This window comes from Curtobacterium sp. AB7, assembly GCF_044909335.1.
GTDB lineage: Bacteria > Actinomycetota > Actinomycetes > Actinomycetales > Microbacteriaceae > Curtobacterium.
Map to the genome: position 1 here is coordinate 170944 of NZ_JBIYED010000002.1, position 110284 is coordinate 281227.

Genomic DNA, 110284 nt, shown 5'->3' on the forward strand with positions numbered 1-110284 from the left:
GCCCCGACAGGTCGCCCTTGATGTCGGCCGCGAAGACCGGCACGCCGTTCGCCGCGATCTGCTCGGCCAAGACCTGCAGCGTGCGGGTCTTGCCGGTGCCGGTCGCGCCGGCGACCAGCCCGTGCCGGTTCAGCATGCCGAGCGGGATGCGGACCTGCACGTCGGGCTGCGCCTCGCCGTTCACCAGGGCGCCGAGTTCGAGCGCCTGCCCCTCGACGGTGTAGCCGGTGCGGATCGCGGCGACGGCGTCCGGTCCGAGCGGGCCTCCGCCACTGCCGGGAGGCGCGGTGCCGGCCGCAGGGGCGGCCGCCGGTACCGGGACGGCCGCGTCGGGGGCCGCCGTCGCGTCGTCCGGGACGGCTGCGGCGGGTCCTGCGCCGATGGGCTCTGGGGCCGGTGGGGTGGCGGCGGGCTCCGCGTCGGGGGCGAGCCGTGCCTCCTGTCCGGAGGGTGCCGGTGACTCGGCGACCGCCGGCTCGGCGTCCGGCGGTTCGGCGTCCGGCGTGAGTGCTGGTGCTCGAGCCGCGAGCGCGGCCGCGAGCTCCTCGGCCCGCTGCGCGGCTTCGTCGGCCAAGCGGCGTGCCTCGTCCGCTGCTTGCCTGGCGGCCTCGGCCGCTGCCCGTGCCTGCTCCACCGCGTCGCTCATGGGCACAGCCTATGGACGCGCGGGGGCCGCTGTCCGGCTGTTCCGGGCAGCTGTGGAGAACCCGTCAGTGCGTGAGCTCGGGGACCGTCCGGGGCCGCACCACGAACCACAGGATCAGGATGGCCATCACCGAGGTCGAGGCCATCACGATCGCCATCGGGGTCGCGGTGGTGATGCCGAGCCAACCGACGATCGGCGAGATCAGGCCGGCGACGCCGAAGTTCAGGGCGCCGAGCAGCGACGCCGCAGTGCCGGCCTCCTTGCCGTGCGCAGCCAGGCCGATGACCTGGACGAGGGGGAACGAGAACCCGCACGCCGCGATGAAGAACCACAGGGGCACGAGCACGCCGACGAGCCCCGCACCGAGCTGGTCGAGCACGATGATCGCGATCGACGCCAGGAACAGGGTCGCCGTCGAGCATGCCAGGATCCACTGCGGCCCGACGCGCTGCGCCAACCGCGCGGAGATCTGCACACCGAGGACGACGCCCACCGAGTTCACCGCGAAGAGCAGTCCGTACTGCTGCGCGTCGAGTCCGTAGACACCCTGGAACAGGAACGGCGACGAGCTGAGGTACGAGAACAACCCGCTGAACACCATCGCCCCGATGAGCGCGACCCCCACGAAGATCCGGTCGGAGAACAGCGCCTTGTACCGCTGACCGATCGTGGAGTGGCCGGCCTCGCGGCGACGGGCGGGGGGCAGGGTCTCGACGATGAGCAGGATCGACGCGATCACCACGGCCAGGCCGTAGCAGGCGAGGAACACGAAGATGCCGCGCCAACTGGTGAACTGGAGCATCTGCGAGCCGATGAGCGGCGCGAGGATCGGCGCCAGCCCGTTCACCATCGCCAGGCGCGACAGCATCCGGACGAGCGGCTTGCCGCCGAACAGATCGCGGACGGTGGCCATCGCGACGACACCGCCGGCGGCCGCACCCATGCCCTGGAGCACGCGGAACACCGCAAGGAGCTCGATGTCGGGAGCGGTCGCCGCGCCGATCGACGCGGCGATGTGCACCGTCGTCGCGATGATGAGCGGCAGCCGGCGGCCGACCTTGTCGCTCCACGGACCGACGAGCAGCTGCCCGAACGCGAACCCGAGCGTCGTCGCCGTGAGCGTCAGCTGCACGGCGCCGTCGGTGACGCCGAACTGTTCCTTGATGGCCGGGAACGCCGGCAGGTACAGGTCGATCGTGAACGGCCCGAGCGCCGTCAGGGCACCCAGGACGAAGACGTAGACGAGTCGCTGCCCACGGGAGAGGGAGTCTCCGGGGTGCAGGACGACCCGGAGCGAACCGGTGGTGGCGGGCGCGGTCACGAGCAGGAGTCCTTCGGCGGTGAGGGGCGGGGAGGTGATCGCGGCGTCGATCGAATCGATTCGTCCGCGGAACCATCCTACGGGCCGACGGAACACTCCCGACGCCGTCGGCACGGATTGCCCGCGTGTTGCCACCCGCCGTCCGCGTGCCGATCCCGCGCCATGCGGTACCGTCGGACTGCTCGGGGGCCTCCGGGTGAATCGGATCAGAAGGGGGTGGGCGTCATGGTGGATGCCCGGATCCTGCACACGACCGCCGCCCTGCGCGAAGCGATCCTGCGACTGGCGGCCGACCGCCCCGTCTCCGAGATCACCGTCGCGGACGTCACCCGTGCCGCCGGCATCAACCGCGCGACGTTCTACTCGCACGCGGTCTCCCCCGGATCGTTGCTCGCCGACGTGCTGACGCCGGAGCTCGACCGCATCCGGCAGGACGACGCCGACGACCGACGGGCCGCAGCCGCCCGCGGGGCCGACGCAGCCGAGCTCGCGACCATCACGCGGCGGGGCATCAACGCGGTCGTCGAGCACGTGACCACCCACCGCGACATCTACGCCAAGGCGCTGCCGGACCCGAACGACGCGTCACTGCACCGGCTGCTCGTGGGCCACTTCACCGAGTCGAGCGCTCTGCACATCCGTGAACTCGACGCCGACCGCCGCCCGGAACTCCTCGACGACGTGGCCGCCGGCTACGTCGCGCAGGGCTTCGTCGGGGCGATCGAGGCGTGGCTCGCCGGACCCCGACGGTCGCGGAAGGCGCTGGTCGAGACGATCACGCTGTCGTTCCCGGCCTGGTGGAGCTGAGCCGAGCCGCCTGGTGGCGCAGCGCTGACCGGCCTGGTGGCGCTGAGCCGAGCCGCCTGCTGGCGCAGCGCTGACCGGCCTGGTGGCGCGGCACGGCTCGGCTCACTCCGCGTCGGTCGAGTCGCCGTCGCTCGGTTCGGTCTCCGGCTTCTCGCCGCGCTGCAACGACTGCACGACCTCGACCGCGGTGGCCGCCAGGTCTGCGTCGTCCGCACCTGCGGGCACCCGGTAGTCGGCCGACACACCGTCGCCGCCGGTGCCGCTCGCCGGCAGCGGATCGCCCAGGGACACCACCACGACACCGGCGTCGTGCGCGGTCTGGATCACCCCGGTCAGCGCCGACGGCCGAGCCGCGTGCACGAGCAGTGCCTTGGCACCCTTGCGGACGAGCTGGGCGACCGCGGTCCGCTGGGACGCCGCCGCACCCGACGCGGGAGCGACCCGGACGTCGGGACGGAAGCCGGCGTCGGACAGGCCGGTGCGCAGGTCGTCGCCCAGGGCCGCGTCGTCGTGGACCAGCACGACGCCGATGACGGCCTGCTTGTCGAACCCGCCGTCGGAGCTGGTCAGGTCCGTGCTCTGCACCGGCGTGGGCGCAGCGGACGTCGTGCCCTGGCAGCCGGCCAGCGCGAGGGCGGCCGTCAGGACGACGGCTGCAGCGACGATGCGCACCACGGGTGTCTCCTCTTCGGTCCGGTCTGCCACGCTACCCGGCTGCGCGGTCCGGCGACGCCGACGACACCGGCGCGGGGACGGGTCCGAGGCGCCGGACCGCGGCGATCGCCAGTGCGGCGAAGCAGATCATCGCCGCGAAGACCAGGGGGAAGGACACCGTGCCCTCGGCGCCGCCGGTCGCGGTGAACAGCAGCCCGGTGACGGCCAGACCGATGACGCTGCCCGCGGCGTCGGCGATGGTGAGCGCCGAGCTCGCGAAGCCGTCGTCACCCTCGCCCGAGAACCGCAGGGTGAGCATCGACGTCCGCGGGTAGATCGCCCCCATGCCCGCGCCGCCGACGAACCAGCCGGCGACGAGCACCCACCACGGCAGGTCGAGCGTCGCCACCGCGAAGGCCGCCAGCAGGCTCACCAGGACGAGCGCGAGTCCGACACCGAAGGTCCGACGAGCGGTCAGGCGCTGCTCCCCCAGCCGACCGTGCGCCCAGCTCGAGGCCGCCCAGCTGAGCGCGGCGACGGTCAGCGCGAGCCCCGCTGCCGATGCGGACAGGCCGTGCTTCGCCTGCAGCAGGAACGGCACGTACGCCTCGCTGCCGAAGAACGACGCCGCCACGAGCCCGCGCAGCAGCACCACCGAGGGCAGCCCGGCGGCGGCGCGGAAGGTGCCCGCCGGCAGCAGCGGCCGCAGGGCGAACCACGTGCCGACCAAGCCGACCACGACCGCGGCCACCATCCCCCACGGGGTCAGGTCCGGCGCCACGTTGAGCAGCAGGATCGACACGGCCGCGGCCACTGACCACCCGATCCGCACCCGCTGCCACGGCGGTCGCAGCTCGACCGCCGGTGCCTGCAGCCGTCCGAGTGTCGGCACGAGCACGGTGAACGCGCCGACGGCGATCACGAGCGCCCCCGCGAAGACCCAGTGCCAGTTCCACGTGTCGGTGACGATGCCGGCGATCGCCGGGCCGATGAGCGCCGGCACCACCCAGGCGGCGGCGAACCCGGCGAACACCGGTCCGTGCAGTTCGGCGGGGAAGATCCGGGCGACGAGCACGTAGAGCACGACGTCGATCGCGCCGGCGCCGAAGCCCTCGACCAGGCGCCCGACGAGGAAGACCTCCATCGTCGGCGCGAGCATGACCACAGCGGTCCCCACGGCGAAGAGCAGGGCGGAGACCCAGGCGACGACCCGGCCGCCGGCACGGTCGGTCCAGTTGCCGGCGAGCACCATGCCGGGCACCCCGGCGGCGAGCGGCGCGGCGAACGCCAGGGCGTAGAGCGCCTCGCCGTCCAGGTCGCGACTGATCACCGGCATGATCGTCGTCATCGCCAGGTTCTGGAACGCCGCGACGCCCACGATGGCGACCATCCCGACCGTCGCGAGGGCGTAGCGCCCGCTCAGCAGGCCCGTCCTCGTCGCCGTGGTGCTCACCCGCTCATCGTAGGGGCGAGCGGCGACACCGCGGACCGGCGGGGAGCGCGCCGCAGGCCGGGGTCCCGCGGACCCGACGGGAGCGCGTCAGCGCGTCAGCGCGCGAGCGCCTGCTGCAGGTCCGCGACCAGGTCGCCGGCGTCCTCGATGCCGACGGACAACCGCACCACGTTCTCCGGCACCGCGAGCTCCGTGCCCTTCACCGAGGCGTGCGTCATCTCGCTCGGGTACCCAATGAGCGACTCCACACCCCCGAGGGACTCGGCCAGTGCGAACAGTTCCGTGGACTCCGCGAAGCGCCGGGCCGCGTCCGGTCCGCCGGACAGGGCGACGGAGAGCATCCCGCCGAACCCACGCATCTGGCGAGCGGCGACGTCGTGCCCCGGGTGGTCGGTGAGTCCCGGGTAGTAGACACGCTCGACGCCCGGCGCGGCGACGAGCGCCTCGGCGACGGCCTGCGCGTTCGCGGAGTGCCGCTCCATCCGCACCGCCAGGGTCTTGATGCCGCGGGTGGTCAGGAAGGCGTCGAACGGCGACGAGATCGCACCGGCGCCGAACTGCAGGAACTGCACCTTCGCCGCGAGCTCCTGGTCGGCGAGCACGACGGCCCCACCGACGACGTCGGAGTGGCCACCCAGGTACTTCGTCGTCGAGTACACGACGACGTCGGCCCCGAGCGACAAGGGCTGCTGCAGGTACGGCGACGCGAAGGTGTTGTCCACGACGACGAGTGCACCGGCCTCGTGCCCGAGGGTCGCGAGTCCGGCGATGTCGGCGATCTTCATGAGCGGGTTGGTCGGCGTCTCGACCCAGAGCACGGTGTCCTCGGGAGCGCCCTGCAGCGCGGCCCGGACCTGGTCGAGCTCGCTCATGTCGACGACGACGAGCTCGACGCCCCACGGCACGTGCAGTCGGCTGACCAGACGGTGGGTCCCGCCGTAGACGTCGTTCCCCATCACGACGCGGGCCCCGGGGCGGAGCGCCGCCCGGAGCAGGGCGTCCTCGGCGGCGAGACCGGACGCGAACGAGTACGCGGCCACGCCGCCGTCCAGGTCGGCGAGCAGCGTCTGCAGGGAGTCGCGCGTCGGGTTGCCGGCGCGGGAGTACTCGTAGCCGTTCCGCATCCCGCCGATGCCGTCCTGCACGTAGGTGGACGTCAGGTGGATCGGCGGGATGACCGCGCCGGTGGGGCCGTCGGGCTCCTGGCCGGCGTGGACGGCGCGGGTGCTGAACTCGGTCATGCTGGCTGCGTTCCTTACTCGGAGAGGTAGGTCAGGAGATCGTGGCGGGTCAGGACCGTGACCGGCTTGCCGTCCTCGACGACGAGCAAGGCGTCCACCGACTCGAGGGCCCGGCGCGCTGCGGACACGGACTCGCCCACACCGATCAACGGGAGCGGCTCGCCCACGAAGCCGGTCAGGGCGTCCGTCATCTTCGCGGCACCGGTGAAGACCTGTTCGAGCAGGTCCTTCTCGGCGACGGCCCCGATGACCTCGCCGATGACGACCGGCGGTTCCGCGCTGAGCACAGGCATCTGGGACACCCCGTACTTGGTCATGATGTCGACGACCTCGCGCACGGTGTCCGCCGGGTGCGCGTGCACCAGGTCGGGCAGCCGGCCGTCCTTGCCGGCGATGAGCGACCCGACGGTGCGTGCCTCGTCGGTCTCGGCGAAGCCGTACGAGCGCATCCACCGGTCGTTGAAGATCTTGCCGAGGTAGCCGCGACCGCCGTCGGGCAGCAGCACCACGACGACGTCGTCCTCGGTCAGGTCGCGGGCGGCCCGCAGCGCTGCGACGACCGCCATCCCGCTGGACCCACCCACGAGCAGGCCCTCCTCCCGCGCCAGGCGCCGGGTCATGGCGAAGGAGTCGGCGTCCGACACTGCGATGATCTCGTCCGGCACCTCGGGGTCGTACGCGGTCGGCCAGAAGTCCTCGCCCACACCCTCGACCAGGTACGGCCGACCGGTGCCACCGGAGTAGACCGAGCCCTCGGGGTCGGCCCCCACGATGCGGACACGGCCGTCGGACGCCTCCTTCAGGAAGCGCCCGGTGCCCGAGATGGTGCCGCCCGTCCCGACGCCCGCGACGAAGTGGGTGATCTGCTGCTCGGTGTCGCGCCAGATCTCCGGACCGGTGGTCTCGTAGTGGCTGCGGGGGCCGTTCGGGTTGGCGTACTGGTTCGGCTTGTAGGCGCCGGGGATCTCGCGGACGAGCCGGTCGGACACCGAGTAGTACGACTCCGGGTGCTCCGGCGCCACCGCCGTCGGCGTGACGACGATCTCGGCGCCGTACGCCGTCAGGACGTTGCGCTTGTCCTCGCCGACCTTGTCCGGCAGCACGAACACGCACCGGTAACCGCGCTGCTGGGCGACGAGGGCCAGCCCGACCCCGGTGTTGCCCGACGTGGGTTCGACGATCGTCCCGCCTGGCCGGAGGTCACCAGAGGCCTCGGCAGCATCGATGATGCGCGTGGCGATGCGGTCCTTCGACGACCCGCCGGGGTTGAGGTACTCCACCTTCACCAGGACGGTCGCGCGCACCCCCTCGGTGACCCGGTTGAGCTTGACGAGCGGGGTGTCACCGACGAGGTCGACCACGGAGTTCGCGTAACGCACGGGCCCGAGTCTAGGACGCCGACACCGCGTTCTGCTGGGTCGTGACGTGCGCCTCGCCCTGGTCGTGCCCCGTGTCGGACGGGAGGCCCGTGGCGGGGCCGCCACGGGCCTCCCGTCCGGCCTGGGGGCGCGTGTCCGATCGGCGCGCCCGCCCGCAGGTCGGTGGCCGTGATCGGCGGGGTCAGCGGCCGACGGCGTCCGCCGGTGTGTTCTGCTGCCGGTGCAGGAGCGCGTAGGTGCCGTCGAGCGCGAGGAGTTCGTCGTGTGTGCCCTGCTCGACGATCCGCCCGTGGTCGAGCACGAAGATGACGTCGGCGTCTCGGATCGTCGACAGCCGGTGCGCGATCGAGATCGTGGTGCGCCCCGCGGCGGCGGTGTCGAGCGCGGTCTGCACGACCCGTTCCGAGATCGAGTCCAGCGCGCTCGTCGCCTCGTCGAGCACGAGCACGGGCGGGTCCTTCAGGAGCACCCGGGCGATCGCGATCCGCTGCTTCTCGCCGCCGGACAGCCGGTACCCGCGCTCCCCCACGACGGTGTCGTAGCCGTCCGGGAACGAGGCGATCGTGTCGTGGATGTTCGCCGCCCGTGCCGCCCGTTCGACCTCGTCGTCGGTGGCGTCCGGCTTGGCGTACCGCAGGTTGTCGCCGATCGTCGCGTGGAACAGGTACGTCTCCTGGCTGACGATCCCCACGTGGCGCATGAGGTCCTCGTGCACGAGGTCGCGGACGTCCTGCCCGGCGAACCGCACGGAGCCCTCGGTCGCCTCGTACAAGCGCGGCACCAGGTACGACACGGTCGTCTTGCCCGCGCCCGACGGACCGACGAAGGCAGCGAACTGGCCGGGCCGGAGCTCGAACGAGACCCCGCGGAGCGTCGGCTTGTCGGCCTCGCCGTCCGGGTAGGTGAACGTCACGTCGTCGAAGGCGACGTGACCGACCATCGTGTCGTCGACGGGCTTCGCCGTGGGCGAGTCAGTGATCGCGGGCTTCAGGTCGAAGTACTCGAAGATCCGAGCGAACAGCGCTCCGGAGGTCTGCAGGTCGAGCACCACCCGGAGCAGTCCGACCGTCGGGAACAGCAGGCGCGACTGCACCGTCGTGAACGCCACGATGGTGCCGGCGGTGATCGGGACGTCGCCGATGATCAGCCAGGCCGCGACGAGGTAGATGATCGCCGGGATGATCGACAGGAAGATCTGCACGATCGCGAAGAACCACTGGCCCGACATCTGCTGGCGGACCTGCAGCTGGATTTGGTTACGGTTCTCGTCCCCGTAGCGGCGGGTCTCACTGCGCTGCTGGTTGAAGCTCTTGGCCAGCAGGATGCCGGAGACGCTCAGCGCCTCTTGCGTGATCGCCGTCATGTCGGACAGCGACTCCTGCGTCTGCCCGGCGATGCGGGCACGGACCTGCCCGACCCGACGCTGCGCGATGACGAGCAACGGGAGCAGCACGACCGCGACCAGGGTCATCTGCCAGCTCAACAGCAGCATCGCGACGATCGCGGCGATGACCGTGACGGTGTTGCCGAGCACGGACGAGATCGTGTTGTTCAGGACGCTCGCGACGCCGCCGACGTCGTTCTGCAGGCGGGACTGGATGACACCGGTCTTCGTGCGGGTGAAGAACGCGAGCTCCATGCGCTGCAGGTGCCCGAACAGGCGCATCCGCATGGCGCCCATGACCTTGTTGCCGACCGTCGCCGTCAGGTACGTCTGCCAGACGCCCACCCCGGCGCTCGCGATCCAGAGCAACACCATCGCCGACACGAGCTCGACCAGCACCGGGACGTCGGGGCTGCCGGACGGTGGGAACAGGCCGCGGTCGAACGCCTGCTGCGTCAACAGCGGCGGGATCACCGAGATCGCCGCGCCGATCAGCACGAGGACGACCGTCAGGATGATCGACCTGCGGTGTGGGACGAACAACCCGGCGATCCGCTGCACCAGGTGCGGGATCTTCGGCGCTTCGGCGTTCGCGGCCTTCTGTGCACGGAAGTCACCGCTGGAGATCCGGCCGCCGCCGCGCGGACCGCCACCGCCGCCCCCGCGCATCCCGCCGCCCATGCTCATGCAGCAACCGTATCCCCGCGGTCGGACATCGGCGCGCGCTCGACGACCGCCGTTCCGCAGTGCAGTCCGACAGCCGTATTTGACCCCGTTCAGGGGGCGTGCGAGCATGTGCCGTCCCCGCCCCCGCACCACCGAGGTCCCATGACGTCCGCGCCGTCCCGTCCCACGTCCCTCCGCGAGCAGCTCGCCCGCCGCAAGCCGATCGAGCAGCTGCAGTCCGAGGCCGCCGTCGGCGTCAACGGCGAACCACTCCGCCGGTCGCTCGGTGTCTGGCACCTGACGATGATCAGCGTCGGCGCGACCCTCGGTACCGGCATCCTCGTGGTGCTCGGCACGGCCGTGCCGCTCGCGGGCCCGGCCGTGTGGATCTCCTTCGTCGTCGCCGGGATCGCGGCCCTGCTCTCGGCGCTGTCCTACGCCGAGATGGCCGGAGCCGTCCCGACCTCGGGGTCGAGCTACTCGTACACCTACGCCACCATGGGCGAGGGCATCGCCTGGGTCTGCGGGTGGTGCCTCGTCCTCGAGTACGCCGTGTCGGTGGCAGCGGTCGCGGTCGGCGCGAGCGAGTACGTCGACGAGACCCTGCGCGTGTTCGGGCTGCACCTGCCGACCGCCCTGTCCGCGCCGCCGGGTGACGGCGGCGTCGTGAACCTGCCGGCGGCCGTCCTGGTCTTGCTCGCCACCGTCGTCCTGATCCCCGGAGCCCGCGAGAGCGCCTGGGTGAACACCGTCATGGTCGTCGTGAAGATCGCACTGCTCGTGTTCTTCGTGGTCGTCGCCTTCACGGCCTTCCAAGCGCAGAACTTCGAACCGCTCGCACCGATGGGTGCCGCCGGGGTGACCGCTGCGGCCTCCAGGCTCTTCTTCTCGTACATCGGTTTCGACGCGGCCTCCACCGCCGGCGAAGAGGCGAAGAACCCCCGCCGCGACCTCCCCCGGGCGATCATCGGTTCGATCGCGCTCATCACGGCGCTGTACATCCTCGTCGCCGTCGCCGCGATCGGTGCCCGTTCGTGGACCGACTTCTCGTCCTCCGAGGCCTCGCTCGTCCGCATCGTCGTCGACGTCACGGGACAGCCCCTCGTCGCGCTGGTCTTCTCGATCGGCGCGGTCGTCGCGATCGCGAGCGTCGTGCTGACGGTGCTCTACGGCCAGACCCGGATCCTTCTCATCATGGCCCGCGACGGCCTGGTCCCGAAGGTCTTCGGTCGGGTCTCGCGGCGCACCGGCACCCCCATCGCGAACACGTTGATCATCGGCATCGCGGTCACGATCGTCGCCGCACTGGTCCCCCTCGGCGAGCTCGCCGACGCCACCAGCATCGGCACCCTCGTGGCGTTCGCGCTCGTCAACGTGTCGGTCATCGTGCTCCGTCGCTCGCAGCCCGACCTCGAGCGCTCGTACCGCGTCCCGCTGTTCCCCGTCGTGCCGATCCTCGGTGCCCTGAGCTGCGTGCTCCTGGCGGTGTTCCTCGGCGCGACGACGTGGATCGCGTTCGGCATCTGGATGGTCGTCGGCGCCGTGCTCTACCTGGCCTACGGCCGCCGTCACAGCACCTTGCGCTGACCGCCCGGCCCGCCCCGAGACTCGGTTTGAGCGACACTTCTCGCGCTCAGGCACGCGAGAAGTGTCGTTGACCGCGAGTATCGCGGGGGCAGCACCGAGTCTCGTCCACATTCCCCCGCCACGAAGAACTCTCCACAGGCCGGCTCGCGCGGAGCACCTGACGCATGTCGGGCCGCGAGGCTCCAGCCATGACGACCGAACGAACGCGCCTTCTCCGAGCGACGAGTCTCGACCCGACCGGATCCCGCTTGCTCCAGCGGCGACACCGCGCGGGCCAGCTCGTCCGGATCACCGATGGCGTCTACGTCGACGCGCAGGTCTGGCGGGAGGTCAGCAGCACCGAACAACACCTCCTGATCGCACGCGCTCTGGCGCCGCAGCTCCGCGACGACGCTGCTTTCTCCCACCTGACCGCCGCGATCGCGTTCGGCTGGCCACTGATCGGTTCTCCCCCGCAACGCGTCCACGTGACCGACGCTGCAACGCGCAAGACGGAACACCGAGCGCACCTCGTGCGGCACGCTGGTCCTCCGGAGACCGGCACGACACCGTCCTCCTTCGCCGGGGTGCGGCTCACGAGTGCGCTGCGCACCGCTGTCGACCTCGCCACGACCCTCGAACCGTCCGTGGCGGCGGTGGCGATCGACCACGCGGTTCGCAGTGGAACGCTCTCGGTCGGAGACTTCGAGGCAGCACTCCCGATGCGCCCCAGACGCGGATCGGTCAGGTGCAGAACCGTCGCCGCGGCACTCGACCCGCTGCACGAGTCGGTCGGAGAGTCGTTCGCGGCGGTACGGATGGTCGAACTCGGCTTCCCTCGTCCGGCCGCGCAGCACGAGTTCCGGCACGCGAGCGGCGCAGTGGACCGGGTCGACTTCTGGTTCGAGGACACCGGCGTCGTCGTCGAGTTCGACGGCAAGCAGAAGTACACCGATCGGGGAATGCTCGCTGGCCGCGCGCCGGGTGATGCCGTCTGGCACGAGAAGGTCCGAGAGGATCGAATCCGTTCGGTGGCCAGCGTCCGGAGTGTCGTCCGGCCGACCTGGTGGCATCTCGTCGATCCCGACCGACTCCGCGCGCTGTTCCGCCAGCACAGGATCGTCGTCTGATCCCCCGAGTCTCGAGCCCTGCAGACCGAGACTCGGGGTGAGCGACCGATCGCGGCTTCTTCGTCGCGAGAAGTGTCGCTCACCCCGAGTCTCGGGCCACGCACGCACCGCACCCCGCGCACGACGAAGGCCGCCACCCCGAGGGGCAGCGGCCTTCGTGAACCGAACGGTCGAGACTACGCGAGCTCGATCGTGGCGCCAGCGGCCTCGAGGGTCGCCTTCGCCTTGTCGGCGGTCTCCTTGTTCGCACCCTCGAGGATCTTGGCGTCGGCGGTCTCGACGAGCGCCTTGGCCTCACCGAGGCCGAGCGACGTCAGGCCACGGACCTCCTTGATGACCTGGATCTTCTTGTCACCAGCGGACTTGAGGATGACGTCGAACTCGGTCTTCTCCTCAGCGGCCTCGGCCGGGGCAGCGGCGGCCGGAGCGGCAGCCGCGGCCGGGGCAGCAGCGGTGACCTCGAAGACCTCTTCGAACTTCTTCACGAAGTCCGAGAGCTCGATGAGCGTGAGCTCCTTGAAGGCCTCGATGAGCTCGTCCTGCGAAAGCTTCGCCATGATTTTCTCCTACTACTAGCTAATACGTGTGGTTGTGGAACGCGAGCCTGATCAGGCCGCGGACTCCTGCTTCTCGCGAAGGGCGTCCACGGTGCGGACGGCCTGCGAGAGCGGGGCCTGGAACAGGTACGCAGCACCGAACAGCGAGGCCTTGAAGGCGCCGGCGAGCTTGCCGAGCAGAACTTCACGGGACTCGAGGTCGGCGAGCTTGTCCACCTCGGTCGCGGAGAGCGGGTTACCGTCGAAGTAACCACCCTTCACCACGAGCTCGGGGTTCGCCTTGGCGAATGCACGCAGCGACTTCGCGACGGCGACGGTGTCACCGTGGACGAAGGCGAGAGCGGACGGACCGGCGAGTTCCTCGTCGAACGAGGAGATGCCGGCGTTGTTCGCCGCGATCTTGGTCAGCGTGTTCTTCACCACGGCGTACGTGGCGTGCTCACGGATCGAGTTGCGGAGCTCCTTGAGCTGCGCGACCGTGAGACCGCGGTACTCGGTGAGCAGAACGGCGTTCGAGCTACGGAATGACTCCGTGAGCTCGGCGACCGCAGCTTCCTTGTTCGCCATGGTTCTCCTTGGGGTTTCTTGCCGGCTAGCCCCAGGTCTCCACACATGAAAAAAGCTCCGGCGCAGAGGCTCGGAGCTTCTCTCACCAGATGGTGGGAGTGGTTCGGAACACCTGCGCGGGATGCCTCATGCATGAGGACCTTCGGTCATGCTGCGAGCAGCACGACATCCGGCGGTCTTTGGCTTCGAGAACAGTAGCAGATGCGGTGGACGAGACCAAACGGCGGCCGGGAGGCGCGGTGCGGGCCCGCCCCGCGCCTCCCGACCGTCAGTGGGTCGCGTCCACCGCGGCGGGCGTCCCCGACCAGTCAGCGGACGCCGGAGAAGCGTCCGCACCAGCGGCCGACACGGCCGGAGCGGCCGACGGATCCACCGGCAGGTGCACCGTGAACACGGTGTCTCCCGGCACGCTCGCGACCTCGACGCTCCCGCCGTGCGCCTGCACGACCGCGTCCACGATGGCGAGCCCGAGCCCCGTCGACCCCACGGTGCGCGACCGGGAGCTGTCGGCACGGGCGAACCGCTCGAACAGCTTCGGCAGGAACTCCGGGTCGATGCCCTGCCCGGTGTCGCGCACGGTCAGGTCGACACCGGGGCCGGACGGCGACGGCGCGAGACCCACGGTGATGCGCGTGCCGTCGGGCGTGTGGGTCCGGGCGTTCGTGACGAGGTTCACGATGACCTGGTGCAGGCGCGCGGCGTCCCCCACGACCACGACGGGCGACGACGGCACGTCGATCTCGATGACGTGCTCCGGCGAGGCGGCGTGCGCGTCGTTCACGGCGTCGAGCACGAGCCCGGTCAGGTCGACCTCGTCGAACTGGATCTCGCGCCCCTCGTCGAGGCGGGCGAGGAGCAGCAGGTCCTCGACCATCGACGTCATCCGGATCGACTCGGACTCGATGCGGCTCATCGCGTAGACGACGTCCTTCGGCAGGTCACCGCCCATCCGACGGGTGAGCTCGGCGTACCCGCGCACCGAGGCGAGCGGGGTGCGGAGCTCGTGCGAGGCGTCCGCGACGAACTGCCGGACCTTCTGTTCGGACCGTTCCCGCGCCTGCATGGCGCTGCCGATGTGCCCGAGCATCCGGTTGAAGGCGCTGCCGACCCGGCCCACCTCGGTGCGGGGGTCGGTGTCGGGCACGCGGACGCCGTCCAGGGCATCGCTGCGGTCGAGGGGCATCCGGGCCACGGTCGAGGCGGTCTCGGCGACGCGCTCGAGCGGGCGCAGCGAACGCCGGACCACGACGGCGGCGACGATCGAGGCGGCGAGCAGCGCGGCGCCGACGACGATGACGACCACCCAGAACAGCGACCAGACACTGGCGTAGACCGGGGCCATCGGCAACCCGACGACCAGCACGGCGGGACCGACCGTCACGGCGGTGAGCCGGTAGCGACCGATGTCCGAGCCGAGGTCGACGGTCTCGGGGTCGCCGCCCACGCGGACCTGACCGAGGGCAGTGGCGCTCGACTGCGTGATGGCACTGGGGCGCCCGTAGTCGTCGAGCACGTTCGCGATGACGACCTGCCCGTCGACGAAGTACGCCGTCAGGGTGCCGGCGGCCTGCCCGGACGGACGGGACAGGTCGATGCTCGGCTGTCCGTTCTGGTTCTGCTCGAGGTAGCGCTGCGCCCGGTGGGTGGCACTCGTGATCTGCTTGTCGATGGCGCCCGTCTGGATCGAGGAGAGCGCGATGATGCTCACCGCCCCGATCACCGCGCTGACGGCGACGACGAGGGCGACGATGCTCAGGACGAGCCGGCGCCGGAGGGTCACGAGGTGGGCTTGATGACGTACCCGACGCCGCGCACCGTGTGGATCATCGGGGTCTCGCCGGCGTCGATCTTCTTGCGCAGGTAGGAGATGTAGATCTCGACGACCGAGGACTTGCCGCCGAAGTCGTACGACCACACGCGGTCCAGGATCTGCGCCTTCGACAGCACGCGACGGGGATTGCGCATCAGGAAGCGGAGGAGCTCGAACTCGGTGGCGGTCAGCTCGATCGGCCGGCCGGCACGGTGCACCTCGTACGACTCCTCGTCGAGCACCAGGTCCCCGACGACGATGCGGGAGTCGCCCGCCTCGGAGATCGAGATCTGCGAGCGGCGGATGAGGCCCCGCAGTCGCGCCACCACTTCCTCGAGCGAGAACGGCTTCGTGACGTAGTCGTCGCCACCGGCCGTCAGCCCGGTCACGCGGTCCTCGACCGAGTCCTTCGCGGTGAGGAACAGCACCGGGGTGTCGTCGTTGTTCTGCCGCAACCGGCTGAGCACCTGCAGCCCGTCGAGGTCCGGCATCATCACGTCGAGCACCATCGCGTCGGGCTTGAACTCCCGCGCCGTCGTGAGGGCGTCCTGCCCGCCGTTCGCGCTCTTGACGTCCCAGCCCTCGTAGCGGAGCGCCATGGACAACAGGTCGGTGAGGCTGGCTTCGTCGTCGACGACCAGGATGCGCAACGGGGTTCCGTCGGCACGCGTGAGGCGCGGGGCTGCTGCAGGCTGGGAGATGGTCACGTCTTCGAGTATCGAGGAATTCCTATGAGCCGTCTGTGGACCGCCCCTCCGCGCTCTGTGGATCGCTCCGAGTGCACTCGGCTGCTCCTTCGTAGGTTGGGCGGATGTTGCGATCCTCCGCTTGGCCACCGTCCGCCAGGCACGTCGACACCGCGGGGATCGAGGAGACGGCCGGGAGGCCCGGCTCGAGCCCGGCAGACCGTCTGACGGCCGCGCGCACGCTCGCCGCCACCGCCCCGCTCCTGTCCGTGGGGACCGCCGGCGGTTTCCTCGCCACGCTCGCCGCCGTCGCCGCGGGCGACGTCGCGACCGCCCGCACCGTCGAACCCCACCTCGACGCGCTCGGCATCCTGCAGCAGGCCGACGTGCCGGTCCCCGCCGACTCGACCTGGGGCGTCTTCGCCGCCGAGGGCCCGGGACTCCGCCTCGAGGCCGCGCTCCAGGACGACGGCACGGCGCTCCTCACCGGCACGAAGCCGTGGTGCTCCCTCGCGTCGACGCTGTCGCACGCGCTGGTGACCGCGCACGCCGGCGACGACCGCGTCCTCGTCACGGTGGACCTGCGGCAGGACGGCGTCACCGCGCACGACGAGGCCTGGGTCGCCCGGGGCATGCCCGACGTACCGAGCGGCCCGGTGGACTTCGACGGGGTTCCGGCACGGCTCGTCGGCGCACCCGGTTGGTACCTGCAGCGGCCGGGTTTCGCGTGGGGCGGCATCGGTGTCGCGGCGTGCTGGTGGGGCGGTGCGCTGGGGCTCGGACGGGTCCTCCGTGCGCTGGCCGCGGCCCATCCGGAGTCCGAGCTGCTGCAGGCCGCCCTCGGTGCGACCGTGCTCGACCTCGCGGACGCCGAGGACGCCCTCGCCGACGCCGCCGCCCGCATCGACCGCTCCGAGGACCCCGACGCTCCCGACGTCGACTGGCCACTGCTCGCCCAGACGGTGCGCTCCCGGGTCCGTCGGAGTGTGGACTCCGTGCGCGAGCGGGTCGTCGCCACCGTCGGCCCGGCGCCCCTGACCTCGGACCCCGCCGTCGCGGCACGGGTCGCCGACCTCGAGCTGTACGTGCTGCAGGACCACGGGGCACGCGACCTCGCCCGGATCGGCCGGATGGTCACGGAGCGCGGCGGTGTCGCGTGGTGAGCTTCGACCACCGCGAGCCGGGCACCGACCCCGCGGCGTGGACCCCGTTCCTCGACTCGGTGCCGACCACACCGGTGGACCTGGACGGCATCCGCTCGGTGATGGTCGTCGCGCCGCACCCCGACGACGAGACCCTGGGCGCCGGTGGCCTGATCGCGCGCGCCTCGGACGCCGGGGTCCCCGTGCACGTCCTGCTCCTCACCCGCGGCGAGCGCTCCCACCCGGACTCCCCCACCACGACCGTCCCGGAGCTCGCAGCCGTGCGCGACGCCGAGTTCACCCGCGCCCTGGCCACTCTGCACCCCGGTGCGACGGCGTCGTCGGTCGGCATCCCCGATGGCGGCACCCGGGAGCACCGGGACGAGGTCACCGACGCCCTGCGGCGAGCGCTCGACGACGCCGTGCGGCCGACGCTCGTGGTGGCACCGTGGCGCGGGGACGGTCACCGGGACCACCGCATCGCGGGCGAGGTCGCCGAAGCGGTCACCGCCGGAGCGGCCGGGGTGTCGCTGCTGACCTACCCGATCTGGGCATGGCACTGGGACGACCCGTCCGCATCCGCACAGCCGTGGGACCGAGCCCGGGTCCTGCGACTCCCCGACGCCGTCCGGGAGCGGAAGCGTGCCGCCCTCGACGCCTACGGCTCGCAGATCCGACCGCTGTCAGGTGCCGCCGGGGACGAGGCGATCGTGGACGACCGGCACGCCGCGCACCACCTGCGGTCGACCGAGTGGTTCTTCGCGCCCGAGCCGACGGCGTCGCGCTCGCGGGAGTCGTTCGACGCGCACTACGAGCGGAAGCCGGAGGGATGGGACTTCGAAGGGTCCTGGTACGAACGCCGCAAGCGTGCGGTGACGCTCGCCGCGCTCCCCCGTGAGCGGTACCGGTCCGCCCTCGAACTCGGCTGCGCCACGGGCGTCCTCACCGCAGCGCTCGCCGAGCGGGCCGACGCCGTGCTCGGCACCGACATCTCGGCCGCGCCGTTGGCCCAGGCTGCCGTCCGCGCGCCGGGTGCCCGGTTCGTGCAGGCCTCGCTGCCCGCCGAGTGGCCGACGGGTCGGTGGGACCTCGTCGTGATGTCCGAGGTGGGCTACTACCTGTCCCCCGCCGACCTCGACGAGACGATCGACCGGGTGCTGGCGTCGCTCGACGACGACGGCGTGCTGGTCGCGTGCCACTGGCGCCACCCCGACGACGAGGCGGTGTCGAGCGGCCACGCGGTGGACGCGCGGCTCGCGGAACGGTGGCCACGGCCAGCGCTCGTCCGGCACGTCGAACCGGACTTCGTGCTGAGCGTGCTGCCCGGCCCCGGCGTCGTGTCGGTCGCACGGGCCGAGGGGCTGGTCCGGTGACCGCGTCCTCCGGCGTCACGCGCATCGACGTCGTGCTGCCCGCCCACGACGAGGAGGACCGCATCGCCGCCTGCCTCGACGCGTTGCTCGCTGCTCGCGCCCGACTCTCCGCGGGACACCCGGACGTGGCGGTCTCGGTGACCGTCGTGCTCGACGGCTGCACCGACGACACGGCGACGGTCGTCGAGCGCTTCCCCGTCGACGTCGTCGCGACCGCCCACGTCGGGGTCGGTCGGGCGCGCACCATCGGTGCCACGCACGCCCTCCGGCAGTACCCCGCCGACCCGGTGTCCCGCTGGCTCGCCCACACCGACGCGGACTCGCGGGTGCCGGAGGGCTGGCTGGTCCAGCAGGCCGGCGCCCTCAGGTCCGGCGCGCACGTTCTCGTCGGCGCCGTCGTCCCCGACCCGGACGACCTGGACCCGGTCGTGCTCGCCCGGTGGACGCAGGCGCACCCGCCCGGAGCCGCGCTCGGGCACGTGCACGGCGCGAACCTCGGCGTACTGGCATCCGCGTACCTGGCGCTCGGCGGGTTCGACCCCGTCCCCGAGCACGAGGACGTCCGGCTCGTCGAGCGGGCGCGAGCGATGGGGTTCCGCGTGGACGCGACGGTCGACCTGCCGGTGGTGACGAGCGGTCGGTTCGCGGGCCGCACACCCGGCGGCTACGCGGAGCACCTGCGCCGGGCGTACGGCGACGCGAGCTGAGCGCCCCTTAGACAGCTCATAGGCTGCCGATGGGGTGGCCACTGACCGGCTGCCTACGTTCTCCTCCGTCGGCCCCGCCGTGCGCTCTGCACGGCCGGTGACCCCAGCCGGCCACCACCGAGGAGAACCATGTTCCTGACGTACCTCAGGCGCGAACTCACGAACCGCAAGAAGCAGACCGTCATCATCGCGATCGGGATGGCGTTGGCCATCGCCCTCGTGGTCATCGTGTCCTCGATCGCGGGCGGCGTGAAGGCGGCCCAGTCCAGCGTCCTGCAGTCCGTGTACGGCGTCGGCACCGACATCACCGTCACGAAGACGACGACCCCGAGCGCGTCGGGCTCCGGTCGGCCGAGCTTCGACTTCGGCAGCCAGAGCGGTGACGACAGCGACAGCAGCGGTTCGACCGACCTGTCGCAGTCACGGCTCGCCGTCGCCCGCGGTACGAGCACGCTCAGCGCCGCCAACCTGACCACCGTCACCGGCACCGACGGCGTCAAGGCGGCGACGGGTGTGCTGACCCTCGAGAACAGCACGTTCTCGGGTCAGGTCCAGCAGTCGACCGACGGCAGCAGCACGGACAGCAGCAGCTCCGACAGCAGCGGCACGGACAGCTCCACCCAGCAGGGTCCGCCGAGTGGCGACTCCGGCCAGGGCGGCGGCTTCGGCGGCGGCTCGTTCAACGTCGACTCGTTCACCGTGACCGGCATCCCCGTCTCGGGCGACGCCGTCGGGCCCCTGACCAGCACCGAGCTCACCAAGGGCCGCACGTTCACCGCGAAGGACGCCGGCAAGGACGTCGTCGTGCTGGATGCGTCCTACGCGAAGAGCGAGTCGAAGGCGGTCGGTGACACCGTCGACATCGGCGGCACCGACTTCGAGGTCATCGGCATCGTCACCTCGACGGGTTCGTCGTCCACGACCGGCTCGAACACCTACATCCCCCTCGACACCGCGCAGGCCCTGGCGGACCTCGACGGCAAGGTCACCTCGATCTACGTCTCCGCCGAGTCCTCGTCGGACGTCAGCACGATCAAGACCGCCCTGCAGAAGCAGCTCACCACCGCCACGGTCTCGACCGAGTCCGACCTGGCGTCGAGCGTCTCCGGTTCGCTGAGCACCGCGTCGAGCCTGGTCTCGAACCTCGGCACCTGGCTGTCGATCGTGGTGCTGGCGGCGGCGTTCCTCATCGCCATCCTCTTCACGATCTCCGGCGTCACGAGGCGCACCCGCGAGTTCGGCACCCTCAAGGCCATCGGCTGGTCGAACGGCCGCATCACCCGGCAGGTCGCGGGCGAGTCGCTCGTGCAGGGCCTCATCGGCGGCGTCCTCGGCGCAGCGGCCGGCCTGATCGGCATCCTCGTGGTGAACATCATCAGCCCGACCATCTCGGCGAGCGCCTCGAGCACGACCGGTGGCGGCGGCGCGGGTGGCGGCGGCGGCATGCCCGGTGGCGCGGCGACCGCGGCCGCGGGCAGCGGCACGACGGGCGGCGCCCCGGCCGGCGGCTTCGGCGGCGGCGCGAGCACCGCGTCGACGACCGACGTGGTCCTGCACGCCCCGGTGACCGTCGAGGTCATCCTGCTGGCGATCGGCCTCGCGATCCTCGGTGGCCTCATCGCCGGCGCACTCGGCGGCTGGCGCGCGAGCAAGCTCCGTCCGGCCGAGGCACTGCGGAGCGTGGCCTGATGCCCGGCCCCGCCACCGGCGCGGTGCCGACCGCCGGACCCGCACCGACCCCGAGCACGCGACCAGAAGGAGTGACCGTGACCAGCACCGACACCGCACCCGGCCAGGCGGAGGCGAGCCGCGCCTCCAGTCCGATGTACCGGCTGACCAACGTCAGCAAGACGTACAAGCAGAAGAACCGCACCGTCACCGCCCTGACGAACGTGGACCTGACGATCCCGCAGGGACAGCTCGTGGCGATCCAGGGGCCGACCGGCGGCGGCAAGTCGACGCTGCTGCAGATGCTCGGGGCACTCGACCGGCCGACGGCCGGCTCGATCCACCTCGGCGGCGACCGCGACGTGGCGAAGCTCGGCGACCGTGCGCTGACCGACCTGCGGGCGACGGAGATCGGCTTCGTGTTCCAGAGCTTCAACCTCATCCCGACGCTGACGGCGCTCGAGAACGTCGAGACGGCGTTCGCGGGGTCACTCGCGAACCGAGCACGTTCGGAGATCCGCGAGCGGGCCACGGCTGCGCTCCGCGAGGTCGGGCTCGGCGAGCGGATGGAGCACCTGCCGGCCGAGCTCTCCGGCGGGCAGCAGCAGCGCGTCGCGATCGCCCGTGCCCTGGTGAAGAACCCCAGCGTGCTGCTGGCGGACGAGCCAACCGGTGCGCTCGACGAGGGCACCCGCGACGAGATCATGGGGCTCATCGAGAAGCAGTGGAAGGAACGCGGGCTGACGGTCGTCATCGTCACGCACGACTCGTGGGTGGCGAAGCGGGCCGAGCGTCGCCTGCACCTCAAGCAGGGGCAGGTACGCGAGGTCTGAGGTGACCCGAGTCTCGCGGTGGGCGACAGTCCTCGTGGCCACGGGCCCGAGGACTGTCGCTCAGTCCGAGTCTCGACCCACCGGGTAGTCGCAGTAGGCGAACCAGCGGGAGTCCGGCGACCACGGCGGGACGTTGACCGTTCCCTGGCCGCCGTCGAGCACGACGAGGGTCTCCGGCACCGGCATGATCCGGGCGCCGCGGACGAGCACCCCGGGCAGCCGCCGCAGCTCCACGCGCTGGTCGGCCGGGTGGCCCTGCACCCCCGGCTCGTACGACAGGTAGAGCAGGTGCTCCCCGTCCGGCGAGAGGTGCGGGAACCAGTTCACCCGGTCGTCGTTCGTGATCCGGACCGGGTCGGTCGCCCCTGGCCACAGCGCGACGAGCTGCGCGGTGCCCGGCGTGAACCGCTCCGAGTTCCACACGAGCACCTCGCCCGCGAACGAGACGCCGTCGTCGGGGTGCTCGTCGCGGGTCAGGAACGTCGGGTCCCCGGTGACCGGGTCGACGAGTGCGACATCGGTGGTCCAGACGCCCGCCTCGGTGCGCTCCCCGACGATCGCCGCGAGGGTCTCCCCGTCCGGGGCGATGCCGTGCAGGTAGAACTTCCGGACGACCGGCAGCGCGGTGGTCACGTCGGTGAGGGTCGCCGCCGCTCCGCCGGCCGGCACGGGCACCCGGTACAGGTCCCCGTCGCGGCCGCTCACCACGACGGAGTAGCCCGAGGGGTCGAGCACGTGGTCGTTGTTGATCTCGGGGACGCCGGGCATCGGCACCGGCACGAGCGCGGTCTCGTCGAGGACCTGCGCGCCGTCGGCGCGCGGCAGCAGCCAGAGGTCGCCGTTCCCGTTCAGCACCAGGGCGCCGTCGTCGAGCACGTTCGGCGCCTCGACGAGCACCGTCCTCGACTCGAACACCAGCCGCGATGTCCGCGACGCCATGTCGTACACGTGCACCCGGCTGGTCTGTCCCGGCAGCAGCTGCCGCCCACGCGCTCCACTCATGCGCCCCATCCTGCCCGGAACGACGAGACTCGGGCTGAGCGACGTCGCTCGTGCTCGATGGCACGAGGACTGTCGCCCAGCCCGAGTCTCGGGGCCGGACCGCCTACTTCACGGCACCGGCGGTCAGACCGGCGACGAACTGGCGCTGCACGATGAGGAACGCGATCACCACGGGGATGGACACGACCAGGGACGCGGCCATGATCTGGTTCCAGTACACGTTCGTCTGCGTCGAGTACTGCTGCAGGCCGACCGCCAGGGTCTGCCCGTCGCCGTTGGTCATGACCGAGGCGAAGAGCACCTCGCCCCAGGCCGTCATGAACGAGTAGATGCCGACCGCGACCAGCCCCGGGCGGGCCGAGGGCAGGATGACCCGGAACAGGGCCCCCATCGGGCCGGAACCGTCGACCATCGCGGCCTCGTCGAGCTCACGCGGGATGGTCTCGAAGTAGCCGGCGAGCATCCAGATCGAGAACGGGAGCGTGAACGTCAGGTACGTGATGATCAGGCCGGTCCAGCTGCCGACGAGCTGGATGCCGAGCGAGTTCCCGAGGTTCGTGAAGATGAGGAACAGCGGGAGCAGGAACAGCACGCCGGGGAACATCTGGGTGGAGAGCACCGCGGTGGTGAAGGTGCTCTTGCCCTTGAAGTTCCAGCGCGAGACACCGTAGGCGGCGAACGTCGCGATGATCAGCGAGAACACCGTGGCGACCGTGCAGACGACGAGCGAGTTCACGAAGTACTTGCCGAGCGGCACCGTCGACCACATGTCGATGAACGGCTGGATGGTGATGTTGGTCGGGATCCACGTGAAGTCGTTCTGCACGTCACCGAGCGGCTTGATGGCCGTGGTGATCATCACGTAGAGGGGCACGACCGTGAACAGGGTCAGGATGACCAGGGTCACGACCTTGAAGGACTTGGCGCCGAATGTCTCACGCACGGACGGACCTCCGGTTGGTCACGGCGAGGTAGATGCCGGTGACGATGAGCAGGAAGATGAGGAGCAGGACGCTCATCGCGGCACCGGAGCCGAAGTTCCAGGTGATGAAGGACGCGTTGTAGATGTGGAAGCTGAGCAGGTCCGCGGCCGGGGGCTGTGCGGTCGAGCCGAACAGCACGAACGGCGTGTTGAAGTCGTTGAACGTCCAGAGGAACATCACGAGCACGAGCGTCACGTTGACCGGGCGGACCATCGGCAGCGTGATCGAGCGCCACTGCCGGAACGGCTTCGCACCGTCGACCGAGGCGGCTTCGTACACGTCGTTCGGCACGGACTGCAGTCCGGCCATCAGCATCAGGAACGCGAAGGGCCAGGTCTTCCAGATCGCCACGACGACGACGGAGACGAAGGCGTTCGAGCCGATCAGCCAGAACGGGCCGGTGCCGTTGAACAGGTGCAGCTGGTCGACCAGGACGTGGTTCACCGCGCCCGAGTCACGCTGGAACATGAACTTCCAGGTGATGATGCCGGCGTACATCGGCAGCGCGTACGGCACGAGGAACAGGGTGCGGAACAGACCGCGACCCCTGAACGGCTTCTGCAGCGCGACCGCGGCCGCCATGCCGAAGGTCCAGGAGAGGCCGACGACCAGCACCGTGAACCCGCAGGTGATCAGGAAGGAGTGCAGGACGCCCTTGCCGATCGCCTGGTCGAAGTCGACGACGACCGAGTAGTTGCGCAGTCCCGCGAAGGGTGCAGCGCCCCAGTTGGCGATGAAGTACTTGGTGAGCTGGATGAACGAGATCCAGATGCCGGTGAGCATCGGGACGATGTGGATGAGCAGCTCGAACAGGATGGCCGGCGCGACGAGCGCGTAGGGCAGCCAGTTGGTCTTGCGCTTGCGACCTGGCGGACGGCCCGACAGCGTCGAGCCCTTCGTGTGCGTCAGGTCGATGCGCTCCGCATCGGGCAGGACCGTCGTGGACATGGGCGGGGGCCTTTCGGCAGGAGGGGGTTCGGGTGCTTCGCACCCCGGTCCGTGGCAGCGGACGGGAGGCACGGCGTGCGTGAGGCGGGACGCTCACTGCCGGCGGATGGCCGGCTCTGGGGCTGTGGGGCCGGTGACGACCTGCCCCGGCGCGTCCGGCTGTGGACGCGAGGGGTGGAGGCCCGGGGGGCCTGCCCCGGCGCGTCCGGCTGTGGACGCGAGGGGTGGAGGCCCGGGGGCGTCCTTGCGGACGCGCCCGGGTCCTCCTGGCTGGATCAGCCGTTCGCCTGGGACACCTGGTCCTGGGCGGTCTGCAGCGCGGTCTTGATGTCGCTGTCGGACACGGTGCCGCCGGTGGCGATCTTGGCGAACATGTCGTTCATCGCCTTGCCGACGGTGGACTCGAACTGGTCCTCGGCGGGGACCAGCGGGAGGGGCTTGGCCTTGTTGTTGTAGATGTCGAGGAACGTCTTCGTCTGCTCGTCGGTGACCGAGTCAGCCGCGGCGGCGAGCACCGGGAGGGCCGAGTACGGCTTGTCGAGCGTGGTCTGCGTGTCCGCGCTCGTCATGTACTTGACGAACTTGAGCGCGCCGTCCTTGTTCTTCGTGTTCTTGAAGATCGACAGGTTGATGCCGGCCGGGAACGACGCGATGTCCTCGCCGTCAGCGGTGGTCGGGAACGGCACCACGCCGAACTCGTCCGTCTTCATACCCTGCGAGGTGATCGTCGCGTTCGCGTTGTTCTGCGTCAGCATCATCGCGGCCTTGCCGTTCGCGAAGTCCGAGACGGCCTGCGTGCCGTTGTCGTACTGCGCGTTCGAGGTGTTGACGACCTTGTCGGACTGCATCAGGTCGAGGTAGCGCTTGATGCCGTCGACGTTCGCCTTGTCGGTGAAGGTCGGCTTGCCGTCCTTGTCGAACCACTCGCCACCGTTCTGCGCCGAGGTGATGAACGCGAAGTGCGAGTTCTCGGTGTACGAACCACCGGCGATGGTGAAGCCGTACTTGCCGCCGGTGGTGAGCTTCTTGGCGTCCGCCGTGAGGTCTTCCCACGTGGTCGGTGCCTCGAGGCCGGCGTCCTTGAACATGGACTTGTTGTAGTACAGGCCGTACGCGAGGCCGTAGAGCGGGACGCTCGTGACGGTCTTGCCGGGGGCGCCACCGGTGGAGAGCGCGACCTTGCCGAACTTGTCGGCACCGCCGATCGCCTTCATCTCGGAGTCGCCGTACTCCTGGAACGCACCGGTCGCCTGGAGCGAGGTGGCCCAGGTGTTGCCGATGTTGACGACGTCCGGGCCCTGGCCCGAGGTGACGGCGGTCTGGATCTTCGTCTGCAGGTCGTTCCAGCCGATGACCTGGAGGTCGACCTTGATCCCGGTCTCCTTCGTGAACTCCTTGAGGACGGGGGTCAGCACCTCCTTGTCGTTCTGGAGCGACGTGCCCTGGTTGGACGCCCAGTAGGTGAGCGTCTTGGAGTCGCCGGAGGAACCGGACGATCCGGAGGAGCAGGCTGCGAGGCCGGTCACGGTGAGTGCGGCGGCCGCGGTGATGGCCAGTGCGCGGATGGCAGTGCGCATGACTCTCTACTTTCTCGTCGTTGAGATGGTGCAGGGATGGTGCAGGGGTGGTGCGGGGTGGAACGTCGGGTGCTGCTGTGGTGTGCGGGGCGGATCCGAGCCGGTCAGGCCAGGGTCTGCTCCGCGGGGTCCCAACCCTCGGGGAGGGTCTGGGAGGGCGACACGGTGCTCTCGACGAGCACCGCCTCGCCACGTTCTGCCGCCTCGGCGATGGAGACCATCACGTCGAGGACGTGGAAGGCGAGGGCACCGGGGACCCGGTTCTCGTCGCCTGCGCGGAGCGAGCGGGCGAGGTCGACCACGCCGGTGCCGCGCGAGTAGGTGGAGCCGACCGCGGGGATCGTCTCGGGCTCCTCGGCGCCGAGCGCGTACAGCTCGGTGTCGCCGTCGAAGTTGTTCGGGTCCGGGAACACGACGGTGCCGGTCTCGCCCGCGATCTCGACGACGCCCGTGCGGCCGCGGTCCGACTCGAACGAGAAGACGCTCTGCGCGCTCCCGCCGTCCTCGAACTCGATCAGCGCGGAGTGGTTCGTCGGGACGTCGACGGGGAACACGGTGCCCGCCTTCGGGCCGGAGCCGATCGTGCGCGTGGCGCGGGACTTCGACGCCGTCGCCGTGACCTTCTTCACCGGGCCGAACGTCTGCACCAGGGTGGTGATGTAGTACGGGCCGATGTCGAACAGCGGGCCGGCACCGTACGCGAAGAGGAACTCGGGGCTCGGGTGCCAGGACTCCGGGCCGGGGCTCTGGAAGAGCGTCAGGCCGTTGAGCGGCTTGCCGATGCGGCCGTCGCGGATGGTGCGGAGCGCGGTCTGCAGGCCGGCACCGAGGAAGGTGTCGGGTGCGACGCTGACGGTCTTGCCCGCGGCGCGTGCGGCGTCACGGAGTTCGGTCGCGCTCTCGCGGTCGAGGGCGTAGGGCTTCTCGCCCCACACGTGCTTGCCGGCGGCGAGGACCTGCAGGGCGACCTCGACGTGGGCAGCTGGGATCGTGAGGTTGACGACGATCTCGATGTCGTCGTCGGCCAGGAGCTCCTCGACGGTGCCCGACCCGGCGACGCCCCACTTCTCGGCCTGGGCGGCTGCGCGCGGCAGGTCGATGTCGGCGATGAAGCGGACCTCGACGTCGGGGAAGACGGTGAGGTTCGACAGGTACTGGTCGGAGATGACCCCGGCGCCGATGACGCCGACGCCGACGCGGCCGGTCCGGGTGCTGCTGTCGAGGGCGGTGGACGCCGTGGTGTCGGTCATGCGCGGGCCCCCTCGAGGAACGTGTAGGAGTCGGCGACCGCCTGGAAGACGTCGCCCTCGTGGCCGTCGAGCTCGACGACGTGGAGTGCGTCGGGTGCGGCGGCGAGGATCTCGCGGATCGGCATGATGCCGTTGCCCACGGCGACCTGCTTGTCGTCGTCGTGCGAGCCGTCGCCGTCCTTGACGTGCAGGAACTCGATCTTGTCGCCGTACTTGCCGATGATCGCCACCGGGTCGTCACCGCCGACCGTGACCCAGTAGGTGTCGAGCTCGAGCACGACGTCGTCGGAGAGCGCGTCGGCGAAGACCTCGTAGGCGCTGACGCCGTCGATGCGGTTCGAGAACTCGAACGCGTGGTTGTGGTAGCCGAGGACCAGGCCGTGGTCGGCGGCGCGGGGGGCGAGGGCGCTCAGTTCGCGGGCGATGGCCTCGACGTCCTCGCGGGTGGTCCAGCGGGCCTCGTCGATGTGCGGGTCGATCAGGGTGCCGAGTCCGACGGTGACGCTCGCGTGGAAGATCCGCTCGAGGTCCTGCTCGCCGGCGTCCAGCAGTCGTGCGTGTCCGCTCGGGGCGGCGAGGCCGGCGTCGCGCAGCGCGGCGGCGAGTTCGTCGGCGTTGTCGACGAAGCCGAAGGCCTCGACGTTCGTGTAGCCGATGTCGGCGATGCGCTGGAGCGTGCCGGGCAGGTCGGCCGAGAGGGCGTCGCGGACGGTGTAGAGCTGAACCGAGATCGGTTGGGTCACCAGGGGTTCTCCTCGTCGAGATGGTGCGGTCGTCACTGACCGAGCGTCACACTATGACCACTTCTGTCGGCGGTCAAGCAGAAGTTCGTGGAAGGTCGACGAACTTCGTTGCGTGGCGCGTTCGATGTGTGCTTCACTCCCCCCATGGTCGACTTGACTCGGACGGCAGCGTCGCCTCCGGTCGGGACGAGCGAGCTCTTCCAGATCCTCCGCGACGGCGTGCCGCGGACCCGGGCCGAGCTCGCCGCACTGACAGGACTCGCACGCTCCACCATCGGCGTGCGCCTGGACGCCCTCATCGAGGTCGGTCTCGTCGGCCCCGTCGACACCGCCGTCTCCACCGGAGGACGGCCGCCGGCCCAGGTCGCGCTGAAGCCCCGCGCCCGACTCGTGATCGCCGCCGACCTCGGCGCCTCGCACGGCCGTGTCGCCGTCACCGACCTGGTCGCCGCCCCGCTCGCCACCCGCGAAGCACGCATCGACATCGCCGCCGGCCCGGTGGAGACCCTGTCGTGGCTGGTCGCCACCATCGACGAGCTGCTCGACGAGGTCGGCCGCGCCCGACAGGACGTCATCGCCATCGGCATCGGCGTGCCCGGTCCGGTCGAGTTCTCGACCGGACGCCCGGCGAACCCGCCGATCATGCCCGGGTGGGACGGCTTCGATGTGCCGTCGTGGCTCCGTCAGCACATCGCGGCGCACGTCCTGCTCGACAACGACGTGAACATCGCGGCCCTCGGCGAACGGGAGCACGGCTGGCCCGACGTCGACCACCTGTTGTTCGTCAAGGTCGCCACCGGCATCGGGTCCGGCATCGTGTCGGACGGCGCGCTGCAACGCGGCGCCCAGGGCACCGCCGGTGACATCGGCCACGTGCGGGTGTCCCGCGCCGGCGACGTCCCCTGCCACTGCGGCAACACCGGGTGCCTCGAGGCGGTCGCGTCCGGTCCGGCGATCGCCCGTGCCCTGCGTGCGAAGGGGCACGACGCCCACACCGGCGCCGACGTGCTGGACCTGGTGAACCGGTCCGACCTCGACGCGATCTACGCCGTCCGACAGGCGGGCCGCGACATCGGTGAGGTCCTCGCCACCTGCGTCTCGCTCATGAACCCGTCGGTCATCGTCCTGGGCGGCTCGATCACGCAGGCCGGGGAGCACCTGCTCGCCGGCGTGCGCGAGGTCGTCTACTCGCGGTCGATACCGCTCGCCACCGAACACCTCGTCATCGCCCAGTCGCGTGCGGGGTCGCTCGCCGCGCTGCAGGGCGCAGCGGCACTCGCGATCGGCTACGCGCTCTCCCCCGCCGGGGTGGACGAGCTGGTCGCGTACGCCGAGGGGCGCGAGCTGGTCTCCTGACGCACACGCCGCACTCGTGAGCGCGTCGGATTCGGTCCTGCCGGTGGTCGGGGGGAGAATCGTCGGGTGACGATCGTGCAGCCCACCCTGTGGGGCGACCTGGACCCCGGACTGGAGGAGCTGTCTGCCTCCGCCACGCCGGCTGCGGTCCCCGGGCGCGATGCGTTCACCGCCCTGCGCGGCCACACCGAGCGGATCGTCGCGCACTCCTCGGACCGCTTCGCCTGGCTCCGCGCCCGCGCCGCGGGCATCACCGCGACCGACGTCGCACGGCTCGCCTCGCTGCACGCGGTCGAGGCCGTGGTCACCGAGAAGCGCTACGGCTCACGGTTCTCCGGCAACGCGTTCACCGAGCACGGCAAGGACCGCGAGCCCCACATCGCCGCCTGGGTCGCGGCCACGCACGGCATCCAGCCCTCGGCGCACCTGTTCCACGCCGCTGCGAACCGGGCGCACCTCGCCACCCCGGACGGCGTCGGGGTCCAGGGCTCGCGGGTGGTGCTCGCCGAGATCAAGACCACCGCGAAGGGCTGGCGGAGCATCCCCCGGCACTACCTGCGGCAGATCTGGTGGCAGCAGTACGTCCTCGGTGCCGATCGCACCCTGTTCGTCTGGGAGCGCCACGACGGCTTCGTCCCCGTCGCCGACGAGCCCGAGTGCCGCTGGGTCGACCGCGACGACGACCAGATCCGCGGGCTCGTGCAGCTCGCCGACCTGGTGCTCGACAAGCTGCGCGACTTCCGTTCCTAGACCTTGACGAGCCGCAGCCGACTCATCCCCACGACCAGGACGCCGAGCAACCCGATCGAGACGCCCACGCCGACGCAGTAGATCGCCACGACGCCGTAGCCCTGCGCGGGGTCGAGGAACGGGTACGGCACCCAGCCGTCGGTCGCGCCGCGGATCAGGATGACGATCGTCCACACCGCCGGGTAGATCAAGAACCACCAGACGTGGCGGAGGAGCAGCTTCGACCGGTCCGAGAACAGCAGCCAGTCGAGGACCGCGTACACCGGGATGACCTTGTGCAGCACGTCGTTCGACCACTGGACGTTCGTCGACACGTCGACGTTCGTCAGCAGGGTGTTGTAGACGATCCCGGTCGTGGCGATGTAAACCGTGCCGGCGCCCCGGAGCAGGCTCACCCGCAGGTCCCCACGCTTGCGGCGGGCCGAGGCGACGAGGGTCACCGCCAGGGCCACGGCGATGATGACGTTCGACTGGATCGTGAAGTAGCCGAAGAAGTTCCACGGGTTGTACGCGTCGGTCTTCGAGCTGACGAGCCACTGGGCGACGATCGCGACGACGACGGCGATGACGGCGATCAACCGGAGCGAGTTGACGAGGGTGCGCACGACACCACGCTACCGGGACGCGCGCGCCTGCACGCGAGAAAGGCCCGCACCGTTACCGGTGCGGGCCCCTCCGTGAGTCAGTGACTCGGAGTCAGTGGACTCAGATGCTGTTGACGTCCAGCGGGATGCCGGGACCGAAGGTCGTCGAGACGGCGCCCTTCATGACGTAACGGCCCTTCGAGGAGCTCGGCTTGAGGCGGTTGATCTCCTCGAGCGCGGTCGAGATGTTCTCGTCGAGCTGCTCCGGCGTGAACGAGGCCTTGCCGACGACGAAGTGCACGTTGGCGTGCTTGTCGACGCGGAACTCGATCTTGCCGCCCTTGATGTCGTTGACGGCCTGCGCCACGTTCGGGGTCACGGTGCCGGTCTTCGGGTTCGGCATGAGGCCACGCGGGCCGAGCACCTTGCCGAGACGACCGACCTTGCCCATGAGCTCGGGCGTCGCGACGGCGGAGTCGAAGGCGGTGTAGCCCTCGGCGACCTTCGCGATGAGCTCGTCGCCACCGACCTCGTCGGCGCCGGCTGCGATCGCGGCCTCGGCCGCTGCACCCGTCGCGAACACGATGACGCGGGCGGTCTTGCCCGTGCCGTGCGGCAGGATGACCGTGCCGCGGACCATCTGGTCCGCCTTGCGCGGGTCGACGCCGAGCTTCAGTGCGACCTCGACCGTGGAGTCGGTCTTCGCGGAGCCGGTCTCCTTGGCCAGGGCGACTGCCTCGGTCGGGGTGTAGAACTTGTCGGCCTCGATCTTCGCGGCCGCGGCTTCGTAGGCCTTGGACTTCTTCGCCATGGTGGTCTCCTTGCGAGATACGTGGTTGACGAGCCGGCGCGGCTCTCCCACGGAAAGGTGTCTGGGTGTGGGCCGGAGCCCGATCGGTGCTTAGGCCTCGACCGTGATGCCCATCGAGCGTGCGGTGCCGGCGATGATCTTCGCGGCCTGCTCGATGTCGTTGGCGTTCAGGTCGGCCTGCTTGGTCTCGGCGATCTGACGGACCTGGTCCATCGAGATCTTCGCGACCTTGACCGTGTGCGGGGTCGCGGACCCCTTCTGCACACCAGCAGCCTTCTTGATGAGCTCAGCGGCCGGCGGGGTCTTGAGGACGAACGTGAACGAACGGTCCTCGTAGACGGTGATCTCGACCGGCACGACGTTGCCACGCTGCGACTCGGTCGCCGCGTTGTACGCCTTGCAGAACTCCATGATGTTGACGCCGTGCTGACCGAGTGCCGGACCGATCGGCGGGGCCGGGTTGGCGGCTCCCGCGTTGATCTGCAGCTTGATCAGGCCCGTGACCTTCTTCTTCGGTGCCATGACTTGTCTTCCTCCTGGAATCGAACGCACGGGGATCCGTGCACTCTCCCGCTGGTCCGGCCGTTCCGGACCGCGGTGAAGGCCCACACGCACGAGGCGTGCGGGCCCAAACTCGATGAGTCTACCCGAACGGGGAGACCTGGACTAGAGCTTCGTGACCTGGTCGAAGCTGAGCTCGACCGGGGTCTCGCGCTCGAACAGCGAGACGAGGACGGTGAGCTTGCCGCTCTCCGGCTTGATCTCGGAGATCGAACCCGGCAGGCCCGCGAACGAGCCTTCCTTGATGGTGATCGTCTCGCCGACCTCGAAGTCGACCTCGGCAGCGGGCTGCGCCTGCAGGGAACCGCCGGACTTCGAGCCACCCTTGGTCGGGGCGGCCTCGGCGACCTGCACGAGGGACTTGAGCATGCCGAACGCCTCGTCGAAACGGAGCGGCGTCGGGTTGTGGGCGTTGCCGACGAAGCCGGTGACACCGGGGGTGTGCCGGACGACGGACCACGAGTCCTCGTTGAGGTCCATGCGGACGAGCACGTACGAGGGGATCCGGACGCGGGTGACCAGCTTGCGCTGCCCGTTCTTGATCTCGACGACGTCCTCCATCGGGACCTCGACCTGGTAGATCGACTCCTCCATCGACATCGACACCATGCGGTTCTCGATGTTCGACTTCACGCGGCGCTCGAAGCCCGCGTAGGAGTGGATGACGTACCACTTGCCCGGCTTCATCCGCAGCTCGACCTTGAAGGCCTCGTACGGGTCGACCTCGGCCTCTTCGGCGTCGTCGTCCTCGGCGTCGATCGCTTCGTCGGCGGCGAGGGTCTCGTTCGCCTCTTCGGCGGTCTCGGACTCGAGTTCGATCTCTTCCTCGTCCTCGACCGCCTCGACGGCGGCCTCGGCCTCGTCAGCCGAGTCGATCTCGAGGGCGTCCTCGACGACGGCGTCGGCCTCGGGGTCCTTGGACTCCTGCAGTGCCGTCAGCTCCTCGTCGATGCCGAGGGACTCGTCGTCCTCGGACTCGACGGAGATCGCGCGCTCCTCGGCGGACTCGGCGGAGCGCTCCTCGCCGGTCTCGACGTCGCCTTCCTGGTTCTCCTCGACCTCGGAGGACTGCTCGGCAGCCGTCGCGAGGTCGATGTCGTCGCGGGAGTAGTCAGACACAGTCGATTCTTTCCGTTCGGTGGTGCGGGTCGGGATGGCGGACGGTCCTGGTCACGATCGGCACCGTCTCGGGCGACCGTACTCCAGTGGACTGCCGCACTCGGCAGTCGACGTCCGGGTCAGGCCGTGGGCCCGTTGCCGAAGACGTACCCGACGCCGAGACCGAACACGAAGTCGAGGATCGACACCAGGATCATCATCACGACGACGAAGACGAGCACGACCAGCGTGTAGCTGAAGAGCTCCTTGCGGGTCGGGGTCACGACCTTGCGCAGTTCGCCGATCACCTGACGGATGAAGAGCACGATGGCAGCGATCGGACCCCGGCGCTCGGCCCGGTCCTGCTTCGCCTTGGCGACGACGTCGTCCGCCGTCGTCTCCATGTCTTTGCTCGCCAACTTCTACCCTTCCAGAGTTGCAGGGCGGACAGGACTCGAACCTGCAACCTGCGGTTTTGGAGACCGCTGCTCTACCAATTGAGCCACCGCCCTTCAGAGCACGTCCGTCACCGATCGTGTTCCGGTGGTCGAGTGTACGGGAGTCCGTCACACGGTGTCCACTTGACCCCCTCCACGGCGTGCCGCGCCGATAGGCTGGCACCCGTGAGCACCGCAGCCCCCGGCCCCGAGTCCACCGCAACCCCCGCCGCCGCGCCGACCGATCGGCCGCGCATCGCGTCCCGCATCGCGGCGATCGCCGAGTCCGCGACGCTCAAGGTCGACGCGAAGGCCAAGGCCCTGAAGGCCGCGGGCCGACCCGTCATCTCCTTCGCCGCCGGCGAGCCCGACTTCGCCACGCCCGACCACGTGGTCGCCGCCGCGGTCGAGGCCGCACAGGACCCGAAGAACCACCGGTACACGCCGGCGACCGGGCTGCCGGAGCTGAAGCAGGCCATCGCCGAGAAGACCGCACGCGAGTCCGGCATCACCGTCGAGCCGTCGCGGGTGATCGTCACCAACGGCGGCAAGCAGGCCGTCTACCAGGCGTTCCAGACGATCGTCGACGCCGGCGACGAGGTCCTGCTCCCCGCCCCGTACTGGACCACCTACCCCGAGGCCATCCGCCTGGCCGGTGGCGAGCCGGTCGAGGTCTTCGCCGGCAGCGACCAGGGCTACCTCGTCACGGTCGAGCAGCTCGAGGCCGCGCGCACCCCGAAGACGAAGGCGCTGCTGTTCTGCTCGCCGTCGAACCCGACCGGCGCCGTGTACACCGCCGAGCAGACCAAGGCCATCGGCGAGTGGGCACTCGAGCACGGCATCTGGGTGATCAGCGACGAGATCTACCAGGACCTCGTGTACGACGGACTGCGGTTCACCGGCATCCTCGACGCCGTGCCGGCCCTCGCCGACACCACGATCCTGGTCAACGGCGTCGCGAAGACCTACGCGATGACCGGCTGGCGCGTCGGCTGGTTCATCGGTCCGGTCGACGCGGTCAAGGCCGCGTCGAACCTGCAGTCGCACCTGTCGTCGAACGTCTCCAACGTGTCCCAGCGCGCCGCGATCGCCGCCCTGACCGGGCCGCAGGAGCCGGTGGCGGCCATGCGCGAGGCCTTCGACCGCCGTCGGCGGGCCATCGTCGCCGGGCTCAACGCGATCCCGGGCTTCGTCACGCCGACCCCGCAGGGCGCCTTCTACGTCTACCCGGACGTCACCGCACTGCTCGGTCGTGAGTGGGCGGGCTCGACCCCGACGACGACCCTCGAGCTGGCCGACCTGATCCTCGAGCACGCCGAGGTCGCGGTCGTCCCGGGCGAGGCCTTCGGCCCCTCCGGGTACCTGCGCCTGTCGTACGCCCTCGGCGACGACGACATCGCCGAGGGCGTGGCCCGCCTGGCGGAGTTCTTCGCGTAACCCCGCCCCACGCAGAACGGGCCGCCTCGTCGAGGTGGCCCGTTCTGCGTTCCGGCAGGCCCGTGGCCGGGTCGTGCCAGTGGGTTCAGTCGAGCAGGTCCCCGACCACGACGGGCTCCGGCACGAGCGACACCCCGAAGCGGTTCAGGACCGTGACCTGCACGTACCGTGCGAGCTCGGCCACCTGGGCCGCCGTCGCGCCGCCACGGTTGGTCAGGGCCAGGGTGTGCTTCGACGAGATCGCCGCACGCGACCCCGGCACGGCGTAGCCACGGTGCACCCCCGCGTGCTCGATGAGCCAGGCCGCGCTGAGCTTGACGTCGTCGCCCGCCGGCCACCGTGGCGCGTCGGCGGGGAGGGTCTCGGCGAAGGCAGCGGAGACGATCGGGTTCGTGAAGAACGATCCGGCGCTCCAGGTGTCCCGGTCGTCGGCGTCGAGCACCATGCCCTTCGAGGCGCGGAGACGCAGGACCTCGTCGCGGACCGTCGTGGGTTCCACGAGGGCACCGAGGGACACTCCGAGCGAACCGGCGAGCTGGGCGTACCGCACCGGGACACCGTGTTCACCCGCTGCACCGAGTCGGAACTCGACCGTCAGCACGACACCACGGCGTCCGTGCTTGAGGGTCGACGTGCGGTAGCCGAGCGCCAGCTCGGCCGCGGGCACCCACGTGCGCTCCCCCGTGGCCGCATCGAGGAACTCGACCCGGGTGAGCACGTCGGAGAGCTCGACCCCGTAGGCGCCGATGTTCTGCACGGGGGCGGCGCCGACGGTGCCCGGGATGCCGCTGAGGGCCTCCAGGCCGGTCCAGCCGTTCGCGACGGTGGTGGCGACGAACGCGTCCCAGGATTCGCCGGCCGCGACGCGGACGGTGACGCCGTCGGCGTCCGTGTCGGCGTCCACCCCCGTGGTGCGGACCAGGACGACGGTGCCGTCGAAGCCGGAGTCGGCGACCAGCACGTTGCTGCCGCCGCCGAGGACCAGCCACTCGTGGTCGTCCCACGCGGAGCGCGTGTGGTCGACGAGCTCGTCGGTCGTCGTGGCCGTGAGCAGCCGCGCGGCCGCCCCACCGACGCCGAGCGTCGTGAGGTCGGCGAGCACCGGCTCGTGCACGGTCAGCGGAACGTCACCGTGACCTGCGCCTTGCCGAGCACGGTCTGCCCGCCGGCGGTCACGGTGAGGTCGATGCGCTTCGGTCGGCCGTCGTCGTCGACGGTGCCGACCTTCGCGACGATGCCGATGGTCGCGCCCTGCTCCGGGTCCACGACGACGGGGCGGGTGAAGCGGACGCCGTAGCCCGCGACCCAGCCGCTGTCGCCGAGCCACTCGGAGACCGGCTGCACGGCGAGGCCCATCGTGAGCATGCCGTGCGCGAGGACGCCGGGCAGGCCGACCGAGGCGGCGACGTCGTCGCGGTAGTGGATCGGGTTGAAGTCACCGGAAGCGCCGGCGTAGCGGACGAGCGAGTCGCGGGTGACGTGCACCTCGCGCTCGGCGACGACCGTGCCGACCTCGATCGCGGTGGCGGGTGCGGCGGTCATGCGTCGTCTCCTCGGACCACGAGGGTCGACGTCGCCGTGACGACGTGCTCCCCCGAGGCGTCGTTCATGGTGCTCTGGGCCGTGACCATCGCGTTGCCGCCGAGTGTCTTGACGCTCGTCACGGTCAGGGTCGCGGTGAGCTCGTCGCCGGCCACGATGGGCCGGTCGTAGGTGAAGGACTGCTCGCCGTGGACGACACGCGAGAAGTCGATGCCGGCGTCCGGCTCGGCGAGGAGCTGCGCGAGCGTGGCTTCCTGCACGACGACCGCGAAGGTCGGCGGGGCGACGACGTCGGCGTACCCGGCGGCGCGGGCCGCATCGGGTTCGTGGTGGACGGGGTTGGTCGCGAACACCGCGCGCGAGAAATCGCGCACCTTCTCGCGACCGACCAGGTAGGGCTGGGCCGGCGGGAACGTCCTGCCGACGAGCTCGGGGTTCACTGACACGTCGGCAGTCTACCGACGCCCGTCCTGGGGCCTGTCGATGCTGAGGATGCATCGGCTAGGCTGGCCGCGCCGGTTCGGGGGAATCGGCGGTCCGGTCGCGACACCGGATCAGGGGACGGGGGAGCAACCATGGACACCAGGACCGATTTCGCCGTGCACACGGGCGACCGCTGCACCGCGATGGAGGTCGCCGGCGCGGCACTCCGCACGGCGGGACACCACGTCGAGTCGACCGGTGGGACCCTCACCGCGACGACCGGCAACCGGCTGCTCACGATCCTGCTCGGCGCGCTCGTGCACCCGTCCCGCGAGTTCCGCCGCTACGAGCTGTCGACGACCGTCACCGGAGCGTCCACCACGATCACGCTGCGGCACAGCGGACACGGCACGGCCGTCTCCGGCGGCAGCATCGGCGCGAGCCGTCGACGAGCCGCATGGCACGAGGTGAACGCTGCGATCGAGCGCGCCCTGCGCGCGGCCGGCGTGCTGCAGACGCGCACCGACACCGGGTCGCACTCCGCGCTGTAGGCGCGCGCGGGTCGCGCGCGGTCGGCGCGCGGTCGCGACGTGACCGGCGCACAACGCAAGTGCATCTGCACCACCCGAACCCACGGCACGGACGCACTTTGATCGAGTGTGCGGCGCGACAGCCGCACTGGACCCGGCCGCGCACCGGACAGGAGGCCCGGGGCACGTCCGCCACGCGCCTCCCGACCGGAACGCCGTCGCGCCCGGGAACGACGAAAGCCCGGCGAACAGATCGCCGGGCTTGCTGTAGCGAGGGCGGGACTTGAACCCGCGACCCCACGATTATGAGTCGTGTGCTCTAACCAACTGAGCTACCCCGCCAGAGATCCGGAGCGACACGCGCACCGGGTCGGAGCCCCGAGTCAGGATTGAACTGACGACCCCCTCCTTACCATGGAGGTGCTCTACCACTGAGCTATCGGGGCGATGTGCCGCGAACGGCACCACACGAGGATAGCAGACCTCCGACGCCGCTCCGGAACCGGGCGAGACGCCCGGGCGTGCCGCGTCGGCGACCGCTAGTTCGCGTTGGTCTGGAGCCAGGCCAGCGGGTCCACGGGGACCCCGTCGACGTGCACTTCGAGGTGCAGGTGCGGGCCCGTGGAGTTGCCCGTGCTGCCCACGAGACCGAGCTCGTCGCCGACCTCGATCTGCTGACCGGTGACCACCTTGAAGGAGTTGTCCTCCATGTGGCCGTACACGCTGACGAACTGCTTGCCGTCGACGTCGTGCTCCACCCAGACGTCGTTGCCGAAGCCGCCGTCGTTCGCCTGGACCTTGATGACGGTGCCGGCGGCGATGACCCGGATCGGGGTGCCCTCGCCGGGAGCGAAGTCGACGCCCATGTGGTTCGTCGAGCAGAACGAGCAGCCCGCGACCTGACGACCGCCGAAGCCGGAGGTGATCGGGACGCCGGTGAGGAACGGCCACTGGATCGTGCCGGTCGGGTCGTTGGTGAAGCTCGAGGCGTCGACGTTCTTGTACTGCGTGGCGTCCGACACCGTGTACTGGTCGCGGGTCGTCGACCCGTCGGCTGCGGCGCCGACGCTCATCGACTGGGTTGCACCGCTCGCCGTCGACCGGACCGCGGTCGAGCCGGTCTCCGGCACGTAGAGCGCCTGGGCGGGCAGCGACGTCGAGACGACCAGACCAGCGACGAAGAGGAGCGCACCGACGGCCGTGACGCGCGAGGCCGCACGGCGGAACGAGGCGCCCTGCGTCCGGGCGGCAGGAGCCGGGGCGGGCGCGGCAGCGGTGCGGCCGGCCGCGATGTGCCGGGTGGCGCGGTCGACCTGCGCGGCCGATGCGGCACGGCCGGTCCGCCGACGGGACGCCGGGACCTGGCCGATGACACGGCGGGGCTGCGGTGCGACGGGCTCCGCAGCGGCCGGCGCGGTGCGCGGTGCCGAGGCGCGGACGTCCGGCGACGTGGGAGCCGGTGGCGTCGTGATGCGCTGCGCCGGACGGACCGCCGACCCGGGCAGCGCGGGCGAGACCGGCGCGAGGTCGATCGGCGACGCGGGGGCGGCCGCCGACGACGGCGTGGTGAGCCCGACGACCTCGTCGAACGACGGGCCCGCGGCACGGTCAGGCGCGACGTCCTGCGTGTGGTCCTGCGTGACGGGGGCGCCCTTCGCAGCCGCTCGCTCCGCCTCGATCCGTGCTCGTCGGGTCAGGTGGACGACCGGGGTGGCGGCGTCGACGGGACCGGTGGGGACGGACGTCAGTGGGGAGTGGGGCATGCGTGCGGTGGCGATCCTGATCGGGGAAGGGGCGCGCTCGTTGGTAACGAGCAGATAACGGGACCTGAGCACGGTAGCAAACGTCGTCGCACGTCGCCAGTCGTGGTCGCGTCCACCGGGCACCCCCAGAGCGAGGGACCGGCGGACCTCAGACGCCGAGCGCCTCGGCTTCCAGCCCGCGCAGCAGCGCTTCGAGGTCGTCGGCCACCGCGGGGCTCGCGAACAGGAAGGAACGGGTCCCGCCGGCTTCCCAGATGCGGATCGACGCCCCGGCCTCGCGCGCGACGACGGAGCCGCCGGCCATGTCCCACGGGTTGATCCCGCGCTCGTAGTAGGCGTCGACAACCCCGGTCCCGACCGCGCAGCAGTCGAGCGACGCCGCTCCCCCGCGCCGGATGTCCCGCACCTCGCCGATCAACCCGGCGAGCACGGACACCTGCTCGCGGCGCCGGTCCGCCGTGTACCCGAAGCCCGTCGCCACGAGCGTCTCGGCGAGCGAGGCCGGAGCACTGACGGACAGGGGCACGCCGTCACGGGTGGCGCCCTGTCCGGCGGCGGCACGGAACACCACCCCGGTCGCGGGGGCGACGACGACGCCGGCGATCGGCTCCCACGTCGTGGGGTCGGCGGAGCCCCGCACGACGCCGATGCTCACGCCGTACTCGGCACTGCCGTACAGGTAGTTCACCGTGCCGTCGATCGGGTCGACGACCCAGGTGATGCCCGACTCGCCCGACGCCGACCCCGACTCCTCACCGTGGAACGCGTCGTCCGGCCGGGCCTCGGAGATACGGGCCCGGATGAGCGCCTCGACCTCGCGGTCCGCAGCCGTGACCACGTCGACGATGCTCGACTTCCGGTCGGCGACCTCGACCCCCTCGGCCCGTCGTCGTGCGGCGAGCGTGGCCGCTTCGCGCGCGATCGTCTCGGCGAGGTCGGCGAACTGGGACGGTGTGCGGTCGGATGCCATGCACCGATCCTGCCAGGGACGACGAAAGCCCCGTCCGGGTCGGACGGGGCTTTTCGATGGTGGCAAGTGAGGGATTCGAACCCCCGAAGGCTACGCCGGCTGATTTACAGTCAGATCCCTTTGGCCGCTTGGGTAACTTGCCATGCGCACCCAGCCGGTGTGATCACCAACCGAAGGCGCGCACAAAAGCATAGCGGATCCAGAACGGTGGTCGTGACCACCGCCGGCCGACCGCCGGAGCCGAACCGGGCCTCCTGTCCGCCGTTAGGCTGTGCGGCATGGCAGACAGTTCCTTCGACGTGGTGAGCAAGGTCGACAAGATGGAGGCGGAGAACGCCCTCAACCAGGCGGCCAAGGAGATCGAGCAGCGGTACGACTTCAAGGGCGCGGACGCGTCGGTCGCCTTCAGCGGCGAGGACGTCCTCATCAAGGCGAACTCGGAAGAGCGCGCGAAGGCCGTCCTCGACGTCCTGCAGAGCAAGGCGATCAAGCGCAACATCAGCCTGAAGAGCCTCGACGCCGGCGACCCCTACCCCTCGGGCAAGGAGTACCGCATCGAGGTGAAGTTCAAGAACGGCATCGAGCAGGACGTCGCGAAGAAGATCGGCGCGTTCCTGCGGGCCAACGCCCCGAAGACCGTGAAGAGCCAGATCCAGGGCGACGAACTGCGGGTGTCCTCGAAGAGCCGCGACGACCTGCAGAACACCATCCAGCTGCTCAAGGGTGAAGAGTTCGACGTCCCGTTGCAGTACATCAACTTCCGCTGACGTCCGTGGAGCACTGGCTCACCGTCGCGATCACCGTCCTGGCCGTCCTGCTGGACCTGGCGATCCGCGCCTTCTCGATCATCTACGTCCCGATCAACCGGAAGCCGCAGACGGCGACCGCCTGGTTGCTGGCGATCTTCCTCATCCCCTACATCGGCTTCATCGTCTTCCTGGTCATCGGGTCGACGAAGCTGCCGCGTGCCCGGCGTGAGAAGCAGACCGAGATCAACGCGTACATCCTCGAACAGACCGAGGGCATCGAACGCGTGCGGCGTGACCACCCGTGGCCGCTGTGGCTCGAGAGCATCACCACGCTGAACCGCGAACTCGGTGCCATGCCGCTGGTCGGTGGCAACTCGGCGGAGCTCTACCCCGACTCCGAGGAGTCGATCGCGGAGATGACCCGGGCGATCGACCAGTCGCGTCGGTTCGTGCACGTCGAGTTCTACATCGCGACGCTCGACGACACCACGCGGCCGTTCTTCGACGCGCTCGCCCGTGCACAGGCCCGCGGCGTCACCGTCCGGTTCCTGCTCGACCACTGGGCGAGCCGCGGCTACCCCGGGTACAAGGACACGCTGGCGTTCATGGACCGCGCGGGCATCGAGTGGCACCTCATGCTCCCGCTGCTGCCGCTGCAGGGGAAGTTCCAGCGCCCCGACCTCCGCAACCACCGGAAGATCATGGTCATCGACGGCTCGGTCGCCTTCACCGGGTCGCAGAACCTGATCGACGCCTCGTACGACATCAAGTCGCACATCGAGAAGGGCATGGTCTACAAGGACCTGTTCGCCCGGTTCGAGGGTCCGGTCGTCGCGGGGTTGAACGCCCTGTTCGTCACCGACTGGTACAGCGAGACCGACGAACTGCTGCTGCGCGAGAGCGACCCCGTCCAGCGGGCCGACCGCGGCGACGCCCTCGACTGCCAGGTCGTGCCGTCCGGGCCCGGGTTCGACGGCGAGAACAACCTGCGCCTGTTCAACGCGCTGCTCTACTCGGCGCAGAAGAAGGTGTCGATCACGTCGCCGTACTTCGTGCCGGACGACTCGATGCTCTACGCGATCACGACGACCGCCCAACGCGGCGTCGAGGTCGAGCTCTTCGTCGGCGAGATGGGCGACCACGCCATGACCTGGCACGCGCAGCGCTCGTACTACGAGGGACTGCTCCGCGCCGGTGTGAAGATCTGGCTGTACCGGGCACCGACGATCCTGCACGCCAAGCACTTCACCATCGACGACGAGGTGTCGGTGATCGGGTCGAGCAACATGGACATGCGCTCGTTCAGCCTGAACCTCGAGGTCTCCGTGATGGTCCGGGGGCACCGCTTCGTCGATGCCCTGCGCAAGGTGCAGGACGCTTACAAGGAGCACAGCTTCGAGCTGACGCTCGACGAGTGGGACGACCGTCCGCGCCGGTCCAAGGTGCTCGACAACGTCGCGCGGCTCACGGCAGCGCTGCAGTAGCGAGCGCTGGCGGGCTGCCGCGCTGTCGGACGGGAGGCGCGGTGCGCGCCCGCCCCGCACGGTGCGCCGTCCTCCACCCGGTGCGACCTTGGCCGCTCGGTGCGTCGCCACAGCGGGGCACCCAGCGAGCACGCTCGCACCGGACGAACAACCCGGCACCGTGCGGCAGCGCTCCGGGCCGGGTCGAGCCCGGCAGGGCGCTCAGCGCATCGGAACGAGGGACGCCAGGGCCGCGACGGCCCGCTCGAGCGGGCCCCGGCCGAGGAACCGGCGCCAGACCATCGCGAACAGGATCGAACCGAGCGCGAACCAACCCCACGCGGACGCCGACTCCGGGTACTCGGGCAGCATCGCGATCACCACGAGGTGTCCCGAGTAGATCGTCAGGGGCATCGACCCGACGGCGGCGAGCGGGAACGCGATCCGCTCGGCGACCCGCCCGCGGCCGTCGAACAGCAGGGTGCAGAGCGCGATGACCGCGACCGCCACGCCCGCGGTGCCGACCACGTCGACCGTCGTCGACGAGTGGTCGCGCGGTGACAGGAAGAGCTGGGCGAGGGCCTCGGCCGGCGTGCTGCCCTCCGCGGCGTACGGGACCCCCGGGAACGCGAACGCGGCCCCGGACGGAAGCGGCGCGATGACCGTGCCGACGACGTACGCGGCGACGGCGACCAGTGCGCCGGAGGCGAGGAGCGCGACCTGCGTGCCCCGCGCCTCTCCCCACCGGCACGGCCCGGACGCCGCTGGCGCGTCGTCCGGGAACCGGCGGCGTGGGCCCAGACCGGACCTGGCAACCGCGAGACCGACCAGGACGTACGCCAGGAAGGTGACCACGGGGTAGACCAGACCGAGCTGCACGCCGACCATGCCCGCGTCGGCGTAGGCCGGTGCGGTCGATACGGCGACGATCGGCGACAGCACGGCGCAGGCGCCCGCGATGGCGAGGAGCCACGCCGGGCGGACCCGGAGCACCGGGATCACCAGCAGGAACAGCACTCCGTACGTCGGCAGGATCACGTAGACCGGTGTCTCCAGCGCGATGAGCACGAAGCCGACGGCGACGACGGCTGCGGCACGGATCACCAGGCGAGCCCGCACTCGGCCGATCGTCGGCGGACCCGGCGGAGTCGTCCGACCGCTCGTCAGGCCGATCGAGACCCCGGCGAGGACCGCGAAGAGCGCGGACGGCCGCCCGTTCGCGACCGCGGACCACGTCGTCGGGTCGACCCAGTCGAGCTGCTCCGCGATGCCGCCGATGTGCGCGGCCATCATGCCGAGTAGCGCGACGGCGCGCGCGACGTCGACGCCCTGCAGTCGCGCAGCGGACGCGGACGCGCCCCGCACCGCCGCGGGCGGGACGGGGCGCGTGTCGGCCATCGCTGTCAGTTGGTGGGCGCGTCGACGCGGCCGAGCGACACGTCGATCATCTCGTCGCGGGGCACGACCTTGATGCGCTCACGGCCCTCGGCAGCGCCGAGCGCGAGCTCGTGGGTGTCCAGGTGGTGCCAGCCCTCGAGGTCGGTGTACTCGACGCCACGCTCGCGGAGCAGCGCCGGGATCGCACCCTCGGAGGGGTCCTCCGGAGTCCACCAGCTCGCCTGGTCGTTGACGATGTGCTGCACGGTCTCCATGGCGTCGGACTTCGTGTGGCCGATGAGACCGACCGGACCGCGCTTGATCCAGCCGGTGGCGTAGACGCCCGGGATCTGCTGGTTGTCGTCGTCGAGGACCTGGCCCTCGTGGTTCGGGATGACGCCGTGGCGCTCGTCGAACGGCAGCCCGGGCAGCGGGGAGCCGAAGTAGCCGACGGCACGGTAGGCCGCCTGGATCGGGATCTCGCGGATCTCGCCCGTGCCCTCGACACCGCCCTCGCCGTTCGGCCGGGTGCGCTCGTACCGGATCGCGGTGAGGTTGCCCTGCTCGTCGCCGACGAACTCGGTCGGCTTCGCGTAGAAGTGCAGGTGCAGCCGCCGGCTCGCCTGGCCCGTCTCGCGAGTGCGCCACTGCTCGAGCACGCGGTTGATGACCATGACCTGCTTGTTCGTGGCGATTGCGGTCTTCGACGCCTCGTCGTGGTCGAAGTCCTCGTCGTAGACGACCATGTCGACGTCACGGACCTCGCCGAGCTCGCGGAGCTCGAGCGGCGTGAACTTGACCTGGGCAGGACCACGGCGGCCGAAGACGTGGACGTCCGTGACGGGCGACGCCTTGAGGCCCTCGTACACGTTCGCCGGGATCTCGGTCGGCAGCAGGTCGTCGGCGTGCTTCGCCAGGATGCGGGAGACGTCGAGGGCGACGTTGCCGACCCCGATCACCGCGACGCTCTCAGCGGTCAGCGGCCAGGTGCGCGGGACGTCGGGGTGGCCGTCGAACCAGCTGACGAAGTCGGCGGCACCGTAGGAGCCCCGCAGGTCGACGCCGGGGATGTCGAGGTCGGCGTCCTTGATCGCCCCGGTCGAGAAGACGACCGCGTTGTAGTGCTTCTTCAGGTCCTCGAGGGTGATGTCCTCGCCGAAGCGGACGTTGCCGAACAGCCGGACGACACCGCGGTCGAGCACGTCACGCAGGGCGTTGACGATGCCCTTGATGCGCGGGTGGTCGGGGGCGACGCCGTACCGGACGAGTCCGTACGGCGCGGGGAGCTGCTCGAACAGGTCGATCGACACGTCGTGTCCGTGGGCCTCGCGCAGCAGGATGTCCGCGGCGTAGATGCCGGCGGGTCCGGCGCCGACGATGGCGATTCGGAGGGTGGGCACTGATCGTCTCCAGTTCGTTCGGGTGGGGTGCTCCCGGTGGTGCGTCCCGCGCGGCGACCGTGGGGTCATCCGGTCGCGGGTGGTGTTCAGCGGCTGCGGTCGACGACGGAGTCGGCGAAGCGGGTGAGTGCTCGCTTCACGGTGCCGTCGGGCAGCGGGGCGAGGGCGTCCACGGCTTCGCGGGCCCAGCGGACCGCGACCGTGCGCGTCGACGCGGTCGCCTCGTGGTCGCGCAGTGCGGCGACGGCCGACTGGTACGGGACGGAGCCGACCGCGTCGTCCGGAGCGCCGTTCACGTCGCGCTCGATGCGCAGGACGAGGTCCTGCGCCTCCGGGTCGGTCGCCGCGTGCCGACGCAGGTGCAGCATCGGCAGCGTGTCGACGCCGGCACGGAGGTCGTTGCCGGCGATCTTGCCGGTCTTGTCCGTCGCCGGTGCCAGGTCGATGACGTCGTCGACGAGCTGGAAGGCGACGCCGACCTTCTCGCCGAAGGTCCCGACGGCGTCGAGGTAGGCACGGTCGGCGCCGGAGAACATGACACCGGCGCGGGCGGCGGTCGCGATGAGCGAGCCGGTCTTGTCGCTGAGCACCTGGATGTAGTGCTCGACCGGGTCGTCGTCGGGCTGCGGGCCGGTGGTCTCGTGCAGCTGCCCCATGCAGAGGCGCTGGAAGGTCTCGGCCTGCATCCGGATGCCCTCGGTGCCGAGGTCGGCCGTGATGAGGCTGGCGCGCGCGAAGAGCAGGTCGCCGGTCAGGATCGCGACGTTGTTGCCGTACGTGATCTGCGCGGCGGGGACCCCGCGGCGGACGGGCGCCTCGTCCATGACGTCGTCGTGGTAGAGCGACGCCAGGTGGGTCGTCTCGATGCTCACGGCGGCCTTGACCACGGCGTCGGTGACCCCGTCGCCGAGCTGCGCGATGAGCAGCGTCAGCGTCGGGCGGATCCGCTTGCCGCCAGCGGACAGCAGGTAGCGACTCGTGGTGTCGGCGAGGGTGTCCGTGGAACGCATGGCGTCCTCGAGCCCCTGCTCGACGAGCTCGAGACCGTCGTCGACTGCGGCGATGAAGCGGCGGTCGGCGGGCGTGGCGAACAACCGCTCGCCGATGCCCAGCGAGGCGCGGAGGCTCGGCGCGCGACGTGCGACCGGGACGCTCGGATTCAAGTGCTGCTCCGTCTTCGGGGGATGGTGACCGGTCAGTCGTCGGCCGGGTCGACGCGCGGCTGCTCGCCGGTGGTCTGGTGGTCGCGGCGTGCCTTCGCACGGCGGGCCGCGGACTCGCGCACCGTGTCGGCGACGGGCTTGCGGCCACGGTGCAGTGCGACGATACCGGCCGTGAGGTTGCGGTAGGCGACCACGGAGAACCCGACGCCGCGCAGCCACTGGGTGAGGACCTGCTGGTCCGGCCACGCGTCGATCGACTCGGCGAGGTAGCGGTAGGCGGCGGGGTTGCTGCTCGAGAGCTTCGCGATGCCCGGGAGCACGCGCTTCAGGTAGGTGCCGTAGCCGAGGCGCAGCAGCGCACGCGGCGGGGTCGAGAACTCGCAGATGACCACACGGCCGCCGGGCTTGAGGACCCGCAGCATCTCGGTGAGCGCCTGCTTCGGGTCGTTCACGTTGCGCAGCCCGAACGAGATCGTGACGGCGTCGAACGTGTCGTCGTCGAAGGGCAGGTGCTCGGCATCGCCCTCGACGAAGGTGATCTCGGGGTGTCGCTCGCGACCGACCGCGATCATGCCTGCGGAGAGGTCGAGCGCGCTGACCTCTGCCCCCTTCTTCGCGAAGGCCGCGGCACTCGTCCCGGTGCCAGCGGCGATGTCGAGGACCTTCTCGCCGGGCTGCGGATCGACGGCCCGCACCGTGGCGACACGCCACAGCGGTGCGTTGCCCGCCGACAGGATGTCGTTCGTGAGGTCGTACTTGGCCGCGACGTCGTCGAACATCGCCGCCACCTCGTCCGGCCGCTTGTTCAGGTCCGCTCTGCTCACCCGACCAATCCTAGAGGTCCCGACCGTACGTTCACCGGACTCGCAGCAACGGCCCGCGCCGGACTCGCAGCAACGGCCGCGCGACGAGCGCCCGGCCGGGTGGTCCACCAACCGCGCGTAGCATCGGAGCCGTGACCCGAACCACCACGGCGGCGCCCCCGCTGACGGTCTCCACCCGGATCCTCGACGACCCGGGCACCGTCCTCCGCCACACCCTGCGCGACCGTCCCCTGGCATTCGTCCGGAACGGTGACGGCATCATCGGCATCGGGGAGGCGCTGCGGTTCACGTTCACCGGCGCCGACCGGATGCGCGACGCAGCCGCGGTGTGGCGCACCGTCGTGGAGTCGGCCGTCGTCGACGACCCGGTGCAGCTGCGCGGCTCGGGTCTGGTCGCGTTCGGCTCCTTCGCCTTCGCCGACGACTCCGCCGACGAGAGCGTCCTGATCGTCCCGCGCGTGGTCATCGGCCGTCGGCGCGGCAAGGCCTGGCTCACCGCGATCGACACGACGGTCGGCGCCGAGCCGCTCGCATTCACGCGGACCTCGGTGCCGGTCCCCCACGTCGGACCAAACGTCTCCGTCGCACTGCGCCCCGGCCGGATCGACGAGGCCGCCTACGCCGCGAACGTCGCCGAGGCCGTACGGCGCATCGCCGCCGGGAGCGCGCAGAAGGTCGTCCTCGCTCGCGACCTCGTCGGCATGCTGCCAGCGGGCGCCGACCGTCGTGCCGTGCTGCTCGACCTCGCCGCCGCCTACCCGCAGTGCGTCACGTTCGCGGTCGACGGCCTGGTCGGTGCGACCCCCGAGACGCTCGCCCGCACCGACGGCACCCGGTTGACGGCGCGGGTGCTGGCCGGAAGCGCTGCACGCGGTGCCGACGAGGTGTCGGACCGTGCCGCTGCCGAGGCCCTCGCCGCCAGCGCGAAGGACGTCGAGGAGCACGCGTTCGCGATCGACAGTCTGCTCGCCTCGCTCCGCCCGCTCGTGACCGAGTTGCGCGCCGACCCCGAGCCGTTCCGGCTGCAGCTGCCGAACCTGTGGCACCTGGCGACCGACGTGCAGGCGACGCTGCCGCCGGACACCACCTCGCTCGACGTCGCCGACGCCCTGCACCCGACGGCCGCCGTCGCGGGCACCCCCACCGACGTGGCCGTCCGGCTCGTCGCCGAGCTCGAGGGTGTCGACCGCGGCCGCTACGCCGGTCCGGTGGGCTGGATGAGCGCCACCGGCGACGGCGAGTGGATGCTGGCGCTCCGCAGCGCCCGCATCGACGACGACGGCACCGTCCGGGCCTGGGCGGGTGCGGGCGTCGTCGCGGGGTCGGAGCCGGCGCGCGAGGTCGCCGAGACCGCCCTGAAGTTCCGACCGGTCACGGACGCGCTGGCCTGAGCGGCGCTGCGGCCACGCGGTCGCGTTGCGTCGGTCCCGCGGTCGCGGCGCTGCGGCCACGCGGTCACGTTGCGTCGGTCCCGCGCCGCGTCAGTCGGCCAGCGGCACCTCGATCACGACGCGCTCGGCCGGGTCGGTGAGCACCCGCTCGAGGTCGCCCCACGTCTCCGCGCGGCGGTACTCCCAGCCGAGGCCGGTCACGACCCGTTCGACGTCGACGTGCTGCGGCGTCGACATCATCCGCCGCATGTCCTCCGGCGGGGTGGTGCGTGCCACCTCGAGCCCGCGGAAGATCGCGCCACCGTGGTCGTTGCCGACGACGACCTGCACCCGGTGCGTGCGTTCCTCGGTGCCGGTGACGAACGCCCCGAGGTCGTGCAGCAGGGTCAGGTCGCCCAGCAGCACGCGCGTGGTGCCGACCGACGCCGACGACTGCTCGAGCGCTGCGGCGATCCCGAGGGCCGTCGACACGGTGCCGTCGATGCCGGCGAGCCCGCGGTTCGCGTGCACCCGGATCTTCTTGCCGAGCACCCGCCCGTCGGCGACGCGGATGATCTGCGATGCACCGAACACGAGCCGGTCGTGCGGCCACGTCACGCCCCACACGGCGTCGGCGAGCATCGCACGGTCGACGGGTCGGCGGCGGAGGGCGACCTCGTCGCGCAGGAACTTGTTGCGTTCGGCGCGGTCCGGGGACCGCTTGGCGCCGAGGTCGGGTCCGGCGTCACCGTCGCCGAGCAGTGAACGGCTCGCGCCGACCCAGCGACCGACCCACGCGCGGTGCTCCGGCCGGGTCCGGCCCGTCACGCGGACGTCGGACACGAAGGTGGTCAACGATTCGCTGGGCCCACGCCGCCGGTTCCCGGACGACGCGCCAGCGGCGTCCGGGCCGTGCCGGTGGGGAGAGGCGCGGGCCGGGTCGAAGGGGTCGGCCGTGTGTCCGCGGACCACGATCGTCTCGACCCCCTGCCGCTGCAGGAGCGCCGGGACCTCACGGCTGAGGGTGGGGTGGCCGAGCACGACGGCGCGACGGACCGCCCCGCCGAAGCCCTCGTCGCGCAGGAGTTCGCGGTAGGCGACCACGAGGTTCCGGCCGAACCGTGCGCCGCTGGAGACCTCGGCGAGCAGGGGCGCCCCGAGCTCCCACGCGATGCGCTCGGCGTCCTCGCCGGCGTCGTGACCGGCGATGACGACCGTGCCCGGCTCGTCGTCCGGCGACAGCTCGGCCACCGGGAGTCCGCCGTGCGCCCGACGGGTGGCGAACGCGGTGTCGACCTCGTCGTCGGGGACGCCCTCCACGTGCTCGGCGTCGAGGCCGGCGGACAGGGGTTCACGGAACGCGACGTTGAGCTGCGCCGGCCCCGGCTGTCCGGTGTGTCCGGCGGCCGCGGCCACGGCCTGGCGGGCGAGGTCGCGGAGCGCTGCACGCACCGACGCGTCGGCTCCGTGCGCGGAGGGCGCCTCGACGTCGCGGACGAAGGCGACCGCGTCGCCGAACATCCCCGGCTGGACGGTGGTCTGGTTGCTGCCGATGCCGCGGAGTTCGTCCGGCCGGTCGGCGCTCAGCACGAGCATCGGGACGCCGGAGTGGTGCGCTTCGAGGACCGCGGGGTGGAGGTTCGCGACAGCGGTGCCCGAGGTCGTCACGACCGCCGCCGGTCGACCGGACTCCACCGCGAGACCGAGGGCGAAGAACCCGGCGGTGCGCTCGTCGAGCCGGACGTGGACGGTCAGGCCGCCGGCTCGCTCGAGCGCGACGGCCGCCAGCGCCAGGGCCTGGGAGCGCGAGCCCGGGCTGACGACGACGTCGGTGACGCCGGCGCGCACGAGTTCCTGCAGCAGCGTCAGGGCGGCGTCCGTCGCCGGGCTGCCCGATCCGACGGGACCGTCAGCGATCGGTGCGGCCGTCGTCGTCTCGGTCGTGGAACTGGTCTTCGAGGTCTCGGAGGGTCGCGTCGTCCTGGTCCTTGTCCGTGAGGGTGTCCCCCGGAACGGGCGTGGTGCCGAGGAAGTCCGGGTCGTCTTCTGGTCCACGGTACCGGGCGGTGGTGCCCGGGGACGCCGGCGAGCGGCCGAGCAGGAACCACAGCACTCCGCCGAGGACGGGGAGGACGATCACGAGGAGGATCCAGACACCGCGTCTGAGGGATCGGACACGTTCGCGGGGCATCGTCGCGCAGTCGATGGCCGCGTACACCGTGAAGGCGACAGCGGCGACGACGACGATCAACCACAAGCGGACCATGCTCGGGAGTCTAGGTCGCGAGCCTGTGACGACCCTGCCGGTCGGCCGTCCGTAGACTCGCAGGGTGAAAGCGTGGCTCCTGTACACCCTGGCCCGGCTCGGCATCTTCGCGGCGGCGCTCGTGCTGCTCCTGCTCCTGACCCCGATGCCCTGGTACTGGGCGACGATCATCGCCGCCCTCGTCGGGCTGTTGATCTCCTACATCGCGCTCGCGAAGCTCCGTGCCACGGTCGCCCTGAGCCTGGCGAACCGTCGCGGTGGCCCGGAGCGCGATGCGGACACCGACTTCGAGGACGACTTCGTCGACGCGGCGGACACCGACGCCGCGGACGCCCCGACCGTGCGCCCGGTCTCGGACGCCGACCGGCACGCCGCGCGCCGGGACGCCGACGCGGAGTAGTCCGGCGGAGTCCTACGGCTGGACGGCGAGCGTGATGCCGAGCACCACGCCGAACACCAGCGACGCGAACGACGACAGCTGCAGTGCCGTGATGAGTTCACGGGGCTTGCGCGACGACACCCCGATCGCGAGCGCCGGCAGGGCCAGCAGCAGCGAGAAGTACGTGAAGCCCGTGCGGAAGTAGAGCAGGACGAACCAGAGCAGCACCACGTACGGCAGCAGCAGGAACAGGCCGTACAGCACCCGTGCCACCGGTCGGCCGACGACGACCGCGAGGGTGCGCTTGCCGGCGAGACGGTCCTCGTCGATGTCGCGGATGTTGTTCACCATCAGGACCGCGCAGGCGAAGAACCCGGCGGCGACCGCGGCGGCCCACCCGCTCGTGGTGGCCTGGCCGATGAGCACGTACTGGGTGCCGAGCACGGCGACGAGGCCGAAGAACACGAAGACGAAGACCTCGCCGAGCGCGTTGTAGCCGTAGGGCTTCTTACCGCCGGTGTAGAACCACGCGGCGACGATGGCGGCGGCGCCGACGAGCAGCAGCCACCACAGCTGCGTGAGCACCACGATGACGATCCCGGCGACCGCGGCCAGCCCGAAGAACGTCAGCGCGACGGTCAGCACCGTCCGGGGCTTCGCGAGGCCGGCTCCCGTCAGGCGAGCCGGGCCGACGCGGTACTCGTCGGTGCCGCGGACACCGTCGGAGTAGTCGTTGCTGTAGTTCACGCCGATCTGCAGGAACAGTGCCACCGCGAGGGCGAGCAGCGCGATGGCGAGGTGTCCGTCCTGCGCCAGGAACGCACCGAAGTCGCCCGTGGTGCCGCTGTCGACGAAGCCCACGGTGGTGCCGAGCACCACCGGGACGACGCCGAGCGTCAGGGTGCGGAGTCGTGCCCCGCCGATCCAGTCCCGCGCGGTCGCCCGCCGCTTCGAGCGGACCGGGGCCGCAGCCTTGGCCGGGTTGCCCGAGCGGCCCTGCTTGTGCGTCGTGTTCTTCGTTCGTGCCACGACCACCGATCCTATCCGCGCCGCGCCGCACTGCACCGCGGTGCCGTCGAGCGCACCTACCGTGCCGCGAGGTCCTGGATCGCCCGCCGGTCGGGCTTGCCGGACGCGAGCATCGGCAGTCGGTCGACGACGACCACCGCGGCCGGACGTGCGGCGCGGCCGAGGGCATCGCCCACGTGGGACCGGACGGTGTCGAGGTCGAGCGGCTGCTCGGTGACGACGACCGGCACCTCGCCCCACTCCCCCGAGGCCCGTCGGGTGACGACTGCACCGTGCTGATCGGGCAGGTCGCGCACGAGCCGCTCCACCGCGCCGAGCCGGACCTTCTCGCCGCCGGAGATCACCACGTCGTCGAGGCGTCCGAGCACCCGGACCACCCCGTCCGACACCGTGGCGGCGTCACCCGTGCGGTACCAGCGCAGGCCGTCGCGCTCGACGAACGTCGCGGCCGTGCGGTCGTCGTCGCCGAGGTACCCCTCGGCGAGCATCGGACCCGACAACTGGAGCTCGTCGTCCACCACCGCGGTGCGGACGGTCCCGAACGGCACGCCGTCGTACACGCAGCCGCCGCTCGTCTCGCTGGCGCCGTAGGTCGTCACGATGCGCACGCCGGCGGCGACCGCCCGCTCGCGGAGCGCCGCCGGGGTCGCCTGGCCGCCGACGAGGACCGCGTCGAACCCGCCCAGTGCGGCCGCCCCGCGGTCGTCGTCGAGCACACGGGCGAGCTGCACGGGGACGAGCGACGTGTAGCGACGCGGGGAGGCAGGACCGGTGACGAGCTGGTCCGCGGCGTCCGCGAACGCCGCTGCGTCGAAGTGGCCCGGTGCCACGACGACCGGCGTCGTCCCCGCGGCGATCGACCGGGTCAGGACGTTGAGGCCCGCGATGTAGTGCGTGGGCAGCGCGAGCACCCAGCTACCCGGTCCGCCGAGCGCTGCGTCCGCCGCTGCGGCACCGGCGAGGAGCGCCTCGGACGAGAGGGCCACGCGCTTGCCGGTACCGGTGGACCCGCTCGTCTCGACCACCAGGGCGACCCCCTGCCGGACGTCGGCCGGCGGCGGGGTCGGCAGCGCCGGTGCCCCTTCGGCGACGGGGAGCAGCGCGGGACCGCCGGCGAGCGCTGCCTCCAGACCGCGCAGCACCACGAGCGGATCCGACGTGCCCAGCGCGACCAGCGGACGGGTCATGCCGGCACCGCCGGGCTCAGTAGTGCCACGGGAACGACGTCCACTCGGGGGCTCGCTTCTCGAGGAACGAGTCGCGGCCCTCGACGGCCTCGTCGGTGCCGTAGGCGAGCCGCGTCGCCTCGCCCGCGAAGACCTGCTGGCCGACCATCCCGTCGTCGACGGCGTTGAACGCGTACTTGAGCATCCGGATCGCCGTCGGGGACTTGCCGAGGACGATCTCGCCCCAGCGGATCGCCTCGCGCTCGAGGTCCTCGTGCGGGACGACCGCGTTCACGGCGCCCATCTCGTACGCACGCTGCGCCGAGTACTCCTGCGCGAGGAAGAAGACCTCGCGCGCGAACTTCTGGCCGATCTGCTTGGCGTAGTAGGCGCTGCCGTAGCCGCCGTCGAACGACCCGACGTCGGCGTCGGTCTGCTTGAACCTGCCGTGCTCGGCGCTCGCGATGGTCAGGTCGCAGATCGCGTGCAGCGAGTGCCCGCCGCCGGCTGCCCAACCGGGGACCACGGCGATGACGACCTTGGGCATCATGCGGATCAGGCGCTGCACCTCGAGGATGTGCAGACGTCCCATCGAGGCCTGCGCGGCCGCCGGGTCGACGCCCTCGGGCGGCGCGCCCTCGTCACCGACGTACTGGTAGCCGCTGCGCCCCCGGATGCGCTGGTCGCCGCCGGAGCAGAACGCCCAGCCGCCGTCCTTCGGACTCGGGCCGTTGCCGGTCAGCAGGACGACGCCGACGCGGGGGTCCTGGCGGGCGTCGTCGAGCGCCCGGTAGAGCTCGTCGACGGTGCGCGGACGGAAGGCGTTCCGCACCTCGGGCCGGTCGAACGCGACCCGGACGATCCCCTTCGAGACGTGCTTGTGGTACGTGATGTCCGTGAACTGCTCCGCGATCGGAGCCGCGGTCCAGACGTCGGGGTCGAACAGGTCGGAGACGGGATCATCCATGCCCCCAACGTACCGCCGCCGGTCAGGCGCCCATGTCGGTCAGGACCTCGGGTGCGACGAACACCAGGATGACGATGAGGATCACCGGGTTGGCGAAGAAGGCCACCACGACACCGATCGCCCCGTACCACCGGCCGAGGCCACCGACGGCCGCGACGAAGCCGAGCACCGCCGCGATGAGGGTCAGGAAGACCACGACGAAGCAGATCCCGAACGCGAACTCGGTGTCGCCGCCCATGAACACCGCGAAGGCGCTGGCGTCCACCGCGGTGGACACCACGGCAAGGCCGAGGGCGATCTTGCCGACGATCGGGCTGCGGCGCTGACGAACCGCCGTCTGGCGGACGTCGACGGTGTTCTGCTGCATGAGCCGCGCGAACTCGTCGGTGTCGCGACCGGGGCGCTGCGCACGCCGCTGCGGTTCCCGCGCCACCGCGCCTCCCTCGTTCCGGACGGTTCGATCCGGGTCGTGACCAGTGCCGACCTGGGCCGACCGATGCATGCTAATGCCCTGCCCTGGCGGTCCCCTCCGAGGAACCGGCAGGTGCCCTGGGTGCGGTGGGAGGATGGCCGACGTGCTCCCTGACCTCGCCGAACTCACCGCCGACGCGCACGTGGTCGCCCTGCCCATGCGGGTGCGGTTCCGCGGCATCACGACGCGCGAGGCAGTCGTCCTCCGCGGGCCCTCCGGGTGGACCGAGTTCTCGCCGTTCGTCGAGTACGACGACGCCGAGGCCGCCGCGTGGCTCCGGGGCGCCATCGACTTCGGCTGGACCACGCACGAGGCCGCCGCGGACTCGGTGCCCGTGAACGCCACCGTGCCGGCGATCGCCCCGGACCAGGTCGCCGCACTGCTCGCGCGCTACCCCGGGTGCACCACGGCCAAGGTCAAGGTCGCCGAACCCGGCACGACCATCGACGACGACGTCGCCCGGGTCGCCGAGGTCCGACGGGTGATGGGCCCCGCAGCCGCCGTCCGGGTGGACGCCAACGGGCTCTGGACCGTCGACCAGGCCACCGAGGCACTCGAACGCCTCGCCCCCTTCCACCTGCAGTACGCCGAGCAACCCTGCCGGACCGTGCCGGAGCTCGCCGCGCTGCGGTCACGGATCGACGGCCTCGGCCTCCGGATCGCCGCGGACGAGAGCGTCCGCAAGGCCGCGGACCCGCTCGCCGTCGCGCGGGCCGGAGCGGCCGACGTCCTCGTCGTCAAGGCACAACCCCTCGGAGGCGTCACCGCGGCACGCGCCGTCATCGCCGAGGCCGGGTTGCCGTGCGTGGTCTCCAGCGCGCTCGACACCTCGGTGGGACTCGGCATGGGGGCGTTCCTCGCCGCGGCCGCGATGTCCCCGGGCTACGCCGCCGGGCTCGGGACGGCCGCGATGTTCGCGTCCGACGTCACCGCGGACCCACTGCTGCCGGTCGGGGGCCGCGTGCCGGTGCGCCGTGCCACGGTGTCGGCGGGCCTGCTGGACCGGAACGCGGCGTCCCCGGAGCGCACGGCGTGGTGGCTCGCGCGCCTCGAGCGGGTACACGCCGTACTGTCCGCCGCGTAGACCCGTCTTCCTGTCCCTGCACGCGACCGGACGACGGACGGGAGGCACGGTGCCAGCTGGCACCGTGCCTCCCGTCCGGTCCTGGTCACGACCAGGGTCGCGTCAGTGACGCGCGTCGCTCACAGACCCGAGTAGCTGTGCAGGCCCTTGAAGAAGACGTTCACGACCGAGAAGTTGAACATCACGGCAGCGAAGCCGATGAGCGCCAGCCACGACGACCGCGCACCGCGCCAGCCACGCGTCGCACGGGCGTGGATGTACCCGGCGTAGACGACCCAGATGATGAAGGTCCAGACCTCCTTGGTGTCCCAGCCCCAGTACCGACCCCAGGCACGCTCCGCCCAGACCGCACCGGCGATCAGGGTGAAGGTCCAGAGGACGAAGCCGACGAGCAGGACGCGGTAGGTCAGGACCTCGAGGCGGTCGGCGTCCGGCAGGGTCGCCATGAAGCGGAGCTTGCCCGACGCGGTCCGGCCCTGGCGGTACGTCTGCACGAGCTGCGCCACCGCGAGCCCTGCACCGAGTGCGAAGAACCCGGTGCCGGCGATCGCCACGAAGACGTGGATGACGAGCCAGTACGACTGCAGCGCCGGCTGCAGCGGGACGACGGGGACCCAGTAGTTCACCGTCGCGATGCCGAGCAGGATGATCGTCAGCCCGGTGATGAAGACACCGAGGAACTTCAGGTTCTGCCAGAACTGCACGAGCAGGAAGATGAGCGTGATGAGCGCCGTGCCGGTGAGCGAGAACTCGAACATGTTGCCCCACGGCACCCGGTCGGCCGCGATGCCGCGCAGGACAACGGAGCCGATGTGCAGCACCAGGGCGAGGACCGTCATGGCCATGCCGACGCGCTCGAACTTCGTGCCCCGCCCGGCGGAGCCGCCGGCGTTCGCCGGAGGTGCCGCGACCGGCTCGAGCACGACGGTGCCGCCCCGGACGGTGGCGACGGTCTTCACCGAGCGCGCCGCGTCCACCGAGCCCGTCGCCGCTGCGTCGTCCGAGTCCGCACCCGTCTTCTTCGCCGCCGCTGTCACCTCGCCGGAGCGTTTCGCCATGTCCAGCGCGAACGAGATGAACGCGATGACGTAGACCGCCATCGCGGAGTACGTCAGCACGACCGAGTAGGTCGCGAGGTTCGTGGTCATGTCGTTCACTGGGGCATCCTAACTCCGAGGTCCGACGTGTGGCGTTGTGCGATGTCCCCGACGGCCCGCTCGAGGTTGGGGTCCTCGCCACGGGCGAGACCCGCGTACTCCAGGTCGTACTCGCCGTTCGCTGCGCCCTTCCGGGGCACGACCTTCACCCACACGCGTCGGCGCGGGACGAAGAGCGACGTGAGCAGCCCGAGGGTGGAGAGCAGCGCGAAGCCGGCGACCCATGCCTGCGACGGGTCGTGGTGCACGTCGAGCGACACGTAGCGCTTGACGCCGTCGAAGGTGATCGACCCCGCACCGTTCGGCAGCTTCTTGGTCTGCCCGGGCTCGAGCGCGATGCTCGCCGTGTCGGACTGACGGCCGGCGATCTGCGTGAGCCCCTTGGTGTCGAGCGTGTAGACGCTCTGCGGCACGCCGCTGTCGAGCCCGAGGTCACCGGTGTAGACCTGCAGCGTCAGCAGCGGGTTCTGCGTGTCCGGGTAGGCGCTCGTGTACGCGCCGGAAGCGAGCTTCGACGCCGTCGGGTAGAAGAACCCGACCATGCCGAGCTGGTCCGGCAGCGCGTCCGGCACCTTGATGACGCCCGTGGACGTGTAGTTGGCGTCCTCGGGCAGGAACGGCACGACGTCCTGGAACGCCACGTTGCCCTCGCCGTCGCGCACGGTGACGTTCATCGCGTAGCCGTTGCCGAGCAGGTAGACGTTGGTGCCGCCCACGTGCAGCGGGTCGTTCACGCCCAGACGGCTGGTCGTCGCCTCGCCGCCCTTCTCCTTGCTCGTCACGGTCGCCGAGTAGTCGAGCGCCTGGCCGAGGGCGTCGAGGTTGCGCTCCTCGTACTTCGTGACGAACTTGTCCAGCGTCAGGTTGTAGCCCTTGAGGTCGGTCTGCTGGAACCAGCGACCCGGGTTGAACGAGTCGTAGGAGCCGAGGACGTTCGAGAACGTCTGCCCCTCGACCAGCAGCCGCTGACCGGTGAACCCGAACCCGCCGCCGACACCGACGGCCAGCAGGACGCCCACGAGCGCCGCGTGGAACACCAGGTTGCCGGTCTCGCGCAGGTAGCCGCGCTCCGCGCTCACCGAGTCGCCGAAGCGCTCGACGCGGTACCCGGAGCGCTTCAGGATCGCCATCGCGCGCGTCACCGCGTGCTCGCTGGACGGGAGGCCCGTGGCCGCGTCGATCCCGGTGGTGCCGTCGATCATCGCCTCGGGCTGCACCGCCACGGTGCGGAAGCCCGCCAGTCGCGTCAGGCGGACGGGGGTGCGGGGGGGACGGGTGCGGAGCGCCTGCCAGTGGTGCTTCGTGCGCGGCACGATGCAGCCGATCAGGGAGACGAACAGCAGCAGGTAGATCGCCGAGAACCACACCGAGGTGTAGGTGTCGAAGACCTGCAGCTTGTCGAGGATCGGGTAGAGCGTCGCGTGGTCGGCCTTGTACTGGACGACACCGTTCGGGTCGGCGGTGCGCTGCGGCACGAGCGAGCCCGGGATCGCCGCGAGGGCGAGCAGCATGAGCAGGAACAGCGCGGTGCGCATGCTCGTGAGCTGTCGCCAGAAGAACCGGAGGGTGCCGACGAAGCCGAGCTTCGGCTGGTTGATGCCGGCGTCGCCGGGTCCGGAGCCGTCGACGTGGTCGGACGGTCGCTGCGGGTCCGACGCGGTGTCGGCGCCCGTCGCTTCGGTTTCGGGATCAGACCGCGGGGACAAAGCTCTGGATCACCGCCCCGACGCTCGACATGACGGCCGACCAGATTCCGGTGACCATGAGCAGACCGATGACGATCAGGATCGCTCCTCCGATGATGTTGACGGTGCGCATGTGGCGCTTCACGGCGCGGATCGCACCGGTCGCCCAGCCGGCCCCGAGGGCGACGAGGACGAACGGGATGCCGAGGCCCAGGCAGTACGCGACGCCGAGCCACATGCCCTGCCAGGCACTGCCCGACTGCACGCTGAGCAGGTTGATGGCGGCGAGGGTCGGACCGAGGCACGGGGTCCAACCGAGCCCGAACACGATGCCGAGCAGCGGGGCGCCGACGAGTCCGGTCGCGGGTGTCCAGCTCGGCTTGATGGTGCGCTGCATGAACGTGAACCGGCCGACGAACACCAGCCCCATCGCGATGACGACGACGCCCAGGATCTGCGTGATGAGGTCGCGCCACCGCACGAGCCAGAACCCGAGCGCCCCGAACACCGTCGTGTACGCGACGAAGACCGCCGTGAAGCCGAGGATGAACAGGAGCACGCCGAGCACGACCCGTCCGCGGCGCTGCCCGCCCTCGGCGATCCCGCCGACGTACCCGAGGTAGCCGGGCACGAGCGGGAGCACGCAGGGCGACAGGAACGAGACGAGCCCCGCGAGCGCCGCCACGGGCAGCGCGACGGCCATCTGGCCGCTCAGGATCGCCTCGGCGAAGGGGTTGGAGGCCACGGGTCAGGAGGCCTTGCCGGCGTCGACTTCGTCGCTGATCAGGGTCTTCAGGATGCTCGTGCCGTCGACGGCGCCGAGCACCCGGGCAGCCACGCGGCCCTTGGTGTCGAGGACGATCGTGGCCGGCACGGCGTTCGGGGCGATCTGACCGGACAGGGCGAGCTGCATCGTGCCGGTCTTCTGGTCGAGGACGGTCGGGTAGTCGACGCCGAAGGTGCGCTCGAAGGCGGCTGCGGTCGCTGCCTCGTCGCGGACGTTGACGCCGATGAACGCGACGTCGTCGGCACCGGCGTAGGACTCGTGCACCTCGTTGAGGTACTTCGCCTCGGCGCGGCACGGCGGGCAGCTCGCGTACCAGAAGTTCAGGACGACGACCTTGCCCTTGAGGTCCTTCGACGAGACGGTGTCGCCGTCAGAGTCCTTCGCTTCGAAGTCGACCGCGTCGGACCGCTTGTCGGCGGTGACCTCGGTCACCGCGCCGTCGCCGGAGATGTAGTTCTGGGTGGTGCCGTTGCCGTACTGCTTCGCGAGGCCACCGTTGTCCGACGAGCACCCGGACAGGACGAGCGCCGCGGCGACCGCCGTCGCTGCGAGGACGGCGAACCGCTTGCTGATGACGCTCACACTGCTCCTTCGTCGACGGCGGTCGCGCGCAGCTCCTGCGCGGGATCCGTGTACCCGACCTCGGTGAACCGACCGGTCGACGTGGCGGGCACCCGTTCGACGGTCGTGATGCTCGACAGGTCGCAGCGACGTTTGCGTGGGTCGTGCCAGAGCGACTCTCCCGCGAGCTTGCGGTGGACCGTCCAGATCGGCAGCTGGTGGCTGACCAGGACGACGTCGCCGCCGTCCACGCTCTCCCACGCCGTCGTCATCGCGGCGAGCATGCGGTTCGCGATCGACTCGTACGCCTCGCCCCAGCTCGGCCGGAAGGGGTTCGCGATCCAGGGCCACTCCGCCGGACGGCCGAGCGAACGCTTCGTGAAACCCGGGGGCTGCCCCTCGTACCGGTTCGTCGGCTCGATGAGGCGCTCGTCCAGCGTGACGTCGAGCCCGTACGCGGCCGACCACGGCGCCGCGGACTCCTGCGTGCGCTGCAGCGGCGAGGCGACGATCCGGCGCACGTCGACACCGGCGTCCTTCCACGCGGTCGCCGAGGCGAGGGCCATCTGCTTGCCGAGGTCGCTCAGTCCGAAGCCCGGGAGCCGCCCGTACAGGACGCGGTCGGGGTTGTGCACCTCGCCGTGCCGGACGAGGTGGAGTCGAGTGGCGGGCATGGGTTCCAGTGTAGGTCGCCCACCGGTGCTCACCGGCCCCACAGCCGATTCACCGGATGCGGAAGCGCTCAGCCGAGCTCGCCCGACAACCGCCCGTGGATGGCCACCGACCCGGTGTTGAGGCCCACCACCTCGACCGTGGACCCGTGCTTGGCGAACCGCTGCTCGACCCCGTCGAGGGCCGCGACCGTCGAGGCGTCGAAGACGTGCGCGTCGGACAGGTCGATGACCACGTGCTCCGGGTCCTCGGCGTAGGAGAACCGCGTGACGAGGTCGTTCGACGACGCGAAGAAGAGGGCGCCGCGCACCCGGTACCGCACGGTGTGCTCGTCGACCGGCTCGCGCACAACGGTGACGACGTGCGCCGCCCGGCGCGCGAAGACCAGCGCCGCGACGACGACCCCGACGAGCACGCCGGTCGCGAGGTTCTCGGTCACGACGACCACGACGACGGTGATCAGCATGACCGCGGTCTCGCCGAGCGGCATCCGCCGCAGGGTGCGCGGACGGATGCTGTGCCAGTCGAAGGTCGCCACGCACACCATGAGCATCACGGCGGTCAGCGCGGCCATCGGGATCTGGGCGACGAGGTCGTGCAGCACGATCGTCAGGACGAGCACGGATGCACCGGCGACGAAGGTCGAGATCCGGGTCCGTGCGCCCGCGGTCTTCACGTTGATGACCGTCTGGCCGATCATCGCGCAACCACCCGTGCCGCCGAAGAACGCCGACGCGATGTTCGCGACGCCCTGCCCCCAGGACTCCCGCCACTTGCTCGAGCCGGTCTCGGTGATGGAGTCGACGAGTTGCGCGGTCAACAGGGTCTCGATGAGGCCGACGATCGCGACGCCGAACGCGTACGGCGCGATGACCTGCAGCGTCTCGAAGGAGAACGGGGTGACGATGCCGGTGAACCCGGGCAGCGCGGTGGGCAGTTCGCCCTCGTCGCCGACCGTGGGGACGACGACGCTGAAGAGCATGGTGATGCCGGTGATCACGACGACCGCGACGAGCGGCGCCGGGACCGCCTTGGTCAGGAACGGGAAGCCGACGATGATCGCGATGCCGAGGGCGGTGAGCGGCCAGACGACGAACGGGACGTCGTCGCCGAGCAGGTTGGGCAGCTGCGCGGTGAAGATGAGGATCGCCAGCGCGTTGACGAACGCCACGTTGACGCTGCGCGGGATGAAGCGCATCAGGCGCGCGACCCCGAGGAACCCGAGCACGAGCTGGAACACGCCACCGAGCACGATCGCGGGCACGAGGTACTCGATGCCGTGTTCGCGGACGAGCGGCGCGATGACCAGGGCCACCGAACCGGCGGCGGCGGACACCATCGCCGGACGGCCGCCGACGATCGAGATGACGACCGCGATGACGACGCTCGAGAACAGGCCCACCGCGGGGTCGACCCCGGCGACGACGGAGAACGAGATCGCCTCGGGGATGAGCGCGAGCGCGGTGACGACCCCGGCGAGGAGTTCGCGGGTCAGCATGCGGGGTGAGCGGAGGGTGGTGAGGACGCTCGGGGCCGCCGGCGCGTGTGTGATCACGGACATCGATGGGAACTCTACCCTCACGTGAGGGTAGAGTTGTGCACCGTGAGCACCACCGACACCCCGGACACGATGCACATCGGCGAGCTGGCAGACCGTGCCGGCATGTCCCTGCGGACGATCCGCCACTACGACGAGGTCGGGCTGCTCGTGCCGAGCGGCCGCACCACGGGCGGGTTCCGGGTCTACACCGCGCAGGACCTGGACCGGCTGCTCGTGATCCGCCGCATGAAACCGCTCGGGTTCACGCTCGACGAGATGGCGGACCTGCTGCGGGTCGTCGATGCGCTGGCGGCGAAGGACCCCGACGACGAGCCCGCGCTGGCTGCACGCCTCGACGAGTACCTCGACGACGCCCGGGCCCGGCACGCCAAGCTCGTCGAGCGCGCCGGCATGGCCGAGGAGTTCATCGGCACCCTGGGGTCACTCCGCGCTTCGCTCCCCTGACCGTGCGGCGCCCACCGCCGCGGTGGCCCCCGGGCGCGCGCGCTCGGCGCGGAGCCGCGCGCGCTCGTGATGGGCTGCGTCCCATTCGCGCAAGCGACGCCGGATCTCGTCGTGCTCCCAGATGACACGGCGCGCCTTCCTCGGTCTGAACCGGTACTTCCGCCTGATGCGTTCTCGCCACTCGGCCTCTCGACGCTCCAAGAGCTCGACCACCGGATCACGCTCCGTCACTCCGTGTTCGTCCACGTTGCCTCTCTTCCCGTGATGAGTTCCAACACGATGTTGCCCACCGCCTCGTCGTCGTCCCGAAGAATCTGCATTTCGTACATCGCTTTCGCGCTGGCGCGACCGAGCTCGGCGCGACCGATGTCGTCGGCACACGTCTGGTCCACCGTCCAGACGAAGCGCGACCAAGCTCGGTCCCGCTGCTCGCGCGCGACGTCCCGCCGCCACCGGATGACCGCCCACCGCCCACCGACGAACGCCGCGAGCAGCGTGAACGCCGCCGTGCACAGCGCTGCTGCCACGCCCGCGACCGCCGCAGGCGGCCAGGTCGCGAGCTCCCCCGTCCCCCTCCCCACCCGGTCCCCCTCTCGTCCCGCGACCCGGCCACGTCGAGAACGCTACGGACCCACGCGACGCCCCACGGGCCTCCCGGTCAGACCTGTGGACGACGCCGAGCGCAGGCCGCCCTGTGGAGGGGAACACCCTGCGGACCGACGCCGCCGGACGCAGACGGTTAGACTCGACCACCGTGATCGAACGCACCCGCATCGCCGACCTCGCTGCCCTCCCCGACGGCCCCGTCTCCGTGGCCGGATGGGTCGAGACCGTCCGAGACCAGAAGAAGGTGCAGTTCGTCGTCCTCCGCGACGAATCCGGCGCCGTCCAGCTCGTGAACCCCGCCACGCGCGAGGCCGAGGACGGTGACGACGCCGCCCAGGCCGCGCTCGCCACCACCACCGAGATCTCGGCCCTCGCCCACGGCACCTTCATCCACGCCACCGGCACCCTGAAGCACGACGAGCGCGTCAAGCTCGGCGGGCTCGAGGTCAAGGTCGGCACGCTCGAGGTGGTGAGCGCCGCGATCCCGGAGACGCCGATCGCCGACGACTCGTCGCTCGACAAGCGGCTCGACTGGCGCTTCCTCGACCTGCGCAACCGCAAGCAGAACCTCATCTTCCGCATCCAGACGACGCTGGAGCACGCGTTCCGCACCTACTGGGTGGACCGCGACTACATCGAGATCCACACGCCGAAGCTGATGGCGTCGGCGTCCGAGTCGCGCGCCGAACTCTTCCAGCTCGAGTACTTCGAGACGACCGCCTACCTGGCGCAGTCGCCGCAGAACTTCAAGCAGATGGCGCAGCCGGCCGGCTTCGGCGCCGTGTTCGAGATCGCCGACGCGTTCCGCGCGGACCCCTCGTTCACGAGCCGCCACGCGACCGAGTTCACGAGCGTCGACGCCGAGTTCTCGTGGATCGAGTCCCACGAAGACGTCATGGCGATGCACGAAGAGGTCCTGGTCGCCGGCATCACCGCCGTCAAGGAGAAGTACGGCAAGGACATCGAGGAGGTCTTCGGCTTCGAGCTGCAGGTCCCCGCGACGCCGTTCCCCCGCGTGACCCTGGCCGAGGCCCGGAAGATCGTGGCCGACAGCGGACACGACGTCGTCCGCGCCGACGGTGACCTGGACCCCGAGGGCGAGCGCCGCGTCGCCGCCTGGGCGAAGGAGCACCACGGTTCCGAGTTCGTGTTCGTCACCGAGTACGACGCCTCGATCCGGCCGTATTACCACATGCGCAAGCCGGGTGACCCGTCGCTCACGAACAGCTACGACCTCATCTTCAACGGCGCGGAGATCTCCACGGGCGCGCAGCGCGAGCACCGCGTCGACGTGCTCGAGGCGCAGGCCGTCGAGAAGGGCCTCGACCCCGAGGAGCTCGGCTGGTACCTCGACTTCTTCCGCTACGGCGTACCGCCGCACGGTGGGTTCGGCATGGGCCTCGCGCGCGTGCTCATGCTCATGCTGGGTGAGCCGTCCATCCGCGAGGTCACGTACCTCTTCCGTGGACCGACGCGCCTGACCCCGTAGTCGCGTCACGCGTCTCCCCGCGCGAGCGCACTTGGTGAACAGGAATGGTCGCCTCCCGATGTGGGAGGCGACCATTTCTGCTCACGAAGCGCCGCAGCGCACGCAGCGCCGGGGGCGGGACGGGAGGCCCGGCTCAGCTCTGCCAGTCGATGGCAGCCCGCCCCGTGACCAGTCCACGGATCTCGGCTGCGGCAGCCTGGTGGTCCGGGTGCACCTGGTACTCGTCGAGTCCGGCGAGGTCGTCGAACGACGCGACGACGGCGACGTCGCTGTTCTTCTCCGGGTAGGCGACGTTCTCGACGACCTCGAGCGAACGGATCGACCCGATGGTGCCGCTCAGGCCGGTGAGGAGTTCGCGGATCCGAGCGATGGTCGCGGCGCGGTCGAGGTCTTCGCGCAGGGTCCAGGCGACGACGTGGGAGATCATGCGGGGGAACCGGCCTTCTCGAGGGCACGTGCGAGCCGGTCGGCGTCGACGTGCCAGTTGCTGTGGACGTGCCCGTCGACCAGCACGACGGGGATGTCCTCCGCGTACTCCTGGCGGAGGGCGTCGTCGTCGAGGATCGAGCGTTCCTGCAGGGTCACGCCAGGGTGTTCGGCGACGACGCGTTCGACCACGGGCCGTGCGTCGTCGCAGAGGTGGCATCCGGGCTTCGTCAGGAACGTCACTGCGGGCATGGCTCCAGCGTAGCCCGGGAACGCAAAAGCCCCGGCGAACCGGGGCTTCACGTGCAGACCTCTCTCGATCTACTTCTTGTTGCGACGCTGGTGACGCGTCTTGCGAAGGAGCTTGCGGTGCTTCTTCTTCGCCATGCGCTTGCGACGCTTCTTGATGACAGAACCCATGTGGACCTCGCTCGGACTGTGCTGATGTATCGGACACCGGGCCGTCGAGACCGCGGAAAATCAACCCGGCCGAGTCTACCGGAGGGCTGACGCGATGTCGAACGCGCCCGGAACGGACGTGCGTGCGTTCAGCCGACGTCTGCGATGCCACCGCGCAGCACGTCGGCGACGGCTGACTCGGGGACACGGAAGGACCGGCCGAAACGGATGGCGGGGAGCTCACCGGCGTGGACCATGCGGTACACGGTCATCTTCGAGACACGCATCATCTCGGCGACCTCAGCGACGGTGAGGAAGCGCACGTCGTCGAAACTGCCGGTCATGATCCGCCTTCGGTGGCTCGCACGCGATCCGCGCACGGGTTTGGTGTGACCTGTGTGGTCACCGGCAACTGTAGAGGCGCGTGCGACCCAGTGTCCAGGCTCAGTCTTCGTCGCCGCGGCGGGTGAAGCGCTTGCGGCTGCGGTCGACGACACGCTCCCAGCCCTGCTGCGCGCCCGAGATCGCCGCGGTGGCCCGGTAGGACGCCTCGGCCATGACGCGCCCGAGCTCGGTCCCGACCTCGACGGTGGTCTTGCCGGCCGCACCGCTCCGGCGGACGGACACGGGCTGACCGTCGGGGGTCCACGCCGTGGTCGCGGGCATGCCGTCGGCGTCGACCGCCCCGGTGAACGGCAGGACCCAGTCCTCCAGCGACACGAGCGGTTCCGGGTCGAGCCGGTAGAAGCGGTGCTGCCCCTCTTCACGGCTGGTGACGAGTCCGATGTCGCGCAGGACCCGGAGGTGCTTCGACACCGTCGGCTGGCTGACGCCCAGCCGTTCCACCAGCTGCCCGACGCTGAGTTCCCCGCCGGTGACGTCCGATCCGTACGCGGCGAGGAGGGTCCCGAGCAGCTCGCGCCTCGTGGGGTCCGCCACGACGGAGAAGATGTCGGCCATGCGGGCAAGGCTAGCCGGGGCACCACGGATGTACCATGACGAACCGTCCCGGCCCATGTCCTCGGAGGCATACGATGCTCGACCGTACCGAGCCGCTCCCGCGGCACGTGACCGTCACCCGACGACGGGGCGGACGGATCGCGACGGTCCTGCGCTCGTCGCCGTCACGTCTGGCGATCCTGGTGTTCGTCGCCCTCATCTTCGTGTTCACGGCGCTGTTCATGACCCCGTGGGCGGCGGCCGACGGCACCGGCACGCACTTCTCCGACGCGCTGTTCACGGCGGCCTCGGTGGTCTGCGTCACGGGCCTCGCGACCGTCGACATGGCCACGCACTGGTCGGTGTTCGGCAAGGTCCTCGTGGTGATCGGGACACAGATCGGTGCGGTGGGCGTCCTGACCTTCGCGTCGATCCTCGGGCTCTTCGTGACCCGCAAGCTCGGGCTCCGCGCGAAGCTGATGGCCGCCGGCGACTCGAACCCGCTCCGCACCCACCACGGGGCCGTCCCCGAGGGGCAGGCCGTCCGCCTCGGCGAGGTCGGCACCCTGCTCGCCACGGTCGCGGTGAGCACCCTGTCGATCGAGATCGTCCTCGGCCTGCTGCTGCTGCCGTCCGTGCTGATCGCCGGCATCCCGTTCTGGACCGCGGTCGGCGACTCCTTCTACTACGCCGCCATGGCGTTCACGAACACCGGCTTCTCGCCGAACGCGGACGGCCTCGACCCGTTCGCCCACGACTACTGGTTCCTGACGCTCCTGATGATCGGTGTCGTCGCGGGGTCGATCGGCTTCCCGGTCATCCGCACCCTGACGAAGCAGCTGCGCACCCCGCGCCGGTGGCCCATCCACGTCAAGCTCACGCTGGCCACGAGCGCCGTCCTGCTCGTCGGCGGTGCGATCGTCTACACCGCGCTCGAGGCGTCGAACCCGACGACCTTCGGCGAAGAAGGAGCCGGCCGGACCGCGTTCCAGGCGCTCTTCCTGTCGACGATGACCCGGTCCGGCGGCTTCTCGCTCGTCGACTTCGACCAGCTGAACGGGTCGAGCCTGCTCGTCACCGACATGCTCATGTTCATCGGCGGTGGGTCGGCCTCGACCGCCGGCGGCATCAAGGTCACGACCCTCGCCGTGCTGTTCCTCGCCGCGGTCGCCGAGGCGCGCGGCCGCCAGAGCATGGAGGCGTTCGGCCGCCGGATCCCGAGCGACGTGCTGCGGGTCGCGGTCGCCATCGTGCTCTGGGGCGCGACGATCGTGGCGGTCGCAACCGTGGTGCTCCTGCAGATCACCGACGACTCGCTCGACCGGGTGCTGTTCGAGGTGATCTCGGCGTTCTCGACCAGTGGGCTGTCCTCCGGCGTGTCCGCGAACCTGCCCGAGTCCGGCAAGTACGTCCTGGCCGCCACCATGTTCCTCGGCCGGGTCGGTACAGTGACCATCGCCGCAGCCCTGGCCGCGAGTCAGAGCCGGCAACTGTTCCGCCGTCCCGAGGAGAGGCCGATCGTTGGCTGACCGAACCCGTCCCCCGCACCCGATGGGTGCGATCAGTCACGACGCACCCGTGCTCGTCATCGGCCTCGGCCGGTTCGGCGCCGCCACCGCCGGTCAGCTCGAGCGCCAGGACCGCGAGGTGCTGGTCGTCGACACCGACCCGGGCCTCGTGCAGAAGTGGTCCGACCGGGTCACGCACGCCGTGCAGGCCGACGCGACCGACATCGACGCGCTGCGCCAGATCGGTGCGCAGGACTTCGCGATCGCGGTCGTCGGCACGGGCAGTGACCTGGAGTCGAGCGTGCTGATCACCGCGAACCTGGTCGACCTCGGCATCCCGCAGATCTGGGCGAAGGCCATCAGCCGGTCGCACGGCACGATCCTGTCCCGCATCGGCGCGAACCACGTCGTCTACCCGGAGCGCGAGGCCGGCGAGCGCACGGCGCACCTGGTGTCCGGGCGCATGCTCGACTTCATCGAGTTCGACGACGACTTCGCGGTGGTGAAGATGTTCCCGCCGCGGGCGGTGCGCGGCAAGGACCTCGCGACCACGGTGATCCGCACGCGGTTCGGTCTGACGGTGCTCGGCATCAAGCCGCCGGGCAGCCCGTTCGTGCCGGCGACCCCGGAGAGCATCATCGGCGAGAACGACGTGATCATCGTCTCGGGGTCCGAGACGGACCTGGAGCGATTCGCCGCCTACGAGTAGCGCGCTCGGCGTCGGTCGAGCCTGCCGCGCCGGCCGTGCCTACGACGCCGCGATCTCCTCCGCACGCGCGATCGCCGCGCGCGACGCGCGCAGGAACGTGTCGGCCAGGTCGGCGTCCTGCAGCACCGCGACGGCCCGCTCGGTGGTGCCCTTCGGGCTCGTGACGGCGCGCCGCAGGTCGGCGGGTCCGCGATCCGACCGGTCGAGCAGCTCGACGGCGCCCCGGAGCGTGCCCTGCACCATCGTGGCTGCCTGGTCCGGGGTGAAGCCGATCGCCTCGGCGGCGCGCTGCCACTCCTCGACGAGCAGGAAGACGTAGGCGGGGCCGGAGCCGGACACCGCCGACAGGGCGTCGAGCTGCGCCTCGGGCACCTCGATCACCCGTCCCGACGCCGTGAACACCGACGACGCGAGCGCGACGGCATCGGCGTCCGCCGAGGCCCCGGCGCTGATCCCCGTGACGCCGTGGCCGACGCCGATCGGCGTGTTCGGCAGCGCACGGACGACGCGGACCCCGTCCGGCACCCGCGACTCCATGCTCGCGGTGGTGGTGCCGACCGCGACGCTGACCAGCACCGCGCCGGGCTCCAGCTCGGCGGCGACCTCGTCGAGCAGGTCCGCGATCATGTACGGCTTCACGCCGACGACGACGAGTGCCGCACCACGGACGGCCGCGCGGTTCGCGCCGGGGTCGGTGTCGCTCGCGGTGGCGTCGAGCCCGCGCTCGCGGTGGGCGGCCGCCGACGCCTCGGACTTCGTCGTGAGGGTCACGGTTGCCGGGTCGAGTCCGGCGGCGAGCAGGCCGTCGAGGACCGAGCCGGACATGGAGCCGACGCCGAGCAGGGCGGTACGGGGCAGGTCGATCGTCATGCTCCCGACCCTACCGACCGGCCTCGCCTAGGATCGTCTTCCAGATCCGGAGAAGGGGACAGCTGTGAGCGCTTCAGGAGGCACGAAGGCGATCCTCGCCGCACTCGGTGCGAACGTCGGCATCGCGATCGTGAAGTTCGTCGCGGCGGCGATCAGCGGGTCCGCGTCGATGCTGGCCGAGGGCGTGCACTCCCTGGCCGACTCCGCGAACCAGCTCCTCCTGCTGCTCGGCGGACGCCGGGCACGCCGTGCCGCCGACGAGGAACACCCGTTCGGCTACGGCCGCGAGCGCTACGTGTACGCCTTCGTCGTCTCGATCATCCTGTTCTCCGTCGGCGGCGTCTTCTCGCTCTACGAGGGCATCGAGAAGCTCACCCACCCACATCCGCTCGAGAACTGGTGGCTGCCGCTCCTCGTGCTCGTCATCGCGATCGGGCTCGAGGGCTTCTCGCTCCGCACCGCCCTGAAGGAGGCCCGGCCGCAGAAGGGCTCCCAGAGCTGGGTCCAGTTCGTCCGCCGCGCCAAGGCGCCGGAACTCCCCGTCGTCATGCTCGAGGACACCGCGGCACTGCTCGGCCTGGTGTTCGCACTCTTCGGCGTCGGACTGACCGCGATCACCGGCAACGGGGTGTTCGACGCGATCGGCACGATCTTCATCGCCGCCCTGCTCATCGCCGTCGCGGTCGTCCTGGGCATCGAGACGAAGAGCCTGCTCGTCGGCGAGGGTGCGACCGCCGCCGACGTCGAGCGGATCAAGCACGCGGTGCTCGACGGCCCGGAGGTCGACTCGATCATCCACATCAAGACCCTGTACCTGGGCCCGGACGAGCTGATGGTCGGCGTGAAGGTCGCCGTCGACGGCGACCGCCGCCTGGGGGACGTCGCCGCGGGCATCGACACGGTCGAGCACCGGGTGCGCTCCGCGGTGCCGATCGCCCGGGTCATCTACGTCGAGCCCGACGTGCTCCGCACCGGTCCGCGCCCGCCGACCGAGGCGATCGTCATCCTCGCCGCTGACTGAAGAACGCGTCGAGCAGCGCGGCGCACTCGCGTTCGAGCACGCCGCCGACGACCTCGGAGCGGTGCGGCAGCCGGCGGTCCCTGGCGATGTCGTAGACGCTGCCGGTCGCGCCCGCCTTCGGGTCCCACGCGCCGAACACGACCCGCGGCACGCGCGCGGCCAGGATCGCCCCGGCGCACATCGGGCACGGCTCGAGCGTCACGACGAGCGTGTGCTCGTCGAGGTGCCAGTCCCCCGTCACCGAGGCTGCCGCACGGAGCGCGAGCACCTCGGCGTGGGCGGTCGGGTCCTGCAGCGCCTCGCGCTCGTTCCGGCCGACGGCGACGACCACGCCGTCTCGGTCGAGCACCACTGCCCCCACGGGCACGTCGCCGGTCGCCAGGCAGGCCCGGGCCTCGTCGAGCGCGCGCTCCATCGCCGGGACGAACGGGCGGGCAGCGGGCGCTTCCACGGGACCTCCAGGTGGTCGGCAGCACGGTAGGCTCGACCCTATGCGAGTCCACGTCGCCGACCACCCGCTCATCACCCACAAGCTCTCGGTGCTCCGCGACCGGACCACACCCTCCCCCACGTTCCGCGCCCTGACCGAAGAGCTCGTCACGCTCCTCGCGTACGAGGCCACGCGGAACGTCCGGGTCACCGCGACGCCCATCGACACCCCCGTGGCGCACACCATGGGCGTCTCGATCGCCAAGCCGCGTCCGCTCGTCGTCCCGATCCTGCGTGCCGGCCTCGGCATGCTCGAGGGGATGGTCAAGCTCGTACCGACGGCCGAGGTCGGGTTCCTCGGCATGGCCCGCAACGAGGAGACGCTCGAGCCGCAGACCTACGCCGAGCGCCTGCCCGACGACCTGTCCGGCCGACAGTGCTTCGTGCTCGACCCGATGCTGGCCACCGGCGGCACCCTCGCCGCCGCCATCGACTTCCTGTTCGCCCGCGGCGCCGAGGAGATCACCTGCGTGTGCATCCTCGGTGCGCCGGAGGGGCTCGCCATGGTCGAAGAGGCCGTCGGCGACCGCAACGTCTCGATCGTCCTCGGTGCCCTCGACGAGAAGCTCGACGAGAACGGGTACATCGTGCCCGGTCTCGGCGACGCCGGCGACCGCCTCTACGGTCTGGCCGAGTAGGCAGTCGACGTCACCGACGATCGACGGGAGGCCCGTGGCGACACCGCCACGGGCCTCCCGTCGTCCGTGAGCCCGGTCCACCGCCACCGGTGCGCGGAACGCACCGTCTGCCCGGACGGTTGACACCGCCTTGGTATACCGCCGATACTCGTCCCATGACTGCAACCGTGTCCACCCGCGTCCTCTCCGAGGTCCAGGGGACTGCCGGCATGATGATGCCGGTCGCCGTCATGCGTTGTCGAATGTGTGCCTGATCGGCACCCGTTCCAGCCGGATCCCCCGCGACACCACCCCGGTCGCGAGCGTGTGATCCCCGGGTGACGGACACCGTCGGCGACGCGCACCACGTCACGAGGTCTGTCTCCCGTTCCCCCGGGTCCGCCCCGGTCCGCAGCAGGACCGCAGGGCACATCGGCATCCAGCCGTACCCGGGTCGACGCATTCGACACCGCCGCCAGCGCCACACGCGCACCGGCCACATCGCCCGGAGAACCACCATGTCGCTCACCATCGCCCAGCCCCGCACCGCGCTTCGCACCGCCGCTCCGGCGCCGACCGACCTCGGTACGGTCACCCCGATCCGTCCGCGTCCCGCGACACCGGCCACGACCGGGCAGACCAGCGTGCCGACCAGCCCGGTCGTCGCACCGCCGCGCAACCGCTCCCTGCCCGAGGGCACCGAGGCCCGTGGCTTCGCGCTCTACGTCGGGATCGACGAGGCGAAGGCGGCAGCGGCCGGCACGACGCTCGCAGCCGTCGTCGAGCAGCTGAAGGCACTGACCGCGCAGCTGGTGCCGAGCTCGGAGACCTACGCGGCCGTCGCCGTCGCCGCGGAGCAGTCCGGCGGCCGTGACGTCGACGTCGTCCGACTGGCCCTGCAGGACCGGTCCGCGGTCGCCGCCCGCAAGCAGGCCGAGAAGCCCGAGCCGGAGGAGACCGGGGTCGTCATCGACATCTCCCGCAAGCGCGTCACACTCGACGGCGAAGCAGCTCCCCTGACCTACAAGGAGTTCGAACTCCTGCAGTTCCTGGTGCTGCGCGAGGGCCAGACGGTGGACCGCTCGGCCATCATCGACGGCCTGTGGTCGGACGGCGAGGACGAGACCCCGAACGAGCGCACCATCGACGTGCACGTGCGTCGTCTCCGCTCCAAGCTCGGCGCGTTCGAGGAGATCGTCCGCACCGTCCGCGGCGTCGGGTACCGGTTCGACCGGCACGCCGACGTGGCCGTGCGGTACGCCTCGACGCCGTCGCCCGACCTCTTCTGATCCTGATCGGTCGCTCTTGGTGAACTCGCAGCGAACAACGCACGGGGAAGCTAGCGCGCCGTTACCGCTTCGTTATACAGTCGGTCGTGCAGACGGTGTTTGCTGTGGCACCGCCTGCGGAATGTGATTGCAGGAAACTCTTGGTGCAAGGGAGAGGGCCGGTCGCTCGGAAGAGCGGCCGGCCCTCGTGCATGTCCGAGCGCTTGCATGTCGAACCCGCGCCTGTCGGGGGCCGTCGGTAGTGTGGACGGACCGTCCGACCAGAGGGAGCGCCATCGTGAGCGAGTCACGCCGCAGCGAGAAGGCGACCGCCGTCGCTGCCTGGGAATCACTGTTCCGCGCCCAGGTCACCGTGATGCGGAGCCTCAACGCGGACTTCCCCGGCGGCGAGATCTCCTTCAACGAGTACGACGTCTGCTTCAACCTGTCGACGCAACCCGGCCGACGCTGCCGCATGCGTGACCTCACCGGTCACCTGCTCCTCACCCAGCCGAGCGTGAGCCGTCTGGTCGATCGCCTGCTCGCTCGCGGGATCGTCGAGAAGCAGCCGGATCCGTCCGATGCCCGCGGCGTGATCGTGGCACTCACCCCGCACGGGTTCGACGTCTACCGCCAGGTGGCCGTGCAGCACGCGGCGAGCATCGCGCAGCAGGTCGGCGCCGGACTGTCCGACGCCGAACTCCGCACCCTCACCGAGCTCTGCACGAAGCTTCGCCTCGCGGTCGGCACCGCACCGGGCCGACGATCCGTCACGCGGTCGGTCTCCGAGTCGGACCCGGCACCGGTGTGAGCGGCGCACTGGTCTGGCTCCGCGACGACCTGCGGCTGGCCGACAACCCCGCGCTGCGTGCCGCGATCGACCACGGTGGCGACGTCACGGTGGCCTACGTCCTCGACGACGAATCCCCCGGCATCCGTCCCGCCGGCGCCGCCAGCCGCTGGTGGCTCCACCACTCGCTCACCGCCCTGGACGGCGAACTCCGTGACCGCGACTCGCGGCTGGTGCTGCGACGGGGTGCGGCCGCCGCGGTGATCGACGCCCTCGTCGCCGACACCGGTGCCGACGCCGTGTTCTGGAACCGTCGGTACGGTCCGGCCGAGCGCGAGGTCGACGCCGGCATCAAGAGCGCCCTGCACGACCGCGGCATCGAGGCCCACAGCTTCGCGGCGAGCCTGCTCTGGGAGCCGTGGACCGTCCGCACCGGACAGGGCGAGCCGTACAAGGTGTTCACCCCGTTCTGGCGTGCTGCCCAGGCGATGCCGGAACCACGGCACCCGCTCCCGAAGCCCCGCGACCTGCCCGCTCCGGCGCGGGTCGCGAGCGACGACCTGAGCCAGTGGGACCTCCTGCCGACCCGTCCCGACTGGGCCGGCGGACTCCGCGACGCCTGGGAGCCCGGCGAGCACGGCGCACACCAGCGACTCGAGCACTTCGTCACCCACGCGCTCGAGGACTACGACCAGCGCGACGAACCCGCCATGGCCGCCACGAGCGACCTGTCCCCGCACCTGCGCTGGGGCGAGGTCAGCCCGTACCAGGTGTGGCACCGGCTGCACGGAGCGCTCGAGCCCGAGCAGCGCCAGAACGCCTCCGCCTTCCTGCGACAGCTGGCGTGGCGCGAGTTCAACTGGAACGAGTACTTCCACTGCGAGGACATCACGACGGTGAACGTGCGTCGCGAGTTCGACGCGTTCCCGTGGCGGGACGCCCCGGCGGCCGAGGTCGACCGGTGGCGCACCGGGACGACCGGGTTCGACCTCGTCGACGCCGGCATGCGCGAGTTGTGGCACTCCGGCGCCATGCACAACCGCGTCCGGTTGGCGACCGCGAGCTTCCTCGTCAAGAACCTGCTCGTCGACTGGCGCGTGGGCGAGCAGTGGTTCTGGGACACCCTCGTCGACGCCGACTCCGCCAACAACGCCGCGAACTGGCAGTGGGTCGCCGGGTCGGGCTTCGACGCGGCGCCGTACTTCCGGGTGTTCAACCCCGACCGGCAGCTCGAGCGCTTCGACCCGCACCGCGAGTACGTGCACCGGTGGGTGCCGTCGGAGGAACTCCGGCCCGAGCCGATGGTCGACCTCAAGGTGACCCGGCAGCGCGCCCTCGACGCCTACGCCGAGATGCGCCGGTCATGAGCCCGTGGGACACCGCCGTCACGCAGGTCGACGCGCTCTTCCGTGACCGTGTCGACCGGGGCGTCGCACCGAGCAGTGCGTGGGGCGTCTTCGACCGGAAGGGCCTCGTCGCCTCCGGGGGCCACGGCGATCGCGGCGACGGACAGCGGCCGGACGCCGACACCGTCTACCGGATCGCGTCGTGCACCAAGAGCGTCACCGCGGCGACGCTGCTGACGCTGGTGTCCGACGGTCGGCTCGACCTCGACGCGCCGATCACCGCGTTCGTCCCGGCGTTCGGCGCCGTGCCCCTGCCCACGCCGGACTCCCCCGTGCCGACCGTGCGGATGCTGCTGACCATGTCGGCCGGCTTCCCCACCGACGACCCCTGGGCGGACCGGCAGGAGTCGATCAGCGACACCGAGCTCGACGACGTCCTGCGCCGCGGGCTGTTGTTCGACTCCGTGCCCGGCACCCGGTTCGCGTACTCGAACCTCGGCTACGCCCTGCTCGGGCGGGTCGTCGCCGTCGTCACCGGCCGTCCGTTCACCGAGGCGGCACGCGACACCGTGCTCCGTCCGCTCGGTCTCGACCACACGGTGTTCAGCGCGGCAGAGGCGCTGGGACCGGTCGTCACCGGGTTCCGCCCGAACGACGGCGACTGGGAGCCCCTGCCGATGACCGGCCCGGGGGCGTTCTCGTCGATCGGTGGCCTGTTCTCCACCGTCCGCGACCTCGCACGGTGGGCGACGCACCTCGGGTCGGCGTCCTCCGATGCTCCGGAACCCGGCCCGGTCTCCCCCGCGGACCGCCGTCTCATGCAGCAGGCGATGCGGGTCGTGCCGTCGTCCGTCATCCCCGGCTCGTCACGCGCAACGGCGTACGGCTTCGGGCTGTTCGTCGAGCAGGACGCCCGGTTCGGCGAACTCCTCTCGCACTCCGGCGGCTACCCGGGGTTCTCGGCGCACATGCGCTGGTCTGCCCAGACCGGGCTCGGCGTCGTCGCGTTCGAGAACGCCACGCAGGCGAAGGTCTCCGCCGCAGCCCAGCAGGCGCACGACCTCCTGCTGGATGCAGCGCGTCCGGCGGCGTCCGACGGGCACGCCGACACGACGACCGGACCGGTCCGCCGCCCCGGCGCCGAGCCGACCATCCGCGCGACGCGAGCGGCGCAGGCTGCCGTGACGGGCCTCCTGACCGACTGGCAGGACGCCGTGGCGGACGCGGTCTGCACGCCGAACGTGGCGATGGACGTCCCCTACGACCGTCGCCGTCGTGCGATCGCCGCGGCGGTGGCCGAGGTGGGCGCTGACCTGACCGCCGCTCCCGTCGCCGAGGAGTCGTCGACGCCGTCGCACCTCCGGTGGTGGCTGCCCGGCACCTGCGGGCGCTTGCGCGTCGAGATCCGGCTCGCCCCCGCCGCGGCCGGACGCGTCCAGACCCTCACCGTCGTGGCGGAGCCCGCCGAGCACTGACGTGGTGGAGCGCACGCGAGAAGCCGGCCAGGTCCGCGCCGCGCTCCTTCCTCGTCACACCGGAGGGCGACCACCCACGAACCCGAGTGCTCGGGCCGCGACGCGGGTGCCCTCACGTGCAGCCGCTCCGACCCGCACGGGATCCGTCGCCCACGCCCGCACGAAGCCCGCGGCGAACGCGTCACCGGCGCCGACGGTGTCGACGACCGTGGCCGGCGTCGCGGGGACGCGGTGGACGCTCCGTCCGCGTCGCCCCACCAGCACGCCGTCGGCGCCCACCGTGACCACCACGAGCGGTACGTGCTCGGTCAGTCGCCGCACTGCGTCGTCGAGGTCGGTCGTGCCCGTCAGTTCGAGGGCCTCCTGCCCGCCGGGGAAGAGGACGTCGACGCCGACGAGGGCCTCGAGGAAGGCGGGGGCACCGACCGACCGGACGATCGCTGCCGAGGACGGGTCGAGCGACACCCGGGCCGACCCGAGCCGAGCACGGGCGACCAGGGACGCGATACGGTCGGCGCCGCCTCCGAGCATGGCGTGCCCGGTCAGGTGCACGATGTCCGCGCGTCGGGCCACGGCCTCGGGGACGTCCGCGGCGGTGAGCTTCCCGCTCGCGGCAGGGTCGGACATCGCCGTGCGGCCGCTGTCGTTGCGCACCGACACCACGACCCCGGTCGAGGTCATCGCGTCGTACCGCAGGTGCGGACGGACACCGGCGTCCTCCAGCGACCGCTCGTGGCGGTAGACATCGTCGACGCCGACCCGCGCAACCAGGTCGACCTCGGCACCGAGCCAGCCGAGCCAGGCGGCGGTGTTGCCGGCAGCACCGGTCGGTCGGTGACGGATGACGGCGGCGGGATCGTGGACGCCGATGGTGTGCGCGGTCGTCTGCACGAGCACGCCGTCCAGGACGTCGCCGACGACCAGGAAGCGTTTTCCGGCTCCCCGACGGCGCCCCGCGACCACCCGTCCGGCACGGGTCCCCTCGGGCTGCGACACGGGCACGGAGCCCTCTTGCGGCATGGACATCTGCCCCAGTGTACGGGGAACCGAGTATTGCTCCGTTTTCAGGCCGGTACAGGCGGTCACAGCAGGTGACTCCCCCACCGAGCGACCGGTAACATACTCCATGACACCGGGCGGTCGATCGCGTGACCGCCGCCGCCGATCCGACGGAGAAGCCATGCCCCGGAAGCCCGACCCGACACTCAAGCCGGCGATCCTCGAGAAGGTCACCCTGCACCTGCTCGACACCAAGCTCGAGGACGTCTCGGTGCGCAGCCTCGGTCGTGTCCTGGGCACGAGCGCCTACCCGATCGTCTACCACTTCGGCTCACGTGACGCGCTCATCGACTCGGTCGTCGAGCACCTGGCCGACACGGTCTGCCGCGCCGTGCTCGATCCCGGCGCGGACCGCGCCGCGCTCGGTGACTACCTCGTCACCACCTTCGGCGGGCTCGGCGATCCGCACCGAGCCCTCGCCGCGCGGCTCACCTTCGAACTCGGTTCGGTCGAGGCGTTGGACGGCCGCACCCGACAACGCGGTCTGCACCGAGACCGCGTCGCCGCGGTCGCCGCGTGGTGCCTCGCGCACGGCTACGACGCCGCGGCAGCCGACCGCGCCGCGCACGACGCCGTCATGGCCGCGCGCGGTGCGCAGTGGAGCGCGATCGTCGACCGGGAGCGCACCGACGCCGACGCCGTACTCCGCGCGATCGCCGACCAGCTCGCCGCGGGCGCGGCCGTCCCCGCGGCCTGATCCACGAACGGGAGGCACGGTGCCAGCTGGCACCGTGCCTCCCGTTCGTCCGTCGGTCGCGTCACGCGACCCGCGGTCGGTGGGTCAGAGCGTCACGAACGACTGCGACTTCGCGTTGGCGAAGCGCCCCGCGACGTTCTCCCAGTCGACGATGTTCCAGACGGCCTTGACGTAGTCCGCCTTGACGTTGAGGTAGTCGAGGTAGAAGGCGTGCTCCCACATGTCGAGCAGGAAGATCGGCACGAGACCGAACGGCACGTTGGCCTGCTGGTCGAACAGCTGGAACGTGGTCAGCTTCTGGCCGACGGTGTCCCAGGCCAGGACGGCCCAGCCGGAGCCCTGGATGCCGTTCGCGACAGCGGCGAACTGCGCCTTGAAGGTGTCGAACGAGCCGAAGAACTCGTCGATCGCCGCGGCGAGCTCGCCCTCGGGGACCTTGGTGTCCGGGCCGAGGTTGGTCCAGAAGATCGAGTGGTTGACGTGGCCACCGAGGTGGAACGCCAGGTCCTTCTCGAGCTTGTTGATCGCACCGAAGTTGCCCGACTCGCGCGCTTCACCGAGCTGCTGCAGCGCGGTGTTCGCTCCGGTCACGTAGGCCTGGTGGTGCTTGTCGTGGTGCAGCTGCATGATCTTGCCGCTGATGTGCGGCTCGAGTGCGGCGTAGTCGTACGGCAGCTCCGGCAGGGTGTACTCAGCCATGTGAGGTCCTTTCGATCAGTGGGTTGCGGATGGGATTCCGCGGCTCACGAGAGCCGGGAACGATCGGTGAGGGAGTGGAATTCCCGGTTGTGGTAGACCAGCGGCTCGCCGTGCTCGAGGCCGACGACGATGTCGAGGACCTCGGCGACGACGACGGTCGAGCTGCCGATCGGGGTCGTGGAGAGCGGACGGCACCGGAGCGCGCTGGCGGCGCTGGGCAGGTAGCGGTCGCCCGAGGGCAGGGTGCCCCAGATCGGGTCGTCGGCTGTGGGGCTGCCGGTCGAGGCGAAGCGTCGCGCGAGTGCGACGCTCAGCGAGTCGACCAGGTGGACGACGAAGACCGGCGCGCCGAGCACGACCCCGGCGGACCCGGAGTTCGTGGAGAGCGAGAACACGAGCACCGGCGGGTCGACCGCCACACTCGCGACGCTCGAGGCGGTGAGTCCGGTCGGACCGTCGGGCCCCTCGGCGGTGATGACGGCGACGCCGGCCGGGTGCCCGCGGAACGCGGACTTGTACGCTTCGGCGATGTTCGCCGGGGCTTCGTCGGGCATGGTGTTCGTCGTCGTTCCTTCGCGCGGGGTGAGCCGTCACTGGGCGGCCATGTCCCAACGTATGACCTGAACCATGGTTGAGGTCAACGATTCACAGGTTCGACCGCTCCCGGGCGCGCCGCGGCGATGACTTCGTGAGCAGAAATGGTCGGGTCTCGTGGCGCGACCCGACCATTTCTGCTCACGATGCGGCGCGCGTCAGCGGCGCGCGTCAGCGGCGCGCGTCAGCGACGCTTGAGCATGACGACGGCGCCCGCGGCGGCGATCACCATGAGCACCGCAGCGACGCCAGCCGTGATCGTCACGCCGGAGTCGAACGCCGCCCGCGCCGATTCGAGCAGGGCGTGACCGGCGCCGCCGCCGAGGGACGACGCGGCGGACACCGCACCGCCGAGCGTCTCCTGGGCAGCGGTGTGCGCGGTCGAGCTCAGTCCGCCCGGCACCACGACGTGCGCCCGGTAGGTGCTCGCCAGGATCGTGCCGAGGACAGCCGTGCCGAGCACCGCGCCGATCTCGTACGCCGTCTCGGACATCGCGGACGCCGCACCGGCCTTGTCCGCCGGGGCGGTCGAGATGATGAGGTCGTTCGTGACGGTCTCGGACGCGCCGATCCCGATGCCGAGCAGCACGAACGCGAACGCCAACGCCGCGATCGACGCATGGTGTCCGAGGATCGCCACCAGGGCGTACGCGGCCGCCGAGAACAGCAGCGAGACCGACACGACCCAGCGCGGCGCGACGCGGGCGACGACCGGCACCACCGCGAGGCCCGCGACGATCGTGAGCACCGAGCCGGGGATGAGCACGACGCCGGAGGCGAACGGGTCGAGCCCCGCCACGAGCTGCAGGTGCTGCGCGATGAAGAACAGGAAGCCGGTCAGCGAGAACATCGCCATCAGGTTCATGAGCACGCTGCCGGTGAACGCTGTGCTGCGGAACAGGCGCAGGTCGAGCATCGGCGTGCGCGACCGCAGCTGCCGGCGGACGAACGCGATGCCGCAGACGACCCCGACGGCGAGCATCGCGACGGCGAACCCGCGCTCCTCCGGGTGCACGAACGACTTGATCGCCCAGGCGATCGGCGCCAGCGCCCCGAGGGACAGGAACATGCTCGGCACGTCCACGGGCCCGGGCATCGGGTCGCGCGACTCCGGCACGCAGAACGGGACGCCGACGAGCATGAGCACGAGGATCGGCACCGCGACCAGGAAGACGCTGCCCCAGTGGAAGTGCGCGAGCAACGTGCCACCGACGAGCGGACCGAGGGCGTTGCCGGCCGCGAACATGGTCGACCAGACGGCCAGCGCCATCCGCCGCTCCCCCGCGTCGACGAAGACGTTGCGGATGATCGAGAGCGTCGCGGGCATGAGCATCGCCCCGAAGACCCCCATCGCGATCCGGGCAGCGACGAGCATCCAGGCGTCGGTCGCGAAGGCCGCGGCGACGGAGAACAGCGCGAAGCCGGTGGCCCCGATCACGAGGATCCGACGCCGGCCGATGCGGTCACCGATGCTGCCCATCACGACGAGCAGCCCGGCCAGGACGAGCGGGTACGCGTCGACGATCCAGAGCTGCGTGGTGGCGTCCGGGTTGAGCGCACGACTGATCGACGGCAGCGCGAAGCTCAGCACGGTGTTGTCCACCGAGATGAGCAGGACCGGCAGCATCAGCACGGCGAGCGCGAGGAACCGTCGAGCGCGGCTGCCGGTGACGCGGGTGGCGATGGGACTGGTGAGCAGTGCGGACACGGCGGACTCCTGGGACTTCGAGCCGGACCTGGTCGACGGCGGGCGGTGCGTGGGGCAGACGAGACGGGACGCGGGATGGACACGCGCCCCGTCAGGACTCCGTCAGTGTACCGTCTGGACGGTGATGGTTGCAAATGCAACCAACAGACTGACGGGAGGCCCGTGGCGGGCTCGCCACGCGCCTCCCGTCCGACGGTTGGTCCCGCCCAGAGCGACCGGCTGGAGCGGCGGCACGACCTGCGTCCGGTGCCGGGGTGCCGGGGTTCCGGGGTTCCGGTGCCGGGGTGCCGGGGTTCCGGTGCCGGGGTTCCACAACACGCCGTGTGGACTCCGCCCGGGTTCCGATGTCGGGCGGCGTGAGCGCCGACATGCCGAGATCTCGGAACCTCGGGGAAGGCGCGGGGCGGGACCGGGGCGCTGCAGGGCGGGGCGGCCGTCGTCAGGCGGAGTCGCGGACCAGCAGGCTGTGGCGCACGGTGCGCTGCACTGCAGCGCCGTGCCGCGGCAGCTCACCGGCGAGCATGCCGAGCGCGAGCGTGAGGGCCTCACGTGCGACGGCGTCGAGGTCGACCGCCAGGGTCGTCAGCATCGGCGACACCAGAGCGCCGAGCGGCAGGCCGTCGACGCCGACGACCCGGACCTCACCGGGGACGTCGACGCCCGCGCGGCGGCAGGCCTGCAGCACGCCGAGCGCCATCACGTCGTTGAAGGCCAGGATCGCGTCGAGCCGGCGCTTCCGAGCCAGGATCCGCACCGTCTCGTCGGCACCGCACTCGGCGGTGCCGTGCGGCGCGTGCACGAGCTCCGGCAAGTAGCCGCGGCGGCGCAGCGCGTCCAGCATGAGCAGGCCGCGCGCGCTCGTGTGGTCCGGCGACGAGTTGTCGAGCACGACCGGGTGCCGCACCCCGGTCGCCACCAGGTGGTCGGCGAGGGCCTCGATCGCGTCGGCGGGGTCGATCCACACCGCTGCCGTGGGCGGGTCGGAAGACGGGTCGAGCTCGACCATCGGCACGTTGCCGAGGAGCTCGCTCCACCGGTGCCGGCGCGAGCCGAGGTAGCCGATGACCACGTCGGTCTGCGCGCCGAGCGCCTGGACCATCCGGTCGGCGTCACTCGCCAGGTCGACATCGGCGAGCATGACGTTCCACCCCTGCTCGGCAGCGAGCCGGAACACGGCGGACGCGAGCTGAGGCGTGTACGGGTTCCGCAGGTCGTTCACGACGAGCCCGAGCTGGTGGTCCCCGCCGGTGACCAGCCCGCGGCCGAACCGGGACGGCCGGTAGTCGAGCGACGCCGCGACGGCGAGCACTCGTTCCTTCGTGGTCGCGCTGATGCCGGACATGCCGTTCATCGCGCGGGTGACGGTCTGCCGGGACACCCCGGCGGCCGCGGCGACGTCGATGATCGTCGCGCGGCCGCCGGAGTGCGGGCCGTCCGGTGGCGACTGGGTCAGTCGCGGAGGTCCAGCCATGCCATCTGTTCCGGGGTGAGGTCGACGGAGAGGCCCGTCATGGACGATCGGGCTTCCGCGATCGTACGCGGTCCGAAGAGCGGGAACGTCGGGAACGGCTGGTTCAGCACGTACGCCAGGGCGATCGCCGTGGCGGGGACGCCGAACCGGTCGCCGAGCTCCCGCGCGCGACGGAGCCGCTCGAAGTTCTCGTCGCTGTAGTAGCAGCGGACGAGCTCGGCGTCGCTGGTGTCCTCCGGCGTCGCACGGCCGGTGAAGAAGCCACGGGCCTGCGATGACCACGGCAGCAACGGGACCTGACGCTCCTCGAGCCACGCCTTCGACGCGGCGTCGGTAGCGTGCTCGCAGCCGTCCCACGGCACGTCGTACGCCTCGGCCAGGCCGAAGTGGTTGCTGAGGACCTCGAACTCGTGCTTGCCGTTCGCCCGCGCGTACGCGTTCGCCTCGTCGAAGCGCGCCGGCGTCCAGTTCGACCCGCCGTACACGCGGATGCGGCCGGCGCGGCGGTGCTCGTCGAGGACGTCGACGAACTCCCCCACCGGGATGTCCGGGTTGTCGCGGTGCATCATGTAGATGTCCGCGTAGTCGGTGCCCTGGCGCTCGAGGCTCTCGAGCAGCTGCTTCGTCAGGGACTCCGGGTCGCAGAACGGCGTGTGCGCACCCTTCGTGATGACGACCACGTCCTCGCGGATGCCGCGGTTCTGGATCCACTTGCCGAGCCGGCCCTCGAGCACACCGCCGCCGTAGATGTAGCCGGTGTCGAACACGTTGCCGCCCTGCTCGACGAACAGGTCGAAGATCGCGCTGGCGTGCGCCAGGTCGGGCTGGTTGTCGACGCCCATCACCAGGCGCGACAGCCGCTTGCCGACACCCGGGATCTCGCCGTACTGCATGGGGTTGCCGTCCTGCACCCGGAGCGGCCGACCGCTCACGGTGGGGATGTCGGCGGACTCGGCCTCGAACGGGTAGCGCAGGCCGATCGCGGCGCGCCACTTGTCGAGGGTGCGGGCGGTCGCGAGCGACTCGTCGATCGTCATCTTTGCTGCCTCGACCGCACCGGCACGCAGGGCGTCGGTGGTGGCGTCGGCCTCACGGGCGTAGGGGTGCTCGCCGGCGAAGGACAGCGTGCGCGGGTCCTCGTCGACGGTGTGCACCTCGATCGTCGGGTCGGCGCCGAGGGTCCACGGGTCGGCGAGCAGGAGGCGACCGCGCGTGCCGTACACCGCGACCGCGTTGTCATCCTGCACGAAGACGCCGGTGCGGACGGACGCCGTGATGCCGCCGCGGTAGGTCAACTGGGCGACGGTCCACTCGTCGACCCCGGTCGGCCCGAGGGTGCCGGTGGCGGTGAGCTCCGTCGGCTCGGGGACGGCGACACCCGTCGCGGCCTGCACGATCGCGGCGGCCATCGTCACCGGGTACCCGCCGACGTCGAGGATCCCGCCGCCGGCCGTGTCGACGTCGAACAGTCGGCCGCTCCGCTCACCGGTACGGAACGCGAACGAGGCGTCGATGTGGGTGACCTCGCCGATCACGCCGTCCCGCACGAGGTCGAGCAGTGCGGCGGTCTGCGGGTGGAAGCGGTACATGAACGCCTCGACCAGTGGCAGGCCGGCCTGTCGTGCGGCATCGGCGAGCGCCATGGCGGTGCCGTGGTTCGGGGCGAGGGGCTTCTCGCACAGGACGGCCTTGCCGGCCTCGAGCGCGGCGAGGACGAGCCGCGCGTGACCGGTGTGCACGGTCGAGACGTACACGGCGTCGACGCGCGGGTCGGCGAGGACCTCGTCGTACGTCGCAGCGGAGACGTCGGTGAACCCGAGCTGCGCGGCTTCGTCGGCGAAGGTCTGCGCCCGCTCGGTGGACGAGCTGCCGGCAGCCACCAGGGCACCACCGCTCGCGGGCAGCTGGGAGAGGAATCGGCGGGCGATGCCCCCGGGGCCGAGGACGGCCCAGCCGGGGCGGTCGGCGACCGTCGAAGTCGGGGTGCTGGCGGTGTTCGCGGTCTGCGCTGACATGCGGATCCTTGTCGTCTCGTGAACCTTCACGGTCACGACGACGCTAGTGCCACACGCCCGGCGGATCAATGCGGAAGTGCTTGACACGGCGTGTCTCACAGAGGATGCTCTGGACCACTTCGTGAGCGTTCACGGTCGAACGCTCCGGGGACCCGGTATCGCTGTGTCCAACCCGATCTCAACGACGAGAGCAGGTAGTTTCGTGACGTCATCTCCATCGATCAGTCTCAGCAGGCGGGGGTTCCTCGCCGGCGCAGGTGCCCTCGGAGCCCTCGCCGCCACCGCCCTGTTGGCCGGGTGCTCCACGAGCACCGCCATCTCGAAGGACCCTGACGAACTCGTCCGGCGGTGATGGCCGGCGCCGTGATCAGCGTGTTCCCGCTCATCGGCGTGTTCATCATCGGCTCGCGCCACTTCATCGCCAACATCGCCGCCGGAGCGCTGAAGGGCTGACGGACCGAGCGCCCCGACCGGCAGGGTGCAGGCGTCGCGGGACGGCCCGCGACGCCTGCACCTGCTCGCGCACAACTCCTCCTAGACTCGTGCCCATGGCCAGTGCCCGCGACCGCGTCCTCGACAGCTTCGTCGCCATCGTGTGCGAAGACGGCGAACGTCCCGCGACGCTCGACGCCGTCGCCGCCCGCGCCGGTGTCTCCAAGGGCGGGCTGCTGTACCACTTCGGCTCCAAGGCGGCCCTGGTCGAGGGGCTGTGCGAACGGCTCTCCGACCTGTCCGCCATCGACGTCGAGCGCATGGCCGAGGCCGAGGACGGCGCCGCCCGCTACTTCGTCCGCAACTGCCTGTTCGTCGGTAGTGAGCTCGACCTCGCGCTCCTCGCCGCGAGCCGCCTGCAGCAGGCCGGCTACGAAGAAGCGGGCCGGACCCTCGACGACACCGAGAACGCGTGGCTCGAGACCCTCGTCGACGCGCTCCACGACGAACCCACCGCCCAGGCGGTCAAGCTCCTCGGTGACGGCCTGTACCACCAGGCCTCCCTCGGCGCCGCGAGCGACGGTCGACCGAAGCGCAGCACCGTCGACATGGAGGCGCTCCTCGCCGTCGTCGACCGTCTGATCGCGACGAAGCCCGGCGCGTGAACGACCATCCCCGTTCCTGGGGATAGACTTGGCGACGTTCCACTCGTCGACACCCGGAGGTATCCCGTGGGCCGCGTCATCGCCGCTGTTTTCTCGATCCTGCTGCTGCTGGTGTCGATGTACCTGTTCGGGTTCGCGTTCCAGGTCGACTCGGGCCAGGCGTTCATCTTCATGGGTGGTCTGATCCTCATGACCCTCTCCTTCTTCCTGCCGATCCACGTGTTCGGCAAGCGGTAACCACTCCGCCACGCAGAACGGCCCCGCACCTCTCGAGGTGCGGGGCCGTTCTGCGTGCCGGCGTCCGCAGCCGCAGGCAGCGTGCTGTGCACAACCAGAGTGCATTCGAGCCGCGGCACCACGCGGCGCGGATGCACGTTGGTTGCGCAAACGGTCACGTGCTCGGAACGCGCGACGCCACGGACGGGAGGCGCGGCGCGCGGCCGCCACGGGCCTCCCGTCCGCCGTCGCGCACGTCCACTGCCCGCTGCACGACCACAGTGCGCTCGCGCCGCGACATTGCGCGGTTCGGGCGCATCGTGGTTGTGCGCAGCGCAGCCGCGCCAGCCGCGACGAGCGCCAGACCCGCGCGCCGCGCGAGCGCGCCGCGCGGGCCAGCCGCCAGCCGCTACGCGAGCACGCGCAACGAGCGCAGCGTCACCGCGGTCGCGACGGCGGCGTGCACGGCCTCGGCGCCCTTGTCCTCCTTCGAGCCGGGCAGCCCGGCACGGTCGATGCCCTGCTGCTCGTCGTCCAGGGTCAGCACGCCGAACCCGACGGGCTTGCCGGTGTCGATCGCCACGCGGGTGAGCCCGCTCGTGGCGGCGTCGGACACGTACTCGAAGTGCGGGGTGCCGCCCCGGATGATCACGCCGAGCGCGACCGCGGCGTCGAACCCGGCCTCGAGGGCGGTCTTCGCGACGACGGGCAGCTCGAAGCTCCCCGGGACCGGGAACACCGACGCGGTGGCGCCGAGCCGTTCGACCTCGCGCTGCGCCCCGGCGAGGAGGCCCGCCGCGATCGTGTCGTGCCACTGCCCGGCGACGATGGCCACCCGGATCCCGGTGCCGTCGACGTGGTCGCGGTCCGCCGCGCCTGCTCCGCTCATCGTGCTGTTCCTTCCGTGGACAGGGCAGCTGCTGCCGCCGTCCGGTCTGCCGCGTCCAGCCACTCGACGAGCGCGGCGATGGTGATGACGGGCACGCCCTCGCGCGCCCCGAGTGCGACGAGCGCCGGCAGCCGCATCATGCTGCCGTCCTCGTCGACGATCTCGCAGATCGCCGCGGCGGGCCGGAGCCCGGCTGCGGTGACGAGCTCGATCGCGGCTTCGGTGTGCCCCGCACGCTCGCGGACCCCGCCTGGTCGTGCCCGCAGGGGCACGACGTGGCCGGGGCGGTGCAGGTCGTCGCGCACCGAGGTCGGGTCGGCGAGGACCCGCAGCGTGCGCGCTCGGTCGTGGGCGCTGATGCCGGTGGTGACCCCGACGGCTGCGTCGACGGTGACGGTGTAGGCGGTGCCGCGGACGTCCTCGTTGTGCTGGACCATCGGCGGCAGGTCGAGTGCGTCGGCGATCTCGGCGCTCACGGGCGCGCAGATGAACCCCGACGAGTGCGCCACGGTCCAGGCGATCCACTCCGGCGTCGCGAGCTCGGCGGACAGGATGACGTCGCCCTCGTTCTCGCGGTCCTCGTCGTCGACGACGATCACCGGGCGGCCGGCCGCGACCGACGCGATCGCGGCCTCGATGCTCGACGAGCCGAGGGTCTGCGGGACCGCGGCGACCATCACCGGGCCTCCGAGCCGACGGTCTCGAGCGAGCCGACGGCGGCGTCGAGCCGCAGCATCCGGCGCACGTGCCGCGCGAGCACGTCGGTCTCGACGTTCACCCGGTCCCCCGGCACGCGCAGGCCGAGGGTCGTGGCCTCGAGCGTCTCCGGGATGAGGCTGACCTCGAACCAGGCGGCGTCCGGCGCGGTGTCTTCCGGCGAGACGGCGCTGACGGTGAGCGAGACGCCGTCGAGCGCGATCGACCCCTTGTCGACGACGAGCGGGCTGAGCGCCGGCGCGAGCGAGAACCGTACCCGGCGCCAGCCGTCGCCGTCCGCGGTCTCGAGCACGGTGGCGGTGCCGTCGATGTGGCCCTGCACGATGTGGCCGCCGAGCCGGTCGCCGACCGACGCGGCGCGCTCGAGGTTCAGGCGGTCGCCCACCCGCAACGCTCCGTGCGCGCTCATGTCGAGCGTCTGCTTCATGACGAAGGCGGTGAAGGAGTCGGGGGTCTGCTCGACGACGGTCAGGCAGACGCCGCTGGTGGCGATGGAGTCGCCGTGGCTGGCGTCCGCGACCACGATCGGCCCGCGGACGGTGAGCGCGACGGAGTCGCCGTGCTGCTCGACGGCGGTGACGGTGCCGAGTTCCTCGATGATGCCGGTGAACACTGGTGTCCTCTCAACGGGACTCCGGGGGTGTTCGACGATCGTCGGCATCGACGGACGGGTCGTCCCACGCAGGGTGGGTCGTCTCGTCCGCCAGCGCGCCTCCCATCCGGACTCTCACCGTCGGTCCCGGAGTTTCACCGAGTCAACCTCTGCCGGGTTCGCACCCGTCATCAGCTCGTGGACTGTCACCACCGGTTCGGAATTGCACCGACCCCGGAGCGCTTGCGTAGTCGGAACGATACCCCAGACCGGTGACCGACGCGTCGGGCCGGAGCGGGGCACGTAACGGGGCGACGCGGCGCACGACCGGGAGGCCCGTGGCGGGCCCGCACCGCGCCTCCCGTCCGCCGCCCGGTCGCGTCCACCGCACCGACCCCGCCGACCGTGCGCCTCAGCCGCGTCCGCGCGCGAGCGCGACCGCCTGCCGCAGCGACAGGTCCGGCAGGTACGCCCGGACGACCGCGAGGCCGATCGACGGCAGCGCGACCGGGTCGGGGTAGGCGAGGACGAGCGGGTGCAGGTCGGGGCCGAACTTCTGCTTGAACCGGAGCAGCGAGCGGAACCCGTAGACCGGTTCGAGGACGCCCCCGACGAGCTCGAGCAGGCTCTGCACCCCGTCGCTCGGTGCCGCGTTCTCGCCCGCCTGTGCGAGCGGCGCCGCCGACAGGCTGAGCCGCTCGACACCGTCCTCGCGCATCCGCTCCGCGGCGCTGGCGACGAGGAACTCCATCACCCCGTTCGGGGCCGCACCGGTCCGGCGCATGACGTCGAGCGTCCACCCGACGACGCGGCCCGCGCGGTGGCTGGGGAGCCAGCTGGTGACGGCGAGCACCGTCCCCGCGGCGTCCTGCGCGACGAGGACGCGGACCGCGGGGTCCCGCATCTCGTCGACGCCGCCGAGCGTGAAGCCCATCTCCGGCAGCTCACGCTCGGACACCCACTCCTCGGAGATCGCCTCGATCTGCCGCGTGGTCGAGGCCGGCAGCTCCTGCCAGGACGACCACGTGGCCGTCGTGCCGTCGCGCTTCGCCTTGTTCACGGCCGTCCGGACGTCCTGCTTGCGCTTGCCGCTCGTCGTCCAGACCCGCGGGTCGAGGTCCGCGTCCTCGGCGACCGGCAGCGTGCTCCACCCCTGCGCCGTGAGGGTGCCGGCGGTGTCCGTCCCGATGCCGTAGAAGACGGCCGTCCAGCCGACGTCGTCGCACCACCTGGCGAACGCCGTCATGGCGTCGGCGCGGGCGTCCGGCCAGCCGAACGGACCGCCGACCGTCACCGCGACCCGTCCGTTCCGGCGGAAGGCGACACCGGCACGGCCGTCCGCGGCGAACCAGTACGCGTTGCCCCGCCAGGTCGTCATCCACCCGAACGCGTCACCGCCGCCGGCCTCGAGGAGCGCCCTGGCACGTTCACGGTCGCCGTGGGCCCGGTCACCGTCCGCATCGGGCTCGACCGCCCCCGTCGGTCGGACGGCTGCGAACGCGATGACGAACCAGAGCAGCGGACCGGCCAGGCCGATCACGACGCGGAGCGTCGGGTGCAGTGACGGGAGCCGGTCCCAGAACGTCACCGGCGCGATCGGACCGAGCGCGGCCACGGCCAGACGCAGGGGGTCCTCGACGTGCTGCGGCGACGAGGCGGCCGTGACGAGGACCGCGGTCACGACGACGCCCGCGGCCGCGAGCACCGTCACCGCGAAGGTGACGACCCGTCGGCGGGAGGGCAACACGGTGAACGACCGACGGAGCAGCACGAGCACCACGGCGGTCGCGAGCGGGACGACGATCGACGCGGCGATGGACACGTCGACGACGAACCGGTCCTCCGACCCGCGCAGCTGCTCGACCCGTCCCGGCACGGCACCGTACGTGACGGCCGCGGCGACCGCCGTGACGACGTCGACCACGACCACGAGCCACACGGCGAACCGGCTGCCGCGGAACAGGCCGAGGCCGCCGACGACGAGCACGAGGAGCGGTGCGGCAGCGAGGACGAGGCTCCACGGGTCGGTCGCGCGGTACGCGAGCAGCGCGCGGAGGCACTCCCCGGCGACCCCGTCGGCACGGCACCCGTGCACCGGCGTGACCGGACCGGCGCCCACCACTGCCGCGATCGGCGCGAGGATGCCGACCCGTGCGCGCGAGACCAGCGCGATGACGGGGCCGACGGCGGACACCAGCACGACGGTGCCGAGCAGGACCCGGGTCTCGCGGTGGGAGCTCCGTACCCAGCCGCTGCGCTTCGGCGTCCGCCGGAGCAGTTCGCCGAGCAGCCAGCCGGCACCGGCGGCCAGCACGGCGTAGAGGTCCGAGGCGTGTCCGGCGTACAGCAGCAGCGCGGCCACCACGGCGAGCGCGTTCACCCGGATCCGGCGTCGCCACAGGGGTCCGGCGAAGGCGCTCGCGGTGACGATCGTCCCGACGATCGCGGTCCACGGGTCGAAGCTCGTCGCACGACCGAGCAGCAAGGACCCGACGTCGCGCCCGTCGGAGTCGACGAAGGCACTGAGTGCGCCGATCCCGGTGCCGACCGTCGTCGTCACCACGAACGCGAGGACGGTCCGCCACGACCCCATCAGCCGTTCGGCCGCACCGACGAGGACCACCACCCCGGCCAGCGTCACGAGCAGGGCCACGACCCCGGTCGACGCCGCGAACACCCGGAACGGGCCGTACGACACCGGTCCGCCGCCGTGCAGGACGCGGAGGACGACGGCCGCGGCCGAGGTGGCGAGCACGAGGACGACGATCGCGGTCGTCACCGGGTGGCGACGGACCGCCCGCAGTGGTCCGCGCCAGCCCCGCGCGGTGCGGGTCACAGGGCGCCCGTCGTCGCGGGCAGCCCGAGGTGTGCGATGACCGTCGGCAGACCGTGTGCCAGGACGTACCGCACGGTGTTCCAGTCGTGCGCGGAGCCCGGAGACACCACGAGCGGTGCCTGCATCCCGACGCGTTCGGCGACCGCTCGGAGGGCATCGGTGGACGCCCGGTACGGAGCGTCGTCCTGGCCGAACCCGAAGACCGTCAGGTGGTCGCCGTACCGGCCGTGCGCGGTCATGATGGCGCTCGGCGACGCTGCGCGGTACGCGGCGGCCGACCCGCCGAAGCCCAGGGCGATCGTGTTCTGGAGGGTGCCGTTCCGTGGCCCGGCCTCGCTCGAGATCGCCAGCGCGGACCCGAACACGTCCGGGTGCGCGGTCGAGAACTGCATCGCGCAGGTCGCCCCCTGGGAGAACCCGACGATCCCCCACGCGCTCGGCGCCGTCGCGACCGGCAGGTGCTCCCGGATCCACCGCACGGTGTCGGTCATCACGTACGTCGCGCTCCGGCCGAGGCGCCGGGAGTCGACGCACATCGGGTTGCGCTCCGGAGCACCGAGCTGGTCCGGGGAGACGACGATCGGGGCGAGACCGTGGTGGGCGTCGGCATAGCGCTCAAGGTACCGGCCGAGGTCACCGGTCTGGAACATGTCCGCCGGCTGCCCGGGTTGGCCGGAGAGCGCCACGAGCACGGGCAGGGTCGGCGGGTGGGCGACCCGTGCGGCCGGCGGCAGCCACACCACGGCCTTCCGGGCGCGGAAGTGCGACACCGTGCCGGGGATCCGGACGCTCAGGGTCTCACCCTCGCGCGGCATGCGCGCCGGAGCCCGCCAGCGCGCGGCGTCGACCACCGCCCCGTCGTGCGCACCGTGCTGCTGGACGGCGAGGGACCGCGTCGCGTACGGGTTCGTCGCGACCGCCTGCTCGAGGTCCTTGTAGAAGCCGAAGTCCACGTTCACCCCGAGGCCGGCCGACAGCGCGACCGCGGCGGCCGCACCGACGGCGACCACCCGGAGCGTCCAGCCGCCCTGCACGAGGACCACGAGCAGCAGGGCGACCGCGGCGAACGCGAAGGCGATCCACATCCGGGTGACCGGGGTGAACGCGACCCCGAACAGGTCCTGGACGTCGCCCGTCCACCAGACCGCGACGAGCCCGGCCCCCGCGCCGACGAGCAACGCCGCGAGCCGGACGAGCACGGCGCGGACGGGGTGCGCACGGGTGCGTCGGAGCACGGGGGCCGTGACGACCCAGGCGGTGAGCAGCACCGCGAGGACGTCCACGGGGACGAGGACGTCGCGGCTGGTGACTGGGAGGCGCAGCAGGTCGTGGAACACGATCTCATCGTGGCGTCACCCCGCTGCTGGCCGGCCGCCGAGGCGCTTCGGCTGCGCACAGGTTCGCCACCGTCCGGTCACAGCGGCCTGGCGGGATCCTCCCAGCCGCGGGCAGGGCGACGAGGGGCACCGCAGGTGCGGTGCCCCTCGAGCCCCGTTCGTGTCAGCGCCGCGTGCGCAGCACCAGGGTCCCCGCTCCGGCGAGGAGCAGCAGGAGCGCGAACCCGCGGGGGACGACCGGCGAGGTCGCTCCCGTGTAGGCGAGCTCGGTCGCGCCGTCGCCGCTGGCGACCGTGTCCGCCACCGTCCGCGCGACGGCTGGCTCCCCGCCGGTCGCCGCGACCGTGGTCGTCACCACACCCGTCGTGGAGGCCCGGGTCGGCCCGTCCGCACCGGTGGCACCGGCCGGGGTGGTCACGACGCCGGGCGTGGTGCCGTTCCCGGCGTCCGTGCCGTCACCGGGGACCGTGCCAGGGTCCGTCCCGTCACCGGGCGTCGTGCCCGGGTCGGTGCCCGGGTCCGTGCCGGGGTCGGTACCCGGGTCCGTGCCGTCGCCGGGCGTGGTGCCGGTGCCCGGGGTGGTGGCGGTGCCGTCACCGAGGACGCCGATGCCGTTCCCGCCGACGGTGATCGGCAGGCTGATCATCGGGACCACCTGGGTGCCCGAGAGCAGGCCGCCGTCGCCGGAGGTCGAGCCTCCGGTCGACGGAGTCGTGCTGCCCGGGGCGGTGCCGGTGGCCGGGGTGGTGGCGGTGCCGTCACCGAGGACGCCGATGCCGTTCCCGCCGATCGTGATCGGGACCGCGACCACCGGGGACACCTGGGTGCCCGAGGCCGTGCCGTTCGACCCGTCCGTCGTGCCACCGGCGGACGGAGCCGGATCGGCAGCCGTGCCGGTCCCCGCAGCGGGCGTCGTGCCCGCCGAGGTGCCGTCACCGAGCAGCCCGATGCCGTTGCCGCCGATCGTGACCGGAACGTCGACCAGTCCACCGACCTGCGTGCCGGAGAGCAGCCCGTCGTCGCCGGACGTGCTCGGCGTGGTCGTGGCCGGAGCGGCCGGTGCCGGCGTCGCCGCCGGGCCGGACACGGCAGCGGTGCCGTCCCCGAGGACCCCGATGCCGTTGCCGGACACGGTCACCGGGACCGACACGACCGGGGCGACCTGGGTCCCCGAGGCCGTGCCGTCCTCACCCGAGGTGACCGGTGCCGGAGCAGCGGGCTCGGCCGGTTGCGCCGGCGCGGACGCCACCGGAGCCGGAGCAGCAGCCGGGGTCGACACCGCGTCGCCACCGACGGCGACGGCGTTGCCACCGACGGAGACCGGGGCGGTCACGGCCGGCGCCACCTGGGTACCGGATGCCGTGCCGTCGGCGCCCGAGGTCGTCGGCTCCGGGGCAGGAGCCGGAGCCGGAGCCGGAGCCGGAGCCGGAGCGACCGTCGGCGCCGGGGCAGGAGCTGGAGCCGGAGCGGGAGCGGGAGCGGCCGCTGGGGCTGCAGGAGCCGCGGCGGGCGAGGTCACCGACGACACCGCGTCACCGAGCACCCCGAGGGCGTTGCCGGTGAGGGACACCGGAGCGTCCACCGACGGAACCACCTGGGTTCCGGACACGGCGCCGTCCGCTCCGGAGGTCGTGGCAGCGTTCGCCGCTGCCGCCCCTCCGAGCGTGAGGCCGCCGACGAAGAGGGCGAACCAGAGCCCTCTCGAGACGTACTTGTTCATGGTCGTACTCCCTGATCGAGATCGTTGGCCGACCGCGGTCGCGGTCGGTGTGTGTGCGTGCCTGCCGTGCCTGACAGGCGCACCGATCTCAGTCAGGGGCGACGTCGTGCTCGCCGACGACCGATGCGGGGACCGCGTCGTCGGAGAGCGTGCCGCGAGAGCCCGCGGCGAGGGAGACGATGTCGTCGGTCGAGCCGACGATGCCGACGGCTGCGACGCCGCCGGGAGTCGAGGTGGCACTGCCACCGAGGACGCCCGCGCCGCCCGGGCCGTCGGACGGCGTTCCGTGGCCGTCGCCCGGCTCGGGGACGAGCAGGGCGGTGCCGCCCAGGGTCGCGTCCTGCACGGCACCAGCGAGGGTGCCGGCGAGCGGTCCGGTCACGAGGGCGGACGGCGCGGTCACGCCCGACCGGCGCTCGGCGTCGGGAGCGGACGTCGGGCCCGCACCCGTCGACGCGACCGTGGTCGCGGACGGAGTCGTCGCCGGAGCGGCAGCCTGCGGCGGTCGCGCGGACGGGGCCGGCGAGCCGGGCACGCCGGACGGGGTGGTGCCGACGACGACCGGAGGTGCGGGGACGTCGATGACGGGATCCGTGCCTCCTGGCAGGACGCCACCGACCGACGGGACCACGCCTGCGACGACGTCGGGGACCTGTCCGACGATCGTGCCGACACCCCCGAGGGCGTCGTCGACCAGGCCGGTGACCGGAGCCGTGACCGTGCCGAGGGTGTCGCCACCGACGACGGGGCCGACCACCGGGACGCTGCCGAGCGAGTGGTCGACCGTGTCGACGACCGTGGTCACGGGTCGCGCGTCGGCGATCGTCTGCACGGTCCCGGTGACGGGACGCAGCGCTGTCGCGACGGTGTCGGTGACGGGCCGGGAGGCGGTGCCCACGTGCTCGACGACGTCCTGCACCGGGTGCGTGGCCGGCTCGGCCGCAGGGGCGGTCGTGGGCTGCACCACGGGCGTGGTTGCGGGAGCGGCGGGGGTCGGAGCTGCGGGAGCCGGAGCGGCGGGGGTGACGGGAGCCGGCGCCGGCGCCGAGGCCGCCGGGGCCGGCTTCGGGGGTACCGGAGCCGGTGCCGGTGCTGGTGCCGGCTTCGGAGCTGGCGCAACCGCCGTGCGGACGGGATCCACGACGCCGCCGACGACCTGTCCGACGCCGCCGGACACGTCGTGCACGGTCTCGCCGAGCCCCTCGACCACACCGCTGACGAGCCCGCGCTGCTGCGTCTGGGCGGACGGAGTGGACGCTGCCTCGGCAGCCGAGGCCGGACGGACCCCGAACGCCAGGGACAGCAGCACGAGGGCAGCGAGGGTCCCGACGCCCACCAGGGCGATCCGGAGCACCGCGAGCCAGGGTGCGCGCGACGTCGTGTCCATGCGCTCACCTCCTGATCTCGGCTGCGCACGTAGAGTGGTTGACCGGCAATGTACGCCGGTCCGTTCCGGAACGCACCCCGTTCTGGAAGAAATTCTCAGGAAAGGCCGTCCGTGGTCTCGATCTTCTCCGCCCCGACCCGCAACCTCGACATCGTCACGCTGCACGAGATCCTCCGCCTGCGACAGGACGTCTTCGTCGTCGAGCAGGGGGCCGCGTACGGCGACATCGACGGGCGCGACCTCGAGCCCGGCACCGTGCAGTTCTGGGCGGGCCAGGGTTCGGTGGACGCCACGCTCCGGCTCCTGCGCGAACCCGACGGCACCGAACGCATCGGGCGGGTCGTCACGGCGGCGCACGCCCGCGGTCAGGGCCTGTCCGGGCAGCTGATCGAGGCCGCGATCGCCGAGTCCCGCTCCGCGGCCATCGCCCTCGGCGCCCAGTCGCACCTCGAGCAGTGGTACGCCCGCTTCGGGTTCGTGCGGTCCGGCGACGAGTACCTCGAGGACCGGATCCCGCACGTCCCGATGACCCGGCAGCGCTGAGCGAACCGGCGCGTCAGGCGCGCCAGCGGCGGAGTTCGTCGAACGAGCGGCCCTGCGTGGACCGGTCGGCGACGAGCCGCTCGAACACGATGTTCGTCTGGGTCGTCGCCACCGACGGGTCACCGCTGAGCTCGTCGGCGACGAAGTCCCGAAGCTGCTCGGTCGACTCGCACGCGATGTGCACGAGGAAGTCCTTGTCACCGGCCAGGAACGAGACGTCCTGCACGACGGGCACGCGGAGCAGTCGCTTCGCGAAGTCGCGGAGTTCGTGGCGGGCCGCGGCGTGGACCCGGACGGAGACCATCGCCTCGATCGAGAAGCCGAGGCGCGCGATGTCGACCTCGGCCCGGTAGCCGCGGATCACCCCGGCGTCCTCGAGGGCCCGGACCCGGGTCAGGCACGTCGACGGCGCGATGCCCACGGCGGCCGCGAGGCGGTTGTTCGGGATCCGGGCGTCGCCGGCCAGGGTCCAGAGGATGCGCTCGTCGACCTCGTCGAGGCGCGGGGCGGGGTCGGGACGGCGAGCTGGTCGGTCGGACACGGGTCGACGCTACCGCGACGGTGCGAGCAGGGCGCGGAGCGCGTCGTCGAGCGCCCCGGCCACGACGTCGTCGTCGGCCGACGCGAGCGGCTCCACCGCGGTGGACCGCCGGAGCATCGTCATCCCGAGCACCACCGACAACGCGATCTCGGCCCGGACGAGCAGTTCCTCGGTGGCCTCGCCGCCGACGGCCGTGGCGAGCCGTTCCGCGTACCGGCGGAGGGTCTCGCGGCGGATGGCGTCGGCACCGTCGTCCCCGGAGGACCGGAGCAGCAGCATGAGCTGGAGGGAGTCGTCGTCGGTCGGCGTACGGACCACGTGTGAGACCAGACCGGACAGCGCGCGCTCGAGGCCACGCTCGACGGGCTGCTCGGTTCCGAGGTCCTGCACCACCCGGTCGAGACAGGCTCGGAACAGCCCCTCCTTCGACCCGAAGTAGCGGTTGATCAGTGCGACGTTGACCCCGGCGTCGGCGGCGATGTCCCGCACCGTCGTCGCCTTGTACCCGTCGAACGCGAACCGGTGCCGTGCCGCCCGCACGAGCAGCAGTCGGGTGGCGGCGGCGTCCTTGCTCATGGTCGAAGCGTAGCGGCCCGGCCCGGGATGTAAGCAAGTGTTGACATTGCGTGAGAACTGCGTACCCTCGTCAAGTCAGCAACTGTTTACATCACCCGAGACACGGAGCACGATGACCGACACCATGCAGAGCCCTCGCACGGGCTCGCACCCCGCCACCGCAGGGCACCGGCCGAACAGCACGGCGATCATCGTCTACCTGTCCCTCGGCGGTCTGTCGTTCGCGGTCCTGCAGTCGCTCGTCGCCCCGGCGCTGTCGACCATCGGACAGGACCTCGGCGCCTCGACGAGCGCGACGAGCTGGGTGCTCACCGCCTACCTGCTCTCCGCGTCGGTGCTCACACCGATCCTCGGCCGCCTCGGCGACATGATCGGCAAGCGCAAGGTCCTGATCGTCGTGCTGTCGATCCTGCTCGTCGGCGCCGTGCTCGCCGCGCTGGCACCGAACCTTGGCGTCCTCATCGTCGGCCGTGCGCTGCAGGGCGCCGCCGGTGCGGTGATGCCGCTGTCGATCGGCATCGTCCGCGACGAGCTGCCGAAGGAGAAGGTCAGCGTCACGATCGGCCTGCTCTCCGCGATCTTCGGCATCGGCGCCGGCGTCGGCATCGTCGCCGCCGGACCGATCGTCGAGCACCTGTCGTGGCACTGGCTGTTCTGGCTGCCCGCCGTGCTCGTCGTCATCGCCCTGCTCGGCGCGATCTTCGGCATGCCGGAGTCGCCGGTCCGCAAGCCCGGCCGCCTCGACATGGTCGGCACCTTCGTCCTCGCCGTCTCGCTCGTGTCGATCCTGCTGGCCGTCAGCGAGGGCGAGACATGGGGCTGGGGTGACGGCAAGACCATCGGCCTGCTGGTCCTCGGCGCCGTGGCACTGGTCGCGTTCGTCCTGGTCGAGCTCCGCGTCGCCGAACCGCTCATCGACGTCCGCCTGTTCGCCGTCCGCGGCGTCTGGACGGCCCACGTCGTCGCGCTCGTCTTCGGCTTCGCGATGTTCGGCACCTTCGTGCTCGTGCCGACCCTGCTGCAGCTGCCGAGCGCACTCGGCTACGGCTTCGGCAAGGACGTCACTCAGGCCGGTCTCTTCCTGCTGCCGACCGTCCTGATGATGATCGTCGCCGGGCCGATCGCCGGCATCCTCGTCCGCAAGGTCGGTCCGAAGCCGCCCATGCTGCTCGGCGGGATCGCCATCGTCGCCGCGTTCCTGCTGCCCGCGATCGCGCACGGCGAGCTCTGGCAGGTCGTCGTGTCCGGCATCCTGACCGGCATCGGCATCGGCCTGGCCCTCGCAGCGTGCTCGAACGCCATCATCGAGAGCGTCCCCGCGAACCAGACGGGCGAGGCCATCAGCGCCAACACCGTCGTCCGCACGATCGGCTCGAGCGTCGGCACCGCGGTCATCGCGGCGCTCATCACCTCGCACAGCACCCCGCAGGGCCTGCCGACGGACGACGCCTTCACGATCGGGTTCTGGGCGTGCACCGGCGTCGCGGTCCTCGCCGTGCTCGCCGCCCTCGCGGCCCCGTCGATGCGCGCGCGCCGCGCAGCGGCGGCGGCCCGTGGCATCGACGACCTCGAGGAGATCGCCGACTAGGGCCCTCGGCCCGGCCACCCCGGGAGGCCCGTCCTGCGTCGTCGACGCGGGGCGGGCCTCCCGGCCGTCGCGCCCACCGCCGCCGGCGGCTCCGCAAGCTGGGAAGCGACCGAGCACGCCGCCGCCGGCGTGACGATCATCGGACCGGACGCGTCACAGGAGGTGGACGCGATCACCGCACCCCGGACAGGAGACCCATGAGCACCACGGACCACGACGACACCACGACCAGCAGCAAGCCGTCCTTCCGCGACACCGTCACCGCCGGCCTGGTGCAGAAGGCACTGGAGCCCGTGTTGCGCGCCGTCCGTGACGAGGTGGCGTCGGCTCGGCGGGAGATCAGCGAGCGGGCGAACGGCGCGAAGGCCGGCCTGGTGCTCACCGGCGCCGCGGTGGCCTTCGCGCTGACCACACTCGTGCTGCTGGCGGGCCTCGTGGTGGCGCTCCTGGCTCTCGCGCTGCCGATCTGGGTCGCGACGGGGATCACGTTCGTCGTGTTCGCCGTCGTCACCGCGATCCTGTTCGTGGTCGGGCTCCGCGGCATCCGACGGGGCGTGCCGCCGGTGCCGAAGGACACCATCCGCGCAGCGAAGGACCGAGTCACGCACACGGGCGACTCGTCGGCCACGACCGACTGAGCCCCGACGGCGCTCCGGGGCTACATCGCGAGGGTCATGCCGACGACGGCGACCGTCATCGCGAAGACCTCGCCGCTGCGCACGGCCCGACGGTCCTCCTGCGCCCACTCGTGCCGCAGCAGCCACCCGCTGAACGCGCAGTAGCCGATCACGCCGGCACCGAGCACCGCGGACAAGGCGATGCCGTGCCCGGCGTGGCCGTCGGCAACGCCGGTCGCGTGCCCCATCAGGAGCATGCCGGCCATCACGACCGCCGACAGCGCGCGGTGCACGTCCATCGGCTCGGCGCGACGGCCGTCCGCACGGCGTCGGCGCATCACCGGCAGCGGTGCGAGCAGCAGCAGGAGCGTCGCAGCGAACAGCGTCCACACCGCGCCCGCGTGCACCACGGGCATGAGCATCGCGACGAGCATCACCGCGGCCGGCACGATCACGCCGGGGCGCGGTCGGTAGCGGTCACCGACGATGCAGCACACCGACGCGAACTGCGGCACGACGAGCATGGCGTCGGCGACGGTCTCGTGCACGGCGGGTCCTCAGGTGCGCCCGGCGCGGTGCCGGGCGGGTCAGTCCTCGGCGCGGGCAGCGGCCTTGGCGGCGCGCTCCTGCTTCACACGGGCGTTCTCGGCGTGCACGGCGGCCTGGGTCTCGCGCTCGCGGACGAGCCACTCGGGCTTCTGCTCGAGCAGCGTCTTGATCTCCGCCGTGGTGAGCGCGTCGTCGATCCCCGCACGGGTCAGGCCCGAGATGGAGACGCCGAGCTTCTGCGCCACGACGGGTCGCGGGTGCGGGCCGTCGCGTCGGAGGTCCTCGAGCCACGTCGGGGGTTCGGTCCGGAGCTCGTCGAAGGCGGTCCGTGTGACGGGAGCGCCCTGGAAGGACTCCGGAGCGGCCGCCAGCAAGATGCCGAGCTTCTTCGCAGCCGTTTCGGGCTTCATGGTCTGTTCCTGCGCCATGCCCCCTAGAGTACGGCCCCTATGCTCGTCTGCATGACCGCGGCACTCACCATCGCATTCGTGCCCGGGGTCTCCCCGGCCAAGTGGGCCCGTGTCTGGCGGGATCGACACCCCTCGATCGAGCTGCGGCTGCGGCCGATCGGGTCCGACGACGTCGACGACACGCTCGACGGCGAGGTCGACATGGTCTTCGCACGCATGCCCGTCTCCGACCGCCACAACGCCATCCCGCTCTGGACCGAGACGGCCGTGGTCGCGATGCCGAAGGACTCCCCCCTCGCCGACCTGGCCGAGGTGGACCTCACCGACGCCGAGGTGGACGTCGTCGACGCCGGTCCGGTGCCGGCCGACATCGCCGCCGCGCTCGACCTGGTCGAGGCGAACGTCGGCGTCGTCGTGCTCCCCCAGTCGCTCTTCCGCGCGGCGAGCCGCAAGGACCTCGTCGCGCGCCCGCTCTTCGGCGCCTCCGGCACCCAGATCGCGCTGGTCTGGCGTGACGAGGACGCCACCGAGACGACCGAGGAGTTCATCGGCGTGGTGCGTGGACGCACCGCCAACAGTTCGCGGACCCAGCCGACGGGCACCGATCGCGACGTCGAAGCGGCCCTGCGCGCGGGAGCCGGCGGCTCCACGGCCGGCGGCGGGTCCGGCAAGGGCGCTGCGGGCAAGGGCGGGTCGGGCAAGGGCGGATCCGGCTCCGGCGCCGGCGGCAAGGCGAAGGCCAAGTCTCCCGGCAGCGGCAAGTCCGGCAGCGGCAAGAAGTCCAACACCGGCAAGGGCCCCACCCCCGGCCGCGGGAAGATGCGCGGCAAGCCGAGCCGGGGTTCCAAGGGCAACCGATGACGGACACGCGCCTGCGGGAGATGCCGGCCACGCGCCTCCCGGCCTGGCTCGACCGGACCATGGCCGAGTACGTGGCGTCGCGGATGCAGGCGGGCGAGACCCGCGAACAGGCCGAGGCGAACAAGCAGAAGTCGCTCGACCAGTGGTTCCCGGACGGGTCCCCGGCCGACGGGCACCTGGTGTGGGACGTCCTCGACCAGGACGACACCGCGGTCGGCTACCTCTGGATCGGGCCGTTCGCTCCGGGCGGGACCGACTGGTGGGTGTTCGACGTCGAGATCGACGAACCGCACCGTCGTCGCGGGCACGCCCGACGTGCACTCGAGCTCGGCCAGCGGGCGGCAGCGGAGCACGGCGCGACGAGCATCGGGCTCAACGTGTTCGGCTACAACACCGGCGCGCAGGACCTGTACGCCTCGCTCGGGTACGAGGTCACCGCGACGCAGATGCAGAAGCCGCTGGTCTGAGGGTTCTGCCGCTTCGTCGCGGCAGGTGCGTCGTCAGGGCAGCTGTGTCGTCACGGCAGGACGGCAGCCGCTGCGCGGGTGACCCGGTCCCCGCGCGCTGCCTCGGCCGCAGCCCGTGCACGGGCGACCACGACGGCGTCGGCGCGCTCCGCGGAGCCCGCGTCGAACGGCGGTTGCGGGTCGTACTCGATCTGCAGCTGGATCGCCTCGGCCGCTGCCCGCCCCGCGAGCTCGGCCGCCAGCCACAGCGCCATGTCGATGCCGGCACTGACGCCGGCCGCCGTGACGACCGCGCCGTCGTCGACGATCCGGTCGTCGACCGGCTGCGCACCGAACGCCTCGAGCATCGGCTTCGACGCCCAGTGGGTGGTCGCCCGCTTGCCGGCCAGGAGCCCCGCGGCACCGAGGACGAACGCCCCCGTGCAGACCGAGGTCACCCAGGTGGCGCGTTCGGCCTCGCGCCGCACGAACCCGATGAGCTCGGGGTCGAGCATCGCATCGAAGGCACCGTCACCGCCGGGGACCACGAGGACGTCCGCCGGACCCGCGTCGGCGATCGTCGTCGTCGGGACCAGCGCGAACCCGCAGTCGGTCGGCACCGGGTCGAGCGTCGCCGCCACGTACTCGACGCGTGCGCCGGGCACACGGGAGAGCACCTGCGCCGGGCCGGTGAAGTCCAGCTGCGTCAGGTCCGGGAAGAGCAGGAAGGCGATCCGGATCTCGGTGGGGTCGTGGTCCGGCGTCGTCGCCGAGTCCCCGGCCGGGTCCGGCGTGGGGGCGGGCACGTCGACGGGCACCTCGACGACGTCGGCGTCGACCGGGTGGACGGGACGCACGCGCGGGTTCGGCTGGTCGGTGCTCATGCCGCGACCCTAGCCCGGTGCGGTCGCCGGCGGCGGGGTCGGCGTCCTGGTCAGTTCCAGACGCCCGAGGTCCCGCGCCGGTGGCTGCCGAGCAGGTGCGTGTCGACGATGCCGAGCGCCTCCATCAGGGCGTGCATCGTGGTCGGACCGACGAACGCGAAGCCGCGCTTCCGCAGTGCCTTCGACAGTGCGACGGACTCGTCGGAGGTCGTCGGGACCTGGGCGTACGTCTCCGGCTCGGGCGTCGTCGCCGGACGGAACGACCAGACGAAGTCGGACAGCCCGCCGTCCTGCCGCAGGGCGACCGTCGCGTTCGCGTTGGTGATGGTCGCGAGGATCTTCGCCCGGTTCCGGACGATGCCGGCGTCGGCCATCAGCCGAGCGACGTCGTCCTCGCCGAAGCCCGCGACGGTGTCGGGGTCGAAGTCCGCGAACGCCGCACGGAACGCCGGACGCTTCGCCAGGATCGTGCGCCAGGACAGGCCGGACTGGAACGCCTCGAGTGACAGCCGTTCGAACACCCCGCGCTCGTCCCGCACGGGCATGCCCCACTCGGTGTCGTAGTAGTCGCGGAGCAGCTCGTCCGTCGATGCCCACACCGGCCGGGCGAGTCCGTCGTCGCCGGTCACCAGGTCGGAGTGGGGCGCGGGCTCGGTGGCTGCGGGCTCGGTGGCTGCGGGCTCGGTGGCTGCGGGCTCGGTGCTCATCGCACCATCCTGGCGTGCGCCGCCGACACCGTCGTTGCCAGCCGTGTGGTCACTCGGCCGGCGGGCCGTCCTGGGCGGCCTGCGGGTCCATCCACACGTACTCCCACCGGTGGCCGTCCGGGTCGGTGAAGCTCCGCTGGAACATGAAGCCGAGGTCCATCGGCGCGCGGTCCTCGCTCCCGCCGGCCGCGACGGCGGCGTCGACGATGCGGTGCACCTCGTCCTTCGACCCGGCGGTGAGCGAGTTGATCACCTCGACGGTGCCGGCGTCGGCGATCGTCTTGTCGGTGAAGTCGGCGAACTTCGCGTGGGTGAGCGCCATGACGGAGATCGTGTCGCTGATCACGATGCACGCAGCGGTGTCGTCGCTGAACACCGGGTTGATCGAGTAGCCGAGGGCCTCGTAGAACGCCTTCGAACGGTCGAGGTCGGTGACGGGCAGGTTGATGAAGACCATCGTGTCCACGGGGAGGTTCCTTTCGTCACGCTCAACCTGGCCCGTGGTGCGGCGATGCGCAACCGTTCCGTCGCGGTACGGAAAACGCAAAACCCCGGTCCCGCGCTGGCTGCAGGATTCTCCGGGGCTCACTTTCGACCGAGCAGCACGCGATCGACATATCAATTTTACAAGTCCAGCGCGGGCCACGTCAAGTAACCCAGGACACCGACTCGGAACGACGAATTCGAGGTCGTGCGACAGCGACTTCGTCGTTCCGAGTCGGCTCAGTGGCGCGCGACCGAGGTCAGGCGGACGCGCGGCCCTCGCCTGCGGCCTTCTGGTCGGCCTCGGCCTCGGCCTGGCCGATGATGTCCTCGGCCGGCACCGGGTTCAGGCGGTCCCAGAGGAAGAACAGCAGGCCGCCGACGAGCATCGACAGTCCGACCCACAGATTGATGTGGATGCCGCCGGTCTTCTCGGGGTCGGTGTCCCAGTGGACGATGCCGACGATCGTCACGATGACGCCGTAGAGCACGAACAGGCCGCCGAGGATGCGGCGCAGGTCGAGACGACGGGTCGAGCGGACGAGGGCGGCCCTCTGCTCCTCGGTCAGCGCGCCGGGGGTGGTGGTGTCACTCATGGTCGGTGATCTCCTTCGCGGATCAGAGGAACGGCAGGTACAGGACGACGCACAGGATCAGTGCGACGGTGCCGAGCAGTGCGGGCGAGCGGTACCAGGCGGTGTCGGTCGCCACGGAGTCGCCGTGCAGGTCGATCTTGCCGATGCCGTAGACCAGACCGCCGAGCTCCTTCTCGTCCTTGGGGGTGGTGAACATCGAGACGACGAACCCGACGATCAGGACGGTCACGAACGAGATGATCGCGCCGTACAGGGTCTCGGCGGTCGCGGTGGCGAACAGGTCCGGGTTCACGAGGTACGCGATCCAGGTGATCGTCGGCGTGACGATGCCGAGCACGTAGCCCCAGAGCGCACCCTGCGTGGTCATCCGCTTCCAGAGCAGGCCGAGGATGAAGACGGCGAACAGCGGCGCGTTGAAGAACGAGAACAGCGTCTGCATGTACGTCATGATGTTCGACGCCTGGGCCGCGATGAACGCGGTCGCGATGCCGACCAGGACGCCGACGACGGTCACCCAGCGACCGGTCTTCAGGTAGTGGATGTCCGGCATGTTCGGCTTGATGTAGCGCTGCCAGATGTCGTACGTGAAGACGGTGTTGAACGACGAGACGTTGGCCGCCATGCCGGCCATGAACGACGCGAGCAGGCCGGTCACCGCGACCCCGAGCACACCGGTCGGCAGGTACATCTGGATGAGCTTCGGGATCGCGTCGTTGTAGGTGAGCGAGCCGTCGGCGAACTGGTTGCCGACGACCGCCGCGGCGATGAGGCCGGGGATCACGACGATGGCCGGGATGAACAGCTTCGGGATCGCGGCGATGAGCGGGGTCCGGCGCGCAGCGGACATGTTCTTCGCCGAGAACGCGCGCTGCACCTCGGTGAAGTTGGTGGTCCAGTAGCCGAAGCCGAGGACGAAGCCCAGGCCGAGCACGATCGCGAGCCAGTTGGCGCCGATCGGGTTGGTCACGTCACCGAAGCCGGTGCCGGCCCAGGCCTGCAGGTGCTGCACGCCCTGGGTCTCCGTGATCGCCTTGCTGAGCCCGTCCCAGCCGCCGACGCGGTGCAGACCGACGATCGTCAGCGGGATGAGCCCGGCGATGATCACGAAGAACTGCATGACCTCGTTGTAGATCGCGCTGGAGAGCCCGCCGAGGGTGATGTAGACGAGCACGAAACCGGCGGACACGACGATGGCCAGCCACTCCGGCCAGCCGAGCATCGCCTCGATGACGATGGCCATGGCGTAGAGGTTGATGCCCGCGATGAGCACGTTCGACACCGCGAACGCGATCGAGTTGACGAGGTGCGGGGCCTTGCCGAAGCGGCGGAGCATGAACTCCGGCACCGATCGGACCTTGGACCCGTAGTAGAAGGGCATCATCACGAGCCCGAGGAACACCATGGCCGGCACCGCGCCGACCAGGTAGTAGTGCAGGGTCGCCATGCCGATCTGGGCTCCGTTGGCGGCCATGCCGAGGATCTCGGTCGCACCGAGGTTCGCGGACACGAAGGCCAGGCCCGTGATCCACGCCGGCATCGAGCGCCCGGACAGGAAGAAGTCCATGCTCGTCCGGACCTGTTTGCGGGCGGTGAACCCGATCCCGATGACGACCGCGAAGTACACGATGATCATCAGGTAGTCGACCCAGCCCAAGTCGAGCCGGATCCCTTCGTTCGCTGCAGCGAGAACCATTCAACATCTCCACGTCAGTGTGTTGCAGTCGACAACTCCGCCGACCCGGACGGAGACGTTACACCGAATTGTGACCGTTCACATAGCCGAGGCATGTGTCCGCCGACGGCAGCCCGTGGCCCGCGATCGCTAGGCTCGCCTCATGACCGACCAGGCGCGCATCCTCGTCCTCAACGGACCGAACCTCGACATCCTCGGGCGGCGCGACCCGGAGCAGTACGGCACCGTGACGCTCGCCGAGCTCGAGGCGATCGTGCACACCGAGGCGGCCGTGCACGAACTGGACGCGGACTTCCGCCAGACGAACCGCGAGGGCGAACTGGTCGAGTGGCTGCACGAGGCCCTCGACGACTTCGCCGCCGTGGTGATCAACCCAGCGGCCTACGCGCACACCTCGGTCGCGCTGCACGACGCCGTCGAGGCGCTGTCCGTCCCCGTCGTCGAGGTGCACCTGTCGAACACGTGGAAGCGCGAGCCCTTCCGGCACGTCGACCACGTCGCCACCGCCGCGACGGCGGTCATCGCCGGCGCGGGCGCCGACGGCTACCGCCTGGCGGTCGCGCACGTCGCGTCCCTGATCGCCTGACGCCCGTCACGCTGCACGGGCGGTTCTCGCCCCGCCGAGGTTCCGAGATCTCGGAACCTCGGCGCCGTCACCCGGCCCGGAGTGGAACCCCGGCGTCACGCGGACGGCAAGTCGCGGAACCCCGGCGTCACGCGGACGGCAAGTCGTGGAACCTGGCGGTCGCGCACGTCGCGTTCCTCACGACGGAGACCGTGCGGTCACCCGTCCCCGCTCCGTAGGCGTTCTTTCCCACGACATCTGCGATGCAAGGTCGAAGCGGGCGTACCTGATGAGAAGTTCCGACCAGGCACGCCCGGAAACGCCAGGCACGCCCGGGTGCGCCAGGCCCGAAGGCCCCGGCTCAGAAGTCGGCGGGGCGCCGCACGTCGGTCAGGCCGGCCGTGGCGAAGCCCCCGCGGATGATCGGGATCGCCCGGCGCACCGCCTGGTCGATGCGGAGTTCCAGGTCGACGTTGCCGATGTCGTAGCCGCCCTCGCGCTTCGTGAAGTCGCGCTCGTTGCCGAACACCCCGATCGGCAGCGTCGTCGACTGGAAGAAGCCGAACAGCGGGCGCATCTGGTGCTCGACGAGCAGGGCGTGGCGATCGCTGCCGCCCGTGGCGGTCAGCAGGACCGGGGTGTCGACGAGGTCGTACTGCCCGATCCAGTCGAAGAACAGCTTGAACGCGCCCGAGTAGGCGGCGCGGAACGCCGGGCTGCCGACGACGAGCACGTCCGCGGCCTCGACGGTCTCGAGTGCCGCGCGGGTGCGCTCGGACATCGCCTCGCGCGACGTTGCCGCACCGAGGTCGGCCAGGAGCGGGCCGATCTCGATGGTCTCGGTGCGGGCACCCTCGATCTCCTGCCCGAGGCGCGCCACCGTGGCGGCGACCAGGGTGGACGTCCTCGAGGGGTCCGAAGGGCTCCCGCTGACGCCGACGACCAGTTCTCCACTCATGTGGTCGATGCTCACACGCCCACCGCCGGGGCGGTCCGCGTGTGACGACATGTGTCGGGTGTCAGGCCCCGCGGGTACCGTCCCGCGGCATGCAGACGTTCTTGCCGTACGCCGACTTCCAGGCCTCTGCCGAGGTCCTCGACGACCGGCGCCTCGGGAAGCAGCGCGTGGAGACCCTGCAGGTGATGCGGGCGCTGACACTGCCGGGGTACGGCTGGCAGCACCACCCGGTCACCGCGATGTGGCGCGGCTACCGTCCGGCGCTGATGGCCTACCAGGAAGCGACCTGCAGCGTGTGGATCGAGCGCGGGCACGTGGACACCTGCCTGGAGAAGACGCTGCTGGACCTCGGGCGGGTGCCGGAGGACCTGGCGGCGTACGAGCGCGGTGACGTCCCGATCCCGCCGTGGAACGACGACGAGGTCCTGCACGCGTCACACCGCTCGAAGCTGGTGCAGAAGGCGCCGGAGCACTACCGCGAACTCTTCCCGGACGCACCAGACGACCTGGACTACGTCTGGCCGGGCACGCCGGACGCCCCGGGCAGCACGGCCGCAGCCGTCACGCCACCGGGATCCACCGCGCACCGTCGCGGCGCGTGACGACGTCGGAGCGGATCTCGACCACGTCGCGCAGGCCGTGCACGGCCCGGTCGCGTACGACCGCTGCCCCGGCGTCGTCGTCCGACTCGAACCGGACGACCGCGCACGGCACGCCACGCAGCAGGCGGACGTCCTGCGCCTCGACCACCGCGTGCTCGGCGACCAGCCGGGCCGCAGCGGGCAGGACGGCGTCGGGCGCGGTGCCGGCGGCGAGCGCGCCGATCGCCATGGTCACACGGTACGAGGGCATGCCCCGACGGTAGCGGGAGCGGGAGACACCGGGAGCCCGCCGTGGGCTGCAGGGGAACGGACGTCGTTCAGGGGGTCGACGTCGGCCCACGGCGGGTCGCGGTGTGTGGCGGGACGCGACGACAGGGGGAACGTCGCGCCCCGCTCCGGATGTCGATCAGGGGTATCGGCATCCGGTCTGGGGCACCGGCCGGGTCACGGGAGGAGCCGGGCGGTGTCGGACCTCAAGGGTGTTCGGTGTCCTCTCGGTACCGGTCCGTCTCGATCGGTGCGGGCATCGATCGTCGAGCGGCGGCGGGTCGGATCATGGGGAGCAGGGCGCTCCCGACGGTCGCGAGGGCTCCGACGGCGGCGATCAGCCCGAGGGGGGCGGTGCCGAGGTCGTGCTGCGCAGCCAGGGCGAGCGCGACGAGGGTCGCCGGTGCGGGCAGGAGCTGCACCGCTCGGAAGCGGTCGTCCCGTCGTGTCCGGGCGATCATCACGTTTGCCATGTGGACACTCTGGCGCACATTCCGTGTCCGCATAAGGGGGGACACGACCCCACTCATGGAGTAGAACGTCTAGTACACCATGGGTGCGATGTCTCAGCCGAGTGCGCGGACGGTGGCCACGGCGTCCGCGACCGCTCCGACGATGACCGGTACGTCCTCGGCGCCGAGGGAACCGTCGAAGGTGAGGCGGAGCGCGGTGCGGGCGACCTCGTCCGGGATCCCGAGCGCGGTGAGCACGTGCGACGCCTCGGTGCTGCCGGCGGCGCAGGCACTGCCGGACGAGGACACGACGTCGCGCTGTTCCAGCTCGAGCAGCACGGTCTCGCCGTTGACCCCGGGGAAGCAGAACGACGCGTGCCCGGGCAGTCGGTGCTCGCGCGATCCGGTCACGAACGCGCCGGGGACGGCGGCGAGCACCCCGTCGAGCACGGCGTCACGGACGGTCGTCGCGGCGGCGGAGGCAGCAGCAGCACCGGCGGCAGCAGCACCACCAGAGGCAGCAGCACCACCGGCGGCAGCAGCTCCGCCGGCGGCCACCAGCCCGAGCGCCGTCGCGACCGCCACCGCGCCGGCGACGTCCTCGGTGCCGGAGCGTCGGCCACGCTCCTGTCCCCCGCCGTGCAGCAGGGGTTCGACGGGGACCCCCGAGCGGACCAGGAGCACCCCGGTCCCCTTCGGAGCACCGAGCTTGTGCCCGGACAGCGAAAGCGCGTCGACCCCGAGCACGTCGAGCCCGACCGGCAGCCACGGCGCGGACTGCACGGCGTCGGTGTGGAAGCGCGCGCCGACCGCGTGGGCCTCGGCGGCGAGCGCCGGGACGTCCTGCACGGTGCCGATCTCGTTGTCGGCGTGCGCGATCGACACGAGGGTCGTGTCCGGCCGGAGCGCCGCGCGCAGCACCGACGGGTCGACCAGCCCGTCCGACGCGACGGGCAGCACCGTGACGTCGAAGCCGTGGAAGCGTGCCAGGTACGCGCAGCTCTCGAGCACGGCCTCGTGCTCGATCGC

General features: G+C 71.3%; 115 protein-coding genes, 4 tRNA genes and 1 riboswitch (2 of these 120 running past the window's edge). Of the genes, 38 read left to right on the forward strand and 81 right to left on the reverse strand.

Annotation, left to right across the window (positions count from 1 at the left end; all coding sequences use genetic code 11):
• Together ABH929_RS06750 and ABH929_RS06755 are read right to left on the reverse strand one after the other, a co-directional pair.
• Nucleotides 1–646 carry the start of a helicase HerA-like domain-containing protein gene (locus ABH929_RS06750; protein ID WP_404560599.1) on the reverse strand. The gene continues 1448 nt to the left of window position 1, outside the view, so the window shows 646 of its 2094 coding nt (coding positions 1–646); it begins with the start codon at nucleotides 644–646; the stop codon falls past the left edge of the window.
• A gap of 64 nt (nucleotides 647–710) precedes the next feature.
• Nucleotides 711–1967 carry a multidrug effflux MFS transporter gene (locus ABH929_RS06755; RefSeq protein ID WP_111084464.1) on the reverse strand — a complete coding sequence of 419 codons (1257 nt, stop codon included), beginning with the start codon at nucleotides 1965–1967 and terminating at the stop codon, nucleotides 711–713.
• Between the two features lie 225 nt (nucleotides 1968–2192).
• On the opposite strand from ABH929_RS06755, the gene ABH929_RS06760 reads away from it, so the two are divergent.
• Nucleotides 2193–2774, forward strand: coding sequence for a TetR/AcrR family transcriptional regulator (locus ABH929_RS06760; RefSeq protein ID WP_159573139.1), 582 nt, complete (start codon nucleotides 2193–2195; stop codon nucleotides 2772–2774).
• A 102-nt stretch (nucleotides 2775–2876) separates the two neighbouring features.
• Here ABH929_RS06760 and ABH929_RS06765 read toward each other — a convergent pair whose 3' ends face one another.
• The 5 genes from ABH929_RS06765 to ABH929_RS06785 all read right to left on the reverse strand — a co-directional run bounded on the left by ABH929_RS06765 (nucleotide 2877) and on the right by ABH929_RS06785 (nucleotide 9572).
• Complete coding sequence (locus ABH929_RS06765) at nucleotides 2877–3449, reverse strand: substrate-binding domain-containing protein (RefSeq protein ID WP_404560600.1); 573 nt, start codon at nucleotides 3447–3449, stop codon at nucleotides 2877–2879.
• Between the two features lie 31 nt (nucleotides 3450–3480).
• Nucleotides 3481–4881, reverse strand: coding sequence for an MFS transporter (locus ABH929_RS06770; protein WP_404560601.1), 1401 nt, complete (start codon nucleotides 4879–4881; stop codon nucleotides 3481–3483).
• 95 nt (nucleotides 4882–4976) lie between these two features.
• Nucleotides 4977–6122 (reverse strand): cystathionine gamma-synthase, encoded by a 1146-nt coding sequence (locus tag ABH929_RS06775; protein WP_404560602.1) that lies wholly within the window; start codon nucleotides 6120–6122, stop codon nucleotides 4977–4979.
• A gap of 14 nt (nucleotides 6123–6136) precedes the next feature.
• Entirely contained in the window at nucleotides 6137–7501 is a 1365-nt protein-coding gene (locus ABH929_RS06780; RefSeq protein WP_263089811.1) for a cystathionine beta-synthase, read from the reverse strand.
• 181 nt (nucleotides 7502–7682) lie between these two features.
• Complete coding sequence (locus tag ABH929_RS06785) at nucleotides 7683–9572, reverse strand: ABC transporter ATP-binding protein (RefSeq protein WP_263089809.1); 1890 nt, start codon at nucleotides 9570–9572, stop codon at nucleotides 7683–7685.
• A 141-nt stretch (nucleotides 9573–9713) separates the two neighbouring features.
• Here ABH929_RS06785 and ABH929_RS06790 point away from each other — a divergent pair, with 141 nt between their 5' ends.
• A complete protein-coding gene (locus ABH929_RS06790; RefSeq protein WP_404560603.1) occupies nucleotides 9714–11138 on the forward strand; it encodes an amino acid permease in 1425 nt (474 codons plus the stop codon).
• 188 nt (nucleotides 11139–11326) lie between these two features.
• Nucleotides 11327–12247, forward strand: coding sequence for a hypothetical protein (locus ABH929_RS06795; RefSeq protein WP_404560605.1), 921 nt, complete (start codon nucleotides 11327–11329; stop codon nucleotides 12245–12247).
• 176 nt (nucleotides 12248–12423) lie between these two features.
• Here ABH929_RS06795 and rplL read toward each other — a convergent pair whose 3' ends face one another.
• From rplL to ABH929_RS06815, 4 genes are all read right to left on the reverse strand, one after another.
• Entirely contained in the window at nucleotides 12424–12804 is a 381-nt protein-coding gene (rplL, locus tag ABH929_RS06800; RefSeq protein WP_017888664.1) for a 50S ribosomal protein L7/L12, read from the reverse strand.
• Nucleotides 12805–12855: 51 nt separating this feature from the next.
• On the reverse strand, nucleotides 12856–13371 hold the full coding sequence (gene rplJ / locus ABH929_RS06805; protein ID WP_111084245.1) for a 50S ribosomal protein L10: 516 nt from the start codon (nucleotides 13369–13371) through the stop codon (nucleotides 12856–12858).
• A 268-nt stretch (nucleotides 13372–13639) separates the two neighbouring features.
• The gene (locus ABH929_RS06810) at nucleotides 13640–15151 is read right to left on the reverse strand and encodes a sensor histidine kinase (RefSeq protein WP_404560607.1); all 1512 of its coding nucleotides are present in this window, start codon (nucleotides 15149–15151) and stop codon (nucleotides 13640–13642) included.
• Nucleotides 15148–15888, reverse strand: coding sequence for a response regulator transcription factor (locus ABH929_RS06815; protein WP_017888661.1), 741 nt, complete (start codon nucleotides 15886–15888; stop codon nucleotides 15148–15150). The genes ABH929_RS06810 and ABH929_RS06815 overlap by 4 nt, the downstream gene beginning before the upstream one ends.
• A gap of 104 nt (nucleotides 15889–15992) precedes the next feature.
• Here ABH929_RS06815 and ABH929_RS06820 point away from each other — a divergent pair, with 104 nt between their 5' ends.
• From ABH929_RS06820 to ABH929_RS06840, 5 genes are all read left to right on the forward strand, one after another.
• On the forward strand, nucleotides 15993–17030 hold the full coding sequence (locus tag ABH929_RS06820) for an acyl-CoA dehydrogenase (RefSeq protein ID WP_404560608.1): 1038 nt from the start codon (nucleotides 15993–15995) through the stop codon (nucleotides 17028–17030).
• The gene (locus ABH929_RS06825; RefSeq protein ID WP_404560609.1) at nucleotides 17027–18382 is read left to right on the forward strand and encodes a PIG-L family deacetylase; all 1356 of its coding nucleotides are present in this window, start codon (nucleotides 17027–17029) and stop codon (nucleotides 18380–18382) included. Before ABH929_RS06820 ends, ABH929_RS06825 begins: the two co-directional genes overlap by 4 nt.
• The gene (locus tag ABH929_RS06830) at nucleotides 18379–19089 is read left to right on the forward strand and encodes a glycosyltransferase (protein WP_404560610.1); all 711 of its coding nucleotides are present in this window, start codon (nucleotides 18379–18381) and stop codon (nucleotides 19087–19089) included. The genes ABH929_RS06825 and ABH929_RS06830 overlap by 4 nt, the downstream gene beginning before the upstream one ends.
• 129 nt (nucleotides 19090–19218) lie before the next feature.
• On the forward strand, nucleotides 19219–20778 hold the full coding sequence (locus ABH929_RS06835; protein ID WP_263089795.1) for an ABC transporter permease: 1560 nt from the start codon (nucleotides 19219–19221) through the stop codon (nucleotides 20776–20778).
• A 134-nt stretch (nucleotides 20779–20912) separates the two neighbouring features.
• Nucleotides 20913–21590 carry an ABC transporter ATP-binding protein gene (locus ABH929_RS06840; RefSeq protein ID WP_111084468.1) on the forward strand — a complete coding sequence of 226 codons (678 nt, stop codon included), beginning with the start codon at nucleotides 20913–20915 and terminating at the stop codon, nucleotides 21588–21590.
• 60 nt (nucleotides 21591–21650) lie between these two features.
• Here the strand turns inward: ABH929_RS06840 and ABH929_RS06845 are convergent, their stop codons facing one another.
• The 6 genes from ABH929_RS06845 to ABH929_RS06870 form a co-directional block, all read right to left on the reverse strand.
• A complete protein-coding gene (locus ABH929_RS06845; RefSeq protein ID WP_404560611.1) occupies nucleotides 21651–22592 on the reverse strand; it encodes a TolB family protein in 942 nt (313 codons plus the stop codon).
• A gap of 103 nt (nucleotides 22593–22695) precedes the next feature.
• Entirely contained in the window at nucleotides 22696–23535 is an 840-nt protein-coding gene (locus tag ABH929_RS06850; RefSeq protein ID WP_111084253.1) for a carbohydrate ABC transporter permease, read from the reverse strand.
• Nucleotides 23528–24523: a carbohydrate ABC transporter permease gene (locus ABH929_RS06855; RefSeq protein ID WP_263089791.1), complete on the reverse strand. Its 996-nt coding sequence runs from the start codon at nucleotides 24521–24523 to the stop codon at nucleotides 23528–23530. Before ABH929_RS06855 ends, ABH929_RS06850 begins: the two co-directional genes overlap by 8 nt.
• Nucleotides 24524–24798: 275 nt before the next feature.
• Nucleotides 24799–26100, reverse strand: coding sequence for an ABC transporter substrate-binding protein (locus ABH929_RS06860; protein WP_205462778.1), 1302 nt, complete (start codon nucleotides 26098–26100; stop codon nucleotides 24799–24801).
• 104 nt (nucleotides 26101–26204) lie between these two features.
• Complete coding sequence (locus tag ABH929_RS06865; protein ID WP_111084256.1) at nucleotides 26205–27350, reverse strand: Gfo/Idh/MocA family protein; 1146 nt, start codon at nucleotides 27348–27350, stop codon at nucleotides 26205–26207.
• Entirely contained in the window at nucleotides 27347–28093 is a 747-nt protein-coding gene (locus ABH929_RS06870) for a sugar phosphate isomerase/epimerase (protein ID WP_123292112.1), read from the reverse strand. Before ABH929_RS06870 ends, ABH929_RS06865 begins: the two co-directional genes overlap by 4 nt.
• Before the next feature lie 144 nt (nucleotides 28094–28237).
• On the opposite strand from ABH929_RS06870, the gene ABH929_RS06875 reads away from it, so the two are divergent.
• Together ABH929_RS06875 and ABH929_RS06880 are read left to right on the forward strand one after the other, a co-directional pair.
• Complete coding sequence (locus tag ABH929_RS06875; RefSeq protein ID WP_404560612.1) at nucleotides 28238–29449, forward strand: ROK family protein; 1212 nt, start codon at nucleotides 28238–28240, stop codon at nucleotides 29447–29449.
• A gap of 66 nt (nucleotides 29450–29515) precedes the next feature.
• Nucleotides 29516–30199 (forward strand): YqaJ viral recombinase family protein, encoded by a 684-nt coding sequence (locus ABH929_RS06880; RefSeq protein WP_123938623.1) that lies wholly within the window; start codon nucleotides 29516–29518, stop codon nucleotides 30197–30199.
• Here the strand turns inward: ABH929_RS06880 and ABH929_RS06885 are convergent.
• The 6 genes from ABH929_RS06885 to ABH929_RS06910 form a co-directional block, all read right to left on the reverse strand.
• Complete coding sequence (locus ABH929_RS06885; RefSeq protein ID WP_404560614.1) at nucleotides 30196–30804, reverse strand: Pr6Pr family membrane protein; 609 nt, start codon at nucleotides 30802–30804, stop codon at nucleotides 30196–30198. The genes ABH929_RS06880 and ABH929_RS06885 overlap by 4 nt on opposite strands.
• A gap of 100 nt (nucleotides 30805–30904) precedes the next feature.
• Nucleotides 30905–31594: a 50S ribosomal protein L1 gene (gene rplA / locus ABH929_RS06890; protein ID WP_111084260.1), complete on the reverse strand. Its 690-nt coding sequence runs from the start codon at nucleotides 31592–31594 to the stop codon at nucleotides 30905–30907.
• Nucleotides 31595–31684: 90 nt separating this feature from the next.
• Nucleotides 31685–32116 (reverse strand): 50S ribosomal protein L11, encoded by a 432-nt coding sequence (rplK, locus tag ABH929_RS06895; RefSeq protein WP_022906459.1) that lies wholly within the window; start codon nucleotides 32114–32116, stop codon nucleotides 31685–31687.
• Nucleotides 32117–32260: 144 nt separating this feature from the next.
• The gene (gene nusG / locus ABH929_RS06900) at nucleotides 32261–33274 is read right to left on the reverse strand and encodes a transcription termination/antitermination protein NusG (protein ID WP_111084261.1); all 1014 of its coding nucleotides are present in this window, start codon (nucleotides 33272–33274) and stop codon (nucleotides 32261–32263) included.
• 119 nt (nucleotides 33275–33393) lie between these two features.
• Nucleotides 33394–33657: a preprotein translocase subunit SecE gene (gene secE / locus ABH929_RS06905; RefSeq protein WP_228504884.1), complete on the reverse strand. Its 264-nt coding sequence runs from the start codon at nucleotides 33655–33657 to the stop codon at nucleotides 33394–33396.
• A gap of 35 nt (nucleotides 33658–33692) precedes the next feature.
• Nucleotides 33693–33765: transfer RNA gene (locus ABH929_RS06910), tRNA-Trp, on the reverse strand.
• 180 nt (nucleotides 33766–33945) lie between these two features.
• Here ABH929_RS06910 and ABH929_RS06915 point away from each other — a divergent pair.
• Complete coding sequence (locus ABH929_RS06915; protein WP_404560881.1) at nucleotides 33946–35127, forward strand: pyridoxal phosphate-dependent aminotransferase; 1182 nt, start codon at nucleotides 33946–33948, stop codon at nucleotides 35125–35127.
• Between the two features lie 85 nt (nucleotides 35128–35212).
• Here the strand turns inward: ABH929_RS06915 and ABH929_RS06920 are convergent, their stop codons facing one another.
• From ABH929_RS06920 to ABH929_RS06930, 3 genes are read right to left on the reverse strand one after another with little or no spacing between them, the layout of a single operon-like run.
• Complete coding sequence (locus ABH929_RS06920; protein ID WP_404560617.1) at nucleotides 35213–36241, reverse strand: UDP-N-acetylmuramate dehydrogenase; 1029 nt, start codon at nucleotides 36239–36241, stop codon at nucleotides 35213–35215.
• Between the two features lie 2 nt (nucleotides 36242–36243).
• Nucleotides 36244–36669, reverse strand: coding sequence for a MaoC/PaaZ C-terminal domain-containing protein (locus ABH929_RS06925; RefSeq protein ID WP_111084264.1), 426 nt, complete (start codon nucleotides 36667–36669; stop codon nucleotides 36244–36246).
• Entirely contained in the window at nucleotides 36666–37115 is a 450-nt protein-coding gene (locus ABH929_RS06930; RefSeq protein WP_404560618.1) for a MaoC family dehydratase N-terminal domain-containing protein, read from the reverse strand. The genes ABH929_RS06925 and ABH929_RS06930 overlap by 4 nt, the downstream gene beginning before the upstream one ends.
• Nucleotides 37116–37244: 129 nt before the next feature.
• On the opposite strand from ABH929_RS06930, the gene ABH929_RS06935 reads away from it, so the two are divergent.
• Nucleotides 37245–37643: a hypothetical protein gene (locus tag ABH929_RS06935; protein WP_404560619.1), complete on the forward strand. Its 399-nt coding sequence runs from the start codon at nucleotides 37245–37247 to the stop codon at nucleotides 37641–37643.
• A 247-nt stretch (nucleotides 37644–37890) separates the two neighbouring features.
• On the opposite strand, the gene ABH929_RS06940 is transcribed toward ABH929_RS06935, so the two are convergent.
• From ABH929_RS06940 to ABH929_RS06960, 5 genes are all read right to left on the reverse strand, one after another.
• A tRNA-Met gene (locus tag ABH929_RS06940) sits at nucleotides 37891–37964 on the reverse strand.
• 32 nt (nucleotides 37965–37996) lie between these two features.
• Nucleotides 37997–38068: transfer RNA gene (locus tag ABH929_RS06945), tRNA-Thr, on the reverse strand.
• A gap of 93 nt (nucleotides 38069–38161) precedes the next feature.
• Complete coding sequence (locus tag ABH929_RS06950; RefSeq protein WP_404560620.1) at nucleotides 38162–39385, reverse strand: M23 family metallopeptidase; 1224 nt, start codon at nucleotides 39383–39385, stop codon at nucleotides 38162–38164.
• Nucleotides 39386–39533: 148 nt separating this feature from the next.
• Nucleotides 39534–40355, reverse strand: coding sequence for an inositol monophosphatase family protein (locus tag ABH929_RS06955; RefSeq protein ID WP_404560621.1), 822 nt, complete (start codon nucleotides 40353–40355; stop codon nucleotides 39534–39536).
• 57 nt (nucleotides 40356–40412) lie between these two features.
• Nucleotides 40413–40497 (reverse strand) — tRNA-Tyr (locus tag ABH929_RS06960).
• Between the two features lie 136 nt (nucleotides 40498–40633).
• On the opposite strand from ABH929_RS06960, the gene ABH929_RS06965 reads away from it, so the two are divergent.
• On the forward strand, nucleotides 40634–41122 hold the full coding sequence (locus tag ABH929_RS06965; RefSeq protein WP_111084269.1) for a YajQ family cyclic di-GMP-binding protein: 489 nt from the start codon (nucleotides 40634–40636) through the stop codon (nucleotides 41120–41122).
• Nucleotides 41123–41127: 5 nt separating this feature from the next.
• The gene (cls, locus tag ABH929_RS06970) at nucleotides 41128–42588 is read left to right on the forward strand and encodes a cardiolipin synthase (RefSeq protein WP_404560622.1); all 1461 of its coding nucleotides are present in this window, start codon (nucleotides 41128–41130) and stop codon (nucleotides 42586–42588) included.
• Nucleotides 42589–42789: 201 nt separating this feature from the next.
• Here cls and ABH929_RS06975 read toward each other — a convergent pair whose 3' ends face one another.
• The 4 genes from ABH929_RS06975 to ABH929_RS06990 form a co-directional block, all read right to left on the reverse strand.
• Nucleotides 42790–43965, reverse strand: coding sequence for a heparan-alpha-glucosaminide N-acetyltransferase domain-containing protein (locus tag ABH929_RS06975; protein WP_404560623.1), 1176 nt, complete (start codon nucleotides 43963–43965; stop codon nucleotides 42790–42792).
• Between the two features lie 5 nt (nucleotides 43966–43970).
• On the reverse strand, nucleotides 43971–45344 hold the full coding sequence (locus ABH929_RS06980) for an FAD-dependent oxidoreductase (RefSeq protein ID WP_404560624.1): 1374 nt from the start codon (nucleotides 45342–45344) through the stop codon (nucleotides 43971–43973).
• An 86-nt stretch (nucleotides 45345–45430) separates the two neighbouring features.
• Nucleotides 45431–46507 carry a polyprenyl synthetase family protein gene (locus tag ABH929_RS06985; protein WP_205462790.1) on the reverse strand — a complete coding sequence of 359 codons (1077 nt, stop codon included), beginning with the start codon at nucleotides 46505–46507 and terminating at the stop codon, nucleotides 45431–45433.
• Between the two features lie 32 nt (nucleotides 46508–46539).
• On the reverse strand, nucleotides 46540–47331 hold the full coding sequence (locus tag ABH929_RS06990) for a demethylmenaquinone methyltransferase (protein WP_404560625.1): 792 nt from the start codon (nucleotides 47329–47331) through the stop codon (nucleotides 46540–46542).
• A 131-nt stretch (nucleotides 47332–47462) separates the two neighbouring features.
• Here ABH929_RS06990 and ABH929_RS06995 point away from each other — a divergent pair, with 131 nt between their 5' ends.
• The gene (locus tag ABH929_RS06995) at nucleotides 47463–48722 is read left to right on the forward strand and encodes an isochorismate synthase MenF (protein ID WP_404560626.1); all 1260 of its coding nucleotides are present in this window, start codon (nucleotides 47463–47465) and stop codon (nucleotides 48720–48722) included.
• Nucleotides 48723–48812: 90 nt separating this feature from the next.
• Here ABH929_RS06995 and menD read toward each other — a convergent pair whose 3' ends face one another.
• Both menD and ABH929_RS07005 read right to left on the reverse strand, forming a co-directional pair.
• A complete protein-coding gene (gene menD, locus ABH929_RS07000) occupies nucleotides 48813–50618 on the reverse strand; it encodes a 2-succinyl-5-enolpyruvyl-6-hydroxy-3-cyclohexene-1-carboxylic-acid synthase (protein ID WP_404560882.1) in 1806 nt (601 codons plus the stop codon).
• Nucleotides 50611–50967 carry a PLD nuclease N-terminal domain-containing protein gene (locus ABH929_RS07005; protein WP_131921755.1) on the reverse strand — a complete coding sequence of 119 codons (357 nt, stop codon included), beginning with the start codon at nucleotides 50965–50967 and terminating at the stop codon, nucleotides 50611–50613. Before ABH929_RS07005 ends, menD begins: the two co-directional genes overlap by 8 nt.
• 64 nt (nucleotides 50968–51031) lie before the next feature.
• On the opposite strand from ABH929_RS07005, the gene ABH929_RS07010 reads away from it, so the two are divergent.
• A complete protein-coding gene (locus tag ABH929_RS07010) occupies nucleotides 51032–51367 on the forward strand; it encodes a DUF4229 domain-containing protein (RefSeq protein ID WP_404560628.1) in 336 nt (111 codons plus the stop codon).
• Nucleotides 51368–51379: 12 nt separating this feature from the next.
• On the opposite strand, the gene ABH929_RS07015 is transcribed toward ABH929_RS07010, so the two are convergent.
• The 4 genes from ABH929_RS07015 to ABH929_RS07030 are packed head-to-tail and all read right to left on the reverse strand — an operon-like array spanning nucleotide 51380 to nucleotide 54941.
• Nucleotides 51380–52381, reverse strand: a complete 1002-nt coding sequence (locus tag ABH929_RS07015; protein WP_131845706.1) for a 1,4-dihydroxy-2-naphthoate polyprenyltransferase — start codon at nucleotides 52379–52381, stop codon at nucleotides 51380–51382.
• Nucleotides 52382–52431: 50 nt separating this feature from the next.
• Entirely contained in the window at nucleotides 52432–53562 is a 1131-nt protein-coding gene (locus ABH929_RS07020) for an AMP-binding protein (protein WP_404560629.1), read from the reverse strand.
• A gap of 16 nt (nucleotides 53563–53578) precedes the next feature.
• A complete protein-coding gene (locus ABH929_RS07025) occupies nucleotides 53579–54508 on the reverse strand; it encodes a 1,4-dihydroxy-2-naphthoyl-CoA synthase (RefSeq protein ID WP_404560631.1) in 930 nt (309 codons plus the stop codon).
• Between the two features lie 22 nt (nucleotides 54509–54530).
• A complete protein-coding gene (locus tag ABH929_RS07030) occupies nucleotides 54531–54941 on the reverse strand; it encodes a hypothetical protein (RefSeq protein WP_404560632.1) in 411 nt (136 codons plus the stop codon).
• A gap of 133 nt (nucleotides 54942–55074) precedes the next feature.
• Here ABH929_RS07030 and ABH929_RS07035 point away from each other — a divergent pair, with 133 nt between their 5' ends.
• Nucleotides 55075–56064 (forward strand): o-succinylbenzoate synthase, encoded by a 990-nt coding sequence (locus ABH929_RS07035; protein WP_404560634.1) that lies wholly within the window; start codon nucleotides 55075–55077, stop codon nucleotides 56062–56064.
• 119 nt (nucleotides 56065–56183) lie between these two features.
• Here the strand turns inward: ABH929_RS07035 and ccsB are convergent, their stop codons facing one another.
• From ccsB to ABH929_RS07065, 6 genes are all read right to left on the reverse strand, one after another.
• The gene (gene ccsB / locus ABH929_RS07040; RefSeq protein WP_205464483.1) at nucleotides 56184–57212 is read right to left on the reverse strand and encodes a c-type cytochrome biogenesis protein CcsB; all 1029 of its coding nucleotides are present in this window, start codon (nucleotides 57210–57212) and stop codon (nucleotides 56184–56186) included.
• A gap of 5 nt (nucleotides 57213–57217) precedes the next feature.
• Nucleotides 57218–58927 (reverse strand): cytochrome c biogenesis protein ResB, encoded by a 1710-nt coding sequence (locus ABH929_RS07045; protein WP_404560636.1) that lies wholly within the window; start codon nucleotides 58925–58927, stop codon nucleotides 57218–57220.
• Nucleotides 58911–59609, reverse strand: a complete 699-nt coding sequence (locus ABH929_RS07050; RefSeq protein ID WP_123292336.1) for a cytochrome c biogenesis CcdA family protein — start codon at nucleotides 59607–59609, stop codon at nucleotides 58911–58913. Before ABH929_RS07050 ends, ABH929_RS07045 begins: the two co-directional genes overlap by 17 nt.
• 45 nt (nucleotides 59610–59654) lie before the next feature.
• Nucleotides 59655–60275 (reverse strand): TlpA disulfide reductase family protein, encoded by a 621-nt coding sequence (locus tag ABH929_RS07055; protein ID WP_123339052.1) that lies wholly within the window; start codon nucleotides 60273–60275, stop codon nucleotides 59655–59657.
• The gene (locus ABH929_RS07060; RefSeq protein ID WP_404560638.1) at nucleotides 60272–60928 is read right to left on the reverse strand and encodes a histidine phosphatase family protein; all 657 of its coding nucleotides are present in this window, start codon (nucleotides 60926–60928) and stop codon (nucleotides 60272–60274) included. The genes ABH929_RS07055 and ABH929_RS07060 overlap by 4 nt, the downstream gene beginning before the upstream one ends.
• A 68-nt stretch (nucleotides 60929–60996) precedes the next feature.
• Nucleotides 60997–62487, reverse strand: coding sequence for a SulP family inorganic anion transporter (locus tag ABH929_RS07065; protein ID WP_404560640.1), 1491 nt, complete (start codon nucleotides 62485–62487; stop codon nucleotides 60997–60999).
• A 69-nt stretch (nucleotides 62488–62556) separates the two neighbouring features.
• Here ABH929_RS07065 and ABH929_RS07070 point away from each other — a divergent pair, with 69 nt between their 5' ends.
• Entirely contained in the window at nucleotides 62557–62931 is a 375-nt protein-coding gene (locus ABH929_RS07070; RefSeq protein WP_111084475.1) for a MerR family transcriptional regulator, read from the forward strand.
• A gap of 227 nt (nucleotides 62932–63158) precedes the next feature.
• Here the strand turns inward: ABH929_RS07070 and ABH929_RS07075 are convergent, their stop codons facing one another.
• Nucleotides 63159–63458: a hypothetical protein gene (locus ABH929_RS07075; RefSeq protein ID WP_404560642.1), complete on the reverse strand. Its 300-nt coding sequence runs from the start codon at nucleotides 63456–63458 to the stop codon at nucleotides 63159–63161.
• A 227-nt stretch (nucleotides 63459–63685) separates the two neighbouring features.
• On the opposite strand from ABH929_RS07075, the gene aspS reads away from it, so the two are divergent.
• Entirely contained in the window at nucleotides 63686–65026 is a 1341-nt protein-coding gene (gene aspS / locus ABH929_RS07080) for an aspartate--tRNA(Asn) ligase (protein WP_123292088.1), read from the forward strand.
• Nucleotides 65027–65159: 133 nt separating this feature from the next.
• Here aspS and ABH929_RS07085 read toward each other — a convergent pair whose 3' ends face one another.
• The 5 genes from ABH929_RS07085 to ABH929_RS07105 form a co-directional block, all read right to left on the reverse strand.
• Nucleotides 65160–65453 (reverse strand): Dabb family protein, encoded by a 294-nt coding sequence (locus ABH929_RS07085; RefSeq protein WP_205462797.1) that lies wholly within the window; start codon nucleotides 65451–65453, stop codon nucleotides 65160–65162.
• Nucleotides 65450–65704 carry a glutaredoxin family protein gene (locus ABH929_RS07090; RefSeq protein ID WP_404560643.1) on the reverse strand — a complete coding sequence of 85 codons (255 nt, stop codon included), beginning with the start codon at nucleotides 65702–65704 and terminating at the stop codon, nucleotides 65450–65452. Before ABH929_RS07090 ends, ABH929_RS07085 begins: the two co-directional genes overlap by 4 nt.
• Nucleotides 65705–65773: 69 nt before the next feature.
• On the reverse strand, nucleotides 65774–65872 hold the full coding sequence (locus ABH929_RS07095) for a 30S ribosomal protein bS22 (RefSeq protein ID WP_003792170.1): 99 nt from the start codon (nucleotides 65870–65872) through the stop codon (nucleotides 65774–65776).
• A gap of 128 nt (nucleotides 65873–66000) precedes the next feature.
• Nucleotides 66001–66195 (reverse strand): helix-turn-helix domain-containing protein, encoded by a 195-nt coding sequence (locus ABH929_RS07100; RefSeq protein WP_022902482.1) that lies wholly within the window; start codon nucleotides 66193–66195, stop codon nucleotides 66001–66003.
• A gap of 100 nt (nucleotides 66196–66295) precedes the next feature.
• Nucleotides 66296–66811, reverse strand: coding sequence for a helix-turn-helix transcriptional regulator (locus tag ABH929_RS07105; protein ID WP_111084288.1), 516 nt, complete (start codon nucleotides 66809–66811; stop codon nucleotides 66296–66298).
• Between the two features lie 74 nt (nucleotides 66812–66885).
• Here ABH929_RS07105 and ABH929_RS07110 point away from each other — a divergent pair, with 74 nt between their 5' ends.
• Nucleotides 66886–68319 carry a TrkH family potassium uptake protein gene (locus tag ABH929_RS07110; RefSeq protein ID WP_194646423.1) on the forward strand — a complete coding sequence of 478 codons (1434 nt, stop codon included), beginning with the start codon at nucleotides 66886–66888 and terminating at the stop codon, nucleotides 68317–68319.
• A gap of 22 nt (nucleotides 68320–68341) precedes the next feature.
• Nucleotides 68342–69007 carry a TrkA family potassium uptake protein gene (locus tag ABH929_RS07115; protein WP_111084290.1) on the forward strand — a complete coding sequence of 222 codons (666 nt, stop codon included), beginning with the start codon at nucleotides 68342–68344 and terminating at the stop codon, nucleotides 69005–69007.
• 39 nt (nucleotides 69008–69046) lie between these two features.
• Here the strand turns inward: ABH929_RS07115 and proC are convergent, their stop codons facing one another.
• On the reverse strand, nucleotides 69047–69877 hold the full coding sequence (gene proC / locus ABH929_RS07120; RefSeq protein ID WP_263089605.1) for a pyrroline-5-carboxylate reductase: 831 nt from the start codon (nucleotides 69875–69877) through the stop codon (nucleotides 69047–69049).
• Nucleotides 69878–69941: 64 nt separating this feature from the next.
• Between proC and ABH929_RS07125 the strand changes: the two genes are divergently transcribed.
• On the forward strand, nucleotides 69942–70898 hold the full coding sequence (locus ABH929_RS07125) for a cation diffusion facilitator family transporter (protein ID WP_404560645.1): 957 nt from the start codon (nucleotides 69942–69944) through the stop codon (nucleotides 70896–70898).
• On the opposite strand, the gene ABH929_RS07130 is transcribed toward ABH929_RS07125, so the two are convergent.
• Complete coding sequence (locus ABH929_RS07130) at nucleotides 70879–71313, reverse strand: nucleoside deaminase (protein WP_404560883.1); 435 nt, start codon at nucleotides 71311–71313, stop codon at nucleotides 70879–70881. The genes ABH929_RS07125 and ABH929_RS07130 overlap by 20 nt on opposite strands.
• Nucleotides 71314–71389: 76 nt before the next feature.
• On the opposite strand from ABH929_RS07130, the gene upp reads away from it, so the two are divergent.
• The 5 genes from upp to ABH929_RS07155 all read left to right on the forward strand — a co-directional run bounded on the left by upp (nucleotide 71390) and on the right by ABH929_RS07155 (nucleotide 76883).
• Nucleotides 71390–72025 (forward strand): uracil phosphoribosyltransferase, encoded by a 636-nt coding sequence (upp, locus tag ABH929_RS07135; protein WP_111084293.1) that lies wholly within the window; start codon nucleotides 71390–71392, stop codon nucleotides 72023–72025.
• Nucleotides 72026–72522: 497 nt separating this feature from the next.
• Nucleotides 72523–73293: a winged helix-turn-helix domain-containing protein gene (locus tag ABH929_RS07140; RefSeq protein ID WP_404560646.1), complete on the forward strand. Its 771-nt coding sequence runs from the start codon at nucleotides 72523–72525 to the stop codon at nucleotides 73291–73293.
• A gap of 277 nt (nucleotides 73294–73570) precedes the next feature.
• Nucleotides 73571–74083 carry a MarR family winged helix-turn-helix transcriptional regulator gene (locus ABH929_RS07145; protein WP_240347364.1) on the forward strand — a complete coding sequence of 171 codons (513 nt, stop codon included), beginning with the start codon at nucleotides 73571–73573 and terminating at the stop codon, nucleotides 74081–74083.
• Nucleotides 74080–75429, forward strand: coding sequence for a cryptochrome/photolyase family protein (locus tag ABH929_RS07150; protein ID WP_404560648.1), 1350 nt, complete (start codon nucleotides 74080–74082; stop codon nucleotides 75427–75429). The genes ABH929_RS07145 and ABH929_RS07150 overlap by 4 nt, the downstream gene beginning before the upstream one ends.
• Entirely contained in the window at nucleotides 75426–76883 is a 1458-nt protein-coding gene (locus ABH929_RS07155; protein WP_404560650.1) for a serine hydrolase domain-containing protein, read from the forward strand. The genes ABH929_RS07150 and ABH929_RS07155 overlap by 4 nt, the downstream gene beginning before the upstream one ends.
• 54 nt (nucleotides 76884–76937) lie before the next feature.
• Here ABH929_RS07155 and ABH929_RS07160 read toward each other — a convergent pair whose 3' ends face one another.
• Nucleotides 76938–77909: a carbohydrate kinase family protein gene (locus tag ABH929_RS07160; protein ID WP_404560652.1), complete on the reverse strand. Its 972-nt coding sequence runs from the start codon at nucleotides 77907–77909 to the stop codon at nucleotides 76938–76940.
• 154 nt (nucleotides 77910–78063) lie between these two features.
• Here ABH929_RS07160 and ABH929_RS07165 point away from each other — a divergent pair, with 154 nt between their 5' ends.
• The gene (locus tag ABH929_RS07165; protein WP_404560653.1) at nucleotides 78064–78639 is read left to right on the forward strand and encodes a hypothetical protein; all 576 of its coding nucleotides are present in this window, start codon (nucleotides 78064–78066) and stop codon (nucleotides 78637–78639) included.
• Nucleotides 78640–78723: 84 nt separating this feature from the next.
• On the opposite strand, the gene ABH929_RS07170 is transcribed toward ABH929_RS07165, so the two are convergent.
• The 5 genes from ABH929_RS07170 to ABH929_RS07190 form a co-directional block, all read right to left on the reverse strand.
• Complete coding sequence (locus ABH929_RS07170) at nucleotides 78724–79338, reverse strand: superoxide dismutase (RefSeq protein ID WP_404560655.1); 615 nt, start codon at nucleotides 79336–79338, stop codon at nucleotides 78724–78726.
• 44 nt (nucleotides 79339–79382) lie between these two features.
• The gene (locus tag ABH929_RS07175) at nucleotides 79383–79892 is read right to left on the reverse strand and encodes a flavin reductase family protein (protein WP_111084301.1); all 510 of its coding nucleotides are present in this window, start codon (nucleotides 79890–79892) and stop codon (nucleotides 79383–79385) included.
• A gap of 224 nt (nucleotides 79893–80116) precedes the next feature.
• The gene (locus ABH929_RS07180; protein ID WP_404560657.1) at nucleotides 80117–81640 is read right to left on the reverse strand and encodes an MFS transporter; all 1524 of its coding nucleotides are present in this window, start codon (nucleotides 81638–81640) and stop codon (nucleotides 80117–80119) included.
• A gap of 439 nt (nucleotides 81641–82079) precedes the next feature.
• Nucleotides 82080–83111: a LacI family DNA-binding transcriptional regulator gene (locus ABH929_RS07185; protein WP_123672380.1), complete on the reverse strand. Its 1032-nt coding sequence runs from the start codon at nucleotides 83109–83111 to the stop codon at nucleotides 82080–82082.
• The gene (locus ABH929_RS07190) at nucleotides 83090–85126 is read right to left on the reverse strand and encodes an aldo/keto reductase (protein WP_404560659.1); all 2037 of its coding nucleotides are present in this window, start codon (nucleotides 85124–85126) and stop codon (nucleotides 83090–83092) included. The genes ABH929_RS07185 and ABH929_RS07190 overlap by 22 nt, the downstream gene beginning before the upstream one ends.
• Nucleotides 85127–85328: 202 nt before the next feature.
• On the opposite strand from ABH929_RS07190, the gene ABH929_RS07195 reads away from it, so the two are divergent.
• The 3 genes from ABH929_RS07195 to ABH929_RS07205 all read left to right on the forward strand — a co-directional run bounded on the left by ABH929_RS07195 (nucleotide 85329) and on the right by ABH929_RS07205 (nucleotide 86460).
• Nucleotides 85329–85478 (forward strand): twin-arginine translocation signal domain-containing protein, encoded by a 150-nt coding sequence (locus tag ABH929_RS07195; RefSeq protein ID WP_205462810.1) that lies wholly within the window; start codon nucleotides 85329–85331, stop codon nucleotides 85476–85478.
• Nucleotides 85479–85674: 196 nt separating this feature from the next.
• Entirely contained in the window at nucleotides 85675–86223 is a 549-nt protein-coding gene (locus ABH929_RS07200; protein WP_263092253.1) for a TetR/AcrR family transcriptional regulator, read from the forward strand.
• Nucleotides 86224–86289: 66 nt separating this feature from the next.
• Nucleotides 86290–86460 carry a hypothetical protein gene (locus ABH929_RS07205; RefSeq protein ID WP_159574085.1) on the forward strand — a complete coding sequence of 57 codons (171 nt, stop codon included), beginning with the start codon at nucleotides 86290–86292 and terminating at the stop codon, nucleotides 86458–86460.
• Between the two features lie 388 nt (nucleotides 86461–86848).
• Here ABH929_RS07205 and ribH read toward each other — a convergent pair whose 3' ends face one another.
• The 7 genes from ribH to ABH929_RS07240 form a co-directional block, all read right to left on the reverse strand.
• Nucleotides 86849–87328: a 6,7-dimethyl-8-ribityllumazine synthase gene (gene ribH, locus ABH929_RS07210; protein WP_123292070.1), complete on the reverse strand. Its 480-nt coding sequence runs from the start codon at nucleotides 87326–87328 to the stop codon at nucleotides 86849–86851.
• Nucleotides 87325–88005 (reverse strand): 3,4-dihydroxy-2-butanone-4-phosphate synthase, encoded by a 681-nt coding sequence (ribB, locus tag ABH929_RS07215; protein WP_214547832.1) that lies wholly within the window; start codon nucleotides 88003–88005, stop codon nucleotides 87325–87327. The genes ribH and ribB overlap by 4 nt, the downstream gene beginning before the upstream one ends.
• Nucleotides 88005–88658, reverse strand: coding sequence for a riboflavin synthase (locus tag ABH929_RS07220; protein WP_205462812.1), 654 nt, complete (start codon nucleotides 88656–88658; stop codon nucleotides 88005–88007). The genes ribB and ABH929_RS07220 overlap by 1 nt, the downstream gene beginning before the upstream one ends.
• Before the next feature lie 90 nt (nucleotides 88659–88748).
• A riboswitch (FMN riboswitch) is annotated at nucleotides 88749–88883 on the reverse strand.
• 166 nt (nucleotides 88884–89049) lie between these two features.
• Nucleotides 89050–91473: a bifunctional lysylphosphatidylglycerol flippase/synthetase MprF gene (locus tag ABH929_RS07225; RefSeq protein WP_404560662.1), complete on the reverse strand. Its 2424-nt coding sequence runs from the start codon at nucleotides 91471–91473 to the stop codon at nucleotides 89050–89052.
• The gene (locus ABH929_RS07230; RefSeq protein WP_404560664.1) at nucleotides 91470–92810 is read right to left on the reverse strand and encodes an alpha/beta hydrolase; all 1341 of its coding nucleotides are present in this window, start codon (nucleotides 92808–92810) and stop codon (nucleotides 91470–91472) included. The genes ABH929_RS07225 and ABH929_RS07230 overlap by 4 nt, the downstream gene beginning before the upstream one ends.
• Before the next feature lie 163 nt (nucleotides 92811–92973).
• Nucleotides 92974–94530, reverse strand: a complete 1557-nt coding sequence (locus ABH929_RS07235) for a hypothetical protein (RefSeq protein ID WP_404560665.1) — start codon at nucleotides 94528–94530, stop codon at nucleotides 92974–92976.
• An 88-nt stretch (nucleotides 94531–94618) separates the two neighbouring features.
• Nucleotides 94619–95917, reverse strand: a complete 1299-nt coding sequence (locus ABH929_RS07240) for a hypothetical protein (RefSeq protein ID WP_404560666.1) — start codon at nucleotides 95915–95917, stop codon at nucleotides 94619–94621.
• A gap of 111 nt (nucleotides 95918–96028) precedes the next feature.
• On the opposite strand from ABH929_RS07240, the gene ABH929_RS07245 reads away from it, so the two are divergent.
• Complete coding sequence (locus tag ABH929_RS07245) at nucleotides 96029–96460, forward strand: GNAT family N-acetyltransferase (protein ID WP_205462816.1); 432 nt, start codon at nucleotides 96029–96031, stop codon at nucleotides 96458–96460.
• A 13-nt stretch (nucleotides 96461–96473) separates the two neighbouring features.
• Here ABH929_RS07245 and ABH929_RS07250 read toward each other — a convergent pair whose 3' ends face one another.
• On the reverse strand, nucleotides 96474–97001 hold the full coding sequence (locus ABH929_RS07250) for an Lrp/AsnC family transcriptional regulator (protein ID WP_123292064.1): 528 nt from the start codon (nucleotides 96999–97001) through the stop codon (nucleotides 96474–96476).
• Between the two features lie 9 nt (nucleotides 97002–97010).
• Nucleotides 97011–97577: a TetR family transcriptional regulator gene (locus ABH929_RS07255; RefSeq protein WP_404560668.1), complete on the reverse strand. Its 567-nt coding sequence runs from the start codon at nucleotides 97575–97577 to the stop codon at nucleotides 97011–97013.
• 112 nt (nucleotides 97578–97689) lie between these two features.
• Between ABH929_RS07255 and ABH929_RS07260 the strand changes: the two genes are divergently transcribed.
• On the forward strand, nucleotides 97690–99165 hold the full coding sequence (locus ABH929_RS07260; RefSeq protein WP_404560669.1) for an MFS transporter: 1476 nt from the start codon (nucleotides 97690–97692) through the stop codon (nucleotides 99163–99165).
• A 197-nt stretch (nucleotides 99166–99362) separates the two neighbouring features.
• A complete protein-coding gene (locus ABH929_RS07265; protein ID WP_404560670.1) occupies nucleotides 99363–99803 on the forward strand; it encodes a phage holin family protein in 441 nt (146 codons plus the stop codon).
• Between the two features lie 20 nt (nucleotides 99804–99823).
• On the opposite strand, the gene ABH929_RS07270 is transcribed toward ABH929_RS07265, so the two are convergent.
• Together ABH929_RS07270 and ABH929_RS07275 are read right to left on the reverse strand one after the other, a co-directional pair.
• Nucleotides 99824–100330: a hypothetical protein gene (locus tag ABH929_RS07270; protein WP_205462821.1), complete on the reverse strand. Its 507-nt coding sequence runs from the start codon at nucleotides 100328–100330 to the stop codon at nucleotides 99824–99826.
• A gap of 39 nt (nucleotides 100331–100369) precedes the next feature.
• Nucleotides 100370–100759, reverse strand: a complete 390-nt coding sequence (locus tag ABH929_RS07275; protein WP_111084320.1) for a DUF5997 family protein — start codon at nucleotides 100757–100759, stop codon at nucleotides 100370–100372.
• Between the two features lie 33 nt (nucleotides 100760–100792).
• Between ABH929_RS07275 and ABH929_RS07280 the strand changes: the two genes are divergently transcribed.
• Nucleotides 100793–101602: a LysR family transcriptional regulator substrate-binding protein gene (locus ABH929_RS07280; protein WP_404560671.1), complete on the forward strand. Its 810-nt coding sequence runs from the start codon at nucleotides 100793–100795 to the stop codon at nucleotides 101600–101602.
• Complete coding sequence (locus tag ABH929_RS07285) at nucleotides 101599–102069, forward strand: GNAT family N-acetyltransferase (protein WP_263091320.1); 471 nt, start codon at nucleotides 101599–101601, stop codon at nucleotides 102067–102069. Before ABH929_RS07280 ends, ABH929_RS07285 begins: the two co-directional genes overlap by 4 nt.
• Before the next feature lie 50 nt (nucleotides 102070–102119).
• On the opposite strand, the gene ABH929_RS07290 is transcribed toward ABH929_RS07285, so the two are convergent.
• The 5 genes from ABH929_RS07290 to ABH929_RS07310 all read right to left on the reverse strand — a co-directional run bounded on the left by ABH929_RS07290 (nucleotide 102120) and on the right by ABH929_RS07310 (nucleotide 106411).
• Nucleotides 102120–102932, reverse strand: coding sequence for a DJ-1/PfpI family protein (locus tag ABH929_RS07290; protein WP_263091319.1), 813 nt, complete (start codon nucleotides 102930–102932; stop codon nucleotides 102120–102122).
• A 50-nt stretch (nucleotides 102933–102982) separates the two neighbouring features.
• Nucleotides 102983–103639, reverse strand: coding sequence for a DNA-3-methyladenine glycosylase I (locus tag ABH929_RS07295; RefSeq protein WP_404560672.1), 657 nt, complete (start codon nucleotides 103637–103639; stop codon nucleotides 102983–102985).
• Between the two features lie 49 nt (nucleotides 103640–103688).
• On the reverse strand, nucleotides 103689–104096 hold the full coding sequence (locus ABH929_RS07300; RefSeq protein ID WP_276583130.1) for a VOC family protein: 408 nt from the start codon (nucleotides 104094–104096) through the stop codon (nucleotides 103689–103691).
• A gap of 286 nt (nucleotides 104097–104382) precedes the next feature.
• Nucleotides 104383–104718 (reverse strand): hypothetical protein, encoded by a 336-nt coding sequence (locus tag ABH929_RS07305; RefSeq protein ID WP_404560674.1) that lies wholly within the window; start codon nucleotides 104716–104718, stop codon nucleotides 104383–104385.
• Nucleotides 104719–104740: 22 nt separating this feature from the next.
• Entirely contained in the window at nucleotides 104741–106411 is a 1671-nt protein-coding gene (locus tag ABH929_RS07310; protein WP_111084328.1) for a sodium:solute symporter family protein, read from the reverse strand.
• 142 nt (nucleotides 106412–106553) lie between these two features.
• Between ABH929_RS07310 and aroQ the strand changes: the two genes are divergently transcribed.
• Nucleotides 106554–106997 carry a type II 3-dehydroquinate dehydratase gene (gene aroQ, locus ABH929_RS07315; protein ID WP_123313893.1) on the forward strand — a complete coding sequence of 148 codons (444 nt, stop codon included), beginning with the start codon at nucleotides 106554–106556 and terminating at the stop codon, nucleotides 106995–106997.
• Nucleotides 106998–107337: 340 nt separating this feature from the next.
• Here aroQ and ABH929_RS07320 read toward each other — a convergent pair whose 3' ends face one another.
• On the reverse strand, nucleotides 107338–107934 hold the full coding sequence (locus ABH929_RS07320) for an NAD(P)H-dependent oxidoreductase (RefSeq protein WP_404560675.1): 597 nt from the start codon (nucleotides 107932–107934) through the stop codon (nucleotides 107338–107340).
• 89 nt (nucleotides 107935–108023) lie between these two features.
• Between ABH929_RS07320 and ABH929_RS07325 the strand changes: the two genes are divergently transcribed.
• Nucleotides 108024–108536: an MSMEG_6728 family protein gene (locus ABH929_RS07325; protein WP_404560677.1), complete on the forward strand. Its 513-nt coding sequence runs from the start codon at nucleotides 108024–108026 to the stop codon at nucleotides 108534–108536.
• On the opposite strand, the gene ABH929_RS07330 is transcribed toward ABH929_RS07325, so the two are convergent.
• The 3 genes from ABH929_RS07330 to ABH929_RS07340 form a co-directional block, all read right to left on the reverse strand.
• Complete coding sequence (locus tag ABH929_RS07330; RefSeq protein ID WP_404560678.1) at nucleotides 108496–108786, reverse strand: hypothetical protein; 291 nt, start codon at nucleotides 108784–108786, stop codon at nucleotides 108496–108498. The two genes, ABH929_RS07325 and ABH929_RS07330, sit on opposite strands and share 41 nt — an antisense overlap.
• A gap of 223 nt (nucleotides 108787–109009) precedes the next feature.
• Entirely contained in the window at nucleotides 109010–109276 is a 267-nt protein-coding gene (locus ABH929_RS07335; protein ID WP_404560679.1) for a hypothetical protein, read from the reverse strand.
• Between the two features lie 93 nt (nucleotides 109277–109369).
• A protein-coding gene (locus ABH929_RS07340; RefSeq protein WP_404560680.1) for a cysteine desulfurase family protein crosses the window boundary here: on the reverse strand, nucleotides 109370–110284 show its 3' portion. Its footprint extends 279 nt past the window's final position; 915 of the gene's 1194 nt are visible here — the last part of the coding sequence; its start codon lies beyond the right edge, outside the window; it ends in the stop codon at nucleotides 109370–109372.

Bases quoted from the DNA above. Each gene is read 5' to 3' on its own strand.
- ABH929_RS07240 (WP_404560666.1), bottom strand. From the start codon at position 95,917: ATGGACACGACGTCGCGCGCACCCTGGCTCGCGGTGCTCCGGATCGCC.
- ccsB (WP_205464483.1), bottom strand. From the start codon at position 57,212: ATGACCACGAACCTCGCGACCTACTCGGTCGTGCTGACGTACTCCGCG.
- ABH929_RS07085 (WP_205462797.1), bottom strand. From the start codon at position 65,453: ATGATCTCCCACGTCGTCGCCTGGACCCTGCGCGAAGACCTCGACCGC.
- ABH929_RS07170 (WP_404560655.1), bottom strand. From the start codon at position 79,338: ATGGCTGAGTACACCCTGCCGGAGCTGCCGTACGACTACGCCGCACTC.
- ABH929_RS06835 (WP_263089795.1), top strand. From the start codon at position 19,219: ATGTTCCTGACGTACCTCAGGCGCGAACTCACGAACCGCAAGAAGCAG.
- ABH929_RS06925 (WP_111084264.1), bottom strand. From the start codon at position 36,669: ATGACCGCCGCACCCGCCACCGCGATCGAGGTCGGCACGGTCGTCGCC.
- ABH929_RS07265 (WP_404560670.1), top strand. From the start codon at position 99,363: ATGAGCACCACGGACCACGACGACACCACGACCAGCAGCAAGCCGTCC.
- ABH929_RS07290 (WP_263091319.1), bottom strand. From the start codon at position 102,932: ATGAGCACCGACCAGCCGAACCCGCGCGTGCGTCCCGTCCACCCGGTC.
- ABH929_RS07255 (WP_404560668.1), bottom strand. From the start codon at position 97,577: ATGAGCAAGGACGCCGCCGCCACCCGACTGCTGCTCGTGCGGGCGGCA.
- ABH929_RS07165 (WP_404560653.1), top strand. From the start codon at position 78,064: ATGCCCCGGAAGCCCGACCCGACACTCAAGCCGGCGATCCTCGAGAAG.
- ABH929_RS06760 (WP_159573139.1), top strand. From the start codon at position 2,193: ATGGTGGATGCCCGGATCCTGCACACGACCGCCGCCCTGCGCGAAGCG.
- ABH929_RS07260 (WP_404560669.1), top strand. From the start codon at position 97,690: ATGACCGACACCATGCAGAGCCCTCGCACGGGCTCGCACCCCGCCACC.
- ABH929_RS07285 (WP_263091320.1), top strand. From the start codon at position 101,599: ATGACGGACACGCGCCTGCGGGAGATGCCGGCCACGCGCCTCCCGGCC.
- ABH929_RS07185 (WP_123672380.1), bottom strand. From the start codon at position 83,111: ATGGCTGGACCTCCGCGACTGACCCAGTCGCCACCGGACGGCCCGCAC.
- ABH929_RS06865 (WP_111084256.1), bottom strand. From the start codon at position 27,350: ATGACCGACACCACGGCGTCCACCGCCCTCGACAGCAGCACCCGGACC.
- ABH929_RS07175 (WP_111084301.1), bottom strand. From the start codon at position 79,892: ATGCCCGACGAAGCCCCGGCGAACATCGCCGAAGCGTACAAGTCCGCG.
- rplA (WP_111084260.1), bottom strand. From the start codon at position 31,594: ATGGCGAAGAAGTCCAAGGCCTACGAAGCCGCGGCCGCGAAGATCGAG.
- ABH929_RS07035 (WP_404560634.1), top strand. From the start codon at position 55,075: ATGGCCGACGTGCTCCCTGACCTCGCCGAACTCACCGCCGACGCGCAC.
- ABH929_RS06975 (WP_404560623.1), bottom strand. From the start codon at position 43,965: ATGGCCGACACGCGCCCCGTCCCGCCCGCGGCGGTGCGGGGCGCGTCC.
- ABH929_RS06860 (WP_205462778.1), bottom strand. From the start codon at position 26,100: ATGCGCACTGCCATCCGCGCACTGGCCATCACCGCGGCCGCCGCACTC.
- ABH929_RS07295 (WP_404560672.1), bottom strand. From the start codon at position 103,639: ATGAGCACCGAGCCCGCAGCCACCGAGCCCGCAGCCACCGAGCCCGCA.
- ABH929_RS07090 (WP_404560643.1), bottom strand. From the start codon at position 65,704: ATGCCCGCAGTGACGTTCCTGACGAAGCCCGGATGCCACCTCTGCGAC.
- ABH929_RS07155 (WP_404560650.1), top strand. From the start codon at position 75,426: ATGAGCCCGTGGGACACCGCCGTCACGCAGGTCGACGCGCTCTTCCGT.
- ABH929_RS06965 (WP_111084269.1), top strand. From the start codon at position 40,634: ATGGCAGACAGTTCCTTCGACGTGGTGAGCAAGGTCGACAAGATGGAG.
- ABH929_RS06775 (WP_404560602.1), bottom strand. From the start codon at position 6,122: ATGACCGAGTTCAGCACCCGCGCCGTCCACGCCGGCCAGGAGCCCGAC.
- ABH929_RS07110 (WP_194646423.1), top strand. From the start codon at position 66,886: ATGCTCGACCGTACCGAGCCGCTCCCGCGGCACGTGACCGTCACCCGA.
- ABH929_RS06795 (WP_404560605.1), top strand. From the start codon at position 11,327: ATGACGACCGAACGAACGCGCCTTCTCCGAGCGACGAGTCTCGACCCG.
- ABH929_RS07020 (WP_404560629.1), bottom strand. From the start codon at position 53,562: ATGACCCGTCCGCTGGTCGCGCTGGGCACGTCGGATCCGCTCGTGGTG.
- upp (WP_111084293.1), top strand. From the start codon at position 71,390: ATGCGAGTCCACGTCGCCGACCACCCGCTCATCACCCACAAGCTCTCG.
- ABH929_RS07280 (WP_404560671.1), top strand. From the start codon at position 100,793: ATGACCGCGGCACTCACCATCGCATTCGTGCCCGGGGTCTCCCCGGCC.
- ABH929_RS07140 (WP_404560646.1), top strand. From the start codon at position 72,523: ATGTCGCTCACCATCGCCCAGCCCCGCACCGCGCTTCGCACCGCCGCT.
- ABH929_RS07190 (WP_404560659.1), bottom strand. From the start codon at position 85,126: ATGTCAGCGCAGACCGCGAACACCGCCAGCACCCCGACTTCGACGGTC.
- ABH929_RS06845 (WP_404560611.1), bottom strand. From the start codon at position 22,592: ATGAGTGGAGCGCGTGGGCGGCAGCTGCTGCCGGGACAGACCAGCCGG.
- ABH929_RS07060 (WP_404560638.1), bottom strand. From the start codon at position 60,928: ATGCCCGCCACTCGACTCCACCTCGTCCGGCACGGCGAGGTGCACAAC.
- ABH929_RS06785 (WP_263089809.1), bottom strand. From the start codon at position 9,572: ATGAGCATGGGCGGCGGGATGCGCGGGGGCGGCGGTGGCGGTCCGCGC.
- ABH929_RS07050 (WP_123292336.1), bottom strand. From the start codon at position 59,609: ATGGCCGTCGCGCTGCCCGTGGCGGCGCTCGCGGGGCTCGTCTCGTTC.
- rplK (WP_022906459.1), bottom strand. From the start codon at position 32,116: ATGGCACCGAAGAAGAAGGTCACGGGCCTGATCAAGCTGCAGATCAAC.
- aroQ (WP_123313893.1), top strand. From the start codon at position 106,554: ATGACCGACCAGGCGCGCATCCTCGTCCTCAACGGACCGAACCTCGAC.
- ABH929_RS07305 (WP_404560674.1), bottom strand. From the start codon at position 104,718: ATGAGTGACACCACCACCCCCGGCGCGCTGACCGAGGAGCAGAGGGCC.
- ABH929_RS07200 (WP_263092253.1), top strand. From the start codon at position 85,675: ATGGCCAGTGCCCGCGACCGCGTCCTCGACAGCTTCGTCGCCATCGTG.
- ABH929_RS06855 (WP_263089791.1), bottom strand. From the start codon at position 24,523: ATGTCCACGACGGTCCTGCCCGATGCGGAGCGCATCGACCTGACGCAC.
- ABH929_RS07330 (WP_404560678.1), bottom strand. From the start codon at position 108,786: ATGCCCTCGTACCGTGTGACCATGGCGATCGGCGCGCTCGCCGCCGGC.
- ribB (WP_214547832.1), bottom strand. From the start codon at position 88,005: ATGGTCGCCGCGGTCCCGCAGACCCTCGGCTCGTCGAGCATCGAGGCC.
- ABH929_RS07095 (WP_003792170.1), bottom strand. From the start codon at position 65,872: ATGGGTTCTGTCATCAAGAAGCGTCGCAAGCGCATGGCGAAGAAGAAG.
- ABH929_RS06840 (WP_111084468.1), top strand. From the start codon at position 20,913: ATGTACCGGCTGACCAACGTCAGCAAGACGTACAAGCAGAAGAACCGC.
- ABH929_RS07335 (WP_404560679.1), bottom strand. From the start codon at position 109,276: ATGGCAAACGTGATGATCGCCCGGACACGACGGGACGACCGCTTCCGA.
- ABH929_RS07235 (WP_404560665.1), bottom strand. From the start codon at position 94,530: ATGAACAAGTACGTCTCGAGAGGGCTCTGGTTCGCCCTCTTCGTCGGC.
- ribH (WP_123292070.1), bottom strand. From the start codon at position 87,328: ATGAGCGGAGCAGGCGCGGCGGACCGCGACCACGTCGACGGCACCGGG.
- ABH929_RS06935 (WP_404560619.1), top strand. From the start codon at position 37,245: ATGGACACCAGGACCGATTTCGCCGTGCACACGGGCGACCGCTGCACC.
- ABH929_RS07300 (WP_276583130.1), bottom strand. From the start codon at position 104,096: ATGGTCTTCATCAACCTGCCCGTCACCGACCTCGACCGTTCGAAGGCG.
- ABH929_RS06950 (WP_404560620.1), bottom strand. From the start codon at position 39,385: ATGCCCCACTCCCCACTGACGTCCGTCCCCACCGGTCCCGTCGACGCC.
- proC (WP_263089605.1), bottom strand. From the start codon at position 69,877: ATGACGATCGACCTGCCCCGTACCGCCCTGCTCGGCGTCGGCTCCATG.
- ABH929_RS07065 (WP_404560640.1), bottom strand. From the start codon at position 62,487: ATGTCCGTGATCACACACGCGCCGGCGGCCCCGAGCGTCCTCACCACC.
- ABH929_RS07320 (WP_404560675.1), bottom strand. From the start codon at position 107,934: ATGAGTGGAGAACTGGTCGTCGGCGTCAGCGGGAGCCCTTCGGACCCC.
- ABH929_RS06875 (WP_404560612.1), top strand. From the start codon at position 28,238: ATGGTCGACTTGACTCGGACGGCAGCGTCGCCTCCGGTCGGGACGAGC.
- ABH929_RS07310 (WP_111084328.1), bottom strand. From the start codon at position 106,411: ATGGTTCTCGCTGCAGCGAACGAAGGGATCCGGCTCGACTTGGGCTGG.
- ABH929_RS06790 (WP_404560603.1), top strand. From the start codon at position 9,714: ATGACGTCCGCGCCGTCCCGTCCCACGTCCCTCCGCGAGCAGCTCGCC.
- ABH929_RS06955 (WP_404560621.1), bottom strand. From the start codon at position 40,355: ATGGCATCCGACCGCACACCGTCCCAGTTCGCCGACCTCGCCGAGACG.
- rplL (WP_017888664.1), bottom strand. From the start codon at position 12,804: ATGGCGAAGCTTTCGCAGGACGAGCTCATCGAGGCCTTCAAGGAGCTC.
- ABH929_RS07325 (WP_404560677.1), top strand. From the start codon at position 108,024: ATGCAGACGTTCTTGCCGTACGCCGACTTCCAGGCCTCTGCCGAGGTC.
- ABH929_RS07115 (WP_111084290.1), top strand. From the start codon at position 68,342: ATGGGTGCGATCAGTCACGACGCACCCGTGCTCGTCATCGGCCTCGGC.
- ABH929_RS07105 (WP_111084288.1), bottom strand. From the start codon at position 66,811: ATGGCCGACATCTTCTCCGTCGTGGCGGACCCCACGAGGCGCGAGCTG.
- ABH929_RS07100 (WP_022902482.1), bottom strand. From the start codon at position 66,195: ATGACCGGCAGTTTCGACGACGTGCGCTTCCTCACCGTCGCTGAGGTC.
- ABH929_RS07005 (WP_131921755.1), bottom strand. From the start codon at position 50,967: ATGGTCCGCTTGTGGTTGATCGTCGTCGTCGCCGCTGTCGCCTTCACG.
- ABH929_RS07275 (WP_111084320.1), bottom strand. From the start codon at position 100,759: ATGGCGCAGGAACAGACCATGAAGCCCGAAACGGCTGCGAAGAAGCTC.
- secE (WP_228504884.1), bottom strand. From the start codon at position 33,657: ATGGAGACGACGGCGGACGACGTCGTCGCCAAGGCGAAGCAGGACCGG.
- ABH929_RS07160 (WP_404560652.1), bottom strand. From the start codon at position 77,909: ATGTCCATGCCGCAAGAGGGCTCCGTGCCCGTGTCGCAGCCCGAGGGG.
- ABH929_RS06820 (WP_404560608.1), top strand. From the start codon at position 15,993: ATGTTGCGATCCTCCGCTTGGCCACCGTCCGCCAGGCACGTCGACACC.
- ABH929_RS07070 (WP_111084475.1), top strand. From the start codon at position 62,557: ATGCACATCGGCGAGCTGGCAGACCGTGCCGGCATGTCCCTGCGGACG.
- rplJ (WP_111084245.1), bottom strand. From the start codon at position 13,371: ATGGCGAACAAGGAAGCTGCGGTCGCCGAGCTCACGGAGTCATTCCGT.
- ABH929_RS07025 (WP_404560631.1), bottom strand. From the start codon at position 54,508: ATGGATGATCCCGTCTCCGACCTGTTCGACCCCGACGTCTGGACCGCG.
- ABH929_RS07130 (WP_404560883.1), bottom strand. From the start codon at position 71,313: ATGGAGCGCGCGCTCGACGAGGCCCGGGCCTGCCTGGCGACCGGCGAC.